This is a genomic window from Rhizobium sp. CNPSo 3670 (genome assembly GCF_057784555.1).
Genome location: NZ_JBXSOL010000026.1, coordinates 1 through 81904, shown reverse-complemented (window position 1 = coordinate 81904; position 81904 = coordinate 1). Strand labels below are relative to the sequence as shown.

Genomic DNA, 81904 nt, shown 5'->3' with positions numbered 1-81904 from the left:
GGGCGACTGCTGCTTGACGAAGAGCGGCTACCTTCCCCACGCGACGTTCATTCCCCTTACGGGTTAGTGAGAGACTGTCGGCCGACGCGTCTGGGAGGTTGGGTCTCAGCCCGTTTATTGCAAATTGGAAGCGCCCCGAAGATGCAGCTGGACACCAGCTCTCACATTGGCTGATTCTGCAGGGGAGGGGAACTTGCCGAAATTCTGAACTCAATCGCGATTGATCAACCACAGCGATGAGTGTTGACTGTCCACTGCAGCAGCCGGTGGGCCGCATTGCGATCTGCATATTGGTGCTGCTAAACCGCGAGGCGCCCGTTGTGCTCGAACTAGAATAGAGCTTTGGTATTTCGACGCGATCCTCTGGTCTAGCTCAACGCATGGCCCGCAAGGCCATATACCGCCGGTTCGTTCGCCTTTCGGTTCAGGAACGGGCCGCCTTTGGACATGGTCGTAACGGTCTCGGAGATAGCCAGCCGGCTCTGTTGAAGAAAGTGGGCAAACGGTCCTTTTTCTCGCGTATCGACGCGGGCGAATTGGCCAGTGAGGTCTTTCAGATGCACGGCCGCGAGATGGATCGCGTCACGATCATTGCTCGCGACGACAGGGCCGACTACATGACCGCGCCCGAACTCGCGGCACATCGAATAGCCTACCATTGCACCCTCACGCCGGAGCACACAAATAGATGCGCCTTCTGAAAGGAGTGTAAGCAGTCGACTCCTATCCGTTCCGAAGGCGAACGTGTCCAAGGCGAAGATCTCTTCAATCTTATCACGCGGCAGTTCACTTAATTCAGCGTCCAAAGGTGGCAGTGCGGGAAGCGCCGCAGCGACGTCTCCCTGATGCTGGTAGACCGTTGCTTCCGCTGTGAAACCGAGTGACACATAGAGCTTATGGGCGGCGATAGTCGAGTTCAGCGCCAGCCTGCGCTCGCCGCACTGCTCGAACACTTGCTGCATTAACCAGCGGCCGGTCCCCTGCGCCTGCGTGCGGGGTGATGTGATTACCACACCGATGGTGGCGAAATCGTCTCCGTGGGGAAACCACATTGCACTTCCAAAGACGCGTCCAATTCCATCGACGGCCGCGATACCGCGGCCGGCGCGGCGCAGGAACTCCCAATCCTTGAAGCGGTGCGGCCAGCCGACACCCGTCGACAGGGCATGAAGCAAGCTTACGTCAACACTATTGATATCCTGCGCGATTAATTCAAACGATTTCAGGCGCACCGACTTTTGCATTTTCGCTTATTCCGCTCCCTTCTCCCCATCGTCTACGTCAGCTCAACGCGGCACCGCGGCGTCTTCCGATCCTTGGATCAGCCTGCCATCCTACTACAATATTTACATGCGGAGAGCGGCAGGTTCGGCTTACTCTTAGCGATTTTTCGAGATTTTCAGCCAAAACGGACGGCCGTTCAACAGGAACGACTTACCTCTCCCCCAGATGCCATCCAGATCAGTCCCAAGGTATATTGTGATCCCACAGGAACCGCTTAGGCCACAAGCGTGGCTTTCGAAGCAGCCGGTGCCGGGGCAGAACGGTCTGTCAATGGTAACTTGGGGCCTGGGCAAAAGACGTCTCGCCCAAGATCCGCGTGAGTGACCGCTGGCGATGAGCCACGGCGGCACGCCACTGGAACATCGCTTCTATGATCTTACGGGCGCAACGCTGGAGGCCGAAAAATCCTGAAGCGCTGCGTAGCTTTAGCGTTAACAGAATATCCTTTGGTTTGCGGCTTACAATACAGGCGATCATTGCGAAACGCGTTCACTTGTGCCGCACTCCTCCGGCACAAGCAGGCATATACTCGATGAATTCCGATCGGATGAGCATAAGGGCTTGCTGCGATGAAATTTGCTTCCTATTGGCATGATACTTCCACTCCATTTGCAGGAGGCATCGCGGGTCCGGTTTCTGGGGATTTCGAGGTTGCGGTGATCGGTGCGGGCTTCACGGGCCTGAATGCTGCGCGCAAATTGGCGCAATCCGGCAAGAAAGTTGCTCTGCTGGAAGCCGAGCACGTTGGGTATGGTGCGTCCGGGCGCAATGGCGGGCACCTGAACAGCGGTCATTTCGCAAGCTTCGGCGCCGCCAGGCAGCATCTCGGAGAAGACCGGGCGCGCCGCTTGTGGCGGGCCTATGACGACTCGATCGACATGATCGAATGTATCATCGAGGAAGAAAAGATCGCCTGCGAATTCCGCAGGGGCGGCAAGCTCAAGCTAGCTTCGAAGCCGTCTCACGTCAGTAAGCTGCAGGCGATGTCGGAAGAAATCCGTCGCGAAGTCGACCCATCAGTCGAGTGGCTGACACGCGAGGACCTCCGCAAGGAAGTGATATCGGACGCCTTTCATGGTGGAGTTCTCTACCCGAAATCCGCAATGATGCACATGGGACGCTACGCCAACGGCGTGGCGGAGGCGGCCTGCCGCCACGGTGCGGCGATCTGGGAGCGGAACCCGGTCACCGCCCGGGAGCGCGCGGAGAATGGTTGGCGGCTGACCACACCGACCGGCTCACTCACAGCCCGCCAGGTCATCCTGGCGACCGATGCCTATACGCCAGGCGTGTTTAATTATTTCCGCCGAAGACTGATGCCAATCGCTTCCTTCATCATTGCGACACGCCGGCTCACCCCGCAGGAGGTCGCTGCGACAGTTCCGGGTAACCGCAACTTCACCAATTCTCTCAATATCTCCAACTATTTCCGCCTCACGCCGGACAACCGCATGCTGTTCGGGGGGAGGGCGAGATTTTCGGCCGTGTCCAATCAGAAAACCGACGTCAGCTCGGGCCAGCTTCTGCGCCAACAGATGGTGAGCATCTTTCCGCAGCTCGCTGACGTCGAGATCGACTATTGCTGGGGCGGCCTCGTCGGGTGCACCCAAGACCGTTTTCCTCGGGCGGGCAGTGCCGACGGGGTGTTTTACAGCATGGGTTATTCCGGTCATGGAGCCCAGTTGTCGACTTACATGGGTAGTGTGCTAGCGGATTTAGTCATGGGCCGTAAAGGTGGCAACCCGCTAGAGGGTTTCGATTGGCCCGCCGTTCCGTTTCATACCGGAAATCCGTGGTTCATGCCTATCGTGGGCACCTACTACCGCGCAAAGGACCTGCTGTTTTGATCGATCTTCGCCATTCTATCATCGCCCTGAAAACGACTACTGTCTGGGATCGTGTCGTGGCCGGCGATCACTCCACTCGAGAGCCAATTACCACAGTGATCGCTTCAAGTTGTCGAGGATGGCTTGAGCTTCTTTGTAGGTTGAAGGCAATCATCAATGGCGCCTCGGCATCCGTTTGCGGGTACCTGAGGTGAATGCGTAAACTTGATCTCTCAGTGTTTCACCAGCAGGGGAGCATGTCCTCCGCCATACCGAAGACACGCCACGGTCCATCGGCCTTCTCATTCTTCTCAGCATTACGAAATGAGGTAGCTACTCGACAGCACGACGACCGCGGCCGGCGCAGTTATCCTGCGTTATGAGTTGGTCGAGGCGTGACCTTCACCGGCCGCAGCAATGCCGCGGCCATCAGGTGCCGTGGCTGGAAGGATTTGCGAGAAGTAGACCGGTCAGGATTGGCGATCTCGAACAGAAGATCTTTTGCGGCTTGACGCCAAATCAAAGTTACTTAATCTAAGTATCAACAGGACCCGCTGGGAGGAGGGGCGCGATCCCTATCGCATCATCTTCATCTCCCAAAGCCATGATTCCCGATCGCGCGCCGCCGATTTTCAACAGGATAAGCCATGCCGCTCACCATTGCCCAACGCCTCGATAGTCTGAAGGTCCGTATCGCCGAGCTCGCGCATTGGCGGGACCGGTATAGCAGCCCGATCGATGGCTGGACCTTCGAGGCCGAGCCGATCGCCCATCAGCAGGACTGGCCGCATCGTCAGGGCGTGGTGCATTTTGCTGCGAGCGCTGAAGCGCCGCAGAGCTGGCCGCTCGAAGATATTCGCCTGCAGCTCGATCTCGGCGGTGAGAGCCTGATTACGCTCAGCTATCCCGACGCTGAAAGCGAAACATTCGGCCTCGATCCCTATCACCAGGAATTCCCGGTGAAGGACCGACGCTTTTCGATCGCGGCGGAAAGCGTCGCCCGCTTTCCTTTCGGCGAGCCGAACCGGGCGCCGCGGCTGAACAAGGCCCGGCTGATCTGGCTCGACGGTCCCGTTCACCGCCTGCATCTTCTCCTGAAGCAGATCACCGAGGCGGTCGGCGCGCTCGGCGAGCATGAGGTCGTGCCGCATCTGGTCGGCGCCGCGGAGCAGGCCTTGCGCAGCCTCGACTGGCCGTCGGATACAGCGGCCTACATCTCCCGCACGTCGGGCGCCGTCATGCAGCAGAAGATCTGGGAACTGCCGGAGCTTGTTTCCGATCCGGCCGGCCTCACCGACGAGCAGAGCGCTTCGGCCGCCGCTGCCTTCGAGGTCCTGACGGTGCGGTTGAAGGAGCTGCAGCAGCGCTTCCCCCCGAATGGGGAACTGGTGCTGACCGGCCACGCGCACATCGATCTCGCCTGGCTCTGGCCCTATCGCGAGACGCGGCGGAAAATGCGGCGCACCTTCAACACAGCGCTCTCTCTGATGGAGCGCTCCGCCGAATTCCGCTTCAACCAGTCGACCGCCCATTATTACGCGCAGATGGAAGAGGAGGACCCCGAGCTTCTAGAGCGCATCAAGAAGAAGGTCGCGGAGGGGAAATGGGAAACCGTCGGCGGCATGTGGGTCGAGCCCGATACCAACATGCCGACCGGCGAAAGCCTTGTGCGCCAGGTGCTCTACGGTCAGCGTTATTTCGAAAAAACCTTCGGCGCCCGCCACACGGTCTGCTGGCTGCCGGATTGCTTCGGCTTCTCCGGCGCGCTGCCGCAGATCTTGAGGCAGGGCGGCATCGACAGCTTCTTCACCATCAAGGTCAATTGGAGCGAGACCAACCATATCCCCTCCGATCTCTTCTGGTGGAAGGGCCTCGACGGCAGCCAGGTGCTGACCCACACCTTCGACAATCCGATGCAGGGCTACAACGGCTTCGTGCAACCCGATTGCTACCTGCCGACGTGGAAGAATTTCCGCGGCAAGGCGCAGCATCACGCCTCGCTTCTCGCCGTCGGCTATGGCGACGGCGGCGGCGGGGTGACGCCTGAAATGGTGGAGCGCGAAGTGCAGCTGCGCGATTTTCCCGCCATTCCGCAAGCGCGCTGGGGCACGGTCAAGGGCTTCTACGAGCAGGCGCATCGCAGCGCATCGGAGAAGAAGCTCCCCGTCTGGGACGGCGAAATCTATCTCGAACTGCATCGCGCGACGCTGACGACGCAAAGCGGCGTCAAGCGCAAGCACCGCCAGGCCGAACGCGCGCTGATCACCGCCGAGACCCTCGCTTCGCTCGCCCATATGCTCGGGGCAGAAAAGCCGAAAAGCCTCGAGGCGGATTGGCGCGTGGTGCTGAAGAACGAGTTCCACGACATCCTGCCGGGTTCGAGCATCCGCGAAGTCTATCAAGATGCGGAGCAGGAACTCGGCGGCGTCATCGACCACGCCAAGGCCGAGCAGGCCAAGGCTTTGCAGACCCTTTCGGCCAATTTGCCGAAGGGCGGGGTCGCTGATGCCCTCATTGTCGTCAATCCCTCGCTTGCGCCGCGGCCGGTGAGCGCCACGCTTGCCGACGGCACGGTACTTTCGGCCGCCGATATCGTCGCTCCCTTATCGGTCGCAGTCTTCGACAGGCAGGCGCTGAAGCCGGCGGGTGGGCTGAAGGCCGGCGCCGATCGCCTCGAAAACGATCATCTCTCGGTCGTAATCGGCAAGGACGGGGCTATTGCCAGCCTCATCCACAAGGCGAGCGGCCGCGAAGCGGTCGCCGGCTCAGCCAACCAGCTCTGGGTCTATCCGGTCGACAAGCCGCGCAACTGGGATGCCTGGGATATGGACGCCGATTACGCCGAAAAGGGCGTCCGCCTCGAAACCCCCGAAGGCATCAGCCTCGTCGAAAGCGGCCCGCATCGTGCGGCAATCCGCGTCATCCACCGTTACCGGCATTCGAGCGTCACCCAGACCTATGTCTTGAGGGCCAACGCCAAGCGGCTCGACATCGAAACGACGATCGACTGGCACGACCGGCGCACCCTGCTGCGCACGCTGAACCCGGTCGACGTGCAGGCTCGCAAGGCGACCTTCGAATGCGCCTTCGGCGTGGTCGAGCGGGCGACACACACGAATACCTCCTGGGAGCAGGCGATGTTCGAGGCCGCCGCCCATCGCTTCGTCGATCTCAGCGAGCCCGGCTTCGGCGTGGCACTCCTCAATAATGCCAAATACGGCCACAGCGCCCGCGGCAATGTGATCGGCATGAGCCTGGTGCGCGGGCCGATTTATCCCGATCCGCTCGCCGACGAAGGCGAGCAGAGCTTCACCTACGCGTTGATGCCGCATGAGGGCGCCTGGCATGAAGGCGGCGTCCTCGACGAGGCGCTCGATCTCAACCAGCCGCTGGTGACGGCCGAAGCCAGCGGCCTTTCCGCCGGCAATTTCGCGCCGCTTGGCGTCGAGGGCACTCCGGTCGCACTTTCGGGCCTGAAGCCGGCGGAGGAGGGCGAAGGCCTGATCCTGCGCCTTTATGAACCGGCCGGCCGGCGTGGCCGACTTTCCCTCGCCCTGCCTTCCGGATGGGCGGCGTCGCAGCCGCTCAACATTCTCGAAGAGCGTATGGAGCGTAAAGGCCCCGCCGACATCATGCCCTTCGAGATTCGGAGCTGGAGGTTGCGAAAGGGCTGATCAACCATCCGCGACGTGCGGTATGAACGGGACAAACTGGACAAATTGGTCATTTGATACTATATCAGTTCATCTAAGAACGGAGATAGTCTCATGGCTGGTTCTGAGGTCCGGCTGCATCGTGCCCGTCAGGCAAGGGTCGCCGACCGCGTCGCCGCCAAAGTTGCCGACGTGCTGAAAGCCGACGCCGCATTCGAGTCCGGCTCGGCGGCCCTGTCTGCCAGTATTGCGGGCGCGGCGGCTGCGGCCATCGTCGATCTTCCCGTCAGCGTAAGGCGCGAGCTTAGCAAGCGCCAGGGCGAACTTGCCCGCCGCATTCGTGGCCTGGTGGAGACGTTCGGCGATGCGCCTGCCGGCGGCAAGATCGTGCTCGAGATTCCGAAAACCGTGGAGCCTTCCGCCGGCGAAGGACTGGGGAAGATCGTTACGGCCGAGGAGGGCGCGCGGTTGCTAGGCGAGCTTGCGGTCGCCCGCAGGCTTGAGGATTGGGCCGGGCCGGTTGCCGGCGCCAGCCAACTCCAGCGCGATTTTGGAATTGCGCGCTCCACGCTCAATCGCTGGCAGCATGCCGGCGAGGTGATCGCACTGTTGAAGGGAACGAGAAAGCACGTCTATCCGATCGAACAATTCATCGACGGGCGTCCCGCAAGGGGCATAGCAACGGTCGCCGCTCTCGTGTCCAATCAGCGGGTGGTATGGCTGTGGCTTTGCCAGCCGAATCCCATGTTGGGCGGGCGCAGGCCCATCGACCTCCTGAAACAGGATCGCGCTGACGAGGTCATCGACGCGGCTCAGACCTATTTCGCCGTGCAATGAGACTCGACAAAACTATCCTTCAGCGCCTCGCCGTCCGGGCTGATGTCACCGACTATGTCAGGATCATCGCGCGCGCCCATGCCGGAACGCCGCTCGGCATGGGTTTCGGCAAGTCGCGGTTTTCGAGCCCAAAGGACAAGTTCCGGCTGCTCTACCTCGCTCAGGACCCCATGACCGCGGTCGCGGAAACGATTGTTCGCGACCGCTTCAAGGTAGGGCCGAGCGAGTGATATTCCAGGAGGAGTTCGACCGCTATTCCGTCCGAAACCCGGGCCCGCTTTTTCTACTCGACCTGCGCTACGAAGGCGCAAACCTGCTCGGTGTCTCGACGGATGCCGTTCGGGCACGGGCGCAGGCGAGCGGACGCCGGCTCAGCCAAGACATCTACCATCGCACCGATTTCGACGGCATTCTCTACATGTCGCGGATCACCAACAAGCAATGCGTTGCCATTTATGACCGCGCCACCGCCAGCCTCGAGGCGGATAGCCCCGCATTGGATCTGCCCCGCCTGTCGGCGCTCGGCCTCATCCTCGATGCGCTGCAGGTCACCGTCATATCAAGGGAATAATCCCGCTCGTCGAGAAGACGTTCCGCAGTCGGCGGACGCGACGCAGAGCGAGCCAGCTGTCATATCCACGTCCTGCGCTCGCTATCCCATCGAAGGTGCAGACTCGGCCAAGGCGATGGCGACGAAGGCTGAGGAAGAGGCCGATGCCTCCGCTGCCCTCGTCCTATACGTCACTCGGTGTCGGTCTGTTGACCATTATCACGTTGATCGGCGCCGCTGTTTTTGGCGCCCGCGTGATCGTAAAGCCGATCGGCGAGATCACCGCAAGCATGAGCGGTCTAGCTGAAGGCAATCTCGATGCCGACATCCCATTCGCCAACCGGCGTGACGAAATCGGCCGGATGGCCCGCGCCGTCTAAGTCTTCAAGCAGAACGACGCCGCCGCGCGAAGGTCATTGAAATGCAGAGGAACGTCGATGTGGTCATCACGGCAGCGGTCACCGGCGACTTCACGCGACGCGCCGCCGCGGAATACGGCTACGAGGATCTCAATCAGTTCGCATTGGGCGTTAATGAACTCGCCGCCGCCGAATCTGGCATTCTCCGGCTTAGGGTCTTTGGGCGCCCGTCGCGGCAACGTAGACGGAATAGAGTGAGCGCGTTGCGGCTATGAACAGACGGTTGCGTCCGGGGCCGCCGAAGGTCAGGTTGGCGACAGTCTGAGGGACGCGGATCTTGCCGATCAGCTTGCCTGCCGAATCGAAGCAGTGCACGCCATCACCGGCACTGGACCAAAGGTTCCCCTGCACGTCAGTCCGAATTCCGTCCGGGATGCCGGTGTCGATGAGGCAGAAGACGCGGCCGTTCGCAAGGCTGCTGCCGTCGACTACATCGAACGCGCGGATGTGGCGTGGCAGGCTTTCGTCGTGGCTTGCTGACGAATCCGCGACGTAGAGGATCGTCTCGTCAGGCGAGAAGGCGAGGCCGTTCGGCTGGATCAAATCCGTGACCACGGCCGCAAGTTTACCGGTCGCCGGATCGAGCCGATAGACGTTGCGCGTCGCCTGCTCGGGCTCGGCCTGATAGCCTTCATAATTCGACATGATGCCGTAGGTTGGATCGGTAAACCAGATCGTGCCGTCCGATTTCACCACCACGTCGTTCGGCGAGTTGAGCCGCGCGCTCTCGAAACGGTCGGCGAGCACGGTGATCGAGCCGTCGATCTCGGTGCGCGTGACGCGGCGCCCACCATGTTCGCAGGAGACGAGCCGGCCCTGGCGGTCGCGCGTGTGGCCGTTGGTGAAGTTCGATGGTTGCCGGTAGATGGAGACGCCGCCATCGGGCGTCCATCGCAGCATGCGCTGGTTTGGAATGTCGCTCCACAGAAGCTGGTTCGCATCGTTGAACCAGACAGGACCCTCTGCCCAGCGGCAGCCTGAATAGAGTTCGTCGAGACCGGCGCTGGTGACGATCAACTGCCGGAAGCGCGGGTCATGGATTTCGTAGATGCTGGCCTCGGCCATGGTGATCTTCCTGATTATCGCATGCCGGCACGGCGACCGCCGGCGAGCATGATCACGCTGATGATGATGAGGCCGGTCATGATGAGGCGGATGCCCGCGCCGAGCCCATAGGTGTTGAGCATGGAGACGACCAGGAACATGAAGAGCGACGCGCCCCAGATGCCTGGCACGTTGGAATCGCCGCCGGCAACCGCTGTGCCGCCGATCACGACGACGGCGATCGAGGTCAGCAGATATTCCGAGCCCATATTGAGTGCTGCGCCGCCGGAGAAGCAGGCGAGCAGATAGCCCGCGACGGATGCGAGCACGGCGCAGAAGAGGTAGGTGACGAACCGCGTGCCGTCGACCGGAATGCCGGCCATGCGTGAGGCGGGCATGCTCTGGCCGATCGCCGAGATCCAGCGCCCGTAGATCGTCTTCTCGAGCAGGAACCAGGCTAGCAGCGAGATGAGTAACGCGACGATCGCCACGTTCGGTACGCCAAGCGTGTTCGTGGTGGTGAATTCGGCAAGCACGCTGGGCGGCTTGATGCGCAAGCCACGGTTCGTCCAGATCGCCGCGGACTGCACGATGAAGCTCATGGAAAGCGTGGCGATGATCGGCGGAATGCGCAGCGCCTTGATGAGCGCGTAATTGCCGAGGCCGACGACGAGGCCGATGAGGATGGCGACAAGAAGCCCGGGCAGGATCAAGCCGTTTTCGACATTCATCAGTTTCAGCGCCACCGTACCGGCAAGTGTCATGGTGGCGGGAACCGACAGATCGATATTGCCGGGGCCGAGCGTGATGACGAACATCTGGCCGATGCCGACGATCACCGAGAAGGCGGCGAAGGTGAGTGCCGCCTGCGACAGGCCGAGCGTGCTGGCGCCGAGGGTCACCATGATCGTCAGGAACCAGACCACGAAGGCGGCAAGCCATGACCAGATCCAGGGTTTGCCGAAAAGGCTGAGGAAGGGCGTCATCGGCGGCGTTTCTCCCGTTTTTCCAGCCGGTTCAGCATGAGGCGCAGCGCGAGCACGATGATCAGGATCGCGCCCTGGGCTCCGATCTGCCAATCCGGCGAGATGCGCAGGAAGGATAGGAACGAGCCGGCGAGCGTCAGCGTCAGCGCGCCGATAACGGCGCCGACAGGGGAGACGCGGCCGCCGATGAACTCGCCGCCGCCGAGGATCACGCCGGCGATCGACAGCAGCGTATAACGCAGCGCGATATTGGCATCGGCCGAGGTGGTGAGGCCGACGAGGGCGATGCCGGCAAGCACCGCGAAGAAGCCGGCAAGGCCATAGGCGATGGCTCGCGCCCCGACAATCGACCAGCCGGCCCGCTCGACCGAGCGCTGATTGCCGCCGATGCCGCGGATCAACACCCCGAGCGAAGACCGCATGACCAGAAGATGGGCGACGGCGGCTATGATGACGCTGGCGACGATCGCCATCGGCGCCAGCGGCGGCTTGACGGTCATCAGAGAGCGCACCCAATCCGGCGCCTGCCCGCCCGGCGCCGGCAGCAGCAATACGGCAAGTCCACCCCAGACGAAGCTCATGCCGAGCGTGACGACAATGGACGGCAGGTCGCGCAGGTAGATGATGACGCCGAGGGCCGCATAGGCCGCGATCGCTCCCGCAAGGATCAGGATGCCGGTCGCCGGGTGGTCGCGCAGAAAGGTCGCGCTCACACAGGCGACGAAGCTGACGAAGGTGCCCATCGACAGATCGAGATCGTTCACCGTCATCACAAGCATCTGGGCGATCGTCGCAAGCGCGATCGGCACAGCGAGATTGAACAGCAGGTTGAGGCCGACATAGCTCATGGCGCGCGGCTGCAGCCAGAATACGGCGGCGAGCAGCAGTGTCAGCGAAAGGGTGGGAATGGCAAGACGCAAGGCGTCGGATGACAGCCGGACCATCATGCGGCGACCCCCTCGAAGGATGCGGCGATGATGTTCGTCTCGTTGACGGCGTCGCCGGCAAGTTCGGCAGTGATGCGGCCTTCGCGAAAGACGTAGACGCGGTCGCAGAGACGCACTTCGTCCATTTCAGTCGAATACCAGATGAAGGTGCGGCCGCGCGAAGCTTCGTCGCGGATGATGGCGTAGACCTCCTGCTTGGTTCCGACATCGACGCCACGCATCGGATCATCCATGAGGACGACCGGCGCATGCGTAGCAAGGGCGCGGGCAAAGAGCACCTTCTGCTGATTGCCGCCGGAAAGCGACAAGATGCGGTTGGCCATGTCGGGCGTACGGATTTCGATCCGCCGCCTCCAGTCGGCGCCCTTGGCCTCCTCTTTATCAGCGGCAATGAGGCCACGCCGCGACAGGTCACTGAGCGAGGCGACGGAAAAGTTGCGCAGGATGCTCCAGAGTTCGAAGATGCCGTTGAGGCGTCGGTCGCCGGCGACGAAGGTGACGAGCGGATCCCGCTCGGGCAGCCAGTTGCCGGACTTGGCGGCGTGCAGGGCAAGCAGAAGCTCGGTCTGCCCGTGGCCGGCAAGACCTGCCAATCCGATGATCTCGCCCTTGCGGGCCGAAAAGGGACGGCCCGCCGTCTGATGGGAGAGAACGAGCGGAGCGGCGGATTGCTGGCGCGCCGGGCGCTGCCCCGTCTCCTCCTTCGCAACGCTGCCCATGGCCTCCACCAGACCATGATGGTCGAAGCCGTGGGCGGGGCGTTCGGCAACGACGCGGCCGTCCTTCATGACAACGATGCGGTCGGAGGTTTCGAGGACCTCGTGGAGGATATGCGAGATAAAAATGACGGAGCCACCGGCCGCGACGAAGCGGCGGACATGGTCGAGCATCTGGCGGGCGAGGCTCGCGTCGAGCGAGGAGGTCGGTTCATCGAGGATCACCAGCCGCGGCGGGGTGCCGGCGTCGGAAAAGGCCATCGCGATCTCGACCATCTGTCGCTCGGCGATCGAAAGGTCTCCCACTGCCCGACCGCTGTCGATGCCGTGGCCGGGGAAGACCGCATCGAGGCTCTTTTCGATGATTTCTGCGGCGCGCCTGCGCCAGCCGAAGCCGCCTAGATCGCGGTGCATGATACGCGTGTTCTCGACGATGGAGAGGTTGGGGCAGAGCGAAAGCTCCTGGAAAACGCAGCGCACGCCGCGGGCTCGTGCCGCGTTGATGCCGTAACGCTCCAGCCGCTCGCCATCGCTCGACACACTTCCTTCATGGGGGGTGAGGCCGCCATTGATCACGCTGACGATGGTGGACTTGCCGGCTCCATTGTGCCCGACCAGCCCGACGCACTCGCCCGACATGACGCGGAGCGTGACGCCGTCAAGCGCCCTGACCGCGCCGAAACTCACCTTGGCGCCATCGACGGCGATCACCGCCTTCAATACCTCATCCATGCTGCCCGCCACATCTGCTCGGAAGGACTGCCGCGCGGCCATTTTCGGCGCGCGCGGCAATCGCCGGGAGAGTTACTTTGCCGACTCGATGACCTTGATCGCGTCTGCCTGCGTGTATTCCACATTGGCGACGCCGCCGGCCTGGGTATTGGCGAGGTTCGTTTCGAGATTGTCCTGGTCGATGCGCAGGAACGGCACGACGAGATCCTTCTTGACCTGCTTGCCGTCGAGGATTTGCTGGGCGACCCAGAAGGCGAGGGTGGAGACGCCTGGCGCGATGGACACCGACATCGTCTCGTAGCCCTTGGCGTCCTTCTGTTCCTTCCACCACTTCAGCTCGTCTTCGCGGTTGCCCATGATGATGATCGGCATCTTCCGGTCGGTCGCGGCGATCGCTTGTGCGGCCCCATAACCGTCGCCGCCCTGCGTCACAACGCCGACGATGTCAGGCAGGCTCGGCAGGATGCCGGCGACTGCCTTCTGCGCCACGTCCTGCGCCCAGTCGCCGTGAACGGAACCGACGATCTTGAACTGCGGGAACTGCTTGACGCCTTCGTGGATGCCGGCCGAGATCTCGTCATCGACGAAGACGCCGGCAAGGCCGCGGATCTCGAGCAGATTGCCGCCCTGTGGGAGTTTCTTCGACAGATATTCCACCTCGCTGCGGCCCATTTCCTTGAAATTGACAGCGATGCGCCAGGCGCACGGTTCGGTCACGATGCCGTCGAAGGAAACGACGGTGATGCCTGCGTCGCAGGCTTCCTTGACCGCGCCGTTCAGCGCCGTCGGCGAGGCGGCGTTCAGCACGATCGCGTCATAGCCCTGCAGGATCATGTTTTGGATCTGCGCCGCCTGTTCCGTCGCCTGGTTCTCGGCAGTGGTGAAAGGATCGGCCGCGGCAACGACGCCTGATTTTACGGCTTCGCCCGTCACCTTGCTCCAGCTCGTCAGCATCGCCTGGCGCCAGGAGTTCCCGGCATAATTGTTGGAAAGAGCGATCTTCTTGGCCGACGTGTCGGCAAAGGCGGATACGGGCATGGCGGCGCAAGCAAGAGCGGCCGATGCCAGAAGCATCTTACGGATTGTCATGTCTTCCTCCCTCATGATCGCGCCGGTCGGCGGATCGCTTCACTCGTGCCGGCCAAACCAGACCCGAGTGAAAATTGTTCTTGCACTGAGCTTCCTCCTCTCAGTAAGGGCAGGATGCGGGAGATCGGACTGCCTGTACAGGGGCAAGGCGGCAACTCGTTTGCGGGTTTTGCGCAACAAGCTGCGGGTTTACGCAAGACGGCGGCCCATTTGCGGGCGCTTACTGGGAAACGATCACGCCGGGTTGAGGAGCCTGTCGTGACGGGGGAGGAACTGACAATGCTGCATCTCGCACCGGCAGCCCTGTTCGACCACTATCTCGGCATTTCCCGGCTGCTCGCGGGCCAGCTCGACTTCCGCTCGGCGATCCGATCGGTCGCTGCCGAGGTCGCCCACATCATCCCCCACGACCATCTCGACGTCTGCGTGCTGCTCGAAGGCGGCAACTATCACACGGCCTATGAAACGGGCATCGAGACCGCCTGGGGCGAGATCGCCGGCGCGCCTGTCGTCAACAGCCCCATCCGTTCGCTGCTGCGAGGTGAGGTCGATTTTCTGCTCACGGACGATGCCATGACAGACCCGCGTTTCCATTTCGAGGGCGCGTTCAAGCGGCCGATCGTCGAACAATCGCTGAGGAGCCGGTTGCATGTGCCGATGAAGGTGCAGGGCACGATCATCGCGGCCCTTTCCTGTTCGTCTCACAGGGCGGGCGTCTATACGATGGAGGACGTCGAACGCGCCCGCATCATCGCCGATCTGCTGACGCCCTATTTCTTTGCGCTGCAGGCGGCCGAGCAGGCGCAACGCTCGGCGATCGTGGAGGCGGAGGCACGCGCCCGCGAGGAGGGGCTGCGTCAGGGCGCGCTGAAGCTGACCGAAGCCCTGGAGCAGGAACGCCAGCGAATCGGCATGGATCTTCACGACCAGACGCTTGCCGACCTGACGCGGCTTGCCCGGCGAATCGACCGGCTGTCGCGCAACGGCGAGGTGACGCCCGAGGCGCTCGAACCCGTTTCGCGATCGCTGCAGCATTGCATGCAGGATCTGCGGCAGATCATCGAGCAGGCAAAACCCTCCGTGCTCCAGCTCTTCGGCCTCGCTCAGGCGATCGAGCATCATCTCGACCGATCGACCCGCGACACCGGGTCGGGCATCGAATGGGGCCTCGTCGACGAGACGAATGGGGCGCTCGAAAGGCTGGAGCCGACCGTCAGCGTCGCCTTGTTTCGCATAGCGCAGGAGGCGATCAACAATGCCGTGCGCCATGCCGCCCCGCTGGCGATCATGGTGCGGCTCGAAGCCGACGACGAACAGCTGGCGATCGAAATCTCCGACGACGGAACCGGGCTTGCCAAGACGCGGGGACGGATCGGCGGCGGCATCGACAATATGAAGACACGCGCGCGGCTGATCTCGGCGCGCTTCACGACCGGCCCCGGCCATAATAATCGCGGGACCGCGGTGCGCGTCGTGCTGCCGCTGGCGCCGAGCGGCCCGGCGGGCGAGCCGGACTGAGGAGAAAGAAAAGATGAAGGTTCTGATCGTCGAGGACGACCCGCTGCACCGGTCCTATCTGCACGAAGCCGTTAACGCTGCCCTGCCGGAATGCGACACGGTGATCGAGGCGGAGAACGGAACCGCCGGCGAGAAGCTCGCCCGCGACCACAAATCGGCGCACATCGTCATGGATCTGCAGATGGCGAGCCGCAACGGCATCGAGGCGGCGCGGACGATCTGGAAGGAGCGCCCAGAGACCCGCATCCTGTTCTGGTCGAATTATTCGGACGAGGCTTATGTGCGCGGCGTCTCGCGCATCGTGCCGGATGGCGCCGCCTATGGCTATGTGCTGAAATCCGCCTCTGACGAGCGATTGAAGCTTGCGCTGCGCTCGATCTTCATCGAGAGCCAGTGTGTCATCGACCGCGAAGTGCGTGGTCTGCAGCAGAAGAGCCTCGGCCAGACCAACGGCTTCACCGATTCCGAATATGAGATCCTCGTTGACATAGCCCTCGGTCTGACTGACCGGGCCATCGCCAAACGCCGGAGCCTGTCGCTGCGCAGCGTGCAAAACCGCCTGCAGCAGCTCTACGACAAGCTCGACGTCTATCAGACGGCTGGCGACGACCACGAGGACGGCCGCTTCAATCTCCGCGCCCGCGCCGTCACGATTGCTTTCCTGCGCAAACTTCTGAATTACAGCGCTCTGGAACGCGCTGAGGCGGAGCTGCAGGAATGGCTTGATGGAAAGTAATCTCCCGAAGGATCGGCGACATAGGCGAGCTTTTCTTTTGGGGCGCAGCCGTTTCAAGGCTGCTGCTTGACGCTCGATACACTCGACATCAAAATCGCGGTTTCGAAGGTGAGCCGGCTGTATCGCTTTCACATCGTCGCTCGCCTCAAAAGGATTGGCCACGGGGATTGACCAGCCGCCGACTGACACCGCTGGTCGCAAGCTTGCGAGGCAACGCAGTGAATAAATTGTTCTCAGCAGCCGGTTCTTCTCGCGACAGCCCATCCCAGCGCTGGAAGTTCCCGTTGCTGAGCAACCGCCGCCCGTTACGTCGGCCGCTGTTGCTACTCGCCCTGCTTGTCGCAACGATTGCGGTTTCTTACCTTGACATCCGCCAATCCGAATCTCCAACCGAGGACTTGGGAAAGGGAGCGCTCAACAAGGCTGCCCCTTCGCCACGCCCAACCGTCCACTCTGATTCGGCTGCTTCTTTTCTTCGCCCGACGATATCCATATCGCGGCATCTGATGGAGGTCCCAAAGCTCGACCTGGCAAGTCAGTTTCTGCGGATGTGGCTGGTCTCGGGCGCCAATATTTGCAGCGCTCTCCGAGAGGCCGGCATAGAGGTGAGCGAATGGAAAGCCGCATCGATGCGCAATCGCGACTATGAATGTTATTTTCAGCGCATCTACGAACGGGACGAAGTGAAGCCGCTGAGCTCAACCTTCCTCAGGATTCGTGGAGATGAGACGGGTAATATTGTTGAGATCCGCGCCAAGATCGTCGGACCTAAGATTGATGCTGAGGGACTTCTCGCCCCTGAAGTGCTGCGCATTTTCGAGATCATCGTGAAGCAGGCATGCTGGCGAGATTTTGAAGATGCGCTTGCGTCGATCCGAAGACTTCGCGATGTCGAGGCCGAACGATTCGGCTCTTATCTCAGCTTCACGCGCGAAGCCGACAGCGAAAACAGATTTAGTTTTGCTCTAGGCCTCAAGGCAGCTCCGGGTTCGCAGGCAAGAACCAGGGCGTATTTTTCGGCAGACCGGTGGCTGGCCACCACGGATCCGCGCATCCCGCGGACATCATCCGCATCGATCGCAATGGCGCGTTCAGATCAGCCGATGGCACTCAATGGCCGAGCAGGTGCCGGCTCCGATTCAAAACCGAGCCGGAACTGCGGCTGAGCGTCAAAGCCCCCAGCGTTGTGAGTAGGGAAAGTGTACCCGCCTCGGATATGACGCGACAGCGGATCAGCGCGACAGGCTGGCTGCCGGTCGAAAAGCGTCGGCTCGGGCGGTGCAATTCTCGACGACGAAATCCACGAAAGCGCGGACTTTGGGCGAAAGCTGGCGATTGGACGGCCAGACCAGCGAGAGCGAGCCGAAGGGCACCATGAAGGAGGTGAGGACGGGGATCAGGCTTCCCGCTCGCATATGCGATGCCGCGACATAGACGGGCAGGTGGGCAAGGCCAAGACCATCCTGCGCTGCCCGCAGCCCCGCGTCCGTATTGTTGAACGTCAGGCTTCGCGGCAGAAGCAGCCGCTCGTACGGCGTCTTGAAGGCCCATGACGCGATACGGCCGCTGGATGGGTATTTGAAATGAATACAGGCATGCCGGGAGAGATCGGCAGGTGTCTCCGGTTGTCCATGGCGCTCGAAATAGTCGGGGCTGCCGCACACGACGAAATGCTGATCGCCAAGGTGGCGGGCGATCAGCCGCGTATCGGCAAGCTCGCCGCTCCGCACCACGACATCCAGACCCTCTTGAACCAGGTCTATGACCCTGTCTTCGAATTCCACATCCAGGTCGATTTCCGGGAAGCACTCGGCAAAGGCCGGCAGTATCGGCATCAGCAGATGGTGTCCGACAATGTGCGGAACGCTGACGCGCAGGCGGCCCCTTGGGCGTTCCCGGCTATGCAGGACGGTTGCCTCTGCGTCCTGCATATCGTCGATGATGCGCTTGTAGCGCTCGTAAAGGACCGCCCCTGCGTCGGTCAGGCTGATGCTGCGCGTCGTCCGGTTGAAGAGCCGCACACCGAGCCGGCTTTCAAGACGCGCCACGGCCTTGCCGATCGCGGACGGCGAAACGCCGGCAACGCGCGCGGCTGCGACATAACTCTGCTGTTCGGCTGCATGAACGAAGGCGAAGAGGTTCGCGAGACTATCCACGGCAAGATCCGATTAGAGACATTTTGTCCTTTATGTAAGGCCACGCACGGCGATTGATCAATATTGCGTAGCGATTATCCTTTGTTCGACAGCGGGAACGGATAGGCCTACCAAGATAAAGGGAGTGGATGGCATGCGGGACTACGCGAGAGAGTTGCCGGAGTACACGGGCATATATATTGGCGAGAACGACCTTTTCCTGGAAATCTTTCGCGGGAACGATCGCTCGGATGAGGCCGATCGACCGCCTCTGCTCTTTGTCCATGGCGCCTTCACTGGCAGCTGGATGTGGAGCAAGTACATTCCGCACTTCATGGCGGCGGGGTGGGATTCTTACTGCATCAATCTCCGAGGTCACTACAAAAGCAGGTCGGTGGATTTCACGAAGGTGGAATTCGAGAACTATCTTGAAGATATTCGTGAGGCGATTTCCGCAATCGCTGGGGAATGTGCCGTCGCTCCTGTTGTGATCGGTTTCAGCATGGGCGGAATCCTCAGCCAGAAGCTGGCAGAAAGCGTTGGCATTGCCGGGCTGGTATTGATCGATTCCAGCATCTCCAGGCAGGTGCATGACGAGGTGCCCTACCAGGATCTTGCGCCTGAGATACCTGGCGTCGTCATTCCCGCGCCGGCGCGTGACGAGCAGTCCAGCCCTGACGAGAAGCCCGACGATATCGCCTTCCAGCGGAAGTACCTGTCGATGGAATCCGCCAGAGCTTTCGGTGTCTTTTCCTTCCATTTCGGAGCCGAGGGGATTTCCATCGACGGCGGCAAGATCACCTGCCCCAGCCTGGTCATCTCAGCTGTCAACGATGACGCCGCCGATCGGCGAGGCCGGGCGACGGCGCGGCACATCGGCGGCGAGTATCTCGGTCTTTGGGGCACGACGCATACGGGTTTGCTGGTCGGCCAAAGGTACCACGAAGCCGTCAGCCGCATCATGATCTGGCTCACGCGCTTCGATGAAAAGAGAGTTCATCCCTCCAGACCGAGGCTCGCCAGCAGGCGGTCGACATAGTCTTCCAGACCATCGACCATATCGAAGCGATCGGGATCGCGCAGCCAGAGCATTTGCAGGCCGTCCATCACGGCGATCAGTTCGGCCGCGATCACCTTGCTGTCGATCCTCTTGTCGATCGAGCCATCGGCGATCGCCCGCTCGAAAGTCGCGGCGATGTCCTTCTGCATCTCCGCAGTGCGAGCGAGAAACCACGCCTTGGCGGGGTGATCCTTCATCAGGCTTTCGGCATTCAGAATCGCGAAAGCTCTGACGACCTCGATCATTTCGGCATTGCGGCGGAAGATCTCGACCATGCCCTTGAGCAGGCCGCTGACATCGGAGCGATAGTGCCCGATGAAATCGGCGCTATCGAGATCGCGCTTGGCGAGGATCGCGAGCAGCAGATCGACCTTGGTGGGGAAATGGTGCAGCAGGCCGGGCAGCGACAGGCCGACGTCCCGGGCGATATCTCCGATCGCGGCATTCTGATAGCCGTCTTCGGCAAAGCGCCGCATCGCCGCGGCCAGGATTTCCGCGCGGCGCTCCTCTCCTTTGGGGGATCGACGCCGTCTTTTCTCGTCCTGTCCCGTCTTCCGTTCTGCCATTATTTCTCCCGTCGGCCTCTTTTAACGGCGATGCGCCGATCCGCAATGCTCCGGCCGATATATCCTCTTCTTCTTACATCAGCTCAGTCAGCTTGACATATTAAAAATACCGAGTAATCGGTAGGTTTAACAGACGGTGCTCGCAGTCTTTGAACGGGAGGTTTGCATGATCGATTCCATTCTCGACGAGATGACGCTCGAAGAACAGGTCTCGTTGCTGTCGGGCGCCGATTTCTGGACGACCGTGCCCGTCGAGCGGCTTGGCGTGCCGAAGATCAAGGTGACGGACGGACCGAATGGCGCTCGCGGCGCGGGCTCGCTGGTCGCCGGCGTCAAGGCGACCTGCTTTCCTGTCGCCATTGCGCTCGGCGCCAGCTGGAATCCCGATCTCGTCAGGCAGATGGGGGTTGCCCTTGCGCGCCAGGCAAAGAGCAAGGGAGCGGCCGTGCTGCTCGCGCCGACAGTGAATATTCATCGCTCCGGCCTCAACGGCCGCAATTTCGAATGTTACTCCGAAGATCCGATGCTGACATCAGAACTCGCGGTCGCCTATATAGAGGGCGTGCAGAGCGAGGGGATCGCGGCGACCATAAAACACTTCGCCGGCAATGAATCCGAGATCGAGCGGCAGACCATGTCGTCCGATATCGACGAGCGGACGCTGCGCGAAATTTATCTTCCGCCCTTCGAGCAGGCGGTGCGCCGCGCCGGCGTAATGGCGGTCATGTCCTCCTATAACCGCCTCAACGGCACCTATACGAGCGAGCATCAATGGTTGCTGACCAAGGTGCTGCGCGAGGAATGGGGCTTCGACGGCATCGTCATGTCCGACTGGTTCGGCTCGCATTCCACGGCCGAGACGATCAATGCCGGCCTCGATCTCGAAATGCCGGGCCCGACGCGCGACCGCGGCGAGAAGCTGGTTGCGGCCGTGCGCGAAGGCAAGGTGGAAGCCGCCACCGTGCGGGCAGCGGCGCGGCGCATGCTGCTGCTGCTCGAGCGCGTCGGCGCATTCGAGAACAAGCCCGATCTCACCGAACGGGCGGTCGATCTGCCGGAAGACCGGGCGCTGATCCGGCGCCTCGGTGCCGAAGGCGCGGTGCTCCTCAAGAATGACGGCATCCTGCCGCTTGCCAAGACCTCGCTCGATCGGATCGCCGTCATCGGGCCGAATGCCGCGAGCGCCCGCGTCATGGGTGGAGGCAGCGCGCAGATCGCCGCGCATTATACGGTGAGCCCGCTCGAAGGCATTCGCGCCGCTCTTTCCAATGCCAACAGCATCAGCCACGCCGTCGGCTGCCGCCATAACCGCCTGATCGAGGTGTTCAAGGGAAAGATCACCGTCGAATATTTCAAGGGGCGCGGCTGCAAGGGCACTCCGCTTCACGTCGACACCGTCCACAAGGGCGAATTCTTCTGGTTCGAACTGCCGTCGGGCGAACTCGACCCCGCCGATTTCTCCGCCCGGATGGTGATGCAATATGCGCCTGAGGAGAGCGGCCAACATGTCTTCGGCATGACCAATGCCGGACTGGCGCGGCTCTTCGTCGACGGTCGGTTGATGGTCGACGGCCATGACGGCTGGGTGCGCGGCGAGAATTATTTCGGCACCGCCAATGACGAACAGCGCGGCGCGGTGACGCTCGAAGCGGGCAGGCCTTACGAAATTGCCGTCGAATATGAGCCATCCACGGCGAACGAGGAGGGCATCAACCTCATCGCCGTCCGCTTCGGCGTCGAAAAGCCGCTCGACGCGGCCGACATCGAAGTCGCCGTCGAAACGGCCCGCAATGCCGATGTCGCGCTGCTCTTCGTCGGTCGCGACGGCGAGTGGGACACGGAAGGGCTAGATCTGCCCGATATGCGGCTACCAGGCCGGCAGGAGGAGCTGATCGAGAAGGTCGCCGCCGCCAACGCCAACACCGTCGTTGTGCTGCAGACCGGCGGTCCCCTCGAGATGCCCTGGCTCGGCAAGGTCCGCGCCGTGCTGCAGATGTGGTATCCCGGACAGGAACTCGGCAATGCCGTTGCCGACGTGTTGTTCGGCGAAGCCGAGCCGGGCGGCCGCCTGCCGCAGACCTTCCCGAAGGCGCTTGCCGACAATTCCGCCATCACAGGCGATCCTGCCGTTTATCCCGGCAAGAATGGGCATGTGCACTATGCCGAAGGCGTCTTCGTCGGCTACCGCCATCACGATATTAGCGCCGTCGAACCCCTCTTCCCCTTCGGCTTCGGCCTTAGCTATAGCCGCTTCCGTTGGGGCGAACCGCGACTCTCCGCAGGAGAAATGGATCCTGAAGGCATAACCGTCAGCATTGACGTCACCAATACAGGCGACCGGCCAGGCTCGGAACTGGTCCAGCTCTATGTGCGCTCGCCATTAGCCAAAGTGGAACGGCCGGACAAGGAACTGCGCGCCTTCGCAAAGCTCTCGCTGCAACCCGGCGAAACAGGCACAGCCGTTATGAAGGTTCTGCCGCGCGATCTGGCCTATTTCGATATCGAGGCCGGCGCCTTCCGGGCCGAACCGGGTGGTTATCACCTGGTCCTGGCGGCGAATGCCGCCGATACAAGATTCGTGCTCCACCTGCCGTCACCGGCCGGCTACGTGCTGCCGCCGACCTCATGATTCCGATGTCGAACGGCCAGGCGACATTGGTTGAGCTGAATGAAAACAGTGCGCAAGAGGCGCTCCGGACTGCCGGGTAAAGCAGGCCGAAATTTTTTAGATTCTCCTCTTGAATGGAAAATCATGCGGAACCAGATCATCGTCGTCGGCAGCGCAAAAGCGGGCCGACGATCAGAGGGGAGACGCAGGTTTCCGACGCGTCTCCAACCCATGTTGCTTTACGGAGGATATGGCTATGAGAAACGAACTTGATTTCGCCCCCCTTTACCGGTCCAGCATCGGATTCGACCGTGTCTTCAATCTCCTGAACAATGCGCAGCGCCTGCAGGCGATCGAGACCTGGCCGCCCTATGACATCGTCAAGACGGGCGAAGACGACTATCGCATTCAGATGGCGGTGGCCGGCTTCGCCGAAGGTGACCTCGACATCACCCAGGAGCGGAACGTCCTTCTGGTGAAGGGGCAAAAGCCCGATGGGAAAGAAGGCGAATATCTGCATCGCGGCATCGCCGGGCGCGCATTTGAACGCCGCTTCGAGCTGGCCGATCACGTCAGGGTCGAGAACGCCTCGCTGACGAACGGTATTCTCTCGATTGCGCTGAAGCGTGAAGTGCCCGAAGCCATGAAGCCGCGCAAGATCGCCATCGGAGACGGCTCCTTTCAGCAGGCGCCTCTTCAGATCCAAGCCGAGCGTCAGGTGGCTTAAGGAGAGCCTCTCCATGAAGTCCCGAATTAAGCCGTTTATCGTGGAGATCAGGAAACGTCGCGGAAGCAGCGGGAAAAATTCGACAAGACCTCTGTTTTCGAGGTCGTTAGGCAAGCTTCGCAGCGCGCACGCCGTTTCTGAAGCGCGATCCTGAACAGGGCTTCCGCGTCGACTGGGGCCGGCGCCATGTGCCGGCCCTTGTGCACAAATGATGCGGACCGAGTTTGCTCTTCCTCGAACTCTCACCCGCGACGAGATCGTTGCGTTTCGCGCCCGCTCCTTACGGTCCGTCTCTGCAGTGATTTGTGACGACCTCATCGCTATCAATTGGTCATGTCATGACTTTTCAAACGGTCATCTTTGCCGCCGTTGCGCTCGCGATGTGAGGGCTTGACGTGTTGGTGCTCCGGGCGATGACGGATCGAACTTGGACGAGCGACATTCTCCAAACTGGCACGAATGGTCCCGCCCTGATCGCCCGGCGCTTTTCGATCGCAGCTCACATCGTCCACAGAAGTGATAGCGGGGCGGCTTGTAGCTTTTCTCCGAATGGGGTCACTCGGTCGTGGTCGTGTAAGACGAGCCCTCGCACGAAACGATCGCCGACCGCCTCTTGTAACTGGCGCAACCCACGAAAATCGTCAGACTTCACCGTTGCCGACGCCTTTACTTCTATCCCAACAACGCGGCCGCGCCGATCCTCGATGATGACATCAACTTCATCTTGATCTCTCGTCCGGTAGTGGGAGAAGGAAAATCATTAGCCGTGTTCTCGGCCAATTTAAAGTCTAAGCCCGGCTAATTTTAATCTATTCCGCGGCTAGATTAAAGCGCGGACGGTCGTATTCTAATCGCACGACCGTCAAATTACAGGCGTTCCGGCGCGGATGAAGATCGAAATACGCCCGTCTTCAATGAGAACTTCCAGGTCTATGGCATGGCAAGGTCTGGCGGCAGGATGGCCAAGCTGGACCGCCCATGCAGATTTCGTCTTCGATGCCTCGAACTAGACGCTTCATGATCGACGGCCCGTCCATCGCGGCCTCATCCACCATTCCGACGGGCGTGCAACACATGTGCTAAGCAACCTTTGTTCGGCCCGTCCCGGAAAGTTCATCTGCGATCAAACCGCATCCGGCTGGGCGCGCAGATTGGTGACGACGCGCCGGTTCTGCACCTTGCAGGAGCGCTCCGTGCAGTCGCGGACTTCGCGGTCGTTTCCGTAGCCCTTGGCCCACATGCGCTTGGGGTCTACGCCCTTCGAGGCGAGATAGGCCATCGCCGCATCGGCGCGCTTCTGCGACAGCGTCTGCATATTGGAGGCGGAGCCGGAATCGTCGGCAAATCCCTGCAGCTTGAGCAGCCAGGTCGGGTTCCTGTTGAGCCAGGCGGCCTGGTTGTCCAAGGTTGCCATGGCGACGGTATCGAGCGCGGCGGAGTCCTGCTTGAAGTAGATCCGTCGGCCGACATTGAGAATGAAATCCTCCTCGCTACCAGCCGCAACGTTCTCGAAACCCGGGGCTGGGTCGTTGGTCTGGCCGGTCATCGGCACCGCGGCCGGTTCTTCCAGGGAGGCGACCTCGGTGGTGGAGCAGGCGGCGAGCGCCAAGAGCATGGCTGCGCCGGCAAGGCGCTTGGTGTATCCGATCATAGCAGACATAGGGGTGATATTCCTCATTCGACCGGAGTTGTTTCGCTAACCTGAGTGGCGCCCTCAGCCTGGTCGGCAATATGCGGCAGAACCTGTACGGCCGTGCCGATGGGGCAGCGCTGGTAAAGATCGATGGCGTCTTCGTTGAACATGCGGATACAGCCGCTGGAGGCGTCCTTGCCAATGCTCCATGGCTCCAGCGTGCCGTGGAACCGATAGCCGGTGTCGACGCCATCGCGATGCAGATACATGGCGCGGGGGCCAAGCGGGTTCTTCGGTGAGCCACCCGAGACGAATTCCGGCAGTTCAGGATGGCGCTTGCGCATCTCCGGCGGCGGCGTCCAGCGCGGCCAGAGCGATTTGGCGTCGATGGTGGCGCGGCCAAACCATTTGAAACCTTCGCGACCGACCCCGACGCCATAGCGGATGGCGGTCTTGTTCTCCATGATCAGGTAGAGAAAATGGTGCCTTGTATCGACGACAACGGTACCGATCGGCTCACTGCTGAAATATTTGACGACCTGGCGATGCCAGCGCTTGTCGATTTTGGTGAAATTGGTGCTGCGGAATGTCACGCCGTTGTCGACGGATGTGCCGTCGAAATAAGAAGCTGCCGCGGCGGCTGCCGGTTTGCTGACGGCGCCGGTCCCAAGCAACGCCAAACCACCGAGCATAATACTCCTGCGTGTCCACACCATCGGCTAAATCCCCCCTGAAAGCCAACAAGCGAAGTGGCAGTAAACCAGATTTTTTATTTGCCTCAATAGAAAACTCCTCTCCCTATCAAGATCGATAGAGAATCTAGGGTCGCCTGATGCTGTATTGCTTCGGTCGTTACTCCGGGCGTGAGAATGTTATGCCGACTGCGTACGGATCCGCAAAGGACAGGAGGCGCGGCCGGAGCCTGCATCGCAGGTGTTCCGTGCCAGCCTTCCAGTGTCGATGCTGGGTGCAACCTCTTCGCGAATGGCCGTGATAGGCAGATCATCGAATAAAAGATGACTGAAATAATCATCTTATGTTGACAAGCTCCACTTCGCTCCATAGGTTCCGCCCGCATCCGTGACGTAGGGACCTAGCAATGGCGCGTGTTTTTTTGAATGTTTCTAATAATCTACCAAAAATTTACAGAGAAGCCCTATTTGCCTCGACAGCGACCCTCCTGGTCAGCTTTGCGGTATCGCCGGCTGCCGCCCAGAGCGCTTCCACCGGTGACACCGCGACGACACTGGAGCCAATCGTCATTCAGGGTGCAGCCTCTGATAGCAAGACCGACCGAACGTCGGTTACCGCAAAGAATAGCGCGGGCGCGACCAAGATCAGCACGCCGCTCGTCGAGACGCCGCGTTCGATCTCGGTGACGACGGAGAAGGAGATCGAGCAGCGCGGCGCCCAGTCGGTCATCGAGGCGGTGCGTTATACGGCCGGCGTGACCACCGGGCCGAACGGCTTCGATCCGCGTTTCGACCAGATCTACATTCGCGGCTACAATGCCACGACAGTCGGCGATTATCGTGACGGATTGCGCCAGCCCTATATCAATTACGGCATGTTCCGCACCGATCCCTATCAGCTGCAGCGCGTCGAGGTGATCAAGGGGCCGGTATCCGTTCTCTACGGCTCCGGATCGCCAGGCGGCCTCGTCAACAAGATCTCGAAGCTTCCGACCGAAGAGCCGATCCGTGAAGTCGGCATTACCTACGGCACCAAAGACCGGGTGCAGGGAATGTTCGATTTCGGCGGGCCGATCAGCGAAGACAGGGACGATTTCCTCTATCGTATCGTCGGCCTCGCCCGCCGCGGCGACACCAATTTCGATATTGCCGACGACCGCTATTTCCTGGCGCCGTCGTTTACCTGGAAGCCTGACGAGGGCACGACCTTCACGCTATACGGCCTGGCGCAGTCTGACGAAACCGACGCCAATGTCGGCGCGATCACCACTGAGGACGGCAGGATTCTAGATCTGAGGGCGAGCGACCCCGACTATGACCACCAGAAAATCAAGCAGCAGCAGGTCGGCTACCGGTTCGAGCATGAATTCGACAACGGCCTGACCTTCCGGCAGAACCTGCGTTATTCGCATCTCGATCTGGAGGCCCGTTACCTCGGCGTTACCAGCTGGACCGGGACCGTCGCGCATCGCGGCGCGAATGCGATCCGCGACGAAATGAACGTCTTTCAGGTCGACAATCAGCTCGAGGCGAAGTTCGATACAGGCTCGCTTGCGCATACAATGCTGTTTGGGCTCGACTACACCAATCTCAAGTCGAGCTTTGGCTATGGCTTCGGAGCCGCCGATCCGGCATTCGACTTCGATGTCGCCAATCCGACTTATGGAGTCTCAGGCACCACGCCGGACTATAATTTCTTGGCTTCCGATGCCGACATGCGGCAGCTTGGCATATACGTCATGGACCAGATCGAGGTCGGAAACTGGCGCTTTAATCTCGGTGGCCGACAGACCTGGGTGAACCAGACGCGAGATTCGACCTTGCCCTCGGTTAGCTCGGAGGATGTCGACAAGAACGCCTTCTCGGTACAGGCCGGCGCGCTTTACCTCTTCGACAACGGCATCGCGCCGTTCGTTTCCTACGCGACCTCCTTCGATCCGGTCACCAACCGATCGGCAACCAACACGATTCTTCCGCCGACGAAGGGCGAGCAATACGAGGTCGGCGTTAAGTACCAGCCTCCGGGCTCCGATATCCTGCTCTCGGCCGTCGCCTATCACACCGTCGAGCAGAACAAGCCGAGGCTCGCCGATCCGCTGACGTTTGCCTACGACTCCCAGGGCGAGGTGACCGGGAAGGGTATCGAGCTTGAAGCCCGCGCGGCCATCGCCGACGGTCTCGATATCATCGCGGCCTACACCTACAACGACTCCGAAGTGACCGGCGGCAACAACGTCGGAAACACTCCGGCCATCACCCCGACCCATGTTGCGAGCCTGTGGGCGAACTACACTTTCCAAGAAAGCAATCCGTTCAACGGTCTGTCGGTTGGCGCCGGCGTGCGCTACATCAGTGAGACCTGGACGGATGTCGCCAATACCTCGAAGAATCCAGCAACTTTCTACGTCGATGCATCCGCCTCCTATGATTTTGGCGCAGTCGACAAGAAATACGAGGGCCTGACGGCTGCCTTCGCCATCCGCAACATCGCCGACGAGCGCGAAACGGTTTGCGAAGAGGGCTTCTGCTATCTCGGCCAGGGCCGCAACATGACCGGCACCCTGAAGTATCGGTGGTAGGCATGGGGGTGGAGATGAACGGGCCCTCAGAGCGTCCTCCGATCGCTGATCATTCCGTCGCCCACCAGGCCGTCGATCTTGACCGCCTGGTGAGCGACGGCCCGTTCGCCTATTGCCGCGGCAAGCTGCTCGGTACTCCCTCGCAGGCGGGCCTCGTCATTCCCTGCCTGGATCTCGTCGACCGCGACGTCTTTGACGGGATCATCGCCCGATATGCCCAGAAGTTTCCGGGCAGTGATCGCCGCGCGATCGTCTCCATGTGGACGCTCTATTATTTCAGCATGCTGACGATCGCGCCGAGCGTCCATATGTTCGTCAACCGCATCGCGCTGCCGATGGAGATCGGCCGGCTCTCGCTCGTCTGCAACGAACAGACAGGCGAGCCGGAAGCGTTCGTGATGTTCGGCAGTCCCGAGCCGACGACCGATCCGGCCGGCGAGCTTCATCGGCTGATGCTCGGCCACGCCGAGCCGGTCATCGCGGCGATCGCCGCCAATGCCGGTGTCGCGCCGAAGCTTCTCTGGAACAATGTCGCGGCCTATCTTTCCTGGATTCTGAAAGAGATCGCCCATCGCCAGGAGCCCGCACTCGTCGAAGGCGGCATGGCGCTGCTCGAACAGCCGAACTGGCCGGGCGGCGCGCGCAATCCGATGTTCGGCATGATCCGCATTGCGCGTCAGCAATGCGGACTCGAATTCGCCCGCCGCAAAGTCTGCTGCCTGCGCTACAATCTGCCCGGCGTCGGCGGTTGCGGTGAAGCCTGCCCGTTGCCGGACGGGCGGCATTGAGGCAGGTTTCAAAGAGCCGAGCAGCGAATTTGTTTGAAGGGCGAGGGCGTCGCTCAAATCGGGAAACGATCAGCGGTGAACTAATATGCGGCGGCGTGTGAATTGGTCTTTGCTTGCGCGGCATATCTTGACGGCGGCAATCCGACAAAGCGGGTGAATGCCGTGCTGAACGCACTTGCGGAGCCATAGCCGACGCGCTCGGCGATTTCCTGAATTCCGATATCGCGTTGCCTCAGCAGATTTTTGGCGAGCGCCATGCGCCATGATATCAGATACTCCATTGGCGCCAGACCCACAGTGCGGCGGAAGCGGTTGAAAAACGCCGACCGCGACAGGGCCGCCTCTCGGGCAAGCTGCTCCACCGTCCATTCCCTGGCCGGATTTTCGTGCAGCCGACGGATGGCCAGGGCAAGACGTGTATCGCTCAGACCCCGCAGGATTCCGAGCGGCGCTTTCTCCCCGGCATTCGAGCGCAGCGCCTCGACAAGCAAGACCTCCAATAGCCGCGCCAGGATCATATTCTTTCCCGGCCGCTCGGTGCGGGCTTCGTCCGTGACCAGCTGTACGATCGCCGACAGTCTGCTGTCGCCGCGGATATGAATGATCCGCGGCAGCAGGGAAACCAACAACGCCGCATCAGGCGAGCCGAAAGCGAAGTGGCCGACAAGCAGGCGTGCATTCCGAGTCCCTTCGGGATCGCCGTGACGGGTCTCTTCAGGAAGCATCGTGACGGTGAGGGGATCGATGCCGGGCGATAATCCGTCGCCCAGGCTCGACATCGTGAAGGCACGGACGGCCGGGATCAGGACGAAGTCGCCTTCGCGCAATGTGATCTGCTCGTCCTCCGCGCTCAGCCGCGAAGAACCTTCCAGCACGACGCAGTAGAAGGGCTGTCCGGTCTCCTGGCGCTCAACGCGCCACATCCCTGCGCCGCTGACGAGCTTTGAATGGCGCGCCGCTGGCTGCAGTAGCGTGACCATATCAACCAAAGGATCGCTCATCGATACTCCTGATAATGAAACATGGATCGCGCATGATATTCAGTGGCGATATCCCCGTCTACATCTGTAGCTGTCAGCATAGATAGGAGACAGATATGAAGACCGTTCTCGTTACAGGATGCTCGTCGGGGTTCGGGCTGGAAATTGCCAGGTTCTTTCTCGCGCAGGGCTGGAAGGTGATCGCCACCATGCGAACGCCGAGCCAAGACCTGCTGCCGCCTTCAGACCAACTCAAGATCGTTGCTCTGGATGTCACGAGACCTGAAAGCATCCGCGCTGCGGTTGATGCCGCAGGTCCTGTGGACGTGCTGGTAAATAACGCCGGCATCGGCTGGCTCAACGCGGTTGAGGGAACGCCGATGGAAATCGCCCGCGAAATTTTTGAGACGAACACGCTCGGAACGATCGCGATGACGCAAGCGCTTCTACCGCAGATGCGGGAGCGGCAGGAAGGCGTTATTGTCAACGTTACGTCAAGCGTAACGCTCAAGCCGCTCCCGCTCCTCTCTGTCTATACGGCGAGCAAGGCCGCAGTGAACGCGTTCACCGAATCTGTCGCGCTCGAGCTGGAGCCTTTCAATGTGCGTGTGAGGATCGTGCTTCCAGGGCGCGCGCCGGAGACGCGGTTCGGCGATACGGCGCGTGCCCGGATTCAACAACAGGGCGGCTTCCCGAAAGCCTATTCGTCGGTCGTCGCAGAGGTGTTCGCGTCTTGGGAGGAGCAGTCGGAAACTGCCCTGACACAGGCCGTCGACGTGGTCGAGGCGGTATGGCTTTCTGCGACCGATCCTTCCTCTCCATTGCGCATCCCCGCAGGGGCCGACGCCGAAGCATTGGCGGGGTGAATGCGGCTTCTCAAGGCCGCCGGCGCAGAACGAAAAGCAGCATCGGCGCCCCGACCAGGGCCGAAATCAAACTGGCAGGAACCTGATAGGGAAAGGCGATCATGCGGCCGGCCCAGTCGGCGATGACGAGCAGGGTCGCCCCGATCATCGCTGCGGCGAGGAGCTGGGTGGAAGGGCGGCGAAGTCCGAGGCCGTGGGCAAGGTGCGGCGCCATCAGCCCGACGAAGCTCAAGGGGCCGACGACAAGCGTAGCGGCCGCCGTCATGATCGCCGAGATCCCGAAGAAGACGCCGCGCGCCGGTGCGATCCTGAGGCCGAGTTCGCTGGCCGTCTCCGAGCCGAGCTGCAGCAGCGCAAGCCATCGGTTGGCGAGAAAGGCCGCGACGAGGCAGGCAAGCGCAATTGAGAGGGCGCTTGCGGCAACCTCATTGTCGACGAAATAGGTCGAGCCCGACATCCAGCGGATGAGCGCCAGGCCGCGCGGATCGCCGCTTGCTGCCAGCACGCCGATCCCGGCATCGAGCATTGCGCCGAAGGCGATGCCGGCGAGCAGCACGCGGTTCGGGCCGAAGCCTGAACGGGCGCTCAGGAGGAAGATCAGCAGCAGCACGCCAAGCGCGCCGCCGCCGGCAAAGGCAAGCTGGACGGTGAGCTTCGGTGCGGCGAAGGCGAACATGGCGGTCGCGACGCCAAGCGTCGCCCCGGCCGAAACGCCGAGCACCTCGGGGCTCGCCATTTCGTTTCCGGTCAGCCGCTGCAGGATCAGCCCCGTCACGCCGAGCACGGTTCCGGCGCCGAAGGCGGCGGCGACCCGCGGCAGGCGGAGGGGGAGGATTTCATTCCATGAGGCGGCGGGCAGCCATGTCCACGCGCCATCTGATGCCCGGCCGAAGAAGATCGCGGCGATCGCCAATGCGACGACCGAGGCGAACAGCAGGACGAGGGAGGCGCCTTTGCTGCCGATCGCGAGCCGTGGTGAGGTCATGCCGGGGAGCGTGCGTGAGGCTGTTGCAAGGCGTGGAAGCAGAGCAATCAGGATCGGTCCGCCGAGCAATGCGGTGACAGCCCCGGTCGGCACGAAATCGCCCGGAGCGAGGAGCTTGATCGCCTCATCGGTCAGAAGAAGAAGGCCGGCGCCTGCTATGGGCGACCAGATCAATTGGCTGACGACCCGGCGTGCGCCGGCCAGCCGGACGATCTGCGGGGCGACCAGCCCGATGAAGCCGATGACGCCGACGGCGCTGGTGACGAGGGCGCTCAGCGCAATCGCAATCGCTAGGATAAAGCCGCGCGCCCATTTGATCGGCAGACCGAGGCTCGCTGCGCCGGCATCTCCGAGCTGGCTCAGCGCCAGCGGTCTCGCGGCGAGGAAGGCGAGGCCGGCGAGGAGGGCGACCTTGGGCAGCAGCGACAGCGGGATCGCCCAGCTTTGCTGCGAGAGCGAGCCGGCGCCCCAGATGAAGATCCCCGAGAGATATTGATCGTTCATCAGAATGAGGATGGCCGCCGCTGCGCCGCACCAGAGGCCGATGATCATGCCCGACAGGATGAGGGAAAAAGGCGAGAAGCCGTGCCGGGCGCTGATCGAAAAGATGGCGAAGGCGGCAGCGGCACTTCCCGCGAGCGCGACAGCGTCGCGGCTCCATCCCGCCAGTGCGGGAAAGGCGAGCATCACGGAAACCAATGCCAGATTGGCGCCGGCCGAGACGCCGAGCGTCGTTGGTGAAGCGAGAGGATTACGCAGGACCTGCTGCAGGATCGTCCCAGAAAGTGCGAGGGCGGCTCCCGTGATCAGGGCCGTCGCCATTCGCGGCAGCGTGGAATAGAGAAGCAGAAGGTGCTGGGCGTCGTATCCGCCTCTGGTTTCGATATGCGGCAGCGCCGGCAGGAGATCGAGCATCGCAAGGCTGAGGCCTGAAAACAGCAATAGCGCCGCAAGTGCCGGCGCGCCGAAGCGGGAAAATTCAGCCTTCATCGGGCGGCAGTCTCCAGAACATCGACCATCAGTGTCGAAAAGCGCAGCGCCTCCTGGACCATTCCAAACATCAGGACGCCGGGAACGACCGAGATGCGCTGGCGCTGGACGAAGGGGAGGCTGGACCAAAGCGGGCTTTCTGAAAGCCGGGTCAGGACATCGGGCGGAAGCAAAGGCGACACGACGACGAGGTGCGCCTCTTCATCGAGTTCGGCGAGCTGTTCCAGTCCGATCGTCTGAAATCCCCAGTAGCTGGCCTCGCCCTTCCAGGCATTCTCAAGGCCGATGCGCCGCATGGTGCCGCCGTAAAGCCCCGGGCCGCCGTAGATGCGCGCATGCCTCTGGTCGATGAAGTTGATAACGGCGACAGGAGGCGCGGACAGGCTCCTCACCCTCTCGCGCAGCCGCTCGAACGTGGCATCGGCGCGGGCGAGAAACGCCTCTGCTTGCCTCTGTCGCCCGATCATGGCGCCGAGACGCCGCGTTTCGGCGTAGGAGCGGTCGAGCGCATCGCCGTTCTCGGCATAAACAGTGAAGGTCGCGACCGGCGCGATGCGGGAGAGTTTTTCATCCAGCGCCGCCAGGAAAGGCGTGCTCAGGATGAGCGATGGCCGGAGGCTGGTGAGGACTTCGAGATTGATCTCGAATGTAGTGCCGATGTCGACGACGCCTTGCGGCATGGTTGGCTCGACAACCCATTCCGACCAGTTCCTGAGCGAGGCGATCGCTCGCGGCACGCTGCCGAGCGCCAGCATCGTCGATGCCAATCCGTAATCGAGCGACACGACGCCGTTTTCACCGGCGCGGGCCACGACGGGTGCGCTCGTCATGGCCAGCGCGCTCAGAAGAAAGTCCCGTCGTCTCAAAGCGCGGTCTCGCTCGGCTGTTTTCCGGCGAGCGGTTTGACCATGAACAGGCACGGATGGTCTTCGTGCCAGAGCTTGGCAAACACCTCCGCCCTGACGAATCCGTTCCGGCCGTAGAAGCGGCGTGTCGCCTCGAATTGCGGCTCGTCGCGGCCGCGCGGCGCAAGCGTCTTGACCGTCAGCAGCCGGGCGCCCGATTTCTGGGCGAAGCCTTCGGCAGCGTCGAGGAGATGTCGCCCTGCGCCCTGGCCGTGATATTCCGGCCGCGTCGCGATCAGCGCAATTTCGACGGCATCAGGCAGGTGCGGCTTCAAGGCCATCAGCGCGGTGACGACATCCGCTTCGATATAGCCGAACACCGGCAACTTCTCGATCGCCTGGGCGCTCGCTTCGATGACCTCGGACTCCGAAAACCAGTCGGGCAAGGCACTCATGATCGATCGGCAGAGTTCCGCCTTGCCGGTCAGGATCTCAACTGTTCGTCCCATTTTTTTCTCGCCTTCAGCCCGGTGAATTTAAACTTGACTCTTATTATCACCTTAAAATAGACACTGCAATCACATCGTGCACATCCGCTTTGAAAAAGGAGCGCCAAGGCCGAACCGACCAGCAAGACAGAGCCTGATTTTCCATTCGTAAAAAGGTACAGGACAATGCGAGCATCGCATCGTGATGTGAACGGGAATGCGGTTGTCAACGCAATGATCGAAAACAAGGATAAGCTCCTGAAGACGATCGAAAGCGTTCTCAAATCAAGGGTATACTCCGAGGACATATTTCAGGACGGAGTCATCAAAGCTTATGGGGTCAATGTCGACGGTATTCGCTGCCCCATCGGCTATGCCTTCCGGATGGTCTATAATCTCGCACTGGATGAGAGCCGCCGCCAGCGCCATCAGACGAACAACCACAGGTCGATAGATCAAATCCAGGAGATCACGGCTCCCGTCCCAACGGTGCTTGACCAGCTCGTTGCCGCAGAGACCCTGCGTGACGTGCTGGCTTCGCTCGAGGCGCTGCCGAAGCGCACCAACGACGCCTTCATCCGTCACCGCCTGAACGGCGTGCCGCAGAAAGACATCGCGGCCGAACTCGGCGTCTCACGGACCCTTGTTAATTTCATGATCAAGGCGGCGGAGCAGCATTGCCATTCGGCGATCACCGACTCCCCTCGTGCCGATCATGAACATCGGCAGGATCCTAGCGCCGCGCGGCGTGCAGCGCCTGCTGCAGGTCGCTCCAAAGCAGTTCCGGTTCTTCCAGTCCAACGGCGAAGCGAACCGTCTGCTCGCTCACGCCGAACCGGATGAAGGTGGTCATCCGGTCGGGAATCTGCAGCGCCACCTTGGCGGGGACCACAAGCGTTTCCGGCCCTCCCCAGCTGACGCCGAGGCGGATCTCGCGCAGCGCATTGACGAAGCGCGCGACATCTATGTCGGGCGTGAGGTCGAAAGCGAAGAGCCCGGCATAACCCGACAGCGTCGCCCGGCCGGGATGGTCTTGAAAGGCCGGGTGGCGAACGCGGGCGATGTCGGGATGCTGGTTCAGCCGGTCGGCGAGCAGAAGTCCGCTGCGCTCATGCTCCTTCAGCCGGACGCGCAGCGTGCGCATGCCGCGCAGCAGGAGCCAGGCCTCGAAGGGCGAGAGCTTGGCGCCGATATAGGGGTAGGAGGTCGAGTTGATCCTGGCGATCGCCTCTTTCGTGCCGACGACGATGCCGGCGACCGTATCGCTGTGGCCGCCGAGATATTTCGAGGCGGCGTGAATGACGATATCGACGCCGTGCAGGATCGGTTTCTGGAAGAGCGGCGTCGCCCAGGAATTGTCGATGACGGTTGTGACACCCGCTTCCTTTGCCATGGCTGACAGCGCCACGATGTCCTGAAGCTCGAAGACGAAGGAGGAGGGGTTTTCGAGATAGAGCAGCTTGGCGCCCGGCAGCGCCTTGCGCACCTCGTCATGGTCGGAAGGATCGATAAAATCCACCGTGACGCCGAGCCTGCCGAGCAGCTTCACCAGCAGACGGTAGACATCATTATAGAGGTGGCGGACGGCGACGACCCGGTCGCCCGCTTCCACGAGGCTGAGAATGGTTGCGGTGATGGCGGCCGTTCCGCTCGAAAAGGCGCGCCCATCCTCCGCGCCTTCGAGGCGGGCGACCAAGTGCTCGAATTCACGGACAGTCGGATTGTCGCCGCGCGAATAGATGAAGTTGCGCGCCCGGCCGGCGAACACATCCTCCATCGCCTCGTAACTGTCATAGGTGAAGAGCGAGGTCTGGAAGATCGGCGGCGACACGGCGTTGAAGGCCGAGGGATCGACGGGCGTGAAGAGATCGTCGGCCGCTTGGGCGCCAAGGTCGCGTGGGCTGAACGACTGGTTCATGATAATCCTCTCATGGACAAAAGCTGGGATAGGGACGGAGAGCGGTCAGATCGCCGGCCGAACGCTGCCGGAGCGCGCTGAGCGATCTCGCCAGGCAGACGCATGACAGCAGGCCGGTCAGTGCCGAGGCCAGGAACATGGCTGCGAGCAGGCCCGAAAAACCGAAGAAGGGCGGCAGGAGCGCAAGCAGCGGAAAGAGAAGGTATCCGTTCTGCGCCAGGCCGATGATCACAGCGGCTTTCGGCCTGCCCTGCGCCTGGAAGAGGATCAGTACGGTTTGCCTGAGGCCGAACAGCAGGAAGGGAAGATGGGTTGCAACGATCGTCTGGCCCGCAATCGAAACCACGGATGCGTCATCGGTGAAGAACGAGGCAAGGTGCTCGGAAAAGACGATCGCCGCCAGCCCGTAGACGCCGCCGACCGCGCTCGTGACCACGGAAAGCATGCGGACTGCCGCCAGCACCCGCGATATATCTCCCCGCCCCCAGGCAAAGCTCAGGATGGACTGGGCCCCGAGCGAAATGCCGATGACCGGGAGCGCGCCGACCGCAAGCAGCCGCAGGGCGATCCCGACGCCGGCGATGCCGTCTTCTCCGTAATAGGTGCCGGCGGCCGACAGCATCGCGGTAATCGCGCCCGCCGTTGCGAGGCTCGTCAGCGTCGTCGGCGCGCCCACGGCAAGGACCGGCCTGAGATGCCTGACATCGCCGAGCCGCCAGCAGAACGTCAGCCGGATCGTCCCGAGCCGTCTCGCATGATAGGCGCCGTAGATTGAGAGCGCCACGAGCTGGGAGAGGATGGTTGCCATCGCCACGCCCTGCAGCCCGAGGCCGAAGCCGAAGATCATGATCGGGTCGAGAATGATGTTCAGCGCAAAGCAGGCGACCAGCGTCCACATGCTGAAGCGGGCATTGCCTTCGGCGATCGCCAGGAAATCGAGAATGATCTGCGCCATTGTCAGCGGGATCGAGACCGCGATGATGAGGAGATAGTGCTGCGCGAGCGGCTCGATCGTGGGCGTGGCGCCGAACAGCAGGAAAGATGGAAATGCGACAATTGCGGCCGCACTGGCCGCGCCGAAGGCGATGCCGGCGGCCAGGCTGACCGAGGCCAGCGTACTCGCCCTCGACCGGTTGCCGGCGCCGAGCGCCCGCCCGACCTCGGTTGCCACGCCGACGCCGATGCCCTCGCCGAAGGCTGCGACGAGCATCAGGATCGGCAGCACGATCATGATCGCGGCGATCTGGTCTTCGCCGATCATGCCGACGAAGGCCATGTTGATCGTGTGATGGGCGGCATTGATCGACAGGCCAAACATGGCGGGCAGGCCGAGACGCAGCAGCAGCCGGAAAAGCTGCGGGTTGGCAAGATCTTCCGGCGCAAGCCGCCGTTTCCGCAGGCTGCCGTTCATCTCGCTCATGTCGTTCATGATGCGGGAACCCAGAGATGATCGCCGAAGAAACGCTCGCGAGTCAGCATGACGAGAAGCGCGCGCTTGTGCGGCAAATCGAAATGCTTGATCTTGGCAAAGCCCGAGCGGTCGAGATTGCGGATCTGCTGCTCGTGGCTGGCGCGCGGTTCGCCGACGATGCGCTTGGTGCGGGGGTCGTCGAGGAAGATGAAATGCATCAGCGAGGGAAGCCATGCGCTGATCCATTTCTTGCCGCGATAATCGGGCTCGCCGATCGCGACATGCCAGCCGCGATCGTAATCGTCGGCATCGTAGTAGGGACCGAGCCGGTTTTCCTTGGCCCAGTAGACCTCGAAATAGCCGAAGGGAATGTCGGCGAAACTGCCGATCAGTGGCAGGACATGCGGATCGGCGATCCTCTCCTCCAGGATCTCCCGATGCTTGTCGATCGAGCCCGCATCCTCCCAGATAGTGTTGACCTGCTCGTCGTTCATCCAACGGTTAAAGGCCGCAAGATCGGTCTCGGGATCGGCCACCCTGAAGCTGATGTCCCGCTCCAGCCACGGGATGAAGCGCTGGTAGACCGTGCCCTTCGGCTTTGCCGGCCGGCGCGGATGGTAGCGGCCCGCCGTCATCTCCTGCACGGGCGGCAGCGGATAGGACATCTGCGGCAGCCACGGGGAGGGCCATTGCCAGAGGATCGCGGATTCGAGCCGTCCATCGGTGCCTGAGATGTGCCGGGGAAGGCTGGCCTGATGGCCTTCGAAAGTGACCGATTTGATCGACGGATCTTGCGCCGTCACCGCTTCGGCGGCTGCCATGAGAAGCTCCGCCGATTGCACGGGATTTCCCTCGTAGAAGGTCAGCGAGGCGATGCCGGCTTCGACTTCGAGGGCGACTTCGTGATTCCCGTGCACGGTGTGGAGATGGACGATATTGGGAGCGAGCCTGACATAGCTGCGCGCCTGCAGAGCCCGCCTTTGCCTGGCGGCGTCGAAATCCATGATGTTCTCCTTGATCGGCAGGGCTTTTGATGCTGCGAGCATGAAGCCCGCTCCTGCGGCGATTTGATAGAATGACGATCCATCCCTGGGCGGATTTAGGGGTAAACGAAGAAAAAAATTCTCAGCAATTTTCTAAACTCCAGTAGGCGGGATCCGTCATTTGCGCATGACGTCAATCTCTGCAGGAGCTTCGAATGGACAATCTTGAGCCCCGCGACGATCTCTGGATCGTCGTCCACGACACCGAGCATCACTACTCGGTCTGGCCGCAGGACAAGCGGATTCCGGTGAGCTGGCAGCCTGCGGGTTTTGCCGGTTCGCGCCAGGAGTGTGTCGCCCATATCCGTGAAATCTGGACCGACCCTCGCCCGCTCTCCCTACGCTCGGCCATGGCAGCCGATGCGCGTCTCTGAAAACGTCTGGATGGCAAGATGAACAAGCAGATTACCAATTTCGCCGATGCCTGCCCGACCGATGCGGCAATGGATACCGTCTTCGAAAGCTTTCCGCTGACGATCGCGCAGAAGCGCATCTGGTCGCTGGAGCAGATCGGCAATTACACGGTCTTTCCCGATCAGGTCATCGGGCTGCGCTTGGGCGCCACGACCGGCGTCGAGACGATCGCCGGCGCCTGCCGCGCGCTCCTGGCTGAGAACCCGTCGCTTTCCACTCGTTTCCGCCGGCTGGCGGGCGGGCGCATCGAGCAATATCGCGGCGCATCGAACGCCGTGCCGATCGAAATCCTCGGCAAGGAAGGAGCGGCTCTTTCCGAGGCTGAGGCCTTGGCCGCGCGGAAAGCCTTTCGCGACAGACGCTTCGATCTGCTGGACGGACCGGGCGCGCGCATCCAGATCATCCTGCTGGCCGACGGGCAGTCGCTGCTGACGATCGTGCTGCATCCGATCATCTCAGACGACCGCGAAAAATCCCTTCTTGCCGCTTCGCTGGCGCGCATTCTCGATGGTGAACCCGCCGGCGACGTGCAGCCGGCGGAAATATCGGCGGGAATGCGGGAGGAAGAATGGCTGGAGACGGATGAAGCGCGCGAAGCGCTTGCCTATTGGCGCGACACGATCGGTCTCGACTACGCGGCCTCGACCTTTCCCACCCGCTTCAACAGCGGCGGGCTTGCCGGCGTGGCGCGTGCTGAGCATCGGTTTGCGATCGAGCCCGACCTCTGGGCTAAGCTCGAACGGCATGCGGAGAGCAAGAGATACCAGATCGAGCGCGTGCTTCACGCCGCCTTCTGCGCGCTGCTGGCGCGCTACAGCGGCAACTATGCTTTGCTGACCGGGCTGCTGATCGCCCGCCCCGGCACCGAGCATTTCGCCAGCCGCGGCCGCGCCGAACAGGTGCTTCCTCTCGTGCTTTCGCTGACCTCCCGGCTTTCCCTCGACGATGTCGTCGCGGCGATCTCCTCGGTGACGCGGGAGGGGCTTGCCCGCCTCGTGCCGCTGGAGCGCATCACGCAGGAATTGGTGGTCGACGAAGTGGCCGCACAGGAAGCCGTGGTCAAGGCGCTGTTCGAATTCCGCGAGCCCTATCCGGTTCCGAGGCAGGCGACGAAGCTGGAACCGCTGGGCGCCCGCGCCGATAGCGAGCTTTCCCTCGTGATCGAGGCTCGCACAGATGGCGCCGCGTACGGGCTGATCGACTATGCTCAGGATCTCTACGACGGCGCCCTGATCGCCCGTGTCGCCAAGCATTTCCGTCTGGTGCTCGAGCAGATCGTCGCGCAGCCAAATCTCAGGATTAGAGATATCGAACTCGTCGGCAGCGACGAGCTCGACTGGTTGTCGGCGCCCTATGAGGATGACGTCGTCAATGACGACCGGCCGGTGCACGAGCTGATTTCGGCCCATTCGCGCCGGACGCCTGAGAAGACGGCAATCGTTTATGGCGACGAGGAGTGGAGCCATGGCTGGTTGGAGGCGAGCACGAACCGCCTCGGGCATCGGCTGCGGCAGCTCGGTGTCCGCGCCGAAGTGACGGTCGCGATCTTCATCAAGCGCTCTCCAGAGGCGATCGTCGGCATCCTTGCCACGCTGAAGGCCGGGGGCGCCTATATTCCGGTCGAGCCAGATCATCCGCCGGTGCGAAACCATCACATCCTGCGCGACGGCGGGGTGAAGATCGTCCTCACCCACAGCTGGCTGCGCCACCGCCTGCCGGAAGAGCTCGACGCCATCGTCCTAGAACTCGACAAGCTCGACCTCGACGGCGAGCCGGACACGCCGCTCTATATTCCCACGCACAAGGATCAGCTCGCTTATGTCATGTACACCTCGGGATCGACGGGATTGCCGAAAGGTGTCGCCGTCGAGCACGGGCCGCTGACGCACCATCTGCAGAATACCTCGCGGGTCTATGGCATGAGCTCGGAGTCCCGCGAGCTGCCCTTCCTGCCCTTCAGTTCGGACGGCGGCCATGAGCGCTGGATGAACCCGCTGATGGAAGGCGGCAGCATCATCCTTCCCGACCAGCCGCTCTGGACGCCGGAAGAAACGCTGACGGCGATGCGCAAGCATGGCGCCAACAATGCGAGCATTCCGACAACCTATCTGCAGCAGTTGGCGGAATGGGCCGACATTACGGACGGCGCGCCGCCGATGCGGCTCTATTCCTTCGGCGGCGAGGGGCTCGCGCAATCGACCTTCGACCTTCTGTCGCGGGCGCTGAAATCGGAATGGCTGATCAACGGTTACGGTCCCACGGAAACCATCATGACGCCGATGGTCTGGAAGGTGAGGGCCGGCACGAAGTTCCAGGGCATCTATGCGCCGCTCGGCCGCGCCGTCGGCCTCCGGCGCGTCTATGTGCTCGATCCCGATCTCAATCCCTGCCCGATCGGCGTCACCGGCGAGCTTTATATCGGCGGGGAGGGTATCGCGCGCGGCTATCTCGGCAAGCCGGATACGACGGCGGACCGCTTCATCCCCGATCCATTCTCGAAAGAGGGCGGCCGGCTCTATCGCTCCGGTGACCTCACGCGCTGGCGTGAGGACGGAACGGTCGAATTCGTCGGCCGCGTCGACCATCAGGTGAAGCTGCGCGGCTACCGTATCGAACTGGGCGAGATCGAAGCCGCACTCCTCCAGCAGCCGGGCGTCGGCGAAGCCTTGGTCGTGCTGCGCGATGACGATGGCGGCGAAAAAGCACTGGTCGCCTATGTCGTTCCCAAGAAGGACGAGAGGCTTGATGTCGAGACGGTCCGCTCCGGCCTCGAACGCAGCCTGCCGTCCTATATGGTTCCGGCGGCCGTGGTCGAACTCGAAAAGATGCCGACCAATCCGAACAGCAAGCTCGACCGCTTCGCGCTGCCCGCGCCGCAGCCGGTCAAGCGCGCCATCATCGAGCCGGTGACGGCGCTCGAAGAAGAGGTGCTGGATGTCTGGCGCCAGGTTCTGAAGCTGGAAGCGATCAGCGTCGAGGATAATTTCTTCGCGATCGGTGGCAATTCGCTGGGCGCAATTCGCATCCTGTCGCAGCTCCGGCAGCGCCGGCCGAAAATCCCGCTCACCGTCGCCGATATCTTCAACAACCCGACCATCCGCGCCTTTGCCGGCGTGATGGAGCAGGGGGAGGAGCGGGATCTCTCCGAGGTGATCGTACTGCGCGCCTCTGGCACCAAGCCGCGGCTCTATTGCTTCCCGGGACTTCTCGTCAGCACCCGCGAATATGTGAAGCTCGTCGATTATCTCGGTGCCGATCAGCCGGCGACCGGCTTCATTTGCCATTCGCTGTCCGAGAAGAAGGAAGTCGGCGCGCCCGTTGAAGAGATCATCGAGAGCTATGTCGATTATATCAGGACGCACAGCAGGCGCGCGCCCTGCTACTTCCTCGGTTGGTCCTGGGGTGGGCTTCTCGCCTATGAGGCTGCCCGCACTCTCGGCAACGATGTCGACGTCAGGATGATGGCGATGGTCGACGTTTGCGATCTCGGCTCGGAATTTGCGATCGGCGCCAAGCCGCGCTTCCGGCCGGGCGAGCGCGACGCGCTTCACCGGGACGTGCAGGCATGGCTGCAGAAAACGGCGATGCGGCCCGAATGGGACCGGCTGCTGTCGACGATGGACGCCGATACCTACGAGCAGTTCTTGCGCTTCGTCGGCGACGAGAAGGACCCGCTTCCCACCGATGGGCCTGATATCAGCAGCCGCGAGCATACGTTCTGGGTGCTGATCGACAATGCCCTGACCTTCCGCAAGCATCGGCTCATTCCCCACGATGTGCCGATCTATCCCTGGGCAGCCGACGACAGCCTCAATCGCGGCCTGAACCTGATCGATTGGCGCCGCCTGTCGCCGAGGGCGCACGCGGCCGAAATCATTACCGGCACCAACCACCTGCACATGATCGGGTCACCCGCCTTCCACTCAAGGCTTGCCCTGCGTCTTAAGGAAACAGAGAAGGATAACGCATGACCGTCGCTTTTACCCGCAGGGATGCCCTGAACGAGCCGCTCGATCTTGCCGGCATCGGCATCGGTCCTTCCAATCTGAGCCTTGCCTGCCTGCTGGAATCCGTGCCCGAGGTCCGCAGCCGCTTCTTCGAGCGGCGCGGCGCCTTCGACTGGCATCCCGGCATGATGATGCCCGGCGTCGAGCTGCAATCGTCCTTCCTCAAGGACCTCGTCACCCCGGTCCTGCCGACCAGCCGCTGGTCTTTCGTTTCCTATCTGGTGGCGCATAAGAGGCTCTACGCCTTCCTGAACGCCAATTATGAGGCCGTCCCCCGGCAGGAATTCGCGCGTTATCTCGCCTGGGTCGCCGATGGCGTCGACGGCTTGCGTTACGGAACTGACATTCGCGACGTCGAACACCGCGACGACCGCTTCGTCCTGCGCTTCGACAACGGCCAGGAAGAAGCGCGAAACCTGGTGATCGGCACGGGATCGTCTCCTTTCGTGCCTGACTGGGCGAAACCCTTCCTTGGGTCCGATTGCTTCCACAGCAGCGAGGCGAAATCGCGTCTCAAGGTTCTTCGTGCCGCCCGCATCATCGTGGTCGGCGGTGGGCAGAGCGGCGGCGAAGTCGTCGAAGCGCTGCTTGGGAATCCTGATAACATGAAGGAGCTGACCTGGATCAGCCGGCGCCACAATTTCGAGCCGATCAACGACACGCCGTTTTCGAACCAGGTCTTCTCGCCGGAATATGTGCAGGCCTATCTGAAGCTCAGCAGCGAGCAGAAGCAGGCGGCGCTGAAGAACTCGATCCTGACCAGCGATGGCCTGTCGATTTCGACGATCCACTCGATCTACCGCCGCCTCTATGCGCTGCGTTACCTTGAGCAGAGCACGCTGAATGCATCTTTGTCGCCGAACCGCGATGTGATCCAGATGGAGCGGAACGGCAATGCCTATCGGCTCATCGTCCGCAACCATTTCGATTGCGGGATCGAGGTGCTGCATGCCGATGCGGTGGTGCTGGCAACCGGCTACAGGTTCCGTTTGCCGGATGCGCTCGGATCGCTAAGCGAAAGGATCAGCCTCGACAGAAACGGCTATCCCACCCTGAACGACGACTACACGATGCAGTGGACAGGCCCGAGGACCAACCGCCTGTTTGCGCAGAACGCCGGCCGATACTCGCACGGCATAGCCGACTCGCAGCTCAGCCTCATCGCGTGGCGTAGCGCCAAGATCGTCAACACGCTTCTCGGCCGGCAGCATTTCGATGCCGAGCCTGACAATGCCCAGCTGGTCTGGGCGACGGAGGCAGCTTCTGCCATGTCGCATCAGCTCCGGGCCGGCCATTCGGACGGCATGCTGTCATCCTGAAACGTCAGGACATGAATGCTGGGGGCGCGAAATTGTGAGTGGACGGCCAGCGCGGCGACGTGCTGGCTGCCGCTCTCGATCAGGCGGTGATGCCATTGCCGGTCCGGTTCGCCGCTCTGAACCAGGACGGGGAAGCCGTCCTGCCAGGAAAAGGCGACGCTGCGGGGATTTTCACGCAAGCCTACCCCGAGTGCCTTGAGATGGCTCTCCTTGAGCGCCCAAAGGGCAACGGCTGCACGCGATCGTTCGCCCGCAGGCAGTTGATCCAGCCACTGCCGTTCGTCCAGGCTGCAATAGCTCTCCAACGCCGCCGCTTCGATTTCGGCGTCGGCGCGTTCGCAGTCGATCCCGACGCGCTCGCATTCGGAAGTGACGGCGACGGCCACCAGCCCGTCGGCATTGGAAAGGCTGAACTGCAGCCCGTCGCGACCCTCGGCCCTCAGCCTGCCGTACGCATCCGCCTGCAACAGCAGCTTGTCAGGCTGCGTCTCGGTATGCGCGCTCAGTACTTGCCGCAGCAGACAGCGGCCGGCCATGAACGAGGTCCGGTCGCGCTCGAAGCGATAGGTCGCGGCGCGCTCCCGCTCATTCGCTGAAAGCCACTGCATCCAGCGCTTCTCGCCGCTGTCATTCTTCGGATATTTCCAGAGCACGACATCGATGGCGGCCGGTTGGTTGTCTGATTGCTGCATCGGGCCAGTATGCGTAACGCGGCCCGATTGGCAATCACCGTGGAATTTACTCAGCGGCTTCGATGAAGCGGTGGCGTTCGTAAAGGAATTTGAGCACGGCCTCGCGGCATTTGAGATATGTCCGGTCGGAGGCGAGCTCGATGCGGTTGCGGGGGCGGGGCATGGTGACGTCGAGCACTTCGCCGATGCGGGCCGCAGGGCCGTTGGTCATCATCACGATGCGGTCGGAGAGCAGCACCGCTTCATCGACATCATGGGTGATCATCACCATCGTGTTGCCGAGCCGGCTATGGATCTCCATCACCGCATCCTGAAGATGGGCGCGGGTCAATGCGTCGAGTGCCCCGAACGGCTCGTCGAGCAGCAGGATCTTCGGCTCCATTGAAAGCGCGCGGGCAATGCCGACGCGCTGCTTCATGCCGCCGGATATCTCCGCGGGCCGCTTGTCCCTGGCATGGGCCATCTGCACGAGGTCGAGATTGGCCATCACCCAGTCATGTCGCTCGGCCTTGGTCTTCGTTCGGCTGAAGACCTTGGAGACGGCGAGATTCACGTTCTCATAGACCGTCAGCCAGGGCAGGAGCGAATGGTTCTGAAAAACGACGGCGCGTTCCGGGCCCGGGTCGTTGACCTCTTGATTTTCCAGAAGCACGGCGCCTGCCGAAACCGGAGTCAAGCCGGCAATGAGATTGAGCAGGGTGGACTTGCCGCAACCGGAATGGCCGATGATCGAAACGAATTCGCCCTGAGAAATCGTCAGGTTGATGTCCTTCAGGACTTCGGCGCGCACGCCGCCGCGATTGAAATGCTTGTCGATATGATCGAGCTTGAGATAGGCGTTCATCGGTATGGTCCTCAGTTGGCCATGGCGCCGCGGGTGACGAGTTTGCCGAGCGCGGCCACCAGCTTGTCGAGAGCAAAACCGACGATGCCGATATAGGCGAGCGCGACGATGATGTCGGGAAGGCGCGAGGAGTTCCACGCATCCCAGATGAAGAAGCCGATGCCGACGCCGCCGGTCAGCATTTCGGCCGCGACGATGGCGAGCCAGGAAAGGCCGACGCCGATCCTGAGGCCGGTGAAGATGTAAGGGGCCGCCGACGGCAGCATGATCTTCCAGAAGAATTCGAGCTGGTTGAGCCGCAGCACCTCGGCGACGTTGCGATAATCCTGCGGAATATTGCGGACGCCCACGGCGGTGTTGATGATGACAGGCCAGATCGAGGTGATGAAGATGACGAAGATCGCCGAAGGGCTGGAATCCTGGAATGCGGCGAGCGACAGCGGCAGCCAAGCGAGCGGCGGCACCGTGCGCAGCACCTGGAAGATCGGATCGAGGCCGCGCATGGCCCAGACCGATTGACCGATGATCGCCCCGATGATGACGCCGGTGACTGCGGCAAGGCCGAAGCCATAAGCCACGCGCTGCAGCGAGACCAGCACCCGCCAGCCGAGCCCGATATCCTGGGAGCCGTAGTTGAAGAACGGATAGGCGATGAGGTCGTAGCTATCCTGCCAGACCTGGTGCGGCGAAGGCAAAGAGGCGTCCGCCGATGAACAGAGCGCCTGCCAGAGGAGGAGGACGAGAGCCAGCACGACGGACGGCGGAAGGACATTGTGAAGTGCGGTCAGCGCCGCGCGGCGAAAATCGATCCGCGATGCTTGCTTGCCGGAGAATGACAGAACCTTCGCCGCCGGCTTTGCAGAGGCGACGATCGAGGGATTTTCTTTATTTGCCAGGGCGGACATCAGCGCGCTCCTCACGGGAATGGAAGGCCGGCGCGCCGTTCGCGCGCCGGAGGCGGGATCAGGAGACGGCCTTGATCGAAAGGCTCTCCAGGTAGGCGGAGGGATTTTCAGGGTCGAAGACCTTGCCGTCGAAGAAGGTTTCCTTGCCCCGGGACGACGATGCGGGAATGTCGGCAGCAGCGATGCCGAGATCCTTGGCAGCCTCGCGCCAGATATCCTCGCGGTTCACCTGGTTGACCAGCGCCTTCACATCGGTCGTCGCCGGCAGGTTTCCCCAACGGATGTTTTCCGTCATGAACCAGGCATCGTGGCTCTTGAACGGGTATGAGGCGCTGTCCTTCCAAAACTTCATGTAAAGATCGGTCGCCTTGACCTCGCGGCCATTGCCATAATTGATATCGCCCTTCAGGCGGCCGAGCACATCCTTGGTCGGAACGTTGAACCATTGACGCTTGCCGAGAATCTCCGCCATCTCCGCCTTGTTGTCCATGCTGTCGCACCATTGCTGCGCTTCCATGACGGCCATCAGCAGGGCCTTGGCGGCATTCGGGTTCTTTTCGATCCATTCGGCGCGGAGCCCCAGCGCCTTTTCGGGATGGCCCTTCCAGAGCTCGCCGGTGGTGGCTGCCGTGAAGCCGATGCCCTGGTTGACGAGCTGCTCGTTCCAAGGCTCGCCCACACAGAAAACGTCCATGTTGCCGACCTTCATGTTGGCCACCATCTGCGGCGGCGGCACGACGATGGTCGAAACGTCCTTGTTCGGGTCGATGCCGCCGGCGGCAAGCCAGTAGCGGATCCAGAGGTCGTGGGTGCCGCCCGGGAAGGTCATGGCGGCCTTGATCTCCTTGCCTTCGGTCTTCTTCTTTTCGAAGGCCGCCTTCAGCTTCGAGGCATCGAGCTGGACGCCGGTTTCGGCATATTCCTTGGCGACGGAGATGCCCTGGCTATCGAGATTGAGCCGGGCAAGGACTGCCATCGGCACCGGCTTGTTGTTCTGCGTCACCTTGCCGGTGTGCATCAGATAGGGGAGCGGCGAGAGGATGTGAGCGCCGTCGATACCGTTGGCTGCGCCGCCCAACACGAGATTGTCTCTCGTCGCACCCCAGGACGCCTGTTTGGCGACATCCGTTTCCGGAAGTCCATATTTTTCGAACAGGCCTTTTTCCTTGGCGATAATCAGCGGCGCGGAATCCGTGAGCGCGATGAAGCCGAGCTTGATGCCGTTCACTTCAGGGCCTGCCCCGGCCGCAAAGGCGCCGGAGGGAAAGGCGGTCTTGACGGCGCCGATGAGGGCGGCCGCTGCAGTCGTCTTGAGCATGCTCCGGCGGGTGATGCCGGTTGCCGATATCGCAGTCGTCGAAATCTTCTTCATCTGCAGGTTCCCCTCTGCTTGGTGAATTCGGACGCAAAAAAACGCCGCCGGAATGCGTCCACGGGATGAGTGCATCCCGGATGGCAATCCTTGCGACGTCGATGTCTAACGTAAGCGCTTATGTCGCGCCCATCTGCAGCGGTCGCCGTTGACCGATGCACATTGAAGGCCTGCAATCGGTGTGCCAAGTCCAAAGCGACGGCAGTAACTTCATGAGCTGAAAGGGAAAATAAGTCAGTTCCAGCGTGCTTATTTCATGGGCAGTCTGAATATGTGATTAGTATTTGTGCTGTTGCCAGGGCGGTGGCATTCGCAAGAGCGTTATATTTGTGCATCGCACTGGCCGTTTCTGGGCTGACTGATTGGCCAACAGGGTCTTTGGCCTTCGTTCGATTAGCACTCTTTAAGATATTCAATGCGACACTCCGGCGAACGTAACAGCGAGATTGCCTTGAGCAGCAAACGATCCAGAACGAATGTCGAACTTGAAAATCTGCTTCGCCAGCTTGGCTTGGCTCTTGAGGCATCCAGGATTGGCATCTGGCAGCACAATATCGCAAAAAATCAGACGCGCTGGGACGAGCAGCTCAAGCTGATCTATGGCGTTCCGAAAGCGCCGCTTGATGTTATCTGGCTGGACAGCGTCCACCCCGATGATCTGGCGGCGACCAATGAAATATTTCTGCGGGCGATCGAAACCAGATCGGATTACGCATCGGAATTTCGCATTGTCCGACCAGACGGAGCGATTCGCTATCTGCGTTCGCGCGCTCGCTATTTCGTCGATGCGGCCGGCGACCCCTGCTTTGTCGGCGCCGAATGGGATGTGACCGACGACGTTCTGCTCAACAAGGAACTGGAGAGGAGCCGGGCGGAAGCTCGGTTCGCGGCCGATCACGATCACCTCACCGGTCTCTTGAACCGGCGTAGTTTCGATTTCGCCCTGTCCGAGCTTGCCAGGCAGGAGGGCGTCAAGGTTGCGCTTCTCCATATAGACGTGGACCATTTCAAGGAGATCAATGATCGCTTCGGGCATGCGGTCGGCGACCTCGTTCTGTGTCATCTCAGCGAGATTCTTCTGGAGGCCATTTCCGCAGATGACGTCGCAGCGCGCCTCGGCGGCGACGAGTTTGCAGTCATCGTCACTGAAGACGAGCCCGACAGAATGAGGGCGGTGCTCGATCATATTCAGCGACGCCTGGAAAGCCCGCTTCCTGGTGTCGACCAGGCACTCAGCGTGCAGTGTTCCATTGGCGTTGCCAGCGCCATGAGCGGAGACTTTGCCAAGCTGCTCTCCCAGTCGGACCTGGCTTTGTACCACGCCAAACGGAATGGCCGGAATCGCGCCGAGATTTTCACCGACGAGATGGCTTCGAGGCTGGCGAACGAAAGGCAGCTCGTCCAGGATCTGCGATCCGGATTGGCGCTCGGCCAGATCCGTCCGTTTTACCAGGTGCAGGTCGACGCCAGGTCTTTCCGGGTAAACGGCATCGAAGCTCTGGCGAGATGGCACCATCCTACGAGAGGAATTCTCGCTCCGGCGCATTTCCTGCCTCTCGCCTCGTCGAACGGATTGGTCGCAGAGCTTGACGATGTCATCCTGAGGGCCGTCCTATTGGATATGAGATCCTCGGCCTCGCTGCTCGAGCGCATTCGGCTGTCGATCAACCTCTCCGCCGAGCGTCTCGATGATCCCGAATTGACAACGAAACTCGGCGGCTATGACATCCCGCCCGGCCGATTGAGCTTCGAGCTGATAGAGACGATATTCCTGGACAGCCTGAGCGATCGGGTGCGCCAGAACATCCAGGCCATCAAGTCCTTCGGTATCGACATCGAGATCGACGATCTTGGATCGGGGCATGCCTCCTTGCTGGGCCTGCTCGAGCTCAGACCGGACCGCGTCAAGATCGATCGCCAGCTTGTGATGCCGATCCTGCAATCCGTTCCCAGCCGCCGGCTTGTCAGTTCGCTGGTCGACATAGCGCGCGCGCTTGACATGGAGGTGATTGCGGAAGGCGTGGAAACCTTCGAGCATGCCAAAGTGCTCGCCGATCTTGGCGTCCACACTCTCCAGGGTTATGCTTTTGGACGGCCGCAGTCGTTTGCCGAACTGGCAGGGCGATTGGAGCAGGAAGCATTGGAGTTCGGGCAAGCCAACTCTATCCGGTTAGCCTGACAGAGCCTCGAAGAGATCAGTGACTCCGTTGGAGTGATCGGCCCGACACCGCAACTGCTTCAGGGAAGCAATTCGAGGATCAGTGTCGTCTACGCGTCTGGAGACGCCGGCTGCAAGACTGGAGAGCGATTCAGGCCGACGCCTGCTCATCGCTTACTTTTGGTGCGCGTCGCCAGGACGTTGCGGATCGAGAAGCTGGAGTGAATCCTGAGGACGCCTGGCAAGGCCGATAATATTTCCTTGTGGATCCGTTCGAATTCGCCGGCATTGGCGACTTCCACGCGCAGCAGATAGTCGGATCCACCCGTCATCAGGAAACATTCGCGGATTTCCGGATGACGGCGGACGGCCGCCTCGAAACGGTCGAGATAATCCTCCGTCTGCCGTTCGAGGGTGATGTTGATGATAACGGCAATCATCGCATCCGCATTGCTCGTATCGAGAAGCGCCGTGTAGCCGCGGATCACGCCCGTCTTTTCCATGATCTTGATACGTCTGAGGCAGGCCGATGGCGAAAGGCCGATTTCGGCAGCAAGCTTGGCATTGCTCATCCTGGCGTCAAGGCGCAGCAGCCTCAGGATGTTGCGATCTGTCGTGTCGAGGGCAGGCATGCTCGATTGTCCCAAATTTTCGTAGATTATGCGCACAAAATGCAAGCCGTGCAATATTATAAGACGAAATGACCGGCAATATCGCCTATTCTTTCATACACTCCATGGAAACAAGAGGGTGAACATGGACAGCGCTATTTTGGTCTCCCATGCACGTACTGCCACGATCACGCAGGGAGCCACGGGCTTTCTGACGATCGATCTTGCGGCACTGGGCCGCAATTATCGGAAGCTCGTGTCGATGCTGGTCCCCGTGCGCGCTGGCGCCGTTGTCAAGGCCGATGCCTATGGCCTCGGCGCGGAGCGGGTGGCGAAAACCCTCTACGCCCAAGGTTGCCGGCACTTCTTCGTTGCTCAATTCGTCGAGGCAGCGCGGCTGCGGCCGGCGCTCGCTCAGGACGCCCAGATTTTAGTTCTGAACGGCCTGCAGCCGGGCAATGAAATTGCCTGCGCCGAACTGGACATTGTACCGGTCCTCAATTCGCTCGCCCAGTGGCAGCAATGGTCGGCGGCGGCACGCGCGCTGAAGCGCTGCCTGCCCGCCGTCCTGCAATTCGACACCGGCATGTCGCGGCTGGGCTTTCCCCCGGAGGAAAGGGCGGAACTGGCGACAGCCCTTCGCAACGGCACCAACATCGAAGTCCTGTTCATCATGAGCCACCTGGCCTCGGCAGATGAGACCGAGGGCCAGCAGAACAGCGACCAGCTGGCAGAAATGTCCTGCATTGCCGACGAATTTCCAGGCTTCGACATCTCCTTCGCCAATTCCGGCGGGGTTTTCCTTGGCAAAGCCTATCATGGCGTGCTCGCCCGGCCGGGCATCGCGCTTTACGGCGGCGCTCCGAGCGCCGGCCCGGCGAACCCGATGGAGCCGGTCGTCAGTCTCGATGTTGCCGTCGTGCAGACGCGGACCGTATCACCGGGCACCAAGGTTGGTTATGGTGGTGCGCATGTCGCGCAACGGGAAATGCGTCTCGCCACCATTGCCGCCGGCTATGCCGATGGCCTGCCGCGCTGCCTGAGCGACCGCGGAGCCGTCTACTACAAGGGCACCCGCCTGCCGATCGTCGGCCGCGTTTCGATGGACAGCATCACGGTCGATATGTCGGCGCTGCCCGAAGGCGCGCTGACGCTCGGCAGCCTTGTCGAGGTACTCGGTCCGCATCAGACGATCGAGGATATTGCGCGGGATGCCGACACCATATCTTATGAAATCCTGACCGGTCTCGGCGATCGGTATCACAGGCAATATCGCTGAGAGCCGGCTGGCTCCATCCTTGGGGACATCATGAAAGTCATCGTTCTGGGCGCCGGCATCGTCGGTGTCACATCCGCCTATCAATTGGCCAAGGCAGGCCACGAGGTAACCGTCGTCGATCGGCAATCGGGGCCAGCGCTGGAGACGAGCTTTGCCAATGCCGGCGAAGTCTCGTTCGGCTATTGCTCCCCATGGGCGGCACCCGGCATTCCAATGAAGGCCATGAAATGGCTGTTCATGAAGCATGCGCCGCTCATCCTGCGCCCGAAATTGGACATGGCCATGCTCTCCTGGATGGCGAGGATGCTGTCGAACTGCACCTCCGAGCGCTACGCGATCAACAAGAGCCGCATGCTACGTCTTGCCGATTACAGCCGCGTCGCGCTCGCCGAGCTTCGCGCCGAAACCGGTATCACCTATGACGAACGCATGCAGGGAACTCTGCAGCTGTTTCGCACGCAGCAGCAGCTCGATGCCTCAGCGAAGGACGTCAAGGCGCTCGCCGCCGATGGCATTCCCTACGAGGTCTTGGACCGGGATGGCTGCATTCGCGTCGAACCGGCGCTGAAGCACGTGCGCGACAAGATCGTCGGCGGGCTGCTGACGCCGAAGGACGAAACCGGCGATTGCTTCAAGTTCACCAATGCGCTCGCCGACAGAGCCGAGGCGCTCGGCGTCCGTTTCGCATATGGGACGACGATCAAGGCTCTCGACGTCGAGGCCGGCCGCGTGCGCGGGATTGTCACCGATCGCGATCTTGATCGCGGGCGCGAGCGGTTGAGCGCGGATGCCGTCGTGGTCGCGCTCGGCAGCTATTCGCCGCTGCTGCTGAAGCCGCTCGGCATTCGCCTGCCGGTCTATCCGGTCAAGGGCTATTCGCTGACCATCCCGATTACCGATGCCGCGCGCGCGCCGGAATCGACCGTCATGGACGAAACCTACAAGATCGCGATCACCCGGCTCGGCGACCGCATCCGCGTCGGCGGCATGGCCGAAATATCAGGCTATACCAACGATCTCGGTCTCGCCCGCCGCAGCACGCTCGAACATTCCGTCACCGATCTTTTCCCCGGGGGCGACGTTTCCAGGGCTTCCTTCTGGTCCGGCCTGCGCCCGATGACGCCGGACGGCACGCCGGTCATCGGGCCGACCAAGATCGCAGGCCTGTTCCTCAATACAGGTCACGGCACGCTCGGCTGGACCATGAGCACGGGTTCGGCGCGGCTGATCAGCGACCTCGTCGGCGGCGCCACGCCTGATATCGATGCGAGGGATCTTGCCGTTAGCCGATACGGCTGACGCGCATAGACGGCAGGAGGAATGAATGAGATGATACGCTTGTCACTTGCGGTCATCTTTTTGCGAGGTCACGAATGTCCGCTAGCTCCGATTGGCATGCCCCTGGCAACCTGGTCCGACCGTCGGGAGTAGCGAATGTGTCTTTTCGGGCAACGGTGCAGAACGGAACGGACGCGGATCAGCTCGCAGAAGCATTGTCAACGCCGACATCCAAGATAAGCGTTTCGGCGGAAGGCTCGACGCCCATTGCATATCGCTGCAATTTCATCTCGATGGAAGATGTAAGCGTCGCCGATTGCTCTTACGAAGGTTCGATTTCCAGCAGGCGAGACGGGGTCGCCGATAAACTGTCTATGTTCCTGCCGACACAGGGGATGATGTTGTTCGGCGGCAAGCGGGAGCCGATATATTCGCTACCGGGTCGCGGCGTAATCCTGGAACAGGGCGCCGTCAGGGGAACGAGGATCGTCGGCCCCCGCCGTCATTTCTGCCTTTTCATCGACCGCGCCAAGATCGCTGCGCAGCTCACCCATATGTGCGAGCGGACGATCAGCGGCGATGTCGGCTTCCGCACCGACATCGATCTGACGGCCGGTCCGGGGTTTCACCTGCAGCAACTCGTCTCGAACCTCCACAGCGGCCTCAGTGGCAACGGCTTGCTGCAACGCTCACCTCTTGCAGTCAAATCGCTCTGCGATGCAGCGGTGTACCTGCTTCTGGAGACATGTCCCCATCACTATTCGGAGGAACTGGCGCGCTCCGCGCCTCTCCCGGCCCCGCGTCATGTGAAATGGGCCATGGATTTCATGCAGGAACATATCGCGGAACCGATCTCGCTCAGCGAAATCGCCATGGCGGCCAAGGTAAGCGTTCGAACTTTGCAGCAGGGCTTCCGTCAGTTCAGGAACACCACTCCGATCGCCTATCTGCATGAAATCAGGATGGCTGCCGCCCATCGCGATCTGCTGGAATCAGACGGAACCCAGGCCATCGCCGAAATCGCGCTGAGATGGGGGTTCACCCATCTCGGGCGATTTGCAGCCGACTACCGGAAGCGTTTCGGCCAGTTGCCGTCACAAACCGTGAAGCGCTAACCTCGCTCAAGGATTTCAGCTTGGCCGGAGCCGCCGCAGACGATCCCCATGTGAAAATCTGTTGGATTCCGTAGATCTCGTCGAAGGGGAACCGTTCGAAGAGCCCGTCGGCGATCATTGCGAGAGCTCCCAGAGCCGGCTTGGATTATGCCGCGCGCTTCAGCGCATCGCCGATCGTTGAGACAATCGCGTCGATCTGGTCCTTCTCGACGATCAGCGGCGGTGAAAGCGCGATGATGTCGCCGGTCACACGGATCAGCAGGCCCCTCTTGAAGCAATCGACGAAGACGTCGTAGGCACGGGTTCCCGGTGCCCCGTCACGGGGAGTAAGTTCGATAGCGCCGACCAGTCCGAGGTTGCGGATGTCGACGACGTGAGGCAGGCCCTTTAACGAGTGAACGGCTTCCTGCCAGTGGTCGGCAAGCTCGGCTGCGCGCGTCAGCAGCCCTTCTTCCTCGTAGATTTCGAGGGTGGCGAGGCCGGCGGCGCAGGCGACCGGATGGCCGGAATAGGTATAGCCGTGGAAGAGTTCGATCGCATTGTCCGGTCCGACCATGAGTCCGTCATGGACCTTACGGCTGGCAAAGACTGCGCCCATCGGGATGGCGCCGTTGGTCAGGCCCTTTGCGGTGGTGACGAGGTCAGGCACGACGCCGAAATAATCCACCGCGAAAGGTGTGCCGAGACGGCCGAAGCCGGTGATGACCTCGTCGAAGATCAGCAGGATGCCGTGCTTGTCGGCAGTGGCGCGCAGCTTCTCCAAATAGCCTTTCGGCGGAAGCACCACGCCCGCCGATCCCGCCATCGGCTCGACGATGACGGCGGCGATGGTTTCGGCGCCGTGCAACTGCACCAGGCGTTCGAGATCGTCGGCCAGTTCGACGCCATGGGCGGGAAGACCCTTGGAAAAGGCATTACGCTCGATGTCGAGCGTGTGGCGCATATGGTCGGCCGGGATTTGCGGGAAGACGCGGCGGTTGTTGACGAGGCCGCCGACGGAAATGCCGCCGAAGCCGACTCCGTGATATCCCTTCTCGCGGCCGATGATGCGCGTGCGTGTTCCCTGGCCGATCGCGCGCTGATAGGCGATAGCGATCTTCAGAGCTGTATCGACCGATTCCGAACCGGAGCCGGTGAAGAATACACGGTCGAGCTTGGCGTCAGCCCCGCCCGGCGCGATTGCGGCGAGCTTCGCGGCGAAATCGAACGCGATCGGATGGCCCATCTGGAAGGTCGGGGCATAATCGAGGGTGGCAAGCTGGCGCTCGACCGCCTGGGAGATCTTCTTGCGGCCGTGACCGGCATTGCAGCACCAGAGCCCGGCCGTGCCGTCAAGAACCCGGTTTCCGTCAACGTCGGTGTAGTACATGCCCTCCGCGGCGGCCAAAAGGCGCGGCGTGGCCTTGAACTGCCGGTTGGCCGTGAATGGCATCCAGAAATTTTCGAGTACGGGCGCGTTCGTTTTGTTCATCTGATCCATTCTGGCCTCCTTGGGATGGGTCGAGAATGATGATTTCTCCTTTGCAAACAAGTCCTTTTCTTTACCGGCGCAAGTCGTTGAAATATCTTGGCCCATGCGACACATTTTAGATATTCTGAACAACGCAAACGGATCCATCATGTCAGTCGATATCGGCAGCCGGCTTCGCCATCTTCGCATCGCACACAAGCTTTCCCAGCGCGAGCTCGCCAAACGCACCGGTGTGCCGAACTCGACGATCTCGCTGATTGAATCGAACGCCTCCAATCCGTCGGTTGGAGCCCTGAAGCGAATTCTCGACGGCATCCCGATCGGGCTGGCGGAATTCTTCGCCTTCGAACCCGAACGTCCGAAAAAGGCTTTCTACGCGGCTGAGGAACTGGTGGAGATCGGCAAGGGTGCCATTTCCTACAAGCAGGTTGGCGAAACCCTGTTCGGGCGCAGCCTGCAGATGCTTAAGGAGTGCTACCAGCCGGGTGCCGACACTGGAAAAATTCCTCTTGTCCACGAGGGAGAGGAGGGCGGGATCGTGCTCTCGGGAAGGCTCGAGGTCACGGTCGACGACGAACGACGCGTGCTGGGGCCAGGTGACGCTTATTATTTCGAAAGCCGGCGCCCGCACCGGTTCCGCTGCATCGGGCCGGTGGCCTGTGAGGTTATCAGCGCCTGCACGCCGCCTACTTTTTAGTTCCTGCCCTCGATGCGGGCGAGCACGCCGTCGAGCGCTTCGGTCAGCGCCGCGATGCCGCCCTTTTTCTCGAAGTCGGTCAGAACCTGCTCGTTCAGCCCGCCCCTGGTTGCGAATTCGCGGCTCAGCGTGCTGAACGGTTCCGCGCCGGGGCCGCTTGCCTTTTGCGCCAGGCTCGCGAAGAGAGGGGCGATGTAGGCATTTGCTTTCGCTCTTTCGAGGCCGCTCGTTTCCAGCCAGACGCCGACCGTTTCCATGATTCCGAAATAGGTGGACATCGTTGCGCTTGCGGCTGCGAGAAGGTCGTATTCCTTCCTCGACTGACATTGGACGGCTGTCCCAAGCGTGTCGAACAGCGCTGCGACCGTATCATCGGGCGGATAGATGGCGGTGACGCCCTGGCGCGTTGCGACGAAAGGCAGGGGGATTGCCTGCACGAGATGCACGTCGGCGCCGATCCAGTCGAGGAGGGAATGGCGCTCTGTCGCCGCGACGACACTGACGACGGTCTGTCCCGCCCTGAACGACAATTCCCGCACGACCTCCTCGGCGACCTGCGGCCGTATCGCCAGGAACACCATGTCGCTGCGATCGACGACGTCCTGATTGTCCTTGGCAATGTTCACGGCTGCGAATGCGCCCGCCAGCGTTTCCGCGATGTGGGCGCTTCGTGGAGAGACGTGAATCTCCAAGGCATAGGCCGGATCAGCGAGAAGCCCGCGAACCATCGCCTCGGTGATAACGCCGGTTCCGACAAATCCGATGCTTTTGATGTTCACCTGATCACTCCTTAGCTCTCAGCGGTCCAGCGCGACAATCCATTATGGCGGCGACAGGTGAGGAGCGGAAGCCCTGCTCCGTAAGATCGGCGGAACGGATTGACCGGTTAGGCCGATCTTTCCAGTCTGACGGCGCTCTTGAGTTGTGGCGCGATGCGCTCGCAGCGGCGGGGCGCATTCATGCCGTCATCGACAATGCCGCATCCGCATCTAGGGCGCGACGCATCGCCTGGGCGATGATCCCGCTTTCGTTTGGTACGCCATATGTTTACAAGCGGAAGGTGTAAAGATTCGACCGAACGGAGGCATTGATCTTGCATATCGTGCGTCGCGCGCTGTTGGGGTCTCTGTGGGGCCTGATCGGCTGGAAACCTTCTTTCGCTATCGACACCAGCCCGGAAGCAATCACCCGGGAGGAGGCGTCGTCGGTGACACCCCGCCATGTTCTCTGTTTTCTCGGGAGAGATCGCGACCTCGGCCGCTTGTCCCAAGCGGCGGCCAAAGCGATCGGTGATTTCGCCACCGGCTTCAGCGTCGATGAGGATTATTCGCAGGCAGTGCCGGATGACCGCATGAACCGGTCATTCGACGTCTGCTGGGATCGGGTCGAGCCCGACGCCTGGAACGAGACGGACGAGAAAGCCGTCGCCGATCATCAATCCGTCCTCTACGTCCTCGGGCCGAGCATGACGCAGGCAGACACCGTCAAGGTGTCGATGACGGCACTGCGTCTCGTCGAGCGGCTGATCGAGGCGGGAGCGGTTGCCGTCAAGGGCGAAAGCGCCGGCATCGCACATGGGCTCGATCGATGGAGAGTGCTGAGCGGCCAAGGCGCCGAAGCGCAGAATGCCGGCGATCCGCTCGCCCAGCAGCGCATCGGGCGGCTGGCTTTCGCGAAGCGGCCGCTCTCGGCGCGTGGTTATCTGGAAAGCGTCGGCTTCCATCTGGTGGGGCTGCCGGAGGTCTATGTGCCGGAGACATCAGGCAGCGAAAGCCAGGTCGTTGCCATTATGGATGCAGTTGCCGACGAGATCGGCAAGCAGGGTCTCGATCCGACGCTCAAAGCGCGGGGCGCAAGCCTCTCCTTCGATTCCAGCTATGACGTGGATGAGTTCAAGTTCAATCCCTACGGCATCGTCAAGCTCGCGGGGTGAACCGGCTCGGGGTAATCGGCCTGCGATAGGGCGAAGCGCTGGATCGCCGTTGCAGCGACGCGCTCATATGCATGTCATTCAATCGTTCTGCTGTTCGAATGTCTTGGCAAACTCTCCATAGTGGCGCGCTGATCCCGCATTCTTCTCGGCCGAAGGAGGCCGGCCGAGGCGGCGCGCAATGCATCATCGTCGGCGTGACGGCAAGCGACCGGGGACCTCATAATCCACCGACCACGAACATTCAGTCTAGTTGTAACTGATCGTGTCGCTCACGCGCGGGCGATTGAAGAAATGGTGGTCGAAGCTGTAGCCGTTCTGTCCGGTGAAGTTCGAGAAAAACGCCGACACTGGTGTCGTCAATGTGTATTGCACCCGCGTCATCACCACCTGGACGCCCGTCTCCTGGATCTTCGCCGGTATGTCGATCGTGCTTGTTGTCCCGGAAACAAGCGACGAGGTGTTGAACGCGGCGGACCAATTGACGGTCGCCTTGCCGCTATTGTCGACATCATTGACCGTGACCGTAATCGTCAGCCCGGTGGTCTCATAGGGCTGGAGGATGAAGCTCGCGCCTGAAAGAAGCTTGGTGACGTCGGTCTTCGCCCAGGTGCTCTGCTGCGCGATCATATCGCCTGTACTGGAAGCGATCTCGTCTATCTTGCGGCTGACGGTGAGGGCATGGCCGAGATCGACGGTGCCGAATAGCAGCACGATCAGGATCGGCAGCACCAATGCGAATTCCACGCCCGAAGCGGCCGTGCAGTCGCAGGCGAGGCGACCGATGCAGGATCGGGCGCGGCTGAGAAGGGGGAGGTTCCGTGTCATGATCATCTCAGAAGGGCTCATTGCGAAACAGAGCGGAGGACCCAAGGAGATAGCGGCCGTCCGACAGCTTGGCGCTCGACAGGCTGAAGAAATTGACCGAGGCTTCCCATGGCAGAAACGCCTGTACCAGAATGTAATCGCTGCCCTTGCCGATATCATAAGTCTCGGTGACGGCGAGATTGCCGCTGTCGTCGATCGGATCGGCGCTGGTAGCGGACGACAGGTCGGAAAGCACGCTGACCTTGACGACGAGGCCGCTCGAGCAGCTGAAAGACAGAAGCATGTCGTCGCAAATTTTGCTCTTGAAAGTGGCCAGTGTGATCTTTGATGACGCCACCTCGCCGGTGCGGATCATCCGGGAGATTTTATGAACGGAAGCGTCCAGCGAGGAGTTGACAAAGAACATCAGTGACACTTCGATGATGCCGAAGATCATGATGAAGAGCGGCAGGGCCAGGATCGCAAATTCGATCGCAGCCACCCCCTTGCGATCGCCGAGCAGGCGGCGAAGCAGTGCAAAGCGGTTTCTTGCGGTCATTGGGTCAGCCGGACGGAAGAGAGATATTGAGTGAAGAGCGTCGACAGGCCCGCTGTGATTTCCGTCGACGACGATGCCGATATGAACAGGCTCTTCGACGATGCGCAGTCGGCAAGTGCGTAGGGAATATAATCGCGTCTCGTAATGCTGGTCGACACGCCGCTGTCCATGGTGCCGCCCCAGATGCTCTTCCAGTTGGCGCTCGCCATGGTCGAGCCGACGGTTGCGTTATAGCCCCAGTCCGTGGTGATCGGCAGATATTCGGTGTAGAGCACGGCCATCGTGTTCGACTGGTTCTTCAGATAGTCGCACCAAGCGGGATTGAGGGGCGCTACCTTGGGCCAGTATTTTGAGCCATTCGTCACCCATTCGCGCTGTGATTGGACACCGTCCGTCAGCAGGAGAACCAGCTTGAGCGGCGAGCCCGAGGAGGTCCCGTCCCCTCCGGCGCCGACTTTCTTTTTGAGCGTCGCAAGAGAAACGTCGAAATAAGTGGCGGCCTTCGAGGTCGCGCTGGTGAGGCCGTAGCTGCTGTCGGCGAGGCGGACGCGCGCCGTATCCGTGCTCAGCGTTGGGGCGAGAACTTCTGAAAGCGTATCCCCGAGGCTGTATAGCCCGACCTTGATGCGTTCATGATTCTCGTCGGATTCGTCGATCATGTCGAGCACTTCGCGCACGGCGTCGCCGGCGACATCGGCGCGCAGCTTTATCTTCTTTTCCTTGCTGTAGTCATAATTGGTCGCGTATGTCGTCTTGCCGATGGTGTGCGAATCACCCGTGTGGCAGGCGAACTGGCATTTGATGCCGGTATACATGGTCGACTGACCTGACGTCGTTGCCGCCAGCAGCATCGACGGCGAGGTGTCGATGACGATATAGACATTGAGATAGGACGTGGCGGGGCCTTTGACGGCGCTTGCCACGCTGACGGGGACGGTCTCGATGTTGGCGATCTTCATGAATGTCGTCGGAACGGTGCCGTTCGCCGTCGCCGTGATGTTGTGGTTCACGGTATCGATGTCGATATCTGCTAGCGTGTAGCTGTTGTCCACCTGCGCATGGAACCAGTCGGAAACCTTCTCCTTCAGAGCGTCGGTATCCTCGGTGTTGTTGATCTGCTTGACCGCTGCGATCAGGGCCGCGTCGAGATCGCTCTGCATCCTCTGCCGGACATTGTAGCTGCGGATATAGTCGAAGCTCGCACCGACGGCGACGAGCATCGGCACGAGGCTGAGGGCGACGACGATCGCGACGTTGCCGCCCCTGTCCCTTCCGAGACTGCGAAGGGCGCTCGTAATTCGAGCAAGCGAGTATGAAAGAGCCGACTTCAAAACACACCATGACGCAAGACAAAAAATAGCAAAAGAAAGATGTATCTGGAAAACTTGAGCGTTTGTTAATTTCCCAATTTCCGGTAGAAGATGCACCGTCGGCACACCGTTTGCTGCGCTTATTGGACATGGTTGCGAATTATGGATATTCGCTACGCTGTCGGCGAATGCGGAGGAGCCTCTCTCAGCGCTGCATCAGCAGGTCGTGAAGTCGTCTTTGAACCTCTTGCGAAAACATGGTCCTGTTGTTGAAAACGTCTCCCACCACGGCAATCCAGCCTTCCGACATCTGCCTCGGCATGGCCTGCGACTGGGCGCTGACTTCACCCTTCTTGGCCTTGATCATCTCCGATCCGAGCTTGCCGCAATGATCGAGCCCGCCGTCGGTGCGGACCTCAGCGATTCCCTGAACCGGCTGAACGCGACCTGATTATCGCGATCGAGCACCATGCGGGCGAAGGCTTCCTGTCCCTCGGTCGTGCTGTCGCGATTGGTGATTGGGAAGGCGAAGGCGTCGATCACCATGAAATAGGCGATCGACGTGCCGGGAGCGAGGCTGCAATCGAAATCCTCGCCGACGCTGTAGCCGCGCGCCGCAAGCTCGTCCTCGCCCAGTCGCCCGCCGGCTACGCGTCCAAAGCTGTCCCGCTAAAACCCTGCAAGTCTTCCCGCAACGAAAATGAAAGACCGAGCGGGCGGGATTTTGCCGACGAGACTATCCACTTTGCGCGCGGACGATCCGTATCGCGCGCCGAAAATTGCAGCGCCGCCGCAGACGGAGCGATCTCTTAATTTTCTGACCGCAGTGTTCCGGGTCGAGCGACGTGCTTGATGTAGCGGATCCGCGCCCCTCAAATGACTTGGGCGGCTTTCTTGGAAGAACACTCAGCCGGTGGATGAGATTTCCGGTTGTTACTCATGGTGAGTAAACGCATGACGAAGTCCTCGTTCCAGTCGCCTCGGCAGCCCACTCTTCTTATGCAAGATGGAGAGGGCGAGGGAAAAGGAATGCAACATCAGGACGTCGTAATCGACCGGAAAGCGCTTCTCGACGCTTTGCTGGGGCCATTTCCGCTTCCGCTTTTTTACAAGAACCCGCAAGGCCACTATCTCGGCTGCAACAAGGCATTCGAAGATTTTTCCGGCTACCGACGTGAAGAGATCATCGGGAAAACCGATTTCGATCTAACTTCGAACCATCTGCCTGAACTCCATTTCGTCGATAACGCGGCGCACCGCGACAGAGGCGGAGCCCAGCACTCCGAACGAAAGATGCTCACCGCGAACGGTGCGGTACGGGACGTCGTTTTCAACAAGGCGGTGTTGCCAGGGGAAAACGGTGCTCCGGCCGGCCTGATCGGCGCCCTTGTCGATATTACCGAGCACAAGCAGGCGGAGCAGGAGCTCAGGAAGGCGCTCGAATTCGCGGAAGGTATCCTCACCGCCATCCCGGATGTTCTGTTCGAGGTGGATGAGGACGGCCGCTATCTCCAGGTCTGGACAAGAAACCCGGAACTGCTGGCCCAGCAGAAGGAGATGCTGCTCGGCAAGACAGTCAACGAGATTCTTGCGCCGGAGCAGGCAGCTATCGCGATGGAGGCTCTTCGCACGGCCGGCCAGGAGGGAGTTGCCTACGGCCGATGCATCTGCATCGCCCTGCCGAGCGGCGAAACGCGGTGGTTCGAGCTTTCCGTGGCGAGACGACCGAGCGCCGATCCGACCACTGCCACCACGCTCCTGGCATTCTCGCGAGATATCACTGAGCGAAGACGGGCTGAAGACGCCATCAATTCCGTGCGGACGCAGCTGCTCAGCGTGCTTCAAACCATGCCCGACATGATCTGGGTCAAGGACATGGATGGATTCTATCTCCTGTGCAACCACACCTTCGAGCGGCTGACCGGATTGACGGAAGCCGAGGTTGTCGGAAAGACGGATTTCGATCTGTTCGGTATCGAAAGGGCTCGATTTTTTCTGGAATCGGACAAGGCGGCGATCAAGGCTGGCGAGTGCATCTTCAGCGATGAGGAGTGGGTAGTTTCGCAGGAGAATGGCCAATCCATTCTTCTTGAAACACGCAAGGTGCCGGTCATGGATGCGGCGGGAGAGGTCGTCGGGGTTCTTGGGGTGGCGCGGGATGTGACGGAGCTGAATGCCTCGCGCCAGAAGATCCACCAGATGGCCTTCTATGACCCCCTGACCTCGCTGCCGAACCGGTCGCTGTTCAACGATCGGCTGCGGCAGATGATCACCTCGGCCGGATCGCGGGGCCAGCGGGCAGGCGTGATACTGATCGACATCGATCATTTCAAGGTGATCAACGACACGATGGGCCATCCCGTCGGCGACGATCTGCTCTGTCAGGCCGCCGCGCGCCTCAATGCGAGCGTGCGCGATTACGACACTGTCGCCCGTCTGGGCGGCGACGAGTTTGCGATCCTGCTGCCCGATCTCAGGCAAGGCGACGATCTCGGCCGCATCGCCAGCAACATTCTCGAGAAGTTCAAGGATGGCTTCCTGCTGGATGGCAAGGAGGTTTTCATTTCCTGCAGTGTCGGCATCGCGCTCTATCCTGCTGACAGCGCCGACGCCAATGACCTGGTGAAATACGCCGATTCGGCGATGTATCTCGCCAAGCGTTCGGGGCGAAATAATTTTCGCTTCTATTCCAAGGACCTGACGGCGAACGCCGAGGAACGCATGCGGCTGGAATTGGAATTGCGGCGAGCGATCGAGCGCGAAGAGCTGGAACTGCACTACCAGCCGAAGGTGCTTCTGGACAGCGGCGCGATGGTCGGATCCGAAGCGTTGCTAAGATGGCGTCACGCCGAGATGGGGATGATCCCTCCCGACCGTTTCATTCCGGTCGCAGAGGATACGGGCCTGATCGTCGAGCTTGGGCGATGGGTGCTGGGCGAAGCCTGCCAGACCGCGGTCGAATTGAATGCCGGCAGCCAGGCGCCGCACAAGGTAGCGGTCAACTTGTCGGGCAAACAATTCCAATCCGCGGGATTGGTAAAGTCGATCGCCGAGATTCTCGGAGAGACCGGTTGCCGCGCCGAATGGATCGAAATCGAAATCACCGAAAGCCTTCTCCTCGATCAGAAGGACGAGACGCTGCAGACGCTCTCTGAACTTCGCAGCATGGGATTTTCGATCGCCATCGACGATTTCGGCACCGGCTATTCGGCGCTGAACTATCTGGCGCGCTTTCCGATCGACACACTGAAGATAGACCGGTCCTTCATCAACAGCGCCGACAGGCGCAATGAGGAACTGGTGAAGGCGATCCTCTCGATCGCGCGCTGTCTCGGCCAGAATGTCGTGGCGGAAGGGGTCGAGACCGCCGAGCAGGCTGCCTTTCTCGCCGCAAACGGATGCGGCTCGGCGCAAGGTTTCCTTTACAGCAAGGCAGTGCCGAAAGCGGATATCATCGCTCTCAGACTGCGCTCTCCGGTCGGCGGCTCCAGCCCGAGCGAGATGTGGCCTCGCGGGTGAGCGAGCCCGTCTCTCACCTGCCGCGTCGAAGCACGCGCGTGCTATTGCCCGATATCACGCTGTCTGACGAAGGGTTGCGATGACGCGGTCGCCCATGGAGGCACAGCGGGCGCCGTCGAAGGGGAACAAAGCCGAGAATGCGCCGGAGAGCTGTTTCTCGATCGATTGGCGCATCAGCTTGCGCGCCCGATGCAGCCGGGTCTTGGCGGTTTCGGGTTTGATGCCGAGAAAGGATGCGGCCTCCTCCGTGCTCATGCCCTCGACCTCGCGAAGCACGAAGATGGCGCGAAATTCGTCCGGAAGTCCGTCGACGGCCTGTTCGAGAAGATGCCGCGCCTGGCTTCGCGACAGTTCACTTTCCGGATCGGTTGCGGAGAGCGAGGAGGGGAACTGGAGGACTTCGCCGCCCCCCGATTTCGTCTGCATGTCGATTTCCTCAAGCCCGGTGGTGTTCTTTCGTGCGCGCACGCGGCCCAGCGCCTCGTTAAGCGTTATCCGGGTCAGCCATGTCGAAAGCGCGGCCTCGCCGCGGAATGTCGCCAGATTGGTGAAGGCCTTGACATAGGCGGCCTGCACGACGTCTTCCGCTTCCCAATCGCTGCGGATGATGGCGCGCGCGGTGCGGAACAGGCGCTGGTTGTGACGCTGGACAATGGCGCGGATGGCAGGCTCGTCACCCTGCTTTGCAAGGGACACGAGCTCGGCATCGGCGAGTGCTGATATATTCTGCCGGCGTCGCGCGACAGGAACGGCAATGGCTGTCATGCAAGTCTCCGCATTGCTTTGGATCGGAGCCCGGCCTTACGGCCGGACGTCCAGTTTGCCCGTCATGGCGGGATGAAAACGGCAATAGAAATCGACCGCTCCCGCCCGGCCGACCGTCATCCGCGCTTCCGATTTCGGCGGCAGATCGAGATCGAAGCTCTTGTCGCGAGCTGTCGCCGTATGCCGGAATATATCATTGTTTCGCCAGACGATCACATCGCCGACATGCAGCTCGGCAGGCGGCGCGCCGAATTTCATGCCTGCGATGGTGACCTGATATTCCGCCGCTGAAGCGACCCCGCTGCCTGCCCAGAGCAGCGCCAACAACAGCGGCAGCAATTTCATCAGCGATCCCATCGCGACCCTACTTGATCATCGAAGCGAGATGCTCGGCATGCGTCTGGTGTTGCTTGAACAGGGTAAGGCCGGTTTCCAGCAGCGATTTCAGCTCCTTGTTCTGAGCCGACGGGATCAGCACCTTGGCAAGGGCATCGTTGACCGACTTGTGATAAGCGACTTCGTTTTCGACATAGGCCTTGTCGAAGGCAGCGCCGTCGAGGGCGTCAAGCGTCTTCAGTTCCTTGCTCGCCTGGGCCGAGAGCGACTGGCTGATCTTGTTGTCCTCAGGCGTCACCTGCAGCTTCTTGACGAGGGCGAGCGCCTGGTCGTTGACGGCCTTGTGGTCGCGCTCCATGGTTTTGGCGAATTCGATGACCTCGGCATTCTTGCTCTTCTTCAACGCCTGCTCGGCGGCGGTGACATCGATCTGCCCCGCCGTATAGGCGATGTGGGCGATCTGAGGATCGGTCGGCTTGGCGTCGGCGGCGATCGAGGCGGTGCCGAGCGACGCCGCGATGAAGGTTGCGCCGAGAATTCGTTTCAACATGATCTGTCTCCTTATGTCGGATGGAAGCGAACATTGGATGCAGATCGCTCGAAAAGGTTCCCGGAAATCTTCGAAGCGGGAGATGGTTGCCGGCCGCTTCAGTCTTCGCCGATGAAACGCTGAAGCACGATTGCATGATTATAGGCCTGGTCTTTCGCCGCATAGAGAAGCGTGGCATCCGATTGCCCGATCCGGCGTTCGAGCTCCTCTACGGCTGATGAGTTCTTTTTGAGCTCGTCCAGGTAGCGGCGTTGAAATTCGTTCCATTTGGCTGGGTCATGGCCGAACCATCGGCGCAGCGCCGGGCTCGGCGCGATGTCCTTCAGCCAGACGTCGACGGCCGCTTCCTGCTTCTTCAAGCCGCGCGGCCACAGCCTGTCGACCAGAATACGCGTACCGTCCCGGTCTTCCTTCGGCTCGTAGATTCGTTTGATGTGCAAGGCCATTTGCTCATCCGCTATGAAGGTAATTCCGAACGAATACGCGGATGAGGGATCTGGTTCCACTCACCGTCCGTGGTTTCACTTAGTCACGCTAAAGGGGCCTCCAAGCTGTCATAATTGCTTTTAGTGCGGAAGTGTCGTCGTTCGGTCATCTCCCGCCGTGATTTGACCGAGCAAGAGGAGGAGGAGATTGGGGGCGCCTGTAGGAGGCAGCTGTCAGTTGACAAGCGTCAGAGGCCCGAGTCGAATGGAGCGTTTCCTAGTAGGGAAGTCAGCGCGAGACGGGCGCATCACCTCGCATCAGGCCGAGCGACTTCAGGTCCTCCCACAGTTCGCGAGGGATTTGTCTGTTCCGCGCCCGGTCGTTTGACGTCACTTGATCGATCGACTGGCCGCCCGGGATGACGGAAACGACAGCCGGGTGGAAGAACGGAAAGTTGAGAGCCGCGTCTGAGAGAGAGACATTATATTTCAGGCAGACGTGCTCGATGCGCCGGACTTTATCGAGAATGTGTGACGGGGCGTCAGAGTAATTATATTGCGCGCCGGCAATGGGGCCTGTCGCCAATATGCCGGAATTATACGGCCCGCCGAGCACAATGCCCATATTGCGGGCGACGCACAGGGGGAGAAAGGATTCCAACGCCTCCTGCTCAAGCAGAGTGTAGCGTCCGGCAAGCAGAAACAGGTCGAAGTCGCCACGTTCGGCTAGCATCTGACACATCTCCCACTCGTTTATTCCGCCACCGATGGCTTTCACCACTCGCTGGTCGCGTAGCGAGGTCATGGCCTGATAGCCACCACTCATGAATTGCTCGAGATAATGGTCGCAGGCCGCCTCGGTGCCGTGATTGAAGACATCCAGGTCGTGCACGAACAGAATATCGAAGCTGTCGAGCCCGGTGCGCTCGAAGGAAGCTTCGAAAGATCGCATGACGCCATCGTAGCTGTAGTCAAAAACCTCTTGGCGACTGGGCGTATCGAAGAATTTGCCGATGCCGGTCCGCTGTTCGGGTCGGCATACCTTGAGGAGCCTGCCGACTTTTGTCGACACGACGTAGTCTTTACGCTGCTTCGTTGCGAGGAAGCGGCCAACCCGCCTCTCGGCGAGGCCAAGCCCGTAGAGCGGCGCGGTGTCGAAGTAGCGGATGCCGTGTTGCCAGGCCGCATCTAAAACCGCTGCCGCCTCCTCATCTGTTATCGCCCGATAAAGATTGCCGAGTGGTGCGGTGCCGAACCCGAGTTCGGTAAAGGTAAGCCCGCCGTCTCCCCTGCGGTCCCAATGTCGCGTCTTCATGTCAGCTATCCGCACCCCATATTCGTTTGCCGCTCGTGCTCGACACTGCAGTCTAACCAATAACGCTTCCGGTTGGAATCGGAGCTAAAACGAGGAACCTTGGCCTGCGATGGCCCGGGGCAAGGGCGCCAACCCAGCAAGCATCCGTAGAGGAGCGTGATATCTGGTGCATCAGCCGGTGAATAGGGCATCCAGCTGCCCGATTTAACGAAGCCCAAACCACTATTGTGTATGACAGGGTTGTTACATGGTTTGGAAGGTGGACCCAACGCGGTGAATGGCATCTGGACGCAATTTGGTGGCAACCTTTCCTTCGTGTCTCTGGCGATGTCGCTCTGGGCTCTGTTTTCGATCCAGTTTCAGCGCCGTTCCTTCACGCAGGAGAAGATCGCCTTCGGGATAATAGCCGGCGGCGCGTCGATCGGATCCATATTGCTGGCGGTCGAATTCCACCCCGGCATCTATATCGACCTGCGTTTTTCGCCGCTTGCATTGGCCGGTATGTTCGGGGGGCCGATTGCGGCGGCTTTTGCTGCGTCGCTGGCGATCGTCTTTCGCTTTGCTGTCGGCGGCACGGCGATGGTCGACGGGATGATCACAATTGCATTCGCAACCGGCATCGGCGTGGCCGGCCATTTCTGGACCCGGAAGAGATCTCCTGGCTTCACGGATGTTGTTCTGCTGGGCCTTGCCCTTGGCGCGATACTGGTTGCAGCGATGGCCCTGCTTCCCACTCTCGTGACCGCTCATGTGCTGGCCGGAGTGGGCTTTCCCCTGACGGCCTTGAATTGTCTGGCGACCGTGATCGGTGGCTTTGTGCTCCTGAAGACGCAGCAATGGGAACTCGAACGAAGCATCCTGGTGACGGCATTTTCGCAATCGCCGGACTATCTCTATGTGAAGGACCGAAACAGCCGGTTCATTACCGTCAATGAAAACATGACGCGCCTCTTCCGTTTCAGAACGACGGCGGAGATGACCGGATTGTCGGATTTCAATCTGATGTCGCAGCCGCTCGCCGAAGAATTGTATCATCTCGAGCAGCAGGTGATGGAGACAGGGACCCCGCTGATCGACTCCACCGAGCGGATCGAAGGCCGTTTCCTGCTTGCTTCCAAGGTGCCGGTGCGGGACAAGCAGGGACGGATCATCGGCCTTGCAGGCGTAACGCGCGACGTCACCGAGCGCACAGCGCTGGAGCGGGAGCTGCGCGAAAGCAAGAAGCTGCTGTCGCATGCGATGGCGAACATGTCCGACGGCATCGCCATGTACGACAGCAAAGGGTTTCTTGTCTTCTGCAACGACCAATATCGCGACGCCTTTCCGCTGTCCGGCGGCGCCCGCGTGGTCGGCGCGCATATCAGTGACATCCTGCGCCGCGTCGTCGAAACCGGCGAGCGGCCCGGCGCCGTCCAGGGTGACCCGGAAGAGTGGATCAAGACCGTCAGCGCGACCCTGCACAGCAACAAGGACGAGGAGGTTCAGCTTCACAACGGTGATTGGCGCAGCATCCGCACAAGGATTGCCGGAGATGGCACGGCGATGGCCGTCGTCTCGGACATCACGGCGACGAAACAGGCGGAGATCGCGCTCAGGCTGTCGGCGGAGCAATTGAAGAATCTTGCCGAGACCGACGGGCTCACCGGCATCGTCAATCGCCGCGCTTTCGACGAGGCCTTCGCACGTGAGACGGCGGGCAGCGCCAGGAAAAATACGCCCTTCAGCCTGTTGATGGTCGATATCGACCGCTTCAAAGCCTATAACGATACCTATGGTCACCCCGCCGGCGACCAATGCCTGCGTGTCGTCAGCAAATGTCTGCGCCAGTCCGTCAGTCGGCCGGCGGACATCGTCGCGCGCTACGGCGGCGAGGAATTCGCCGTCTTCCTTCCCGACACCAGCGCCAAGGGGGCGATGATCGTCGCCGAACAATTCGCGCGTCGCCTAGCCCAGGAGAATATCATTCATTCCGGCAGCGAATTCGGGCGGGTCACCGCCAGCATCGGCATATCCTGCGCCACCGGCGCGACCCTGCGGACCAGCCCGAACCGGCTTCTGGCAGAGGCCGACGCCGCGCTCTATGAGGCCAAGACACAAGGCCGCAACCGTATCCTGGCGCATTCCCGCGAGAACGGGCATGCACTGAAGGAAACCGGTTAGAAGCACGCGCTTCAGCTCTCTCTCGATAGGTTTCTTCTATCGAACCATCATTCGTACGCCCTTGATGTTTAGCGCCCTTCATCAATACAGGGCGCATGGACACAAAATTCATTGGGAAGAAATCGGCGGCAGCCGGCGGCTGGGGCGCTCTGAAAAGCTGCGGCAAACAATTGCTGCAAAGCGGCATGCCGGTCTCGGGGGCGCGGACGATGCTGAAGGCGAACCAGCCGGACGGCTTCGATTGCCCGGGCTGCGCCTGGGGCGATCCGGAACACGGATCCTCGTTCGAATTTTGTGAGAACGGCGTGAAGGCCGTCGCATGGGAGGCCACGGAAAAGCGGGTGACCCCCGCTTTCTTCGCGGCGAACACGGTCTCTGAGCTTCGCCGGCCATTCCCAACTCGTCAGTGTCGAAGATTCGATGAGCATGGTGCATGGTTCCGCCGGCATCAATCGCCCGGCCTCGCCGCATCTCCTCTCGGAAGTCGCCATCATTGCCGGCATTGCGCAGGCGACGGTCGGCTCCTCCGTGGTCGACTGGGCGGAACTCGCCAACGACTACGACCGCATCCGCGATCATATCGCGGCGACCATTCCCGGCTTTGAAAACTACAATGCCCGCCTGCGCAAGCCGCGCGGTTTCCATCTGCGCAACTCGGCCGCCCATCGGGAGTGGCAGACGCCGGCAGGCAGGGCATCATTCTCATGCCAGCCGCTTCCTGAGGAGACGGTGCATCAGCGTGCGCGAAGGGGCGAGGGGCGGTTCGCTCTGCAGACGTTCCGGTCGCACGACCAATACAATACGACTGTCTACGGTCTGGATGACCGATATCGCGGTGTCTACGGAGAGCGGCAGGTCATCTTCATTCATCCGGCGGATCTGAAGGCGATGAATGCCGAGGCCGGTGACAGTGTCGACGTGATCGGCGAGCACGATGACGGCATCGAGCGTATCGCGCGGGATTTCCGCTTCGTGCCCTATGATATTCCGCGGGGCAGCATTGCCGGCTATTACCCTGAACTGAACGTGCTCGTGCCGCTTGGCAGCGCCGGCGAGGAAAGCGATACGCCGACCTCGAAATCGATCATGGTTTCCTTGCGCAAGCGAGACGCCGCGTGAGCAACGAGGCTATCGGCTCCGACCGGTTTCTTGCCCTTGTCGCTGCGGCGCAGGATAGGGACCTCCGACTGACCTCCTTGCAGGCCGGTCTGCTCGTCGCTGCCGAGCTCGGGATCGCGTCCGACAGCCGCTCCTTTGCGCGCATGCTGGGGATCGCGCATGCCCTTGTGTTGCGGGACCTCAGCGCGCTGGCGGAGCGTGATGATATGCTTCGAGTCGTCAAGCGGGATCCGAAGACAATGCGAGTGCACTACCGATTGGCCAAGCCTTAAAAAACCGAAAGCGCAAAGAGCGAAGCTGAAAGATCGCGGTGCGCTTCAGCTGCAAGTTACCGGCGGCTCATGCGCTTTCTCGTTTCGGACGGGTATTCGCCATAGGTTGCCTTGTAGACCGCGGAAAAGCGGCCGAAATGAAAGAATCCCCATTTGAGGCAGGTGGCCTTCATCGTCTCCGTGCACTCGGGATCGATCAGATCCTGCCGCGCCGCGCGCAGACGAAGCGTCAGCAGATAAGCGGCCGGGGACGTTCCCTTGAAGGCGCGGAAACCGGTTTCGAGGGCTCTGCTGGAGACGCCGGCCGCTTCCGCCACCTTTGGCATGGTGATCGGCTGATCGATATTGGCCTGCATGAACTCGATCGCTCTGCGCACATGCCTCGGAGCGATAAGGGCGGCGCCTTTGTCAAGAAAATGCGACAGCCGGTGTGGCACCATGCGCACGACGAGATCGGCGAGCGCTTGGGTCATGTGAGCCATAGCGATCGGCGACTGCAGCAGGGGACCGTCGTCGCGCATCCCTGAAATGATCGTTTCGGTGAGGTTGCCGATCGTCCGTCCGGCCGGCGTCGACAGATCCAGTTCGGGCAGAAGGTCGAGCGAGCCGCTGAACGGCATTTCGAACGTATGGCCGATCGTCTGGAGGATGACGGGCCAGTTGATCAGCAGTTCGTCGATGACGTTGCCTTGCCCGTGCATGAGAACGCTGTCGGGTTCGAAATTATTGTAGAGAAGCAGTTTGCCTTGCCCGGCCTCGGCCTTGCGCGTCCCATAGGTCACTCCCATGCCGCCACGGCGCGGCACGACGAGCGACAGATACTCCGCCGTGCTGACAGTCGGCTCGATGTTGAATTGGAACTCCGCCTCATGATAGCCCGTCAGCAGGACGGCGCTCTCGGCCACCGAAAAATCCAATCCCCAATGAAAGTCCTTGGCGCGGCCGACAGGCTCGGCATCAAACGCGCCGAAAGCGCCGCCGAGGGTTTCCACCATATTATCGAAAGACGAACCGTGGAATCGGAAGGAGAATGGCTGGGCGCTGTTTTCCGTCATGCTCCCCTCCTTATTTCATCTGACGTCGCGCATAACGCGACACCTCGGCCACTTGGATCAGAATGAAGTACGTCCCTCTTTTTGTTCGCACGTCGCCGAGCGTCATCTTTCTCCTCACGCTTGCCGGGGCATGACGGACGAGGCTTGGCCGTATATTAGCGGATAAGAAGCCAGAGCGCAGTAAGCGGCAGCCAGGCGGGCAAGTTTCAACGTGATCCAGGTGTCGGTATTGCTGGCCAGGGCAAGCCGATCCAGGCAGAGCTCGCGCGTGGCGGGCGTCGGAAACGCAGACCTTTTAAATGCTTTATGGATAATTCCCATCTGTCGGATTTTCCTGGCCAGTCGGCAGGAACTGACAGAACCGGCTGCACTTGGCAAGGCCTTGGAACTGCTGCTTTGATGGTGACCCCGTGATGAAACGATTAGCCAGCCTGCGCATAGGGCACATTCAAGGCGCCATCCAAGAGTCGCCTGCCGAAGGTTCTGAAGTGGACCGCTCGAGATCGCCTTCGGCAGGCTGACAGGCAGTTGGCATACGCACGGGATGGAGTGCGTATGGATGTAATCCCCGTCCATCATTTGGGGTCAGCGATGGAGGGGGACTTGCAAACCGTAGACCATCATGGCCCCGGTCGGACTGAGTTTAGTGTTCTACGGCGATGGAGCAATTGTCAGGCGCCGATATTGTCGGCCGATCGGCTTTTCGTGACGCAGTATGGACTGGTCCTGCGCAAAACGTATAGGCTGGCCCTCCCTCCCCACTCTTTGGGTGCCCCTGAATTAAAGATCCAGTCCGACTCGCCTGTTGTCGGAGAAGGCATAGAGATCTGGTGTAAAGACACTTCATTTATCGATGCCAGGGAGTGTCTCGACAGAGCCTTCTGAAAGCAGGTTTCGGAGGATCAAACCCGTTGGCAGGGCGACAGGATCGGTACCGACGGCCTCGACATCCGACGGGTCGATATAACAGGCAAGTCTAACGACTAGCCGCGAGCTTTGCCAGGCGCCGCTCGGGCGGCCGAGCATCTCCCCCGAGGCCGCATTCGTGATCCCTCAGGCGGCCGGCTTGCCGGTTGCGGTGCGTGGTGACGCGCCGAACGTCGGTGCCGCCGGCAAGCCCGAGGGACCCCGCGCCCGTAGGTTCAGAGCGCGACCGAAAGGGCGCTTTCGCGTGGGGCAGCCACCTCCTGCGAGTTCACCATTGCACCGGCGAGCTGGCGGAAGGTGACAAGGCCCAAGGTTTCCCCCGACGGCGACACCACCTTGGCATCATCGTTCGGTGTCGAAGCCAGTATTCGGACGGCTTCTTCGACGGTCGTACCCGATGCGATCGTCAAGCCGCCAGGCGCTGCGGCGGAGTGCAAAGGTGTCATGACGGCTTCGACATGGATGACCCGGCCTCGGTTGACCTCCTTGACGAAGTTGGCGATGTAGTCATCCGCAGGGCGCAGCACGATATCTTGGCTGGTGCCCTGCTGGATAACCTCGCCGTCGCGCAGGATCGCGATCTGGTCGCCCAGGCGCAAAGCCTCGTCGAGGTCGTGGGTGATGAAGACGATGGTCTTCTTGATCTCTTTCTGAATATCGAGAAGGACCGTCTGCATATCCGTGCGGATCAAGGGGTCGAGAGCCGAATAGGCCTCGTCCATCAAGAGAACCGGGGCATCATTGGAGAGCGCCCGCGCCAGGCCGACGCGTTGCTGCATGCCGCCGGAAAGCTGGTTGGGGTATTTTTGTTCGAAGCCCTTCAGGCCGACGCGCTCGATCCAGCGCATAGCGACGTCAACGGCTTTCGCGCGCTCCATACCCTGCACTTCGAGACCGAAAATGGTGTTGTCGAGGACGTTGCGGTGCGGCAGAAGCGCGAACTTCTGGAACACCATGGCGGTCTGCTGCCGCCGGAACGTCCGCAATTCGGTCTCGTTCATCTTCACGACATCGATGCCGTCGACCAGCACTTCGCCCGATGTCGGATCGATCAGCCGGTTGATGTGCCGGATGAGCGTCGATTTGCCCGATCCGGAAAGGCCCATGATGACCTGGATTCGGCCGGAGGGAATCTCGACATTGATATCCCTGAGCCCCAGCACGTGCCCATGTTTGGCGTTGAGCTCGGCTTTCGTCAGGCCCTTCTGCACCGCTTCGATATAAGCCGTGGGATTGGGGCCGAAGATCTTGTAGAGATTGCGGATTTTGATGCCGCCAAAACGATGCTCAGCCATGGACGGTCTCCCGATGCTTCTGGAGCCTTTTGCCATATGCCTGGCTGACCCGGTCGAAGATGATGGCGATGCCGACGATGGCAAGGCCGTTGAAAATGCCCAGCGTGAAGTATTGGTTGGCGATCGCCTTCAGCACCGGCTGGCCGAGGCCCTGGACGCCGATCATGGAAGCGATGACCACCATGGCGAGCGCCATCATGATCGTCTGGTTGATGCCGGCCATGATGGTGGGAAGCGCCAGCGGCAGCTGCACCTTGAAGAGCTTCTGCGATCTGGAGGTGCCGAAGGCATCTGCGGCCTCGAGCACGTCCTTGTCGACGAGCCGGATGCCGAGATCGGTCAGGCGGATCATCGGCGGGATGGCGTAGATGACAACGGCGATCAGGCCCGGCACCTTGCCGATACCCAAGAGCATGACGACGGGGATGAGATAGACGAAGCTCGGCATGGTCTGCATGACGTCGAGGATCGGATTGACGACGCGCTGCAGCCGGTCGGAGCGCGCCATAAGGATCCCGATCGGGATACCGATGGCGATGGAAAGAACCGTGCAGACGAAGATCATCGAGACCGTCCGCATCGTGTCGTCCCACATGTCGAAGTAGCCGATCAGCATCAGCGTCGCCAGACAGCCGAGGACGATCTTCAAGCTGCGGCTCGCAAACCAGGCAATGACGAGGATGATCAGGGTAATGATCGGCCACGGCGTTTGCGTCATGAAGCGCTCGGCAGCGATGAGGAAATGCTGCAGCGGGACGAAGAGGCTTTCGATGCCGTCGCCGTAGCTGCGGGTAAATCCGCGAAAGCCGTCATCGATCGCTTTCTTCAGATTGCGAAGCGCGTCATCGTTCATGTGTGGGAATTTATAAAACCATTCCATCTCGTTCCCCTTTCGTCAAAGTGCCGCGGCAGTCTTTTTTGATTTTGTCGGCGCGTGAGAAGCGGTGCGCTTTTCGCGCACCGCTATTTTGGCTCAGAGAGCAGCTTCGATCTTCTTGGCCGCCTCAGGCGAGACCCACTTGGTCCAGAGGTCCTTGTTTTCTTCCAGGAAGTGCTTGGCACCGTCTTCGCCGGTCGCCTGGTTGTCGGTCATCCAGGCCATCAGCTTGTTGACCGTATCGTTGCTCCATGAACGCTTCTTCAGGTAGTCTATGACCTCAGGGCCGACCTTTTCGGAGAAAGGCTTGGCAACGAGAGTCACGACGTGATCGACCGGCCATGCCGCCGGCTTCGGATCGGGGCAGTCGGCAACGGTGATGCAGCGCTTCCACTCGGCAGCATTCTCCGGTACGCCGGCTTCGAGCTTGACCATCTGATACTTGCCGAGCAGCGCGGTCGGCGCCCAGTAATAGCCGACCCAGCCTTCCTTGCGCTCGTAAGCCTTGGCGATCGAACCGTCGAGACCGGCGGCAGAGCCGGTGTCGACGAGGGTGAAGCCCGCCTTTTCGGCATCAAACGCCTTGTAGAGCTGCGAGGTGACGACCGTGCCGCCCCAGCCCTGCGGGCCGTTGACGATGGCACCCTTCTTCGGATCTTCGGGATCGGGGAAGAGGTCCGGATGCTTCAGCGCATCGCCGATCGTTTTGATATCGGGATGGGCATCGGCGATATACTTCGGAATCCACCAGCCCTGTACGCCGCCATCCGGCAGCGGCGAGCCGACCTGAACGATGCGGCCTTCTTCCGTGCCCTTCTTGACGACGTCAGGCAGCAGGTCGATCCACGCTTCGGGCGCGATATCCGGCTGGCCCTTTTCGGCCATGGAGGTGATCGTCGGGACTGTGTCGCCAACGGTGATGTCGGCGCTGCAGCCGTAACCTTCGTTCAGGATGAACTTATCCAGGTTGGAGAGAACTTCGGCGCTCTGCCAGTTCATGCTGGCAATGGTGACGCTGCCGCATTCGGCGGCGCCGGCGAAGGACGCGCCGCCGATCAGGCCGAACGCCAAACATGTCGATGCAAGTAGTTTCTTCATTCTCGTTCCCTCTATTTAGCGGCTGATCTGGCCAGGCGGGGTGCCGCAGTACCCGCCCAAAGCGGTCGTCAGGAAACAGCTCCCATACTCACCGATTTCTTGAATGCTGCCGATAGTCCTTCCGCCACCGCAGCGTCGAACCCGGCGGCGCGCATGCCTTCTATGGCTGCCGCGGTGGTGCCCTGATAGTCGAGAAAGGTTTGGACGATGTCGTCGGGACATTCGTTGCGGCGCTCCAGCAGCCGGCCGGCGCCTGATATCACCGCATTGACGGCGCGGCGCGCAACCTCGGCCGGCAGGCCGCGGGCGACGGCGTCGCGCATCATGGCGGCGGCGAGCAATGCCGGGAATGCCGGCCCGGAGCCGGAAAGGCCCGTGAGATAATCGATGTCGCTTTCCCTTGCGACCTCGTCCTCAGATCCGCAGGTTTCGAAGATTGCGCGGACGACGTCCCGGTCATCTCTGGTAATGCTGCTCGCGCCGATCCAGGGCGTATAGGATTTTGCCACTTCGGCTGCGGCATTCGGCAGGGCGCGGACGACGCGGCCGGTCTTGTGGCGCTCCGAAAGGGCGTTCAAACGAATTCCGGCCATGACTGAGATGACGAGCTTGCCGGAGGCGTCGACGGCGAGCCGACGCCAGTCGTCCGGGCGGATGGAGAGAAGGATCACATCCGAGCGGTCGGCAAGTTCCTGACTGTCGGTGGTCCAGAAGGAATCCGGGAAACGGTCGGGCTGCCGGCTGCGATAGGAGAGGCAGAGATTTTGGGGATCGACCAGGGCGGAATCGAGGATCGAGCCGGCGATGGCTCCGCCGAGCCAGCCGCCACCACCAATAATACCGATCCTCAAGGAAACGCTCATCTCGGTTTCCTCAGCCGGGCCTATAGCCATGCCGCGCGAAGAAGCGGTCGAGCTCCCTCTGCTGCGGCACTTCGCCAGTGTAGATCGCGATATATTCGGGAATCCGTTTCATGCGGACGGCGAGTTCCTCCTTCGACTGCATGGAAATGTACCCGATCTGAACGAGGTAAGTTGTCCGCGCTCTGACATCCGATGTCGTTTCTGGTACCCCGAACCGCATAAACATGCGTTTGAGCGCCTCCAGCCGGATCTGATCCGCCTGCTGGACCTCGGCCAGAAGTTCGTCCGACTGCAAGGCCCAACTGCGCACGGCAAACTCGAATTTGGCGTCGAAGAGGTCGGTGTTCAGCCAGCAATCGAAAACGTTGAGCATCGCTTCTGCGAGCGACTCCGCATAGGCTTCGGACTGCTTGACGATATTGCCGGTGTTTTTCTCGCGCCACCGCGCCACGAGCGCGCTCAAGAGTTCCTCCCGATCCTTGAAGAACCAGTAGAAGCTCGTTCGCGAGAGATTGAGTTTCTTTGCGAGCGGCAGAATTTTCACCGAATCCACGCCGGATTCCAGCAGTGACTGGTAGGCTGCTTCCAGCCAACCCTCCTGCGATCCGCGCCAACCGGTGTCGTTTAGAGCCTGGTCCATGCATTCTCTCCTACCAAATTCCGCGGCCTCGCACAAGAAAAATGTACAGTGGTGTCGAAAACAATGACCTTCATGTTTTCAAGATTGACACTTGTGTACATTGCGCTTAGCGTCTGCTCCGATGTTTTAATCCGGAACCACGGCCCATGTCGAACGATCCTCTTCTTCAGCCCTACCAGCTCAAGCATCTGACGCTGCGCAACCGCATCATCGTAACCTCGCACGAGCCGGCCTATCCCGAGGACGGCATGCCCAAGGAAAGGTATCGGGCCTATACGGTAGAGCGGGCAAAGGGCGGGGTGGCCTTGACGATGACGGCAGGCTCCGCCGCGGTTTCCAGGGACAGTCCGCCTGTTTTCAACAACTTGCTCGCCTATAAGGACGAGATCGTCCCCTGGATCAGGGAAATGACCGACGCCGTGCACGAAGAGGGGGCGGCGATCATGATCCAGCTCACCCATCTCGGCCGGCGCACGCGTTGGGACAAGGGCGACTGGCTGCCGGTCGTCGCCCCGTCGCATCATCGCGAGGCTTCGCATCGCGCCTTTCCAAAGAAGTTGGAAGATTGGGACATCGAGCGCATCATCAAGGATTTCGCCGATGCGGCCGAACGGATGAAGGCCGGGGGTATGGATGGAATCGAGCTGGAGGCCTACGGCCACCTGATCGACCAGTTCGCGTCTCCGCTCACGAACGAACTCGACGGCCCCTATGGGGGTGCGCTCGAGAACCGCATGCGCTTCTGTTTCGACGTGTTCAGGGCGATCCGCGAGAGGGTCGGGAACGAATTCATCCTCGGTGTGCGCTATACGGCCGACGAGTGTCTGCCCGGCGGCAACGGGCAGGCCGAAGGCATAGAGATTTCCAAGCGGCTGCGCGACAGCGGGCTTATCGACTATCTGAACGTCATTCGCGGCCACATCGACACCGATCCGGGTTTGACCGACGTCATCCCGATCCAGGGCATGGCGAACTCGCCGCACCTGGATTTTGCCGGTGAAATCCGCGCCGCTACCAACTTCCCGACCTTCCATGCGGCGAAGATTCCCGACGTCGCCACGGCGCGTCATGCGATTGCAGCCGGCAAAGTCGACATGGTCGGCATGACCCGCGCCCACATGACCGACCCGCATATCGTCCGCAAGATCATCGAGAAGCGGGAAGAGGATATCCGCCCCTGCGTCGGCGCCAATTATTGTCTCGATCGGATCTATCAGGGTGGGGCGGCCTACTGCATCCACAATGCCGCCACGGGGCGCGAACTGACGATGCCGCATGTCGTGGCAAAGGCCGAGGTCAGAAAGAAGGTCGTCATCGTCGGCGCCGGCCCGGCCGGGCTCGAGGCGGCGCGCGTCGCGGGAGAACGCGGCCACCAAGTGACCGTTTTCGAAGCGGCGAACAATCCAGGCGGTCAGATCCGCCTCACCGCCCAAAGCGAACGCCGCCGGGAAATGATCAGCATTATCGACTGGCGCATGAGCCAGTGTGAGAAATACGGCGTCACCTTCCACTTCAACACTTGGGCGGAAGCCGACACGATCGAGGCCGAAAATCCTGACGTCGTCATCATCGCCACTGGCGGCCTGCCGCATACAGAGGTGCTCACCAGCGGCAACGAACTGGTGGTCTCGTCTTGGGACATCATCTCCGGCGATGTGAAACCCGGTTCCAACGTGCTTGTTTTCGACGACGCTGGCGACCATGCAGCGCTGCAGGCGGCGGAGTTCCTCGCCAAATCAGGCGCCAAGGTCGAGATCATGACGCCTGACCGGTCCTTCGCGCCGGAGGTCATGGCCATGAACCTGGTGCCCTATATGCGTGCGCTCCAAAAGTACGACGTGACCTTCACCGTTACCTATCGGCTGGAGGCCGTCGAGAAGAGCGGTAATCAGCTCGTCGCCCATATCGGCAGCGATTACGGCGGAATTGCCCGGCAGCACAGCTACGACCAGATCGTCGTAAATCACGGGACCATCCCGCTCGACGAACTCTATTTCGAGCTGAAGCCCAAGTCGAAAAATCTGGGCGAGGTCTCGCACGATCAGCTTCTCCAGGGGCAACCGCAATCGGTCATCCGCAATCCCGAGGGCAAGTTCCAGCTGTTCCGGATCGGCGACGCTGTCGCTGCCCGTAACACGCATGCCGCTGTCTATGACGGTCTGCGCATCGCAAAGGATATATGATTGTCAGAGCGGCCGCCTGCCGGCCGATCGGGAGGGGATGATATGAGTTTGCGCAACGAAAGCCTCCAGCATTGCCTGGAAGCCGCTTCGGTCGCTTTCGACCAGTTCGCCGAGGCTCCAGAAGCCCGCCGCTCGATCGGGCAGTTCTTCGCGGCGCTGGGGCGCCCGGGGACTGCCCGCGCGGGAGAGGGAAGCCGGTTACCGGTCTGCGCTCACCTCGATATGGCGCTCGCAGTCGATACGTCTTATGCTTCGCTGGCGCGATTGATCGAGGGGTTCAAAGGCATCGAGCCAATGCTTGAATGGCGTCGCCGCACAAAGTATGACCACACCACGGCCAGCGACAATTTCGTTGATGGGCATGCCAATGCCATGATCGTCGGGCCGGGTGGATTGGAGGAGCGAAGTGACCTGTGGTTCGGCGTGACATTGATGGCGCCTCACGTGCGTTATCCCGATCACGACCATGCGCCGGAGGAGGTCTATCTGGTGCTGTCCAAGGGAGAGTTCCAGCAGGGGGAGGGGAACTGGTTTTCGCCTGGTATCGGCGGATCGTTCTATAATATTCCCGGGATCAAACATGCGATGAGGTCGGTGGAGACGCCGCTCTTCGCCTTCTGGGCTTTGCTTGCCGAGCGGTCGCATTGACGGCCGGCTGTCTAAAGCATGTCGCGCAAAGCTGTGCGGCGGTTGTGACAACGGCTTACGTAAAAAGAAAGAGTTAAAGCGCAGAGCAAGCGAATCTGAAAAATCCGCGACGCGCTTTGGATATAGGGGTTTGCCATGAAGATTCTCGTGCCCGTCAAGCGGGTTGTTGACTACAACGTGAAGATCCGGGTGAAGACGGATGGCACGGGTGTCGAGCTTGCCAATGTGAAGATGTCGATGAACCCGTTCGACGAGATCTCGGTGGAAGAGGCGCTGAGATTGAAGGAAGCCGGCAAGGCGGAAGAAGTGGTGGTGGTGTCGATCGGCCCGGCCAAGGCCGAGGAAACGCTGCGCACGGCGCTCGCCATGGGCGCTGACCGCGCCGTTCTCGTCGAAACCGATGATGCCGTCGAGCCGCTCGCCGTCGCCAAGATCCTT

At 61.2% G+C, this 81904-nt stretch carries 69 protein-coding genes and 3 pseudogenes; 32 read left to right on the top strand and 40 right to left on the bottom strand.

Annotation, left to right across the window (positions count from 1 at the left end):
- Positions 1 to 368 precede the first annotated feature (368 nt).
- Complete coding sequence (locus AC13QO_RS23455) at positions 369 to 1244, bottom strand: GNAT family N-acetyltransferase (protein WP_285194911.1); 876 nt, start codon at positions 1242 to 1244, stop codon at positions 369 to 371.
- A 609-nt stretch (positions 1245 to 1853) separates the two neighbouring features.
- On the opposite strand from AC13QO_RS23455, the gene AC13QO_RS23450 reads away from it, so the two are divergent.
- From AC13QO_RS23450 to AC13QO_RS23425, 6 genes are all read left to right on the top strand, one after another.
- On the top strand, positions 1854 to 3131 hold the full coding sequence (locus AC13QO_RS23450) for an NAD(P)/FAD-dependent oxidoreductase (RefSeq protein WP_488542001.1): 1278 nt from the start codon (positions 1854 to 1856) through the stop codon (positions 3129 to 3131).
- A gap of 626 nt (positions 3132 to 3757) precedes the next feature.
- Positions 3758 to 6784 (top strand): alpha-mannosidase, encoded by a 3027-nt coding sequence (locus AC13QO_RS23445; RefSeq protein ID WP_488542000.1) that lies wholly within the window; start codon positions 3758 to 3760, stop codon positions 6782 to 6784.
- Positions 6785 to 6877: 93 nt separating this feature from the next.
- Positions 6878 to 7600, top strand: a complete 723-nt coding sequence (locus AC13QO_RS23440; protein WP_488541999.1) for an antitoxin Xre/MbcA/ParS-like domain-containing protein — start codon at positions 6878 to 6880, stop codon at positions 7598 to 7600.
- A complete protein-coding gene (locus AC13QO_RS23435; RefSeq protein ID WP_488541998.1) occupies positions 7597 to 7830 on the top strand; it encodes an RES domain-containing protein in 234 nt (77 codons plus the stop codon). The genes AC13QO_RS23440 and AC13QO_RS23435 overlap by 4 nt, the downstream gene beginning before the upstream one ends.
- Positions 7827 to 8171 carry an RES domain-containing protein gene (locus tag AC13QO_RS23430; protein WP_488541997.1) on the top strand — a complete coding sequence of 115 codons (345 nt, stop codon included), beginning with the start codon at positions 7827 to 7829 and terminating at the stop codon, positions 8169 to 8171. Before AC13QO_RS23435 ends, AC13QO_RS23430 begins: the two co-directional genes overlap by 4 nt.
- A gap of 143 nt (positions 8172 to 8314) precedes the next feature.
- A complete protein-coding gene (locus tag AC13QO_RS23425) occupies positions 8315 to 8530 on the top strand; it encodes a HAMP domain-containing protein (protein ID WP_245421382.1) in 216 nt (71 codons plus the stop codon).
- A gap of 189 nt (positions 8531 to 8719) precedes the next feature.
- Here AC13QO_RS23425 and AC13QO_RS23420 read toward each other — a convergent pair whose 3' ends face one another.
- From AC13QO_RS23420 to AC13QO_RS23400, 5 genes are all read right to left on the bottom strand, one after another.
- The gene (locus AC13QO_RS23420; RefSeq protein ID WP_488541996.1) at positions 8720 to 9634 is read right to left on the bottom strand and encodes an SMP-30/gluconolactonase/LRE family protein; all 915 of its coding nucleotides are present in this window, start codon (positions 9632 to 9634) and stop codon (positions 8720 to 8722) included.
- A gap of 14 nt (positions 9635 to 9648) precedes the next feature.
- On the bottom strand, positions 9649 to 10599 hold the full coding sequence (locus AC13QO_RS23415) for an ABC transporter permease (RefSeq protein ID WP_488541995.1): 951 nt from the start codon (positions 10597 to 10599) through the stop codon (positions 9649 to 9651).
- Entirely contained in the window at positions 10596 to 11546 is a 951-nt protein-coding gene (locus tag AC13QO_RS23410; protein ID WP_488541994.1) for an ABC transporter permease, read from the bottom strand. The genes AC13QO_RS23415 and AC13QO_RS23410 overlap by 4 nt, the downstream gene beginning before the upstream one ends.
- On the bottom strand, positions 11543 to 12994 hold the full coding sequence (locus AC13QO_RS23405; protein WP_488541993.1) for a sugar ABC transporter ATP-binding protein: 1452 nt from the start codon (positions 12992 to 12994) through the stop codon (positions 11543 to 11545). The genes AC13QO_RS23410 and AC13QO_RS23405 overlap by 4 nt, the downstream gene beginning before the upstream one ends.
- 72 nt (positions 12995 to 13066) lie before the next feature.
- Complete coding sequence (locus AC13QO_RS23400; protein WP_488541992.1) at positions 13067 to 14083, bottom strand: substrate-binding domain-containing protein; 1017 nt, start codon at positions 14081 to 14083, stop codon at positions 13067 to 13069.
- Between the two features lie 279 nt (positions 14084 to 14362).
- Between AC13QO_RS23400 and AC13QO_RS23395 the strand changes: the two genes are divergently transcribed.
- From AC13QO_RS23395 to AC13QO_RS23385, 3 genes are all read left to right on the top strand, one after another.
- Positions 14363 to 15601 carry a GAF domain-containing sensor histidine kinase gene (locus tag AC13QO_RS23395; protein ID WP_085781835.1) on the top strand — a complete coding sequence of 413 codons (1239 nt, stop codon included), beginning with the start codon at positions 14363 to 14365 and terminating at the stop codon, positions 15599 to 15601.
- 13 nt (positions 15602 to 15614) lie between these two features.
- Positions 15615 to 16337, top strand: a complete 723-nt coding sequence (locus AC13QO_RS23390) for a response regulator transcription factor (protein WP_011428784.1) — start codon at positions 15615 to 15617, stop codon at positions 16335 to 16337.
- 284 nt (positions 16338 to 16621) lie between these two features.
- Entirely contained in the window at positions 16622 to 17503 is an 882-nt protein-coding gene (locus AC13QO_RS23385; protein WP_488542003.1) for a DUF6030 family protein, read from the top strand.
- A 66-nt stretch (positions 17504 to 17569) separates the two neighbouring features.
- Here AC13QO_RS23385 and AC13QO_RS23380 read toward each other — a convergent pair whose 3' ends face one another.
- The gene (locus AC13QO_RS23380; RefSeq protein WP_488541991.1) at positions 17570 to 18493 is read right to left on the bottom strand and encodes a LysR family transcriptional regulator; all 924 of its coding nucleotides are present in this window, start codon (positions 18491 to 18493) and stop codon (positions 17570 to 17572) included.
- Between the two features lie 133 nt (positions 18494 to 18626).
- Between AC13QO_RS23380 and AC13QO_RS23375 the strand changes: the two genes are divergently transcribed.
- Positions 18627 to 19511: an alpha/beta hydrolase gene (locus AC13QO_RS23375; RefSeq protein WP_488541990.1), complete on the top strand. Its 885-nt coding sequence runs from the start codon at positions 18627 to 18629 to the stop codon at positions 19509 to 19511.
- On the opposite strand, the gene AC13QO_RS23370 is transcribed toward AC13QO_RS23375, so the two are convergent.
- Complete coding sequence (locus AC13QO_RS23370) at positions 19469 to 20098, bottom strand: TetR/AcrR family transcriptional regulator (RefSeq protein ID WP_488541989.1); 630 nt, start codon at positions 20096 to 20098, stop codon at positions 19469 to 19471. The genes AC13QO_RS23375 and AC13QO_RS23370 overlap by 43 nt on opposite strands.
- Before the next feature lie 166 nt (positions 20099 to 20264).
- Between AC13QO_RS23370 and AC13QO_RS23365 the strand changes: the two genes are divergently transcribed.
- Both AC13QO_RS23365 and AC13QO_RS23360 read left to right on the top strand, forming a co-directional pair.
- Positions 20265 to 22727 (top strand): glycoside hydrolase family 3 C-terminal domain-containing protein, encoded by a 2463-nt coding sequence (locus AC13QO_RS23365; protein WP_488541988.1) that lies wholly within the window; start codon positions 20265 to 20267, stop codon positions 22725 to 22727.
- A gap of 235 nt (positions 22728 to 22962) precedes the next feature.
- Positions 22963 to 23433, top strand: a complete 471-nt coding sequence (locus AC13QO_RS23360; protein ID WP_488541987.1) for an Hsp20 family protein — start codon at positions 22963 to 22965, stop codon at positions 23431 to 23433.
- A gap of 499 nt (positions 23434 to 23932) precedes the next feature.
- Here AC13QO_RS23360 and AC13QO_RS23355 read toward each other — a convergent pair.
- From AC13QO_RS23355 to AC13QO_RS23345, 3 genes and pseudogenes are all read right to left on the bottom strand, one after another.
- Positions 23933 to 24187 (bottom strand): annotated as a pseudogene (locus AC13QO_RS23355) (DUF4143 domain-containing protein); the annotation flags it as partial.
- A 369-nt stretch (positions 24188 to 24556) separates the two neighbouring features.
- Positions 24557 to 25093, bottom strand: a complete 537-nt coding sequence (locus tag AC13QO_RS23350) for an OmpA family protein (protein WP_285194895.1) — start codon at positions 25091 to 25093, stop codon at positions 24557 to 24559.
- 14 nt (positions 25094 to 25107) lie between these two features.
- Complete coding sequence (locus AC13QO_RS23345) at positions 25108 to 25782, bottom strand: L,D-transpeptidase (protein WP_488541986.1); 675 nt, start codon at positions 25780 to 25782, stop codon at positions 25108 to 25110.
- A 383-nt stretch (positions 25783 to 26165) separates the two neighbouring features.
- Here AC13QO_RS23345 and AC13QO_RS23340 point away from each other — a divergent pair, with 383 nt between their 5' ends.
- Together AC13QO_RS23340 and fhuF are read left to right on the top strand one after the other, a co-directional pair.
- The gene (locus tag AC13QO_RS23340) at positions 26166 to 28337 is read left to right on the top strand and encodes a TonB-dependent siderophore receptor (protein ID WP_488541985.1); all 2172 of its coding nucleotides are present in this window, start codon (positions 26166 to 26168) and stop codon (positions 28335 to 28337) included.
- Between the two features lie 2 nt (positions 28338 to 28339).
- Positions 28340 to 29125: a siderophore-iron reductase FhuF gene (gene fhuF, locus AC13QO_RS23335; protein ID WP_488541984.1), complete on the top strand. Its 786-nt coding sequence runs from the start codon at positions 28340 to 28342 to the stop codon at positions 29123 to 29125.
- An 80-nt stretch (positions 29126 to 29205) separates the two neighbouring features.
- On the opposite strand, the gene AC13QO_RS23330 is transcribed toward fhuF, so the two are convergent.
- On the bottom strand, positions 29206 to 30126 hold the full coding sequence (locus AC13QO_RS23330; protein ID WP_488541983.1) for an AraC family transcriptional regulator: 921 nt from the start codon (positions 30124 to 30126) through the stop codon (positions 29206 to 29208).
- Positions 30127 to 30221: 95 nt separating this feature from the next.
- On the opposite strand from AC13QO_RS23330, the gene AC13QO_RS23325 reads away from it, so the two are divergent.
- Positions 30222 to 30971, top strand: a complete 750-nt coding sequence (locus AC13QO_RS23325) for an SDR family oxidoreductase (protein ID WP_488541982.1) — start codon at positions 30222 to 30224, stop codon at positions 30969 to 30971.
- A gap of 10 nt (positions 30972 to 30981) precedes the next feature.
- On the opposite strand, the gene fhuB is transcribed toward AC13QO_RS23325, so the two are convergent.
- The 3 genes from fhuB to AC13QO_RS23310 are packed head-to-tail and all read right to left on the bottom strand — an operon-like array spanning position 30982 to position 34300.
- Positions 30982 to 32946, bottom strand: coding sequence for a Fe(3+)-hydroxamate ABC transporter permease FhuB (gene fhuB / locus AC13QO_RS23320; protein WP_488541981.1), 1965 nt, complete (start codon positions 32944 to 32946; stop codon positions 30982 to 30984).
- Positions 32943 to 33776, bottom strand: coding sequence for an iron-siderophore ABC transporter substrate-binding protein (locus tag AC13QO_RS23315; protein ID WP_488541980.1), 834 nt, complete (start codon positions 33774 to 33776; stop codon positions 32943 to 32945). Before AC13QO_RS23315 ends, fhuB begins: the two co-directional genes overlap by 4 nt.
- Positions 33777 to 33808: 32 nt before the next feature.
- On the bottom strand, positions 33809 to 34300 hold the full coding sequence (locus AC13QO_RS23310) for a GNAT family N-acetyltransferase (RefSeq protein ID WP_488541979.1): 492 nt from the start codon (positions 34298 to 34300) through the stop codon (positions 33809 to 33811).
- Between the two features lie 165 nt (positions 34301 to 34465).
- Here AC13QO_RS23310 and AC13QO_RS23305 point away from each other — a divergent pair, with 165 nt between their 5' ends.
- Positions 34466 to 35122 carry a sigma-70 family RNA polymerase sigma factor gene (locus AC13QO_RS23305; RefSeq protein ID WP_488541978.1) on the top strand — a complete coding sequence of 219 codons (657 nt, stop codon included), beginning with the start codon at positions 34466 to 34468 and terminating at the stop codon, positions 35120 to 35122.
- Here the strand turns inward: AC13QO_RS23305 and AC13QO_RS23300 are convergent.
- Genes AC13QO_RS23300 through AC13QO_RS23290 form a run of 3 tightly spaced genes read right to left on the bottom strand, consistent with a single transcriptional unit; the run spans position 35013 to position 38612 of the window.
- Positions 35013 to 36197 (bottom strand): PLP-dependent transferase, encoded by a 1185-nt coding sequence (locus AC13QO_RS23300; protein WP_488541977.1) that lies wholly within the window; start codon positions 36195 to 36197, stop codon positions 35013 to 35015. The genes AC13QO_RS23305 and AC13QO_RS23300 overlap by 110 nt on opposite strands.
- 10 nt (positions 36198 to 36207) lie before the next feature.
- Positions 36208 to 37626 (bottom strand): MATE family efflux transporter, encoded by a 1419-nt coding sequence (locus AC13QO_RS23295; RefSeq protein WP_488541976.1) that lies wholly within the window; start codon positions 37624 to 37626, stop codon positions 36208 to 36210.
- Positions 37623 to 38612 carry a GNAT family N-acetyltransferase gene (locus tag AC13QO_RS23290; protein ID WP_488542002.1) on the bottom strand — a complete coding sequence of 330 codons (990 nt, stop codon included), beginning with the start codon at positions 38610 to 38612 and terminating at the stop codon, positions 37623 to 37625. Before AC13QO_RS23290 ends, AC13QO_RS23295 begins: the two co-directional genes overlap by 4 nt.
- A gap of 194 nt (positions 38613 to 38806) precedes the next feature.
- Between AC13QO_RS23290 and AC13QO_RS23285 the strand changes: the two genes are divergently transcribed.
- From AC13QO_RS23285 to AC13QO_RS23275, 3 genes are read left to right on the top strand one after another with little or no spacing between them, the layout of a single operon-like run.
- A complete protein-coding gene (locus tag AC13QO_RS23285) occupies positions 38807 to 39025 on the top strand; it encodes an MbtH family protein (RefSeq protein ID WP_488541975.1) in 219 nt (72 codons plus the stop codon).
- Positions 39026 to 39043: 18 nt separating this feature from the next.
- The gene (locus AC13QO_RS23280) at positions 39044 to 43036 is read left to right on the top strand and encodes a non-ribosomal peptide synthetase (protein ID WP_488541974.1); all 3993 of its coding nucleotides are present in this window, start codon (positions 39044 to 39046) and stop codon (positions 43034 to 43036) included.
- Positions 43033 to 44391: a lysine N(6)-hydroxylase/L-ornithine N(5)-oxygenase family protein gene (locus tag AC13QO_RS23275; protein ID WP_488541973.1), complete on the top strand. Its 1359-nt coding sequence runs from the start codon at positions 43033 to 43035 to the stop codon at positions 44389 to 44391. Before AC13QO_RS23280 ends, AC13QO_RS23275 begins: the two co-directional genes overlap by 4 nt.
- Here AC13QO_RS23275 and AC13QO_RS23270 read toward each other — a convergent pair.
- Genes AC13QO_RS23270 through AC13QO_RS23255 form a run of 4 tightly spaced genes read right to left on the bottom strand, consistent with a single transcriptional unit; the run spans position 44349 to position 48204 of the window.
- Entirely contained in the window at positions 44349 to 45083 is a 735-nt protein-coding gene (locus tag AC13QO_RS23270) for a 4'-phosphopantetheinyl transferase family protein (protein ID WP_488541972.1), read from the bottom strand. The genes AC13QO_RS23275 and AC13QO_RS23270 overlap by 43 nt on opposite strands.
- Positions 45084 to 45129: 46 nt before the next feature.
- A complete protein-coding gene (locus tag AC13QO_RS23265; RefSeq protein WP_488541971.1) occupies positions 45130 to 45927 on the bottom strand; it encodes an ABC transporter ATP-binding protein in 798 nt (265 codons plus the stop codon).
- Between the two features lie 11 nt (positions 45928 to 45938).
- The gene (gene ntrB, locus AC13QO_RS23260) at positions 45939 to 46832 is read right to left on the bottom strand and encodes a nitrate ABC transporter permease (protein ID WP_488541970.1); all 894 of its coding nucleotides are present in this window, start codon (positions 46830 to 46832) and stop codon (positions 45939 to 45941) included.
- Between the two features lie 58 nt (positions 46833 to 46890).
- Entirely contained in the window at positions 46891 to 48204 is a 1314-nt protein-coding gene (locus AC13QO_RS23255; protein WP_285194878.1) for a CmpA/NrtA family ABC transporter substrate-binding protein, read from the bottom strand.
- A gap of 415 nt (positions 48205 to 48619) precedes the next feature.
- On the opposite strand from AC13QO_RS23255, the gene AC13QO_RS23250 reads away from it, so the two are divergent.
- Positions 48620 to 50383 (top strand): putative bifunctional diguanylate cyclase/phosphodiesterase, encoded by a 1764-nt coding sequence (locus tag AC13QO_RS23250; RefSeq protein WP_488541969.1) that lies wholly within the window; start codon positions 48620 to 48622, stop codon positions 50381 to 50383.
- A 146-nt stretch (positions 50384 to 50529) separates the two neighbouring features.
- Here the strand turns inward: AC13QO_RS23250 and AC13QO_RS23245 are convergent, their stop codons facing one another.
- A complete protein-coding gene (locus tag AC13QO_RS23245) occupies positions 50530 to 50994 on the bottom strand; it encodes an Lrp/AsnC family transcriptional regulator (protein WP_085782073.1) in 465 nt (154 codons plus the stop codon).
- Between the two features lie 124 nt (positions 50995 to 51118).
- On the opposite strand from AC13QO_RS23245, the gene alr reads away from it, so the two are divergent.
- From alr to AC13QO_RS23230, 3 genes are all read left to right on the top strand, one after another.
- Complete coding sequence (gene alr, locus AC13QO_RS23240; protein WP_488541968.1) at positions 51119 to 52252, top strand: alanine racemase; 1134 nt, start codon at positions 51119 to 51121, stop codon at positions 52250 to 52252.
- A gap of 30 nt (positions 52253 to 52282) precedes the next feature.
- Positions 52283 to 53551, top strand: a complete 1269-nt coding sequence (locus AC13QO_RS23235; protein WP_430957293.1) for a D-amino acid dehydrogenase — start codon at positions 52283 to 52285, stop codon at positions 53549 to 53551.
- A 74-nt stretch (positions 53552 to 53625) separates the two neighbouring features.
- Positions 53626 to 54645, top strand: a complete 1020-nt coding sequence (locus AC13QO_RS23230; protein WP_488541967.1) for an AraC family transcriptional regulator — start codon at positions 53626 to 53628, stop codon at positions 54643 to 54645.
- 145 nt (positions 54646 to 54790) lie between these two features.
- On the opposite strand, the gene aptA is transcribed toward AC13QO_RS23230, so the two are convergent.
- The gene (aptA, locus tag AC13QO_RS23225) at positions 54791 to 56125 is read right to left on the bottom strand and encodes an omega-aminotransferase AptA (protein ID WP_488541966.1); all 1335 of its coding nucleotides are present in this window, start codon (positions 56123 to 56125) and stop codon (positions 54791 to 54793) included.
- A 139-nt stretch (positions 56126 to 56264) separates the two neighbouring features.
- On the opposite strand from aptA, the gene AC13QO_RS23220 reads away from it, so the two are divergent.
- Positions 56265 to 56813, top strand: a complete 549-nt coding sequence (locus tag AC13QO_RS23220; protein WP_085781805.1) for a cupin domain-containing protein — start codon at positions 56265 to 56267, stop codon at positions 56811 to 56813.
- Here AC13QO_RS23220 and AC13QO_RS23215 read toward each other — a convergent pair.
- Positions 56810 to 57592, bottom strand: coding sequence for a pyrroline-5-carboxylate reductase (locus AC13QO_RS23215; protein WP_488541965.1), 783 nt, complete (start codon positions 57590 to 57592; stop codon positions 56810 to 56812). The two genes, AC13QO_RS23220 and AC13QO_RS23215, sit on opposite strands and share 4 nt — an antisense overlap.
- 314 nt (positions 57593 to 57906) lie before the next feature.
- Between AC13QO_RS23215 and AC13QO_RS23210 the strand changes: the two genes are divergently transcribed.
- Positions 57907 to 58746: a hypothetical protein gene (locus AC13QO_RS23210; RefSeq protein ID WP_488541964.1), complete on the top strand. Its 840-nt coding sequence runs from the start codon at positions 57907 to 57909 to the stop codon at positions 58744 to 58746.
- 246 nt (positions 58747 to 58992) lie between these two features.
- Here the strand turns inward: AC13QO_RS23210 and AC13QO_RS23205 are convergent, their stop codons facing one another.
- The 4 genes and pseudogenes from AC13QO_RS23205 to AC13QO_RS23190 form a co-directional block, all read right to left on the bottom strand.
- Positions 58993 to 59577, bottom strand: a complete 585-nt coding sequence (locus AC13QO_RS23205) for a TadE/TadG family type IV pilus assembly protein (protein WP_488541963.1) — start codon at positions 59575 to 59577, stop codon at positions 58993 to 58995.
- Position 59578: 1 nt separating this feature from the next.
- A complete protein-coding gene (locus AC13QO_RS23200; protein WP_488541962.1) occupies positions 59579 to 60109 on the bottom strand; it encodes a TadE/TadG family type IV pilus assembly protein in 531 nt (176 codons plus the stop codon).
- Positions 60106 to 61440, bottom strand: coding sequence for a TadE/TadG family type IV pilus assembly protein (locus AC13QO_RS23195; RefSeq protein ID WP_488541961.1), 1335 nt, complete (start codon positions 61438 to 61440; stop codon positions 60106 to 60108). Before AC13QO_RS23195 ends, AC13QO_RS23200 begins: the two co-directional genes overlap by 4 nt.
- Before the next feature lie 184 nt (positions 61441 to 61624).
- Positions 61625 to 62060 (bottom strand): annotated as a pseudogene (locus tag AC13QO_RS23190) (carbohydrate ABC transporter substrate-binding protein); the annotation flags it as partial.
- Between the two features lie 388 nt (positions 62061 to 62448).
- Here AC13QO_RS23190 and AC13QO_RS23185 point away from each other — a divergent pair.
- Positions 62449 to 64938, top strand: coding sequence for a sensor domain-containing protein (locus AC13QO_RS23185; protein ID WP_488541960.1), 2490 nt, complete (start codon positions 62449 to 62451; stop codon positions 64936 to 64938).
- Positions 64939 to 64992: 54 nt separating this feature from the next.
- Here the strand turns inward: AC13QO_RS23185 and AC13QO_RS23180 are convergent, their stop codons facing one another.
- From AC13QO_RS23180 to AC13QO_RS23160, 5 genes are all read right to left on the bottom strand, one after another.
- A complete protein-coding gene (locus AC13QO_RS23180; protein WP_285194866.1) occupies positions 64993 to 65703 on the bottom strand; it encodes an RNA polymerase sigma factor in 711 nt (236 codons plus the stop codon).
- A 36-nt stretch (positions 65704 to 65739) separates the two neighbouring features.
- Positions 65740 to 66060 (bottom strand): cupredoxin domain-containing protein, encoded by a 321-nt coding sequence (locus AC13QO_RS23175; RefSeq protein ID WP_285194865.1) that lies wholly within the window; start codon positions 66058 to 66060, stop codon positions 65740 to 65742.
- 7 nt (positions 66061 to 66067) lie between these two features.
- Complete coding sequence (locus tag AC13QO_RS23170) at positions 66068 to 66589, bottom strand: DUF4142 domain-containing protein (RefSeq protein WP_285194864.1); 522 nt, start codon at positions 66587 to 66589, stop codon at positions 66068 to 66070.
- A gap of 98 nt (positions 66590 to 66687) precedes the next feature.
- Positions 66688 to 67035, bottom strand: a complete 348-nt coding sequence (locus AC13QO_RS23165) for a DUF488 domain-containing protein (protein WP_285194863.1) — start codon at positions 67033 to 67035, stop codon at positions 66688 to 66690.
- Positions 67036 to 67303: 268 nt separating this feature from the next.
- The gene (locus AC13QO_RS23160) at positions 67304 to 68329 is read right to left on the bottom strand and encodes an aldo/keto reductase (protein ID WP_285194862.1); all 1026 of its coding nucleotides are present in this window, start codon (positions 68327 to 68329) and stop codon (positions 67304 to 67306) included.
- Positions 68330 to 68560: 231 nt separating this feature from the next.
- On the opposite strand from AC13QO_RS23160, the gene AC13QO_RS23155 reads away from it, so the two are divergent.
- The 3 genes and pseudogenes from AC13QO_RS23155 to AC13QO_RS23145 all read left to right on the top strand — a co-directional run bounded on the left by AC13QO_RS23155 (position 68561) and on the right by AC13QO_RS23145 (position 71880).
- A complete protein-coding gene (locus tag AC13QO_RS23155) occupies positions 68561 to 70489 on the top strand; it encodes a diguanylate cyclase (RefSeq protein WP_285194861.1) in 1929 nt (642 codons plus the stop codon).
- Between the two features lie 375 nt (positions 70490 to 70864).
- Positions 70865 to 71608, top strand: a pseudogene (locus AC13QO_RS23150) (molybdopterin dinucleotide binding domain-containing protein); the annotation flags it as partial.
- A complete protein-coding gene (locus AC13QO_RS23145; RefSeq protein WP_285194859.1) occupies positions 71605 to 71880 on the top strand; it encodes a hypothetical protein in 276 nt (91 codons plus the stop codon). The pseudogene AC13QO_RS23150 and the gene AC13QO_RS23145, both read left to right, overlap by 4 nt.
- 56 nt (positions 71881 to 71936) lie before the next feature.
- On the opposite strand, the gene AC13QO_RS23140 is transcribed toward AC13QO_RS23145, so the two are convergent.
- The 6 genes from AC13QO_RS23140 to AC13QO_RS23115 all read right to left on the bottom strand — a co-directional run bounded on the left by AC13QO_RS23140 (position 71937) and on the right by AC13QO_RS23115 (position 78635).
- Positions 71937 to 72935 carry a helix-turn-helix transcriptional regulator gene (locus tag AC13QO_RS23140; RefSeq protein WP_488541959.1) on the bottom strand — a complete coding sequence of 333 codons (999 nt, stop codon included), beginning with the start codon at positions 72933 to 72935 and terminating at the stop codon, positions 71937 to 71939.
- 1142 nt (positions 72936 to 74077) lie between these two features.
- Positions 74078 to 75157, bottom strand: a complete 1080-nt coding sequence (locus AC13QO_RS23135; protein WP_285194857.1) for a quaternary amine ABC transporter ATP-binding protein — start codon at positions 75155 to 75157, stop codon at positions 74078 to 74080.
- Positions 75150 to 76037 carry an ABC transporter permease gene (locus AC13QO_RS23130; RefSeq protein WP_285194856.1) on the bottom strand — a complete coding sequence of 296 codons (888 nt, stop codon included), beginning with the start codon at positions 76035 to 76037 and terminating at the stop codon, positions 75150 to 75152. The genes AC13QO_RS23135 and AC13QO_RS23130 overlap by 8 nt, the downstream gene beginning before the upstream one ends.
- Positions 76038 to 76130: 93 nt before the next feature.
- Positions 76131 to 77132 (bottom strand): ABC transporter substrate-binding protein, encoded by a 1002-nt coding sequence (locus AC13QO_RS23125; protein WP_488541958.1) that lies wholly within the window; start codon positions 77130 to 77132, stop codon positions 76131 to 76133.
- Positions 77133 to 77200: 68 nt separating this feature from the next.
- Positions 77201 to 77995, bottom strand: coding sequence for a pyrroline-5-carboxylate reductase family protein (locus AC13QO_RS23120; RefSeq protein ID WP_488541957.1), 795 nt, complete (start codon positions 77993 to 77995; stop codon positions 77201 to 77203).
- Positions 77996 to 78005: 10 nt separating this feature from the next.
- On the bottom strand, positions 78006 to 78635 hold the full coding sequence (locus tag AC13QO_RS23115; protein WP_285194852.1) for a TetR/AcrR family transcriptional regulator: 630 nt from the start codon (positions 78633 to 78635) through the stop codon (positions 78006 to 78008).
- Between the two features lie 146 nt (positions 78636 to 78781).
- Between AC13QO_RS23115 and AC13QO_RS23110 the strand changes: the two genes are divergently transcribed.
- From AC13QO_RS23110 to AC13QO_RS23100, 3 genes are all read left to right on the top strand, one after another.
- Positions 78782 to 80818, top strand: a complete 2037-nt coding sequence (locus tag AC13QO_RS23110) for an oxidoreductase (protein ID WP_488541956.1) — start codon at positions 78782 to 78784, stop codon at positions 80816 to 80818.
- 42 nt (positions 80819 to 80860) lie between these two features.
- On the top strand, positions 80861 to 81466 hold the full coding sequence (locus AC13QO_RS23105; RefSeq protein ID WP_488541955.1) for a dimethylsulfoniopropionate lyase: 606 nt from the start codon (positions 80861 to 80863) through the stop codon (positions 81464 to 81466).
- A gap of 135 nt (positions 81467 to 81601) precedes the next feature.
- Positions 81602 to 81904 (top strand): electron transfer flavoprotein subunit beta/FixA family protein (locus AC13QO_RS23100; RefSeq protein WP_488541954.1); only part of this gene is annotated, 303 nt, incomplete at its 3' end.

Bases quoted from the DNA above. Each gene is read 5' to 3' on its own strand.
- AC13QO_RS23325 (WP_488541982.1), top strand. From the start codon at position 30,222: ATGAAGACCGTTCTCGTTACAGGATGCTCGTCGGGGTTCGGGCTGGAA.
- AC13QO_RS23450 (WP_488542001.1), top strand. From the start codon at position 1,854: ATGAAATTTGCTTCCTATTGGCATGATACTTCCACTCCATTTGCAGGA.
- AC13QO_RS23315 (WP_488541980.1), bottom strand. From the start codon at position 33,776: ATGACGAGCGCACCCGTCGTGGCCCGCGCCGGTGAAAACGGCGTCGTG.
- AC13QO_RS23200 (WP_488541962.1), bottom strand. From the start codon at position 60,109: ATGACCGCAAGAAACCGCTTTGCACTGCTTCGCCGCCTGCTCGGCGAT.
- AC13QO_RS23255 (WP_285194878.1), bottom strand. From the start codon at position 48,204: ATGAAGAAGATTTCGACGACTGCGATATCGGCAACCGGCATCACCCGC.
- AC13QO_RS23330 (WP_488541983.1), bottom strand. From the start codon at position 30,126: ATGAGCGATCCTTTGGTTGATATGGTCACGCTACTGCAGCCAGCGGCG.
- AC13QO_RS23350 (WP_285194895.1), bottom strand. From the start codon at position 25,093: ATGTCTGCTATGATCGGATACACCAAGCGCCTTGCCGGCGCAGCCATG.
- AC13QO_RS23280 (WP_488541974.1), top strand. From the start codon at position 39,044: ATGAACAAGCAGATTACCAATTTCGCCGATGCCTGCCCGACCGATGCG.
- AC13QO_RS23250 (WP_488541969.1), top strand. From the start codon at position 48,620: ATGCGACACTCCGGCGAACGTAACAGCGAGATTGCCTTGAGCAGCAAA.
- AC13QO_RS23285 (WP_488541975.1), top strand. From the start codon at position 38,807: ATGGACAATCTTGAGCCCCGCGACGATCTCTGGATCGTCGTCCACGAC.
- AC13QO_RS23440 (WP_488541999.1), top strand. From the start codon at position 6,878: ATGGCTGGTTCTGAGGTCCGGCTGCATCGTGCCCGTCAGGCAAGGGTC.
- AC13QO_RS23185 (WP_488541960.1), top strand. From the start codon at position 62,449: ATGCAACATCAGGACGTCGTAATCGACCGGAAAGCGCTTCTCGACGCT.
- alr (WP_488541968.1), top strand. From the start codon at position 51,119: ATGGACAGCGCTATTTTGGTCTCCCATGCACGTACTGCCACGATCACG.
- aptA (WP_488541966.1), bottom strand. From the start codon at position 56,125: ATGGATCAGATGAACAAAACGAACGCGCCCGTACTCGAAAATTTCTGG.
- AC13QO_RS23365 (WP_488541988.1), top strand. From the start codon at position 20,265: ATGATCGATTCCATTCTCGACGAGATGACGCTCGAAGAACAGGTCTCG.
- AC13QO_RS23220 (WP_085781805.1), top strand. From the start codon at position 56,265: ATGTCAGTCGATATCGGCAGCCGGCTTCGCCATCTTCGCATCGCACAC.
- AC13QO_RS23400 (WP_488541992.1), bottom strand. From the start codon at position 14,083: ATGACAATCCGTAAGATGCTTCTGGCATCGGCCGCTCTTGCTTGCGCC.
- AC13QO_RS23345 (WP_488541986.1), bottom strand. From the start codon at position 25,782: ATGGTGTGGACACGCAGGAGTATTATGCTCGGTGGTTTGGCGTTGCTT.
- ntrB (WP_488541970.1), bottom strand. From the start codon at position 46,832: ATGTCCGCCCTGGCAAATAAAGAAAATCCCTCGATCGTCGCCTCTGCA.
- AC13QO_RS23375 (WP_488541990.1), top strand. From the start codon at position 18,627: ATGCGGGACTACGCGAGAGAGTTGCCGGAGTACACGGGCATATATATT.
- AC13QO_RS23410 (WP_488541994.1), bottom strand. From the start codon at position 11,546: ATGATGGTCCGGCTGTCATCCGACGCCTTGCGTCTTGCCATTCCCACC.
- AC13QO_RS23120 (WP_488541957.1), bottom strand. From the start codon at position 77,995: ATGAGCGTTTCCTTGAGGATCGGTATTATTGGTGGTGGCGGCTGGCTC.
- fhuF (WP_488541984.1), top strand. From the start codon at position 28,340: ATGGGGGTGGAGATGAACGGGCCCTCAGAGCGTCCTCCGATCGCTGAT.
- AC13QO_RS23390 (WP_011428784.1), top strand. From the start codon at position 15,615: ATGAAGGTTCTGATCGTCGAGGACGACCCGCTGCACCGGTCCTATCTG.
- AC13QO_RS23140 (WP_488541959.1), bottom strand. From the start codon at position 72,935: ATGACGGAAAACAGCGCCCAGCCATTCTCCTTCCGATTCCACGGTTCG.
- AC13QO_RS23445 (WP_488542000.1), top strand. From the start codon at position 3,758: ATGCCGCTCACCATTGCCCAACGCCTCGATAGTCTGAAGGTCCGTATC.
- AC13QO_RS23245 (WP_085782073.1), bottom strand. From the start codon at position 50,994: ATGCCTGCCCTCGACACGACAGATCGCAACATCCTGAGGCTGCTGCGC.
- AC13QO_RS23370 (WP_488541989.1), bottom strand. From the start codon at position 20,098: ATGGCAGAACGGAAGACGGGACAGGACGAGAAAAGACGGCGTCGATCC.
- AC13QO_RS23455 (WP_285194911.1), bottom strand. From the start codon at position 1,244: ATGCAAAAGTCGGTGCGCCTGAAATCGTTTGAATTAATCGCGCAGGAT.
- AC13QO_RS23160 (WP_285194862.1), bottom strand. From the start codon at position 68,329: ATGAAGACGCGACATTGGGACCGCAGGGGAGACGGCGGGCTTACCTTT.
- AC13QO_RS23305 (WP_488541978.1), top strand. From the start codon at position 34,466: ATGCGAGCATCGCATCGTGATGTGAACGGGAATGCGGTTGTCAACGCA.
- AC13QO_RS23415 (WP_488541995.1), bottom strand. From the start codon at position 10,599: ATGACGCCCTTCCTCAGCCTTTTCGGCAAACCCTGGATCTGGTCATGG.
- AC13QO_RS23205 (WP_488541963.1), bottom strand. From the start codon at position 59,577: ATGATCATGACACGGAACCTCCCCCTTCTCAGCCGCGCCCGATCCTGC.
- AC13QO_RS23295 (WP_488541976.1), bottom strand. From the start codon at position 37,626: ATGAACGACATGAGCGAGATGAACGGCAGCCTGCGGAAACGGCGGCTT.
- AC13QO_RS23360 (WP_488541987.1), top strand. From the start codon at position 22,963: ATGAGAAACGAACTTGATTTCGCCCCCCTTTACCGGTCCAGCATCGGA.
- AC13QO_RS23290 (WP_488542002.1), bottom strand. From the start codon at position 38,612: ATGGATTTCGACGCCGCCAGGCAAAGGCGGGCTCTGCAGGCGCGCAGC.
- AC13QO_RS23420 (WP_488541996.1), bottom strand. From the start codon at position 9,634: ATGGCCGAGGCCAGCATCTACGAAATCCATGACCCGCGCTTCCGGCAG.
- fhuB (WP_488541981.1), bottom strand. From the start codon at position 32,946: ATGAAGGCTGAATTTTCCCGCTTCGGCGCGCCGGCACTTGCGGCGCTA.
- AC13QO_RS23275 (WP_488541973.1), top strand. From the start codon at position 43,033: ATGACCGTCGCTTTTACCCGCAGGGATGCCCTGAACGAGCCGCTCGAT.
- AC13QO_RS23130 (WP_285194856.1), bottom strand. From the start codon at position 76,037: ATGGAATGGTTTTATAAATTCCCACACATGAACGATGACGCGCTTCGC.
- AC13QO_RS23300 (WP_488541977.1), bottom strand. From the start codon at position 36,197: ATGAACCAGTCGTTCAGCCCACGCGACCTTGGCGCCCAAGCGGCCGAC.
- AC13QO_RS23110 (WP_488541956.1), top strand. From the start codon at position 78,782: ATGTCGAACGATCCTCTTCTTCAGCCCTACCAGCTCAAGCATCTGACG.
- AC13QO_RS23170 (WP_285194864.1), bottom strand. From the start codon at position 66,589: ATGTTGAAACGAATTCTCGGCGCAACCTTCATCGCGGCGTCGCTCGGC.
- AC13QO_RS23235 (WP_430957293.1), top strand. From the start codon at position 52,283: ATGAAAGTCATCGTTCTGGGCGCCGGCATCGTCGGTGTCACATCCGCC.
- AC13QO_RS23135 (WP_285194857.1), bottom strand. From the start codon at position 75,157: ATGGCTGAGCATCGTTTTGGCGGCATCAAAATCCGCAATCTCTACAAG.
- AC13QO_RS23175 (WP_285194865.1), bottom strand. From the start codon at position 66,060: ATGGGATCGCTGATGAAATTGCTGCCGCTGTTGTTGGCGCTGCTCTGG.
- AC13QO_RS23340 (WP_488541985.1), top strand. From the start codon at position 26,166: ATGGCGCGTGTTTTTTTGAATGTTTCTAATAATCTACCAAAAATTTAC.
- AC13QO_RS23155 (WP_285194861.1), top strand. From the start codon at position 68,561: ATGACAGGGTTGTTACATGGTTTGGAAGGTGGACCCAACGCGGTGAAT.
- AC13QO_RS23230 (WP_488541967.1), top strand. From the start codon at position 53,626: ATGTCCGCTAGCTCCGATTGGCATGCCCCTGGCAACCTGGTCCGACCG.
- AC13QO_RS23405 (WP_488541993.1), bottom strand. From the start codon at position 12,994: ATGGATGAGGTATTGAAGGCGGTGATCGCCGTCGATGGCGCCAAGGTG.
- AC13QO_RS23310 (WP_488541979.1), bottom strand. From the start codon at position 34,300: ATGGGACGAACAGTTGAGATCCTGACCGGCAAGGCGGAACTCTGCCGA.
- AC13QO_RS23425 (WP_245421382.1), top strand. From the start codon at position 8,315: ATGCCTCCGCTGCCCTCGTCCTATACGTCACTCGGTGTCGGTCTGTTG.
- AC13QO_RS23165 (WP_285194863.1), bottom strand. From the start codon at position 67,035: ATGGCCTTGCACATCAAACGAATCTACGAGCCGAAGGAAGACCGGGAC.
- AC13QO_RS23105 (WP_488541955.1), top strand. From the start codon at position 80,861: ATGAGTTTGCGCAACGAAAGCCTCCAGCATTGCCTGGAAGCCGCTTCG.
- AC13QO_RS23115 (WP_285194852.1), bottom strand. From the start codon at position 78,635: ATGGACCAGGCTCTAAACGACACCGGTTGGCGCGGATCGCAGGAGGGT.
- AC13QO_RS23180 (WP_285194866.1), bottom strand. From the start codon at position 65,703: ATGACAGCCATTGCCGTTCCTGTCGCGCGACGCCGGCAGAATATATCA.
- AC13QO_RS23270 (WP_488541972.1), bottom strand. From the start codon at position 45,083: ATGCAGCAATCAGACAACCAACCGGCCGCCATCGATGTCGTGCTCTGG.
- AC13QO_RS23395 (WP_085781835.1), top strand. From the start codon at position 14,363: ATGCTGCATCTCGCACCGGCAGCCCTGTTCGACCACTATCTCGGCATT.
- AC13QO_RS23125 (WP_488541958.1), bottom strand. From the start codon at position 77,132: ATGAAGAAACTACTTGCATCGACATGTTTGGCGTTCGGCCTGATCGGC.
- AC13QO_RS23435 (WP_488541998.1), top strand. From the start codon at position 7,597: ATGAGACTCGACAAAACTATCCTTCAGCGCCTCGCCGTCCGGGCTGAT.
- AC13QO_RS23265 (WP_488541971.1), bottom strand. From the start codon at position 45,927: ATGAACGCCTATCTCAAGCTCGATCATATCGACAAGCATTTCAATCGC.